Source organism: Ureibacillus galli (assembly GCF_014836845.1).
Taxonomy (GTDB): domain Bacteria; phylum Bacillota; class Bacilli; order Bacillales_A; family Planococcaceae; genus Ureibacillus; species Ureibacillus galli.
The window spans coordinates 118,843-234,185 of the sequence record NZ_JACSQA010000002.1; the positions used below are offsets into that span (position 1 = coordinate 118,843).

The window sequence follows — 115,343 nt, forward strand, 5'->3', positions numbered from 1 at the left end:
TATTCATTTAATTCATCTCTCAAGTGCTAGGAGATGCTACCCTTTTCTGCGGCGGAAGCTTGCGACAGCCGCAAAAATACTTTATTAGAACATTTCCTTTTAAAGAAAGTTTCACTTTTGTTAATCCCGTCTCTCAAGCATAGAGACGGGTTTGTTTTCTGCGAAGAAAGCTTGCGTCTAACGCAAAATCTTTTAAGCAACAGAATTGTTGTTTTAATTTTTATGGGGAGAGTATTGGTTCTTTAAATCTTTTCAAACTTAATATGACTTATTTCCAATAATATACACGCCAAGTTTGATGAAGAAAAAATAACCGTCTTATTTTTTTAACACTTCATTCACTTCATTTCTTATATCAAAAATATTAAAAGGTTTTGTAAAGTATTTAATAACACCTAATTCATTTGCATCATCCATTATTTCGTTATCATTAAATGCTGTCATCATAAATACAGGTACTACTGAGTTGTTCTTTCTTATTTCCCTCAATATTTCGATTCCGTTCATACCTGGAATTTTCATATCTAGTAATACACAATCGATGTTGTTATTTGCCATTATTTTAAGCGCTTCCATTCCATTGGCAGCCTGAAATATTTCATATCCTTCCCTAGAGAAAACTTCATTTAACAGTAGACGAATTCCTTTTTGATCATCAACGATTAATATTTTTTTCACTATAACTTTCTCCTTAACGTGATATTATTTTATTATTATTAATTTCATTTACTATAGTTACATTCCCTATAATACGCCACCTAAACATAAATTTCGATTTACTTTTTAAAAACCCTTTTAAAAAACGACTTAGAGTCTTTTAGATTTTACAATTTCTTAAAAAAATATTTATAATAGAGAAAGAGGTGGAATTATGTCTAAAATACTTTCTACTCAAATGAGTGGATTATTTCAAAGAATTATTCAAAGTGAAGAAGAAGCAATAGAAGAAACGGCACGGTTACTCGCACAAGCTAGTGTTGGCGAAGGTAATGTATATTTCGCTTGTTTTGGTGAATTACTACCAATTGAAATAAAAGCATTGGGAAAAACAGAGCCATTTGCTAATTTATCAAAATGGACTCCTGAAACATCGCTAACGGATGCAGATCGTGTATGTATCTTCACAACTAGTTGTGAAGATCAAGAGGCATTAAGCTTGGCAAAAAAGTTATACGAAGATTTTATACCATTCGCCGTGATTGCTCCCGAGCAACAAAGCGATAATAATGAATTAAGTAACTTAGCTTACACTTATGTATCTATGAAAGTACGCGGTGGATTACTACCCCATCCTGTCAGAATTGGTGAGCGAGTTGTAATTCCCCATCTAATTGCAGCATTATTTATTTATGAGGCAATTAAGTTAAACTATGATGAAATGATTTCTGATGACGAGCTCTAAGTCTCATTACTCATTTTTATAGAACATTTTTCATACTTCATAATATTTAATTATACAAAACTTAATCAATAATGGGACTCCCTAAGTTTTCCCATTTAAATATCACTTAAAATATAATCTCCCCATTAAGTAGACGGTTGAAAATCAAACCTATTTACCTTTGGGGAGATTTTTTATTGAAAGAACTCTCCCATCATGCAGAGTAAATGACAAAATATATAAATGTCTATTTTTTGGTGAAAATCTTTTTTATTTTCTGTAAGTACTTAAGAGAATGGATTCTATTAAAGCTAACACTGTCACATTTACAGGATAAAAAAGACTACCTTGGAGTTCCTATCGAACTTCACAAGGTAGCTTTATTTTCTTTAACGAATTCTTACTTCTGTCTCTTTATTAAAAAAGTGCGCTTTATTCATATCAAATGCAAGTTCAAGTTGATCGCCTGGTTTTACTTCTGTACGCGGATCAATCGTTGCTAGCAAGTTCTGACCTTCAATTGTCGAGTAAACTGTCATATCCGCACCAGTAAGTTCTGCTAATTCGATATCAATTTTAACTGTCGCCCCTTTAGCATATTCGATAAATACCGGCTCATCATGGAAATCTTCCGGTCTAATACCAAGAATTACTTCCTTCCCGACATACCCTTGTTCGCGGAGAACCATCATTTTCCCCTCTGGAATTGTGATGTTTGTGTTACCCATAGAAAATACACCATCTAATATCTTTCCATTAAAGAAATTCATTGAAGGTGATCCGATAAATCCGCCTACGAATATATTCTCTGGATTTTCGTAAATATATTTAGGTGCTCCTACCTGTTGTATCACACCATCTTTCATAACGACAATGCGACTCGCCATCGTCATTGCTTCTGTCTGATCATGGGTTACATAAATTGTTGTAGTTCCCAAACGTCTGTGAAGTTTAACAATTTCAGCTCGCATTTGAACACGAAGTTTTGCATCAAGGTTCGATAACGGTTCGTCCATTAAGAACACTTTTGCATCACGTACGATGGCACGGCCTAATGCAACACGTTGACGCTGACCACCGGAAAGAGCTTTTGGCTTACGTTTCAGATAATTTTCGAGACCTAGAATTTTGGCTGCTTCATTCACACGACGATTAATTTCATCCTTTGGTACTTTCCGAAGTTTTAATCCAAAGGCAATATTATCGTAAACCGTCATATGAGGGTAAAGTGCATAGTTTTGGAAAACCATTGCAATATCGCGATCTTTAGGGGCAATATCATTTACTCTACGTTCATCTATGTAGAAATCCCCTTTAGAAATTTCCTCAAGTCCCGCAACCATTCTTAAAGTTGTCGATTTTCCACAACCAGATGGCCCAACAAACACAATGAATTCCTTATCTTGAATATGAAGGTTAAAATCACTTACTGCGGTTACTTTATTGTCGTATATTTTATAAATATTATTTAATTTTAGCTCTGCCATTTTTTCAGCCTCCTACTATCTAAAAGTTATATTCATCGTTTGCCTACATACGAATGATTTTTATTATGCGACTCTTATTTTTCATTTTATAGGAAAACGCTTTCAATTATAATTTAATATTTTTAGATAATTGTTAAATATTTTTATATTTTTACAGCTTAAATAAAAAAGACCTGCCAGTATGAATACTGAACAAGTCTTTTATAGAAATTCTTAATTTATTTTCCCTACACCCGCTTTTGCTTTTACAATTCCAGGAACCGCCTGTGTTGGATGGATTTTTGTATATAAAAATGGCTTCCAACCAACATTCTCATCAAGTTGTACGTCATTTCCTCGGTTATGTGCTTGAACAAGATCAACTCTGCTTGCTTTACCTTTTCCATTAACGAGTGTACCATCTTCATATATAGAAGTTCCTTTCCAATAACGGATAATATGAGCAGGATCTACATAATAATCGAAGCTAAAATAGTTGTTTTCAGCATAAATTTTTGATTCCATCCCTACTCCAAATGCATAATCGAATAAGTATTCAGAGTCGTTCGTAAACTCATAATAGTTATTGTAGATATGAACTTCACCATAACGTACTCTTGGTAAACGCTGGGTTAAATCCTTAAAATAATTATGGTGTATTGTTACTTTTAATTTATCTCGATCAGTCGTTTTGCTGTCACTTGATCCAATCAACATTACTTTATCATGGTCTTCAAATTTATTATATGAGATGGTCACATAATTTGCTCCGTTAGTTACATCTACTAAACCATCATGCTGTTGGTAAATGCGACCAAAGTATTTTCCAAAAGAGGCGTCTGTATTTTCACCGTCAGTAAAAGTACAATGGTCAATCCAAACATTTTCAGTATTATTTGTGATGGAAATATTATCGTATTCCGAGTTCCACTCACCATAATCTCCATCTGTTGGATCCCATTGCGGGAAGAAGTCACGGGGTGCTTCAAATTCAATATTACGAATTATGATGTTCTTTACCCCGCTCATAACTAAACTTCCCCCGATGATTTTCGCATCATCATCAATCCCTATGATGGACGTATTAGAACCAACATTGATAACAATTTGTTCTTTTTGTTTTTTCTGAGCTTCAGCGCGTGCATCCTCAAGCGGACCTTCTACTTCATTCTCATAACCCCATACTTCAGGATTGTATGCCTCTAAATATTCATCAAAATCATATCCTGTGCCTGCAGCATAATATTCAGGACCCACCGGATTATTACTTTCATCTACATTAAGCTCAATTGTCCCATCTACATAAATGATCTTCGGTTGATCATTCTTGCCGTTTGATTTATTATCCCCACCTAATGCTTCAATTAATTCACTTTTATTTGTAACTGTGAAAATATGATTTTCATCTGCTTTATCCCCACCTGTAGTACCTTTTCCAAAGGAAGCCCAACCATCTTTTGGTGGTAAAACTTCTTTTCCTAAATCATTTGATGAAGCTGAGACGGAAGTAATCCCAAAACTGAATAAAGATGCTGCTAGAATTAAACTAAACATTTTTTTCATAGATTTACCTATTCCTCTCTTTTTACTATTTTATAAAATCTTCGCGTTGCGGGGTAAATACATCTAAAATAATTGAATCTTCTTCCAGCGCTTTAACACCGTGACGTGTACCGGACGGGATGTAAATACTATCTCCTTGTCTAACGATTTGCACATATCCGTCCAAGTTGAACTCAAAACTTCCTTGAGTGACATAACTTACTTGTTCATGAAGATGTGAATGGATGCTTCCAACTGCATCTTTCTCAAAGGTTACTTCCGTCATCATTAAATTGCCTCCGTAACCTAAAACCTTTCGTTTTACCCCTTCCTCAGTCGGTACTGCCTTAATTTTCTCTCCAAAAATAAACATATCTCTCACCTCTCAATAAGTTTACTTAGGTAGTTCAATGACATATAGATTACAAGTTCCTTCTCGGTCGGAAGTAAATAAAATCTTCTCATTATTCCAGCTAAAGGTTGGATGGCAATGAGTTTGTTGAGTGTTCCAGCTCGTATGATGAGAACATAACGTTTTAATCGTTGCTTTCTCTCCTGACATATCTATTAATACTAAATCTTCTATTTCATCTCCGACTAATAGGGTATTATCATTATTGCTATGGTAGTGGTTACAATAGAAAGGCAAATCAATTTGTCGAATTATCTTCCCTTCCTCATTCGCTAAACCTACAAAGGGAATCTGACCGGATGTATTTAAATTCTGAGTGGTAGCTTGCGTTTTATAGACGGTAATTGTACCATCATGACCTTTTCGACGGTTGTCAAAAAAAATTTTCCCATCATTAGTCCAAAACTCATGGCCGATACAATCGTCTTCCCCTTGCCTAAATAATGGCTGAGGTGAACGAGAACGAATATCTAGCAACCAAATCCGTTGGTGAACAAGATTCCATGGACCTTCGTGGCAAAAGGTTGCCAAGCTACTATTTTTGGGGGAAAATTGAAAGTGTCCTAGCCAGTGGGTATCTTGGAAAACATCAAAAACCTCTTTCCCATCCATGCTGATTAACGTTATCCAACCCTTTTTTGTCGCATACATCGTTTCTTTAAATCCTCGATAATTGGCTCCTCTTTTAATAGGTACAAATTCATTTCGTGCCATGCCGATATACCTTTTATCTGCAGAAATATGCGGATGTCCTAATTCTATCCCCGGCTTTTCTTCATAGAGTACAGTCGTTTTAAGTGTAGAGATTTCAATCTTCTTTAATAATCTTCCTGTTACATAAACGACAATGTCTCCTTCAGGCGTTTTTGTATGAAAACTTGGGGTGATTCCTTCTGGCTCATCTGTTAGCTGCAAAATCCCACCGGTCTCTAAATTCATTTTAAAGAGATTATAGATTGCTGGTCTCTCTGAAGAACGATCCGATAAGAAGTAGATGTCTTGATCTCCCTTACAAAAAGAGTTATCAGTAAAGTAAAAATGGAAGTTATTAGAACCGTTAGATGTTAGTTGTTTGACAACATTTCCTGTTTTCTCATCTATATATTCTTTGATTTCTGAAGGAAACTCCTTGCCAATCATATTTTCCCCTCCCTATTAAGGATAACGTTGACTAGGTTACTTCTTTAGAAATACATGCTTTACACTAACACCACTTATAAAGTAACTCCCGTTTTAAAAATGGCAATTTCCCTAAAATCATTTTTCTCATTATTCACGAGTTTTCCACTGGCAACTTGAATGATATAGTCAATAAAATCGTTTAACACGACATCGGATTCTTTCTCTAAAAGTACGCCAGCATTAAAATCAATCCAGTGCGGCTTTGTTTCATACAACGGGGTATTTGTTGAAATTTTCATTGTCGGTACAAACGAGCCAAATGGTGTTCCTCGTCCTGTCGTGAATAGTACCATTTGACATCCGGCTGCAGCTAGAGCAGAAGATGCAACTAAGTCATTCCCGGGTGAACTCAATAGGTTTAACCCTTTTTCTTTCAGAATTTCTCCGTACTTTAAAACATCTGTTACCGTTGATGTGCCTGCTTTCTGTGTACAACCAAGAGATTTGTCCTCTAACGTTGAAATTCCACCATCCTTGTTTCCTGGTGAAGGATTTTCATAGACTGGTTGTTTATTTTCGATAAAATATTCTTTAAATTCATTAATTAGCTGAACAGTCTTTTCAAAAACTTCTGAATTTGCAGCACGCTCCATTAGGATTGTTTCCGCGCCAAACATTTCTGGTACTTCTGTCAGCACCGTTGTACCTCCTTGGGCAACAAGGAAATCTGAGAATCTACCAAGCAATGGATTCGCTGTAATTCCTGATAAACCATCAGATCCACCACATTTCAATCCAACCTTTAATTCAGCTAATGGCATGGGTTCACGCTTATCGTTTTTAGCAGCATGATAAATTTCTTTTAGTAATTTAACACCTGCTTCAATCTCGTCAGTCACTTCTTGCGAAACCAAAAATTTTACACGCTCTTCTTCGAATTCTCCAAGAGCTTGTTTAAATTCATATAAATTATTATTTTCACAACCTAATCCTAAAACGAGCACACCTCCTGCATTTGGATGAAGCACGGCATCTCTTAAAATCTTCCTAGTATTTTCATGATCGTCCCCTAGCTGTGAGCAACCATAATTGTGTTTTAATACGAGAATGTTTTCAAATGGATGAATATTTCCTACTTCTTTTTCAAAAACTTTTATCATACGTTCTGCAATTCCATTCACACAGCCAACAGTTGGAACAATCCATAGCTCATTTCGAATCCCTACATTTCCATTTTTTCTTTTGAATCCATTAAATGTAAGATTTTTATTTTCGTAAGGATTGCTATTCAACTTTTGATGAAACTGATACTCCTGAATTCCATCCAAATTTGTTTTAATATTATGAGTATGAATATGTTCCCCCACTGAAACTTCTTTAATCGTGTGACCAATTGGGTATCCATACTTAATGATATGTTCATTCATAGATAGATTTTTAATTGCTATCTTATGGCCTCTTTTAATCTCATCCTTTAGTATAATTGTTTCCTTTTTAATTGTTAGCGGTTGCCCTTTTGGTAAATCTTTCAGTGCCACAACCACATTGTCGTGATCATGTAACTGGATGAAATCTAACATAAACATTCCCCCTCTTACTTAGCTGCTTTTTGCTCGAATATCGTTTCAACAGCCTGTTTCATTCCCTTTGTTTCTATTTCAAATAGATTTTTCGTTACTTCGTCTGCTAGTCCTGGTACAACGTTTAGGTCCATATCCCAAAGCTTTTTACTACCTAGCACATTTGTAACAATCTCTTTAATGCATTCGAAACTGCCATCCGCTTCACTCCATTGTGCCTTAAATAATTCAAGAGCTTCAGGGTCGTCTGAAAGTTCTATCTTTTCGTCAGCTCCATTACCCTTATAGAAGGAAATCAGCGCAGCTAATGAAAATACTAATTTTTTCGGTAAAGTTTTTTTACGCTTTACAAATTCTAGCAAGGTAGGTAAATCTCTTGTTTTAAATTTAGATGTTGAATTTAATGTAATACTTAATAAGAAATGCTTCATATACGGATTTCTAAATCTCTCAATCACATCATCTGCAAATGAACGACATTCATCCTCTGGAAAATCTAATGTTGGTATGATTTCTCCATAAATTAAATCTTTTACGAATTTTCCGATAATTTCATGTTCAATTGCCTCGTCTACTGTGTTAAGTCCATATAAATAAGAAACAGGAGCCATCGCAGTATGAGCACCGTTTAATATTCGTACCTTTCTTGTTCTGTATGGGGTGATATCATCAACAAAGAACGTATTCAATCCAGCAAGATGAACTGGAAATTCCTCTCTTATCCACTGTGGTCCTTCAATTACAAATAGGTGGAATTGTTCTCCGACAACGATAAACTCATCTAGATAACCAAGCTCTGCTGTAATCTCATCGATTGATTCCGTTGGGAAACCAGGGACAATACGATCAACTAATGTATTACAGAAAATATTTGCTTCAATAATCCACTCTACAAATTCTATCTCTAAGTTCCATAACCTAGCATACTTCAATACGAATTCCTTTAATTGATCTCCATTACGATCAATCAACTCACAAGGTAATATAATTAACCCTTTATCCTTATCGCCTTTAAAAGCTTTATAACGTTCATATAAAAAAGATGTTAGTTTCCCAGGAAAACTCTTTTGTGGTTTATCTGTTAATTGATCCGTAGCGTCGAAAACAATTCCTGCCTCTGTCGTATTAGAAAAAACAAACCGCAACTCAGGATTACAAGCTAATTGTAAATATTCACCATATTGTTTAAAAAGATTTAACCCTCGACTTATACAACGAATCGTTGAATGTTCTTTAACAGGCTTACCTTCTTTTATTCCTTGTAAATAAAGAGTAAATAAACCGTCCTGTTCATTTAACTTTTCTACTGCTCCTTGCCCGCGTGGCTGAACGACTACCACACTGCCATTAAAGTCTGTTTTCTCATTAAGTACATCTATTTGCCAATCGATAAAAGCTCTTAAAAAATTACCTTGCCCAAACTGCAAAACCTTTTCTGGACGTTTTTGATAATTTTTTACGAACTGCTTATTTAATTTTTCCATAAATATTCTCCTCATAAATAACACTATTTTACAATGTACAAGTAAACTTTAAGACAACGTGACATGTTCAAATCAATCGATTTTATAGAAGAAAGATAGGTTTTCTCCAATATGAAACTCTGTGTCTTTTTTCTTCTTGAATCGAATCTGAATAGCATCATTATTACTCTTTACGCAAATTGAAAATATTCTTTAGCATTATTGTAGGAGATTCCTTGAACTATTTTCCCTAGTAGTTCAAGATCATTTGGAACCTCTCCGTTTTCTACCCATTCACCAATTAGAGAACAAATTATTCTTCTAAAATATTCATGTCTTGTATAAGACAAGAAACTTCTAGAGTCAGTCAACATACCAATAAAACGGCTAAAGAGGCCCATATTGGCTAAGGACTGCATTTGTTCAAGCATTCCAGACTTATTATCGTTAAACCACCAAGCAGTGCCAAACTGAATTTTCCCTGGGATTCCTCCACCTTGGAAGCTCCCGATTATTGCGGAGATCACATTATTATCTTTTGGATTTAAGGAATAAATAATCGTTTTTGGCAGCGCATTATCTTTATCCATTGAGTTTAATAATTGCACCAATGGTTTGGCGATTTCTTCATCATTAATAGAATCATAGCCTGTATCAGGACCTAAAATAGTAAACATTCTTTCATTATTATTTCGTAAGGCGTTAATATGGAATTGCATTGCCCAGCCTAATTCGGCATAAAGTTTTCCTAAGTATCTTAATGTAAAACTTTTGTATTTTTTTTCATTTTCAGTGGATACTTTTTTTCCTTGTAACGCTTCTTTAAAAATCTGTTCCACTTCTTCCATTGTTGTATCCGCATACATCATTGTATCGATTGCATGATCAGAGACTCGACCGCCTACTGAATGGAAAAATCGAACTCTTGACTCAAGAGCTTGGAGAAAATCATGATAATGATTAATTTTGATATTTGAAATCCCCTCGAGTGTATTAATCCAATTCAAGTATCCTTCTCGGTTAATTTCAAGACCTTTATCTGGCCGGAAGCTAGGTAAAACCGATACATCAAAATCAGTTTCTTCTTTTAAACGCAAATGATACTCAAGACTATCAATAGGATCATCTGTCGTGCAAACAACCTGTACTTTCGACTTTTTAATAAAATCCCTTGCGCGGAAACCATCACTATTTAATAGCCCATTCACCTTTTCCCAAATGGTAGGAGCAGTTTCTTCATTTAAAATATCATTGATACCAAAAAATCTTTGTAGCTCTAAGTGAGTCCAGTTGAATACTGGATTTCCTATTGTCATTGGAACGGTTCTTGCCCATGCGAGAAACTTATCATAATCACTTGCATTACCTGTGACATACTCTTCGTCAACTCCATTCGCTCTCATTAACCGCCATTTATAATGATCTCCATATAACCAGATTTCCGTAATATTTTTAAATTTTTTATTCTCGTAAATTTCCTTTGGGCTTAAATGACAATGATAGTCAATAATGGGCATATTTTTTGCATATTCGTTATATAAGGTTACGGATGTCTCATTGTTTAGAAGAAAATTATCATCCATGAAATTTCGCATATGAACACCAGCCTTTCAAATTTTAAATAGAATTTGATTCGTAATAAAAAACAATATTTCCATACTTTTCGTGTAACAAAATTTCTTTCAAGCGATAACATCAATTCCTCATCATACGTTGTCATATTTTTCCTTTAAATATGTCATACTATCCTTGATGGAAGGTTCACTTGTACCTTCCATCAGAATGTTCAAAAAAGGTTTTTTCTGTTTAATCCATTTAAAAATCACATCATAATTTAACATGCCTTGCCCTACTGGGACCATTTTGATCCAGTTATCTTCAATAATGAAATCTTTTGCATGAAGTGCGATAATCTTGTCTCCAAACAGCTCGATTGCTTCTTGAATTACCTCTTCTTGATGTTGGTAATTATCCAATGACATAAAATTAGCGGGATCATAGATGACTTGAAGATGATTGGATGGAATTTCATCGAGTAAACGTTTCATTCGTTGCGGTGTATGAATCGGATGATTTATTCCCCCTTCAATTCCAACAAACACACCAAATTTTTCTGCCTCTTCTACAAGTTCTTTAACACTTTCGACTACTTCAAAGAATGGCTGTTCCTTAAAATTGTCCTCTGTATACACGATGTCCGGATTAACATTTCCCGTTTCCGTTCCTACAACGCTACAGCCAAAGTCTCTTGCAAATCGGATATGCTCCTTGAAACGAATAAGTTCTTTTCTTCTAACATGATGATCTGGATGAATCATGTTAATATAGCAACCTAAAATCGCAATCTGAATTCCTTTTTGTTTAAAAGCGCTTCCAATATGATGAGCGAACCCGGGACTCAAACTTCCTATTGAAGTATCCAACTCTTTAAATGATTTCCCTAAAGCTAACTGGACAGCAGATAATCCTTTGCGAGATATCTCATTTACTAACTCTTCTAATGGAAGATTGGCCATATCATGAGCTCTAATTCCAATATTCAGGCTCACTTTTCTCCCCCCTATTCTAAAAAAAGATCTGGTCATTAACTTGAACCAGACCCTTTTCAAATCCCATCACTGCCTTGATAATAGCAATCCAAAAATTTTAATCAAACAATCCTTAGCGTAAATCTTCCATTTTAACGTGATCCATGTCCGTATAGGTGATGTTTTCTCCGCACATTCCCCAAATAAAGGTATAGTTACTTGTCGCTGTTCCAGTATGAATTGACCAGCTCGGTGAAATGACTGCCTGTTCATTTTTCATTACCAAATGTCTCGTTTCATTTGGTTGTCCCATAAAGTGGAAGACACGAGTATCAGGTTTCATGTCGAAGTACAAGTACACTTCCATTCGACGTTCATGTGTATGACATGGCATTGTATTCCAAACACTTCCAGGAGATAGCATAGTTAGCCCCATTTGAAGTTGACAGCTTTCACATACATTTGGATGAATATACTGATAAATTTTTCTTTCATTTAATGTTCCTGGTTCACCAGCTTCCAGTGGTTTAATTTCATTAATGTCAATTTTCACAGTCGGATACGTATGGTGTGCCGGAGTTGAATTGATATAAAACTTCGCTGGATCCTGTGAATTTCTAGAGCGGAACAATACTTCTTTTGTCCCCTTACTTACATATAAGCCGTCACGACGTTGCATATCATACACCACACCATCAAGGATGACCCATCCATCCCCTCCAATATTGATAATCCCTAATTCACGGCGTTCGAGAAAATAAGATACTCCCAATTCTTTATCGAGCTTTATCGTTAACTCTTCTTCTGCTGGAGTCACCCCGCCAAAGATCATTCGGTCAGCATGTGTATAAGTTAAGTGAACCTTTCCTAGTTCAAAAATAGTTTCTACTAAAAAGTGACTTCTCAATTCATCTGTGTTGTATCTTTTGACTTCTTCTGGATGATTTGCATAACGAGTTTCCATTTAAAAAATTCCTCCATTCGAAATGTTTATCTTACAATTTTTCCTGGTGCCTGATTAGCAAAGGTCATAATCTCTTCTGCTGAAAAATTGTTGCAATCACCAAGTATCGTATGTTTCAAGACAGATGCAGCAGTTGCAAATGTAACCGCTTCCTTAAATGGTGTGGTTTCAAGAATTCCATATAACATCCCTGCCACAAAAGCATCTCCCCCACCGACTCGATCAACAATATGATCAATTTGGTAAATTTTCGACTGATATAAAACTCCCTCAACGAAAAGATTCCCTTGTAATGTATTGGTTGATGCTGAAAGTACTTCTCGAAATGTTGAACTAAAGTATCGAATATTCGGATATTTCTTTTGAATAGTTTCGTAATAAAACGTAAGTCGATCCTTGTTTTCGAATGAATCTGATACTTTTTCAATCCCAAGTATGTAAATAGCATCTAATTCACCACAAAAACAAATATCCACATATGGAAGAAACAGTTTTATTGTTTCTGCTGCTTCCTGATGACTCCATAATTTAGAACGATAGTTAAAATCAAAGCTTGTCGTCACACCATTTTCCTTGGCCTTTTGTAAAGCGGTTAAAGTTAACTCTACTAAGCTAGGTGAAAGTGCTGGTGTAATCCCCGTAATGTGGAATAAATCAGCGTCCTTAAATATGTCATCAAACTGGATTTCGCCGCTGTTTATTTGTGTAAAGCTAGAATGTTTTCGATCATAAGTTACTTGTGAACTCCTCGCACCTATACCTGACTCAACATAATAGGTACCTAAACGCTCCCCACCTTTTAGTAAAAATTCTGTATGGACACCGTTTGTTTTTAAATGTCTTTCTGCCGCTAATCCAAGTGGATTATCAGGAACTTTACTTACAAGGTACACGTTATAACCAAAATTTGATAAAGATACACTGACATTCGTTTCTGCACCGCCATAGTTCAAATCTAGTTGATCTGATTGGGAAAGTCGTTTTCCAACATTTGTTGACAATCTAAGTAGAATTTCTCCTAGTGTAATTATTTTTTTCATCATTAAACCTCGCGAGCAATTTTGACTTTATTCACATATTCTTTTGCGTACTCTGTAATCTTAGCAAAATCACCTGTTTTCGCCGGTGATACTAAATTCCCACCTACTCCAACAGCAACACAGCCATTTTCAATCCATTGCCTGATATTTTCTAAGTCTACTCCACCTGTAGGCATGAGATTAATTTGTGGAAGCGGTCCTTTTACTGCCTTCACGAAATCCGGTCCAAATGAACTTCCAGGGAAGAACTTTATAATATCTGAACCATATTCTAGTGCACGTTTCATTTCAGTTATCGTCATGCATCCAGGCATATAGGGGATTTGATATAAATTACATAATTTTGCTGTTTCTTCATCAAAGCTTGGACTGACTATAAACTGTGCACCCGCCAAAATAGCGATTCTTGCCGTAGTCACATCTAAAACGGTACCTGCACCAATCACCACATTGCTATTCTTCTCATATTGGGTTAATAAAGTTTTTATCACTTCAACTGCACCATTGACCGTAAAAGTTACTTCAATCCCTAATATTCCACCTTCGATACATGCATGTGAAATTTTTAAAGCCTGTTCTTGCGAATCTGCCCGAACAACTGCAACAACTCCGCAATCTATCACTTTTGTTAATAGATTGAATTTTTTCATATTGTCACCCCAAACGTGGCTATCGTCAAAAAATTTAGACGATATAGAACTTATACGTTGAGTATATAAATCCATGAAAGGGATTACAATTTGATTTAACAAACTTCTTAAAATCTTAAACCTTTATCTTAAGATTTTGTACATGTATAAAAAGGATAGGAGGAATTGAATGATGAAAGTTTGTAGAAGATATGGATTGAGGACTTACTTTCTTCGGAGAAATCTTATGATTTACGTTTAGGTTTCTGATTGTTTCACAAAGAAATCTACATCTTGTTTCACATAACCATATAAAAAAGGTTCAACCCTCTCTAACTCGATCTATTGTAAATAATCAATAGATTCGTCTAGCAGGAGGCCGGACCTTTAATTACAGTCTGTTACTATTTAAACTGTTTTTTATATTCGGCAGGTGTGTAGCCCGTATATTTTTTAAAGCAAATACTAAAATATTGAGGATTATTGTAGCCAACTTTTTCGCAAACTTCATATGTTTTCTTATCACCTTTACGTAATTCTTCCATTGCTTTTTTCATCCTTAACTCTAACAAAAAATCTCCAAAATTAATTCCTTTTTCGAGTTTAAACAAATTACTTAAATACGGAGTACTAACATGGATAAACTCTGCCACCCTTTTGAGTGTTAAAGTACTGTCATGAAAATGTTCTTTAATATACATGATCGCTTGATCAACATGGCTGAAATGGCTTTTTTCTTCCTTTTTATACATTTCTTCACGCCATTGTTGAATTAGTCGATTTAGAATCTCCATCATTTCTGAAAGGGTTTCCATTTTTATGATGTCTTGATAAACATCCGATGAGTTAAAACTTATAATCTCCTCTTTTTTCCACTTTTCAACTTCAAAAAATAACATGGTACTAAACTTTAGCGCGATAATTTTCAAATCAGTTAACGGGACGAACTTCTTTTCAAGAATCGTTTTATTTAACTGATTAAGCGTTTCACTCACCTTTTCAGGTATCCCTAATTTAATTTGGCTTTCTAGTTTCATTTCTAACTCTTTTAAACAATTAACCGTTTCTTCTTTACTTGAAGTTGTTTCTTCAAAAGAAAATATTTTTCCTGTCCCCATAATATGTCTTAAATCCATTGCTAAACGTGATTCAAGCAATGATTTACCGAGTTCAAATAAATTCGGATATGTTCTACCAAGCGTGATTGTTACGGAATGTTGAAGGGCAGTACAACACTCAAATAATTCATGTACAAGCTGCCCTTTCCTTATATCATTTTCCCCTTCCAGAGATAAAAGAATTGCATACTCATTTGGGTCTACATCAATAACAATAAAATTTCTTTTTCCAAATAAGGAAGAGGTCATTTCTGTCATCCTTCTTTTACATTCATCAAGAAAACCGATAGGAGAATGAATAAGTACCGCAGCATATTCGGGTCCTTCTAACTCAACCCCAAGCTCAGCTAATTCCTCCTCCATATCTATCCATTTCTCTCCTCCCTTCATCAATTCTTGAAAGAATTTTTGCTGAAGGTAAGGCAAGGATTCCATCATTCTTTTTTCTTTTTTTGTTTGTTGTTCCCAGTCTGCTGCTGCTTCTATTGCTTTATGTAATAATTGCTCGGAGTCCACTGGCTTTAATAAATAATCAAATGCTTTAAGTTTTACCGCTTGTTGAGCATATTTGAAATCTTCAAAACCTGTTAAAAAAATGATTCTCGTTTCTGGACTTGTTTCTTTTATTTTCTTTGCCATTTCCAACCCATCCATAAATGGCATATTAATATCTGAAATAACGACTTGAGGCTGTTCTTTTTCAATTAACCCAAGAGCTATTTCACCATCTCCTGCTTCCCCTGCAACGATAAATCCATGCTCATTCCACTTTATTGACTGACAAATCCCACGACGAATGATACGATCATCTTCAACAACAACCACTTTATACATTTTCGTTGATCTCCCCTTTTATTTTGGGAATAAGAATGCTTACCACAGTGCCCTGACCAAATTTACTTGAAATATTTAAACCATACTCTTGCCCAAAATGAATTTTAATTCGTTCATTTACACTTTTAAGTCCAATCCCAATAAAACTCTTTTTCTCTTTAAAAGAAGCGTCCAATTCTCTTGAAATCTCAGCTAACTTTTCTTTTTCAATACCATTTCCATTATCAGACACCTCTAGGACAATCGTACTTTCAGTCTCGTAACCTTTTATATTAATTTTTCCCTGCCCCCGTCTCTGCTTTACCCCATGGTAAATGGCGTTTTCAATAAGCGGCTGTAATGAAAGTTTAATTATGTTATAGGATAGAATCTCTTCTTCTACATTAACTTCATAGGAAAAGTCGTCCCCATACCGCATTTCTTGAATGAATAAATAATGCTCAATATGTTCAATCTCCTCCTTAATGGAGATGATTTCCTTTCCTTTACTAATTCCTATTCGGAAAAAGCTTGAGAGAGCACTTACCATTTGGCTCGCATCCTTATTTAATCCCATATCACATAATCCTTTAATAGAATAAAGCGTATTATAAAGAAAATGAGGATTTATTTGCGCATGCATAACTGCAAATTCTAATTGCCGTTTTTCCTCCTGTTCTAATTGAATTTGATCCATTAATGTTTGAATCCTTAACAGAAGTTCTTTAAACCCATTGTGAAGAATTTTCATTTCCTCGGGACCAGATGTTTCATTATATAAAACGAGGCTCTTCCTATTAATTGTACGCATTTGTTCAGCCATTTTTTCAAATGGTTTTGAGATATACTTTCCAACAAAAGATGTTAAAAAGATTGCACTAAGTATCATGATTAAAATGAAAAAAATAGTAGCATGTTTTATATAATTTACTTTATTCAAAATTTCACTTTCAGGAACGACTGCCGCAAGTTTCCATTTATTTGCCTCAATCGTATCGTAAATCACGATCATATCTTCTCCTTCAACACTCTCATACGAAAATTGCCCTCTCTCTTTTTCGGTAGTTTGAAGTGAAGAGAGTGTTTCCATATCTAGTTGATATTCCGTTTTCACCTCTTTCGATTCAAATTTGCCGTTTGGACTAATTAAGGTCAAATAGCCATTTTCTCCAATTAAAGATTTGTTTAACACTTGTTCAAAATAATCATCCCGTAGATTAAATAAGACGATCCCTTTATCAGATGAAGCCCCTCTATTAATTAATCTAAAAACCGACATCACTTGATCATTTGTATTAAAAATTTCATCTTGGTGTATATTTCTCCAATAAAATCCCTCTTTGTTTCCCTTGTATTGGTCAAAATAATCTTTATATGAAATGGATGGATTCGTATTATAATCACTATGATAAAGGAAAAACTCGCCTTCATTAAGATCAATGAGGACAGATTCAAGGATGATGTTATATCGGGAATATACATGTTGTAAGCTCTTATCAATTTCCACATAAAACTCTGGTTTAATTTCGGCTTCATCGGTTCCAATTAAATTTGTAATCCTTGGATTACTCGAAACAGAAACTAGTTGCTGAAAAACATCTGAAAGCATATAGTCTAAATAATTTTTAGTTTGAAAAATCGTATCATTGACATTTTTATATGCATTTTCTTCAATTTGTGCAGTTGCTAGCATAGAAGATACCCATCCGGAAATGGATATAAAAATAATAATGATAGGTACATAGAGTGTATTAATTGTTGATTTAATAGAATAGAGGAAATATTTTTGAATTAAATTTTTAATTTTCTTCACAATCATTTGTACTCCCCAATAGAAACAAAATAGAAGATGATCTCCCTTAGTTAAACAATAACTGATAAAATATAAGCGGTAAATAAAATTTTATTCTTTATTCTAAATATACAAAATATTCACTATATTCAACAACCATCTATAGTCTTATTTAGGGCTCAAATGACAAAATAGAAGATTCTATGCTATTTCATTACTCATAAAATGACATGATTTCTTGCCTTTCTCTAGTTAATCAATACCTTCAGTTATGAAAAGGAAAGAAAAAAGCACTCGTTGCGGATTTCTCACATCGAATGCTTCGGGCATTTCTCATGTTATAAATCAAGTGTGTAAAGTGCCCCGAATAATACTATAGTATAACTAACATGTCATGAGAAAGTCTTTAATGATTAATGAGTTAGATAAACCGTTCTTACCCTACAAATCATTCATTTTTATTCTTTAATTAGGTCGTAATAAGCCATACTTCCTAAAATAAACGCACCCATACCATGTAAATCATTTTCTGAAGTCGGGCGGTCCACATAATAGTCATACACTCCAGCTGAAGTACCAATACATATTCCACTTAAAGTAAGAGTAGATTCTTGTTCCTCCACCATGTGCTCTAACAATCCTTTATAAGCTTTATCTGCTGTCGTACGATAAGATTCATCAACATAGCCATGGCTAATCGCTTTCGCTATGAAATAAAGGAACAATGCAGAACAAGAGGATTCTAACCAGTTATCTTCCAGATTACCTTTATCGACAATCTGATACCATAAGCCCGTTTTATCATCTTGATAGTTAAGAATAGCTGGAATGAAGCTTTGTAGAGATTGAATTAATTCCCCTTGTCCTCGTTTTCGATCTCCTAAAAGCTCTAACAAATCAATCAATGCTGTACCATACCATCCGAGAGAACGTCCCCAAAATTCTGGAGAACATCCTGTTTCAGCATTCGCCCATGGTTGAACTTTTTTTTCATCCCATGCATGATAGAGCAAACCTGTTTTCTCGTCGGTCATATGTTTTCTCATTAATTTTTCTTGTAATAGAACGGTTTGTATTAATTCTTCTTCATGAAAATGTTGGCTATAAAGAACCATGAATGGTCCACCCATAAATAGACCATCTAACCACATTTGATATGGATATTTCTCTTTGTGCCAGAAGCCATTTTCTGACGTTCTATTTAACGTGTCTAAAGCACTTCTCAATCGTTTAGCTGCAATCATGTACCGTGGATCTTTTGTTTCTTCATATAACGGAAACAACAGAATTCCTGCCATTGTTGAATCAAGCTCATCTCTCGCGAAACATAAATTTCCATATTCATCAATTAAACAATCAAAATAGGCTTTAATATAGTCAAAATATTCCCTTTTACCTGTTTCTTGATAAACTCTGTACATTCCATATAAAAAAACACCTTGATGGTAGTGAAAAGCTTTAGCAGGCGGTAGTTCTTCAGGACGAAATGTTTGCATTAAAGCTTGACATGCCTTTTCCGCCATCACCAATGGAGTTTTGGTTGCGATTGTATCCGTTGTCTTTTCCATTGCTCATTCTCCTTTTCTTGAAAATCATTTCACCTACTGACAGAAATAGGCTAATTATTGCACGCACTTTTATTTCCAAATATAAACGTAGAAAAAAGTAGATTTTAACCAAAACTTTGACAAACAGCGCTTATTCAAAACTTCATTCAGTGGAGACATCCCCTACCGAATGAAGTTTGTGTTAGCTCTTATTTGTTAAATGTCTGGTCATATTTTTCTTTAGACTCTTCAATTGCTGTAGCCCATTCGTCTAAGAAATCTTTTGCCGATTTTTGCCCACTCATCACTTGTTGAATGCCAGGATCTACTAAATTATCAAGAATTGAACGATAATCTGGTAAATAGAATGGCGGTTCATAAAGCTTTGTTTCAGGGTTTTCATATACTTCAAACGCTACCTTGATATGCTGTGCATTTTGTACCCACTCGTCATCCAAAACATCAGTGTTTGTTGGGATTTGCCCAGTAGATTCATTCCACAGACTTTGTGCTTCTGCAGAGTTTACAAACTCGGCAAATTTCCAAGCAGCATCAGGATGTTCTGTACTATTGAAGACAGCTATATTGACAGCGTTTCCACCTTCAGCCACATATTTACCATCCTCTGTCTTAGGCAGTGGTATTGTCTTAAATGTACCTTCTTCTAATGATTTTTTGTGTTCACCATAAGAACCAACATTATGGTGTACCATGGCAACAACACCTGTATCAAAACCTGCAATCATTTCTTTATAACCATTTGTAATATCGCTCTTAGGAGTGAATTCTTCGTAATAAGATAAATATTTTTCAACAAATTCGACATGTTTAGGGTCATTGATATTTACTTTCCCATCTTCCCCAAAATAATCTAAACCGCTGTAAGCAAACATTAAACGCTGTAACTGGAAGGATCCTCCTGCCCCGCCGCGGATTGTGTATCCATAGCGTCCATTGTCCTTGTCCGTCATTTTTTCAATCGCAGTAAAGAACTCATCAAATGTTTCTGGTTCTTTTACTCCTGCTTCCTCAAACCAATCTGTACGAATCCAAATTGTATCTAAGTTTTGAGCATATGGAATTCCATACAATTTGCCATCTTGTGTAATCTTCTTATTAAATTCAATTGCACTTGCATTAATTTTATCCTTCAATTCAGAACCGTCAAAATATTCATCTAGAGGCATTAATGCTTCACGTATCGAGAATTCTGGAAGCCAAGTTGTTTGAACTGACCCGACGTCTGGCGTATCATTTGCTGCAATTGCTGCATCATATTTGGATTTAGCCGATTTATTCGGAATCACTACATACTCAACGTCAATATTTGGATTTGCATCTTCAAACTGTTTTATAATTTCCTCCCATAACGGTGTACGCTCTGGACTTGCATTTTCATCCCAGAAAGTAATGGTTACAGGCTCATCTGAATTACTGTTTGAGTCAGTTGATGCTGATGGTTTTTCATCATCACCGTTGCAACCCGCAAGTAGCAATCCTGAAACAATTGAAAATGCTAAAATAGAACTTTTGTATTTTCCCCTTTTCATAAACATGATGTTTTCCCCCTATTCCTTTTCATCATTTTATTTATTACAAAATTAACCTTTGACCGCTCCACCTATCCCATTGACAAGGTGCTTTTGTGCGTAGGCAAATAATATAACCGCAGGAATTAAAGCAATCACACTTCCAGCTGCCAGTGCCCCATAGTTAACGTTAAACTCGCCCATCATTGAACTTAAGCCGACAGGGAGCGTGAATCTGGATTGTTGATTGGTTAGCATTAAAGCTAATAAAAATTCATTCCAAGTATAAATGAATGTAAATACTCCTGTTGCCACAATCCCTGGCATTAGTAATGGAAAGACGACATGGCGCAAGGCTTGTAATTTTGAACATCCATCAATCATTGCCGCTTCTTCTAGTTCTTTTGGAACATTTGAGATAAATCCTGCCATAAGTATCGTTGTAAAAGGAATCTCAACGGCAGTATACGTAATAATCAAAGAAAGCGGATGACTAATTAATCCTAAATTTTTAAAGATAATAAATAGTGGAATAATCATCATTGCTCTCGGGATAAACTGTGTACATAGCAACATCAACATGAAACCTTTTTTCCCTACAAAATTGTATCTGGAAAGCGCGTAACCAGATAAAGTAGAGCAAATTAGAACAATGATAACCGTACATATCCCGACGATTAAGCTATTTTTAAAGAATGTTGCAAAACCAATATTCGACCATGCATATACAAAATTTTCAACTGTCGGATTAGATGGCAAATATTGAAGTGGACGCTTAAGAATATCTCCTTCCGGTTTCAATGCTGTATTGATTGTCCAATAAATTGGAAACAATGTAAAACTAAGCATTAACCCCAAAGGGATATATAAAGTTAACAGTCTATCTATTTTTTTATTTTTTGAAAACATCCTTCAATCACTCCTTTTCATAACGGGATAGCCTTAAATAAAGGATGGCAAAGATTAATAGAATACCAAAGGAAACAACCGTTAATGCTGAACCATAACCGAAATTGCTTCCGTGTACAGCTAAATCAGCAATATACATCGTTAGTGTGGTAGTTGAATGTGCTGGACCACCGCCTGTTAAGTTGAACAAAAGGTCAACGTTATTAAACTCCCAAACGACCCTTAATAATGTAGTTAATATAATCGTATTTTTTAGTTGCGGTAGAGTGACATAAATAAATGATTTCCACCTACTCGCACCATCCACTCTTGCAGCCTCATATAATTCATTTGGAATACTTTGTAAAGAAGCTAATAGAGTAATCGCAAAAAAAGGAATCCCCCTCCATAATTCAGCGATCACCACAGCTCCAAAAGCAGTTGATGTACTTGCTAAAAATGCCATTGGTTCGTTAATAATTCCCAATTTCATTAGCATGTCATTGATTACACCCATATGTTCATTGAACATCATTGACCACATAACAGAAGCAAGTACTCCTGATATCGCCCAAGGTATAAAGGCTGCTGCACGTGCTAGCCCTCTAAATTTAAATGTTTGGTTTAATAATAAAGCCAAAATCATACCAAACACTAATTGAAGACCAACTTCTGATACAACCCATTTCAAACTATTGATTAAACTCGGAATAAACATCTCATCTGCTGTAAAGATTTTAATAAAATTATCAAGACCTGCAAAACTATTATAATAAGGTGCAGATACATCATAATTTTGAAGACTATAGTAAAATACAGTTCCTATTGGGTAGAACAAAAACCCTAGAATAATAAGGAATGATGGCAAAATAAAAAGATATGGAACCAATTTCTCTTTCTTTATTTTCTTTTTATGAACCACATCTTTATTGTTTACGGAAGTTTCAGGAAATCCTTGTGAATAACTCATTTAGCTTCCTCCTTTCTCACCTCAATTTTAAATGAAAACGGTTTCTTTCATAATTAAAGATTTTAAGATGATTGATAAAAATTTTAAGATATTTCGGAAAATTGTTTTGAGTGTTATTTTTTTAAAAGTTTAGAATCCTTTATATAGATCAGGTTTTATCAATTTGGTTATTGCCTAAAATAAGGTCATACTACAATTATGAAACTTAAAATAAGTCTTCTCCATATTTATCTTATTATTTAGCAGAATGGTTCGCTATTTTTTCTGGATCGTATAAAAGCTCTTTTATTTTCATCGGCTTTCCTTCTTTAACAGAACGCCATACCCCTTCACCAACAGTAATAGAATAAGCGCCTGCTTCTGAACCAGCTAAAATGGGGTAACTTCTGGATGGATCAGGACCTAAGAACAAATCTTCTAATAAGATTGGATCTCCACCCCCATGACCTCCAGGATTTTTGACGAGCTCAATTGTTTCTTTTGCACCGAAAAGCGGAAAATAATCAATTGTTTGCTCAGGATACTGAAAGTGAATTCTAGAAGGCTCATGATATTCAGTCGTTTCAATTCTCCCTTTTGTACCATTAATTGCAAGACGATACCCTTCGTATGGAGCAGAGAAATTAATTGAATAGCTTAGCAAACTACCTCCATCATATTTCACAGCAGCCACATAAGTATCTTCAATACGAATATCCTCATCGAAAATACAAGCATCTGGTCTGTAATTCGTATAAGGAATATCCTCATAGACCCCTGCCAATAGATGATCATCTCTCACACTATTAGAGCCGCTGCGTGGATTCCAACGTCTATAGTAGGCACAGTTTCTTTGTTCATCACAGTTTCCACAAAAGCGGCTGGCTTTTTTGCTAGGATTTAATTCCCCATCCGGACCAAAATAATGCAAGTCTCCATAGGCAAAAACTTCTTCTGGTTTTTGATCCAACCACCAATTGACAAGATCAAAATGATGAGTTGATTTATGAATGGATAAACCTCCAGAAATGTTGCGATCTCGGTTCCACCTTCTAAAGTAACTAGACCCATGGAATGTATCAATATACCAATTTAAATCAACGGATGTAACTCTGCCAACTTTCCCTTCAAGAATCATTTCTTTAATTTTCCGATGAATTGGACTATACCGATAATTAAATGTGACAATGACACTGGCATCACTTTCTGCTTCTGCTTTCATGACTTTGTAGGCATCTTGTGCATTTGTTACCATAGGTTTTTCGGTAATAACATTCACTTGTTTTCTTAACGATTTCAGAATGTACTCAATATGGGTATCATCCCGCCCCGCAACAATTACATAATCTGGGTTTGTCTGTTCAATCATTGTTTCAAATTGTTCGGGAGAAAATGTTGGAACATGATTCATTTGCGGATATTTCTGTTTACATATGGAAAAGCGATAAGGGTCTAAATCTAGTAACCCCACAATCTGACATTCTTTTGAAAACTCCTTAATCATTGGACCGATAAACATTTGTAATGCCCGGTTACTAACACCGCATATGACATATTTTTTTTTCATACCAATCATCCCCTATTTTCTTCATGTTAGCGCTATCATTTTTTCCTAAATCTAACAAACGTAAAGATAGTGTAATTCATTCCCTTACGTCTCTCAATGTAACTTTTCATTTACCTTAAAAAATTACTACATTCATCTTAAAATCTTTTATTATTTTTAAACATGTAATAGCTTAAAATATCAGTGAAATACATTTCTCCTATTTAATTCAGATCAGCTCTTTACTCCAAACAAATTTCTACACCATCTTTAGAATGTGGATAGCTCCAATGAAAGCATTAGATATTATTTGAACCATCCAAGGTATTAAAAATTTATTCTGATTAAAGGGGATGTAACATGACGTACTTATTATGGCCAGAAGAAAGGTTAGAAAATAGCGAAGATGTCCCCATCCTTACTCCTTATCTAGTTGGGAACTCCGTGGGGCGTGGCGCTGTTATCATTTGTCCCGGTGGAAGCTATCAACGCCGTGCATATCACGAGGGAGAACCCGTTGCAAAATGGTTAAATTCTCTAGGAATCTCCGCCTTTGTACTAGACTATCGAGTAGCCCCATATAAACACCCCATTCCATTAGCAGATGTCCAACGTGCCATACGATTTGTACGTTTTCATGCTCAAGATTGGAATATCGATAAACAAAAAATTGCTATTTTGGGGTTTTCTGCTGGAGGACATTTAGCTGCTTCAGCCTCAACACTATCCGACTTCCATGCTTACAAAACAAGTGATGAAGTGGATAAGGAAAGTAGCAAGCCTGACTTCGCAATTCTTTGTTATCCGGTGATTTCTTTTTTAGAACACTATCATGAAGGATCTCTACATAACCTATTAGGGGAAAATCCTTCTCATGAGCTTCGAGCAAAACTATCTCACGAGTTGAACGTTTCCACTCATACACCGCCGACATTTTTATGGCATACAGCAGACGATATGACTGTTCCTGTAGAAAATAGTCTTTTATATGCTAAAGCGTTATCAAAATGGAATATCCCTTATGAAATGCATCTATTCCCAAACGGACGTCATGGATTGGGCCTCGCAGAAAATGACGAAGTCGTTGGACAATGGACAAACTTATGTGAAAACTGGCTTGCAAGGCAAGGTTTTTAAGTGTCTACGATTGTCGAGGAGTCTTCCCTACTCTGTGAATGTAATTGAATGTGGGAAAATTAATAAGGGGCTGACTCAAGTGATTTGATTGATCACTTTTGGGTCAGCCCCTTTGTTTATTTTGAGAAGTTTTGTAGGTTTGTTCTTGACGTAATACAAGCCTACAAGTGAAATGACAATGCTTTATCTTTTACAGAGGACTTACTCCTTGCCCAGTCTCTCTTTTATCGATTGTTAAATGCAGCTCCAACAAACTCACGGAATAATGGCTGTGGACGTTGCGGACGAGAAATAAATTCCGGGTGGAATTGACATGCTAGGAAGAATTTTTTCTCTGGTAATTCAATAATTTCAACTAATTTATTATCAGGACTTGTCCCTGAGAATACAAGACCTTCTGCTTCCATTGCTTCACGGAATTCATTATTAAATTCATAACGATGACGGTGACGCTCATAAACAAGCTCGTCGTTATAAGCAGCCATAGCTCGTGAACCTTCTTTTAATTTACAAGGATATAAACCTAAGCGTAATGTACCACCTAAGTCAATGTCGTCACTTTGATCTGGTAAGAAGTCGATAATTGGATATGGTGTCTCTTTATTAAGCTCAGTGGAATGGGCACCTTCTAATCCAAGTACGTTACGTGCAAACTCAATTGTTGCTAATTGCATACCTAAACATATACCTAAGAATGGTACATCATTTTCACGAGCGTATTGAATTGCAGAGATTTTCCCTTCAATACCACGATCACCAAATCCACCTGGTACTAAAATTCCATCAGCATCTTTTAATAACTCATGAACATTATCAGCGTTCACATGTTCAGCATTAATCCAATCTACTTCGATTTCAGAGTCATAAACATAACCTGCATGTTTTAAAGCCTCTACAACCGAAATATATGCATCTTGCAGTTCTACATACTTCCCTACAAGGGCAATGCGTGTTTTATTTGATAGACTTTTCACTTTACTTACAAGTTCTTTCCAATCAGCCATATTAGCTTCAGGTGCTTCAATACCAAAATGTTCAAGAACGATATCATCAAAATCTTGTGCATGTAGGTTCAGTGGGATATCGTATAAAGTTTCTGCATCACGGGATTCAATAATGTCTCGAGAAGTAACATCACAGAATAGTGCTAATTTGTCTTTCATTTCATCTGATACTGGCTGTTCAGTACGAACAACAATAATATTTGGTTGAATACCTAAAGAACGTAATTCTTTTACAGAGTGTTGTGTAGGTTTAGTTTTCAATTCACCAGCCGCTGCAATATACGGAATTAGCGTACAATGAATATACATCACATTGTTATGACCAAGGTCAGATTTCATTTGGCGAATTGCTTCAAGGAATGGAAGAGATTCGATGTCCCCTACTGTTCCACCTACTTCTGTAATTACGATATCAGCACTTGTTTCTCTTCCTGCACGTTGAATTCGGTCTTTAATTTCATTCGTTACATGCGGAATAACTTGTACGGTTTTACCGTTATAATCACCACGACGTTCTTTCGCAAGAACGGATTGATAAACTCGACCAGAAGTTACGGTTGAATGTTTACCTAAATTAATATCGATAAAGCGCTCATAGTGACCTAAGTCTAAATCAGCTTCAGCGCCATCATCTGTTACAAATACTTCACCATGTTGGTAAGGACTCATTGTACCTGGATCAATATTTAAATATGGATCGAATTTTTGGATTGTTACTTGTAATCCACGGTTCTTTAATAAACGCCCTAATGATGATGCGACTATCCCTTTACCTAGGGAAGAAACAACCCCACCTGTTACAAAAATATACTTTGTCATTGCAAAATCCTCCTCATTACTTCAATGCAGTTTATAAATAAGGCTTGAGAACTTGTATTCAGTGTATACATAATCATTCATTCCTAAATAAAAAATTTAAACTGAAAAATATTTAGTCCAATTTGATTCGTATACTTGTTTACTTAACCATACTATGGAAAGTTCAATAAGCCGATATTTGGAGAGTTTCCCGTACTTTCTAATTGGAAAAAACAAAAAAACGCTCCACCTGCAATGGTTTGCAGGGGGAGCGTGTCATTTATCACGGTCAATCTCCATTTTTAATGGAGCCCAAGTAAAAGATTATATGGAACGATTAAAGAAGTCAAGACCTTTAAACTAAAAGAGAAAAATTAGAAAATTTATTTTTCTTCTTCTTCGTCGTCGATGTCATCTTCAACTTCATCATCAATGATAAACCCATCTTCTTCATCAATGATCTCATCATCGATATCCGCATCAACATCTACTTCGTCAATGCTATCGATTTCTTCTTCAACGAAATCTAAATCTTCTTCCTCGTCTTCGTCCACTTCATCATCAACGAATTCTTCGAAGTCTTCCTCAAAGACTAAATCATCTTCATCAACAATTAAGTCTTCTTCTTCTTCATCAATAACTGCTTTCGATTTACGTTTACGAGCTTTAACAGTTGGTGCTGTTTCCTCTTCAATCGTTTCGACTTTATACCACTCACGAAGACCCCATGCATTTTCATGGTTTAAAAGGAAACGGCCATCGATATTCATATCTGTATAGAATTGTACTAGTCTATTTTGAATTTCTTCATCCGATAAACCATTTAAATTTTGGATTTCTTTTAGTAAATCTGCAAATACGATCGGTGTTTTACTCTCTTCTAAAATTGCATAAGCTAAGTCAATTAACGATTCTTCTGCTAATTGTTCTTTTGTCATTTCACGAATATCCAACCCGTGCACGTCCTTTCTATTCATAATGCAATCAATTGCGCCTCATCTTCACTGCATTCAAATTTACGATTATTTATGGAAAATATTCTTATTTTGTTAAAATCACAAATAAAGAACATTTTCAAAACGGTAACCGTAATACAATGAGAGACGGTATCTTTGTTCATCCTCTTAAAAATAAACTTTATATTTATCTTTATATCATAACGAAGAGTATTTTACTGAACAAAGATTATACATATCTTAAGCATAATATCCATTATATACAAAGTGTTATACACTATGCTAGTTTCATTTACTGTTTTTTATTTTATATATTTCTCGAATACCTAAATAAAACAGTACACCTGATAAAACAAGAAGTGGAATAGACCCTAACTGCTTATTGTACAAAAAGAAAGTTGCAATGAGACAGCCTAATATTATTATGTAATGTAAATATTGTTTAATCAATTGCAACCCTTCCTTTCTGTCCCATTCATTATAGCTAAATTTGAAAATTTTGTGCAGTTATTACTACCATTTTTTATGGGAAATTTCCTTATCTAAACCATTTTAAGAAAATTTATGATAAAAGAAGTCTTTTTGCACTAAAAACTAGCTTAAAATAGGAAAAAAATAATTCTACTTACCTAAAAATAGCGCTTGCATGATAAACCTTTCTCGCAAGCGCCGATACATTATTCCTACATATTTCTTCTATATTGTCCCCCAACTTCATAAAGAGCTTTCGTTATTTGCCCTAGACTAGCTACCCGAACTGTTTCCATCAATTGCTCGAAAATATTTCCGCCGGATAAAGCAGTTTCTTTTAATTTATTTAACGATATTTCACATTCTTCTTTATGTCGTTCTTGGAAACTTTGTAAATTTTTAATTTGTAATTGTTTTTCTTCCTTCGATGCCCGTGCAATTTCCATACTATCAATCTCTTCAGCAGATGGAGGATTAGGGTTTAAATAAGTATTTACACCAACAATTGGTAGTTCTCCGGAATGTTTAAGATGTTCATAATACATTGACTCCTCTTGTATTTTGCCCCGTTGGTATTGGGTCTCCATCGCACCGAGAACGCCACCACGATCATTGATTCGTTCAAATTCTTCTAAAACGGCTTGCTCTACTAAATCCGTTAACTCTTCTATAATAAATGCCCCTTGTAAAGGATTTTCGTTTTTGGATAAGCCATGTTCTTTTGTAATAATCATTTGAATAGCCATTGCTCTGCGTACTGATTCTTCAGTAGGCGTTGTAATCGCCTCATCATAGGCATTTGTATGAAGGGAATTACAATTATCTTGAAGGGCCATTAATGCTTGTAACGTTGTTCGAATATCATTAAAATCGATTTCCTGAGCATGCAAAGACCGTCCAGACGTTTGAACATGATATTTCAATTTTTGAGATCGTTCATTTGCACCATATTTATCGCGCATAACAATTGCCCATATTCGCCGAGCTACTCGACCAATAACCGTATATTCAGGGTCTAATCCATTGGAGAAGAAGAATGATAGATTAGGTGCAAAGTCGTCAATGTTCATTCCTCGACTTAAATAATATTCCACGTACGTAAAGCCATTAGCTAATGTAAAAGCAAGCTGAGAAATTGGGTTTGCCCCAGCTTCAGCGATGTGATAACCCGATATGGAAACGGAATAATAATTACGTACTTTGTGGTCAATAAAGTACTGCTGAATATCTCCCATCATACGTAAAGCAAACTCCGTTGAGAAAATACATGTATTTTGACCTTGGTCTTCTTTTAAAATATCTGCTTGCACCGTTCCACGTACTACTTGCAACGTTTTTTCCCGTACTTCAGTAAATTCTTCTAAAGTTAATGGTCGACCTAATTCTCCTTCTTTTCTTTGAACTTGTTGGTCTATTGCGGTATTCATAAACATTGCTAAAATGATAGGTGCAGGACCGTTAATAGTCATAGAAACTGAAGTGGATGGTGCACATAAATCAAAGCCATCATATAATTTTTTCATATCATCTAATGTACAGATACTAACGCCAGATTCTCCTACTTTTCCGTATATATCTGGTCGATAATCGGGATCTTCCCCGTATAAAGTTACGGAGTCAAATGCAGTAGAAAGACGTTTTGCATCGTCATCTTTAGATAAATAATGGAACCTTTTATTTGTACGTTCTGGAGTACCTTCTCCTGCAAACTGACGTTTTGGATCTTCCCCTTGTCTTTTAAACGGAAATACACCAGCTGTATAAGGAAATGCTCCTGGTACATTTTCAGCATATACCCAACGTAAAATTTCACCATAATCTTTGAATTTAGGTAAAGCTACCTTCGGAATTTTTGTTCCAGATAAGGATGTTGTTTTAAGTAAAGTACGAATTTCTTTATCACGTATTTTTGTGACTAATTCATCACCTGAATAATCTTCTTTTAGTTTCTCCCAATTTAAAAGAATTTGTTTCGACTCAGCAGACAATTCATTTCTAACCCCTTCTGCTAAAGATTGAAGGGAGGAAATAAGGACATCTTCCGGTGAGCTTTCTTTCAATTGAGCAATTGCGCCTTCTAGTTGATAGAGTTTTCTTCCTAATTCTACTTGATGGGCAGCTTGTTTGTGGTAATTACGAACTGTATCTACTATTTCTCTTAAGTAATAACGTCGGTCGTTTGGAATAATCACATCTTGTTTTTGTGTTTTAATAAACTGCTCATATGACGTTTTCCAATTGTATCCACATTTTTCATTTATTTTAGATACAAGGGCAGCAAACAATGAATTTGTCCCTTTATCATTAAATTGACTTGCAATCGTGCCGTATACTGGCATTTTATCTAAGTCCAATGACCATAGTTCATGGGAACGTTGATATTGTTTTTGTACTTGTCGTAATGCATCTTCAGAGCCTTTCCGCTCAAACTTATTAATAACGATTAAGTCAGCATAATCGATCATATCAATTTTTTCTAATTGGGACGGGGCACCGAATTCGCTTGTCATGACGTACATCGATAGGTCTGTATATTTTGTAATCTCAGCATCCCCTTGACCTATACCGCTCGTTTCAACAATGATAAGATCATATCCAGCCGCTTTTACGATATCTAAAACATCTCCAATTGCGTTAGAAAGCTCTGTTCGTGAACCACGAGTTGCCAAACTTCTCATATAAACGCGATTATCAAAAATTGCATTCATTCGAATACGGTCACCGAGTAAAGCACCACCTGTTTTTTGCTTAGTTGGGTCTACTGAAATAATGGCAACCTTTTTTTCTGGAAATTCTCGTAAAAATCGTCGAATCAATTCATCAGTTAAAGATGATTTCCCTGCTCCACCAGTACCAGTAATCCCTAAAACAGGTGTCTTTTTTGATTTTTTCCTTGCTTCATTAATTAATTGAACCGTTTGCCCATCTCCCCCAATTTCAGCAGCTGTAATTAAATTCGCTAAAATTTCTGGTGTATTGGTTGAGAGTTTATCGAGCAATTCGACATAGTTATCTTTCAAAGTAGAGAAATCGGCACCTTCTAATTGTTTATTAATCATACCTTGTAAACCAAGCTGCATCCCATCCTCAGGTGAAAAGATACCTGCGATTCCATATTCATGGAGTTCTTTTATTTCACGAGGTAAAATTACCCCTCCGCCACCGCCATAAATTTTAATATGCGGGGCACCTTTCTCCCTTAATAAATCATACATATATTTAAAGTATTCCATATGTCCACCTTGATAAGAAGATACCGCTATCGCTTGAGCATCTTCTTGAATCGCTGCATTGACAACCTCTTCCACCGAGCGATTATGTCCAAGATGGATTACTTCGGCTCCGCTTGCTTGTAGAATTCTTCGCATAATATTTACCGATACATCGTGACCATCAAATAAACTAGAAGCTGTCACAAATCGAATATGATGTTTCGGACGATAAACTCCCGGTTTTTGTGTCGGATGAACTTGTTCAACATTTACCATACGTTTTTCCCCTTTCAAAACGTGTATATATAAAGGTCTATTCCTTTGTGTAAAATGTTCCCCTTTGTTTTAAAACATCGAATGAAAACAACACCGCTTAGCGGTAACGCGTAACCGTAGCTATTAGCGGTGTTTAATTTGACTTTTCATCATATAAAATTCCCGATAAACACATTTTCGTTTGGGCAATTGTATAGTCATTAATTGTAAAATGTTTCTGTAAAGCCCATTTACGAAATGCCCACGCTTGCCCTTGAACTACAATATGATTGGCTGCTAAATAAATATCATTATCGGTTATCATCATTTTTCCTGATTGCACACAATTTTTTAATATTCTTTCAAACAACGAAACCATTTCTAATTCTTTATTGAGCACGTAAACTTGTGCATTTTTCGGTAATGTTTTTGTTTCCTGATACATAATGGTAAATTCATCTACCATACTATCAATCAATAAAAAATACTGTTTAATTGCTTCTTTAAGTTCTTCAATTGTTCCAGAGCTTGTAGAAATTTGTGATAGCCGTTGCGTCACTTGATTATAAATGTCATCACATACTAAATAGAGCACGTCCTCCTTTGTACGTATATATTCGTACAATGTCCCTATGCTAAATCCGGCAGCTTTAGCAATTTCCCTTGTGGTCGCCCGATGAAAGCCCTTTTCTTTAAATAATTTCAGAGCTGCATTTACAATTTGTCTTCGGCGCATTTCAATTAGACTTTCATCTTTTACAGATGATTTGACTAAAATTTTCTCGCTCTTTTCCGTCATCGATTATTTCGTAAGCATACGAGAGATTACTAATCGTTGAATCTCTTGTGTCCCTTCATATATTTGTGTAATTTTTGCATCACGCATATATCGCTCAACCGGATATTCTTTTGTATAACCATAACCACCAAAAATTTGTACCGCATCTGTAGTGACAGACATTGCAGTATCACCTGCCATTAATTTTGCCATTGCCGATGCTTTACCATAAGGAAGATTGTTAGATTCTAACCACGCTGCTTGATAAGTTAATAGTCTTGAAGCTTCCACCGCTGTTGCCATGTCTGCTAATTTAAAAGATACCCCTTGATTCGCAGCAATTGGCTTACCAAATTGGACACGCTCTTTTGCGTAATCTGTCGCCGCATCTAATGCACCTTGCGCTATGCCGACAGCTTGTGCTGCGATCCCATTACGTCCACCGTCTAGCGTTTTCATAGCGATTACAAAGCCTTCCCCTTCTTGACCAAGTAAGTTTTCTTTTGGCACTCGACATTGATCAAAAACAATTTCAGTTGTCGGTGATGAACGAATTCCCAATTTCTTTTCTTTTTTCCCAACAGAAAATCCAGGGAAACTCGACTCTACAATAAATGCACTTGTTCCTTTATGCTTTGATTCAGGATCAGTTACCGCAAAAACAACATAAGTATCAGCAATTCCACCATTTGTAATAAATATTTTAGAACCGTTTAATACATATTCGTCTCCTTCTCGTTTAGCAGTTGTTTTCATCCCTCCTGCATCACTGCCAGAGCCTGCTTCAGTTAAACAATAAGCGCCAATTTTTTTTCCTTCTGCCATTGGACGGAGGTACTTTTGTTTTTGTTCTTCACTACCAAATTTATATATTGGCCAGCCTGCTAATGACGTATGGGCTGATAACGTTACACCAGTGGATGCGCAAACTCTGGATAATTCCTCAACAGCAATACAATACGCTAAGTAGTCAAAGCCGGCTCCACCATATTGTTCTGGCCATGGAATGCCTGTTAAACCGAGTTCGGCCATCTTATCCCAAATTTCACGATCAAAACGTTCTTCTTCATCCCGCTCTGCAGCAGATGGTGCAACTTCGTTTATAGCAAATTCCCGTATCATTTGTCTCAATTGTTCATGCTCTTCTGATAATTGAAAGTTCATTTTGTCATTTCCCCCATTAACTTTTCATTGTTCTCATTTAGTAAATTTACCCTTTGTGTTTTATAACTGTTTACTGATAACAATTTTTTGTATTTCACTTGTGCCTTCATAAATTTCGGTTACTTTAGCATCTCTAAAATATCTTTCTACTGGATAATCCTTAGTAAATCCATAACCTCCAAATATTTGTACCGCTTCCGTAGCAACTTGAACAGCCGTTCTTGAAGCAAACAATTTCGCCATAGAAGCTTCTTTACCACAAGGTAATCCTAAGGAATGAAGATTGGCAGCTTTGAAAGTCAATAATTTTGCCGCCTCTACTGCTGTTGCCATGTCAGCTAATTTGAAACTTACCCCTTGATTTGAAACAATCGGCTTTCCAAATTGGATCCGTTCTTTTGCGTAATTCGTAGCAGCGTTCAATGCGGCTTCTGCAATACCTAAACTTTGTGCAGAAATTCCAATTCTCCCCGCATTTAAATTCGCAATGGCAATTTTAAAGCCTTCATTTTCAACCCCTAATAGGTTTTCTGCTGGTACTTTCATATTTTCAAAGGTTAATTGAACTGTTTTAGAACCGTGAAGACCCATCTTTTTCTCATTTTTTCCAACATTAAAACCAGGTGTATCCTTTTCGACGATAAAAGCTGAAATCCCTCGGGAACCTTTTTCCGGGTTTGTGGATGCAAACACAATATAAACCTCTGCCTCTCCACCATTCGTAATAAATACTTTGGATCCATTTAATACATAATGATCATCTTGTCTAATGGCTTTTGTTTTTAATGCTCCAGCGTCTGAACCTGCTTCAGGTTCAGTTAAACAAAAAGCACCTAAATATTCTCCCCTTGCTAATTTAGGAACATATTTTTCCTTTTGCTCCTCTGTACCAAAATAAAGAATAGGGTTCGTACCTACAGAAGTATGAACAGAAAGTATAACCCCTACAACAGCACTTATTTTAGAGATTTCATTAATTGCTAGAATGTAAGAAGTAAAGTCCATCCCTGCACCACCATACTTATTTGGTACAGTTATCCCCATTAGACCTAACTCTCCCATTTTTTTTAGAATCTCCCTCGGAAATTCCCCCTGCTCCATTTTTTCTACGAATGGCGCAATTTCAGTTTCCGCAAATTGACGAACCATATCGCGCAACATGATTTGTTCTTCATTAAAGTTAAGATTCATGATGTCCTCCTCAATCTTCATAAACATAGAAGCCGCGGCCTGTCTTTCTTCCTAACCAACCTGCTGCAACATATTTACGAAGAAGTGGACAAGGGCGATATTTACTATCTCCTAAACCTTCGTGTAAAATTTCCATAATATATAGACAAGTATCTAAGCCAATAAAATCTGCTAAAGTGAGAGGACCCATTGGATGATTCATTCCAAGCTTCATCACATCATCGATTGCTTCTTTAGTTGCAACCCCTTCATAAAGGGCATAAACCGCCTCATTAATCATTGGTAGCAATATACGGTTGGAAATAAAACCTGGGAAATCATTTACTTCTACCGGTGTTTTGCCAAGTTGATGAGTCATTTGCTCAACGGTTTTATATACTTCGTCTGCTGTTGCAAGACCACGGATTATTTCTACAAGTTTCATAACCGGAACAGGATTCATAAAATGCATGCCAATTACTTTTTCCGGTCTTTCCGTTACAGCAGCAATTTCTGTAATTGGTAATGAAGACGTATTTGTCGCAAAAATAGCATGTTTAGGAGCTATTGCATCAAGTTCCTTAAAAATCGTTTGTTTAATATCCATATTTTCGGTAGCTGCTTCAATAATTAAATCTGCATCAAAGGCATCCTTTAAATCTAATGACATGGTGATTCGATTTAAAATCGCTTCCTTTTCTTCTTCTGTTTTTCTACCCTTTTCGACATCCCTTGTTAAATTTTTTGCAATCACTCGAAGTCCTCGTTCAAAAAACTCTTGTTTCATATCATTAAGCTTCACTTCAAACCCTGCTTGAGCAATGACTTGGGCTATCCCCGAACCCATTTGTCCTGCACCAACAACCATCACCTTTTGAATCGTCATATATTATCCCCCATTATGTTCGAACGTTTTTTCTATATAAAATCATCATGTTATTGTTTTGGTACTTCTATCATGATGGCATCTCCTTGACCACCACCTGAACAAATTGCTGCAATACCAATACCTCCGCCACGACGTCTTAATTCATATGCTAAAGTTAAAATAATTCTCGCGCCCGATGCTCCAATTGGATGACCTAAAGCTACTGCACCACCATTAACATTGACTTTTGCTGAATCCAAACCAGCAATTTGGTTGCTCACTAATGCTACAGCAGCAAAAGCCTCGTTAATTTCAATTAAATCAATATCATCCACAGATTTTTGCGTTTTCTTTAGTAACTCTTTAATGACAATACCTGGCGTTTGAGGGAAGTCCTTTGGTTCCACTCCAACTTCTGCATGCCCTAATACATAAGCAAGAGGCTTACGACCTTCTCGATTCGCTCGATCCTCGCTCATTAACACAAGAGCACATGCCCCATCATTCACCCCAGGCGCATTTCCTGCTGTAATTGTTCCATCCTTGTCGAACGCCGGTTTCAATTTTGATAACGCTTCCATAGTTGTATCTTTTCGAGGTGCTTCATCTTCTTGAATAGTTGTTATCTCCCCTTTACGACCCTTAATTTCAATCGGGACAATCTCTTCAGCAAATTTTCCTTCTTCTATCGCTTTTATAGCTAATTGATGACTACGAACTGCCCATTCGTCTTGTACTTCACGAGAAATATCAAACGTATTCGCTGTTTCATTTCCGTAAGTGCCCATATGAACATTATTTGGATGAAATGCGCAAGAAAGTCCATCGTATACCATACCATCAACTAATTTCGCATCCCCCATTCGAAGCCCCCATCGTCCTTTTGGTAAATAGTAAGGTGCATTGGACATAGACTCCATACCACCTGCAACGATCACTTCTTCTTCTCCCAATCGAATAAGTTGATCGGCTAGTGTGACACTTCTCATCCCGGAAGCACAAACTTTATTTATTGTCTCTGTTTTCACATTGTAGGGAATTCCAGCTTTTGAGGCAGCTTGCCTTGAAGGAATTTGACCTTGCCCCCCTTGTAAAACAGTACCCATAATCACTTCTTGTACTTCATCTGGTTGAATACTTGCTTTTTGTAATGCTGATTGAATAGCTGTTCCCCCAAGATCACTTGCTGAAAGAGATGCAAGTGAACCTCCAAATTTACCAAACGGTGTTCTTGCTCCTTCTAAAATAACTGATTTACTCAAATCCCCATCCCCTTTGTTTTGAATAAAAGTTTATAATCGTTCAGCTTTTGAGCTAACTTTATCAATTTAGTAGATTAAGAATCTCTAATTGACTGAACGCTCGCTCAATTTATTTTTAATAAAAAAGGGAGTCATTTAGAACTCCCCTTTTCATCTTTAACTTTATTTTACAGAATACGAATTAATTATTCAATTTCAACTTTTCTAAAATTAATATATTTCCTTAAAAATATCGTTAAATTCTTAGAAAAAACACGAATTTTGTTCGTTAATATCAGAAGGAGCCAATTGTAATCGACTACTATTTATCGCTTTTCATCGATGCATTCAGTTACTTAGCCACTGACTCTAATTCCTCCTGGTTATTTACAAAAACCTCTAAATTCTTCTCACCAAATACAGAGCGTTCTAAAAGTTCAGCGATATCATAAGTACCGACTGTTTCTTCCACTTCTTTTGCCTTCGTACCATCAGAAAGCATTGTTAAACAGTAAGGACAGCCAGAAGAAATAATGGAAGCACTTGTAGCTAATGCTTGTTCCGTGCGAGCAACATTAATACGGTTACCGACGTGCTCTTCCATCCACATTAAACCACCACCAGCTCCACAACACATTGCGGTTTCACGGTTACGTTCCATTTCAACTAAGTTTACTCCAGGAATCGCTTTTAAAATTTCCCTTGGTGCGTCATAAACGTCATTGTAACGACCTAAATAACACGAATCATGGAATACAATTGTTTCATCAACTCGATGGTTTAAAGTTAGTTTCCCTTGCTCAACTAAATCATATAACAGTTCTGTATGGTGGTAGACTTCCCCTTCCCATCCGAAATCTTTATATTCATTTTTAAAGATATTGTAAGCATGAGGATCAATGGTAACAATTTTCTTCACTTCATTTTTCTCAAACTCTTCAATATTAGCCGTCGCAAGTTCTTGGAATAAAAATTCATTTCCTAATCGGCGAGGTGTATCACCGGAGTTTTTCTCCTTATTCCCTAAAATTGCAAATTTCACGCCTGCTTCATTCATTAATCGGGCAAAGGATAAAGCAATTTTTTGTGATCGGCTATCAAAGGATCCCATCGAACCGACCCAGAATAAATATTCAAAACCTTCTCCTGATTTTTTTGCTTCCTTAACAGTCGGAATATGAATAGATGAATCAAGATCACGCCAGTTTTCTTTTTCTTTACGATTAAGACCCCAAGGATTTCCTTGTCGTTCGATATTGTTCATCGCACGTTGAGCATCGGAATTAACTTTCCCTTCTGTCATCGTTAAATAACGACGAAGGTCAATGATTTTATCGACGTGCTCATTCATAACCGGACACTGGTCTTCACAGTTACGACATGTTGTACAAGCCCAAATTTCTTCTTCTGTAATCACATCCCCGATTAATGAAGGACTGTAAATATCATCAATAATTGCACCTTCTGCCCCTGCAGCCATTGCAAGTTGATTACCCTTTGAGTTATTAAAGGCAAAGGCAGGAACCCAAGGTTTTTGTTTTGTTGTAACAGCACCTGTAAAAGTTAAATGATCACGTAACTTCACGATCAAATCCATCGGAGATAGCATTTTTCCCGTCCCCGTTGCAGGACACATGTTCGTACAACGACCACATTCTACACATGCATATAAATCAATTAATTGTTTTTGAGTAAAGTCTGTAATTTTACCAACACCAAAGGATGGCATTTCTTCTTCATCTTCCGCCTCTTCCATCGCATCGAAATTAATCGGACGAAGGGTACCAGCACGGTCTAATCTGTGGAAGTAAACGTTTACAGGACCAGAGATAAGATGGAAATGTTTTGATTGAGGAACATACACTAAGAATGTTAATAAAATTAGTAAGTGTACCCACCACATAACATAAAATCCTACTGCTGCAGCTTCAGCCGGTAAGAAACTAAATATCGCAGCAATTCCTGATGCAATCGGTTCACTGCCCGTAAAACCATGATTATGCCAAATAATCCCCATAGCGTTTCCAATTAAAGTGGAAACCATTAATCCACCGATAAAAATTAATACTAGTCCATTTTTCCAACCTCGTTTTAGACGAACGAGCTTTTCGATATAACGACGATAAAACGCTCCAAACACTGCTACTAAAATGACCGCAGCTACAATTTCTTCAAAAAGTGTAAACACTTGATATAGTTGTCCTAAAGGAAGGTGTGATCCTGGTGCTAAACCTTTCCAAATAAAATCAATCGCACCTAATTGAACAAGAAGGAATCCATAGAAAAATAGAACATGGATAAATCCGCTTTTTTTATCTTTTAATAATTTAGATTGTCCAAATACATTGACCCAAATTTTTTCGAGCCGCATCATGACATTTTCATTAAATTCTTCTTTCTTTCCAAGCTTTACAAACTCATATCGTGTTTTTAACAGGTAAACAAACAATCCTACTGCGTATAACACGACCGCAATAAATAACACCCAGTTTGCGATTAATAATGCATTCATTTCTTCTCCCCCTTATCTCTTTTTCCCCTTTGTTTCTGTTTCTATTGATTATTCCTTTCAACTGATAATTATGAATCACGTTGATTGGAAATCTCTTATTATTCTGTTTTTATTGTAAAATATGAATGAGCATTCAGTCAATGCATTGTTCGGAAATTTCTAATTATATTAAATTATTTCTTATTTATTCTTCTTTTTTCTATATACACCTTCTTTTCAAATAAAAAACAATCCTACCGAAGTAAGATTGTTTGTTTTAATTATTTAAATACATCCCCGCTCCGAATATATTCCACATCACTTACTTGTAAGCGGAAATTTACGACACGTGCCGATGCAAAGAAATAATCCGATAATCGATTTAAATACTTTTGTACAACAGTAGGAACATCTTCTTTTTCGTTCATTAACGTCACTACTCTCCGCTCTGCACGACGAGTTATTGTACGGGCAATATGAAGAGTTGCTGCTGCTGGTGTTCCTCCAGGTAATATAAATCTTTTTAACGGAGGCGCTTCATCAGATAAAGCATCTATACGCTTTTCGAGCACCTCTATAGAGGATTCTTGTAGAGTGTATTGTCGTTCCTTCATTACATTTGCTAAATCTCCACCGCAATCAAATAATTCATGCTGGATTGTTTGTAAGTCTACTATTATATCCTGAAAAATCCCTGAGTCTAATTCCGTTACTGCTTTGCCAATAAAAGAATTTAACTCATCAATTGTGCCATAAGCTTCTACACGTAAATCGTCTTTATTGACACGGCCACCCATTAAACTTGTTTTCCCTTTATCCCCTGTTTTCGTGTACAGTTTCATTGTAACTCCCCTTTTCGATAATTTTGAATCGCTTCCAACGTCGCTTCAAAAACTCCTTTTCCAATTACTTTACCAACCTCTGTAATTGGACCACCATATTGCATAAGTTCTCCCTGTTGAGTTGCAGCAATGAGTAAACTATCGGTCGGTGTCCCCGTTGCTACCGTATTAGAAATTTTATCATACACCTTTTCGTGATGCAGTGCTTTCGTTTTCGCTTCAGTTGCAGTCATCATCCCTTGAACAAATGCCTCATCGGATAGTTTTCCATTAATGACTATCCACGTATTAATCGTTCCAATATAATCGTTATGTTCCCTATCAAAAGTTCGAGATACATCCATTGCATTCCCAATTCCAGCAGTTACGATAACGAAAACATCTCCGAAAGTAGCTTCATACTGTTTTATAATTGCATTCCTCGTATCAACTGCTGTCATCATACCCACAGTATTCGTAGGAGCGAAGCCTTTTTCTATTAAATATCCTAAAAACTCTTCTTTAACTTGATCAATATTGTAATCTTGGTTGACGGTACGGTTAATAAAATTGGAATACCAACCTAATCCAGCATTATGGACTGCTGAAGATAATACCCGCAAAGGAAAATCGGATTTAAATTCAACGTATTCATCTTTTATTTTAAAATTCTTCGCTGTAATCAGTTTTTCCTTTGCTAACTCGATTAAATCAGGTAATATCGTCATTTGTGGTTTTGGTTGTTCTGGATGGGCTTGCATTGAAATTCTTGCATTATATACATCCATAATTCGATCATCAATTAATACCTCATGGGGTACACCATTCGCCCTTACTTTCCCGTCCTCCATGAGCAAGATTTCATCACAGTATAATGAAGCTAAGTTAATATCATGAAAAACAGAAACAACGGTTAAGTCATGTTCTGTTACTTCTTTTCGAATCATATCTAATATTTGTTTTTGATGGGCGATATCTAAATGGTTTGTTGGTTCATCTAGCAGTAGCAAATTTGAACTTTGGGCTAAAGCTTGCGCGATAAATACCCTTTGTTGTTCCCCTCCCGATAAATACTCCAATTGAGCTTTTTCAAATTTCCGTACACCGGTTTGATCCATTGCTTTTACGACTGCTTGTTCATCTTCTGTTTTCCAACTTGAAAAAAAACCAGATTGATGAGGGTAACGACCTAGGGAAACAGTATCCCGAACCGTATTTGAAAAAGCAGTTGCATGTAATTGTGGTAACACAGTCATTTTTTTAGCTAACTGTTTTGATGAATAGTTTTTAATTTCTTTCCCATCCACATATACCGTTCCTGTTGATGGTTTCATAATACCACTAATTACTTTTAATAAAGTTGATTTCCCACAACCATTTGGACCAAGAATACCTAACATTTTTCCTTTCTCCACTTCAAAGGAAATGTCCGCCAGTATTGGCGTTGAGCCATAACCACCTGAAACATTTTGAACCTTTAACATGTTTTCACCCCCTACTTTTTCTTTGCTTATAGAATATAAATGAAAAAACGGGTGCCCCTATAAAGGCGGTTATAACACCTATCGGTAGTTCTGAAGGGGAAATAATCGTTCGAGATACTAAATCACAAATTATGAGGAGGCTTGCTCCATTGAAAAAGGATAAAATCAATAAATGGCGGTGGTCTGCCCCCCAAAGCATTCTTGTCATATGGGGTACAACTAAACCAACAAATCCAATTGTGCCCGAAACAGCAACAGCTGCCCCAGTCAACATGGACCCCCCTGCTAATATCGCATACTTACTTTTCTTTACATTTACTCCTAAAGATTGAGCCCGTTCATCTCCATACATCATGGCGTTTAGCTCTCTTCGATTGAGCCATAAAATAATTGTTCCAATCATAACAAAGGGAATGATCATTTGAACATACGGCCATCCGCGCATCGATACACTTCCAAGAAGCCATCCCATTATCTCTCTTAATTGCTCTCCTGTAAGGGCAATCATTAAAGAAATACAAGAACCTAAAAAAGAACTAAAAATAACTCCCGTTAAAATAAGCGTTTCCATTTTCATCGTTCGATCCACAAGACGAGCAAAAGTTAAAACAAGTATCATTGTCAAAAAGGCACATATCATCCCAACAAAAGGTAGCGTATAAGTACCGATAATCGGAAGGGAAAGTCCGAAGAAAATCGTTGCCACCGCTCCAACAGATGCACCCGATGATATGCCTAATGTATAAGGATCCGCCAATGGATTTTTCAATAATCCTTGGAAAGCAGCACCTGCAATAGCTAATGACGCTCCTACTAAACCAGCTAAAATAACCCTAGGCATTCGTATACTCCATAAAATGTTATACGCACTCTCATTTGTTTCTTTATCCCACAATGTTGAAAAAGGAACTTCAGCGGTTCCAATGGATACACCTAACCAAATGCTAATTAGTAATAATCCGATAGAGGAAATGTAGGCAAAGAACAGTTTTCCTTTCACAAAGTTCCCTCATTCCTATTTTCTCTTAAACTATTAACCATAAATAATACCTTCATAATTGCTACTCCCCCCAAAACGCAAAATAAAAAAGTCCCTCTATTTGCGAGAGACTTTGAAAAATCAAAAATATACATTCTACCTTTTCCGCCTCCCCTATCCTCGTAAGGTGCTATTTAAAAGCATAAAGGCAGGTCTCCTGGCTTATGTTCATCGCAGTACCTTCCTTCCCATTACTTTGTAACAGTGGATTATAAGGCAAGCTCCCATTTACAGTTGCGGGACAGCGTCGGAATTTCACCGACTTCCCTTTTACTCTTATTACAAAATCGTAATAAGAACCTTTATGTGTCATTATGAAATTGTTCTTCCATATTATAACTTATATAAAATAATTGTATAGAAAGTTTTTAATCGAAAGGAAACACTTAATAGATTTACTTTAAGGGTACTGGGTACTCTATCCCTTTGGTTCATATAAAGCAGCTTCCGCCAATTTCTTAATGGTGATGTCATCCATCGGCGGATTATGTAGTCCAGCCCGAACATCTCGATAGTAACGTTGAAGAGGATTTGTACGTTGTAAACTTTTAGCCCCTACAACTCGCATTGCTTTATCTACTACTTGGATTGCCCCATTTGTTACGACATGTTTTGCAACATTAATAGCATTTATTAACGAAATTATTTTCTCTTCCTTTAAACTATCGCCCTCTTTTTCATTCGCCTTGTAGTCAACATAACTTTGGGCGGCTCCATATAAAGTAAAGCGTGCCTTCGCTAGTTCTAATTCAATTTCACCTAGTAAAGATTGGACATTAGGTAAATTTGCAATCGTTCCGTTTATACTGTTGGGAGAATGAGTATTGGCAAACTGAAGTGCGCAATCCCTAGCTGCTTGTGCTATTCCTAAATAAGTTGCTGGTATAAGAAGCAACCAGCCGTTCACCTTATGACGAGCACTATTATCCAGTAACTCAACTAAATCAGATTGGTCTACTAGGACATTATGAAGGACTAAATCATGGCTTGCCGTTCCGCGCATCGCCATCACATCCCAAGTTTCTTCAATGGAAACACCCGGGTTATCTTTTGAAATTAAAAAGAAACCGATTTGTTCCTTTTCCTCAACCCATGCAGAAGTTAAGAAATAATCTAGGGCAAAGGATCCTGTTGTATAACTTTTTCGACCATTTAAAATCCAATGCTCCCCTTCCCTTTTAGCTGATGTATTCGGTCTTCCTCCTCGAATAGGGCTACCTGTTGTCATTTCACTTACTGCTCGATTTATCATTGCACCTTTTTCTACTTCTTTCGCAAAAGCCAATAATTTTGAAGACTCCCAATGCTGATTTTCATATAACTCTCCTACCGTTAATAGAGTCCAGCCTACAGCCAAAGCAGTACTACCATCATAACTCCCTAATGTTTCTTGAAGGAGAATCGAATCATAAACATTCAATCCTTCTCCACCTAATTGTTTCGGTAGCGTTAATTTTGTATAACCAATTTGGCGTAATTGATTTATATGGTCAAGTGGGAATTGTGACTGCTCATCAATCTTTTGAGCAGCCTTTTTAAATGATCCCTCTAACGCGGCCAATTTCCCTAACCAAAAACGTTGCGTTTCCGTCTTTATAAACAATTGTTTCAAATAACCCATCTCCTAAATATCCATAATATCCGTACATGACAATAAATTTATTTTACTTTTTAAGTTTTCCCTCCGTCAATTCATAGTGTCTCGATATGAATTAAATCAAAAAACTTACCTATTCCTTAATATTTCTCATAATTTAAATGGACAAAATAAAAAACCAGTCCCTTTTGTAGAGACTGATTTTTATTTTTACATTTTTTCTGGAGCAGCTACGCCAATTAATTTTAATGCATTAGCCAATGTAACACGAACCGTGTTAATTAATGAAAGGCGTGCTTCCGTTAATTCTTTATTATCTGGATTAAGAACTTTTTCTGCATTATAGAAGCTGTGGAATGAAGCTGCTAAATCTTGAATAAAGTTCGCTATTCTATGAGGTGTACGATGTTTCGCAGCCTCCGCCACAATTTGTGGGAATGACCCAACTTTTTTCAATACCTCTTCTTCTTTTTCAGCAGTTAATAAGTTTAAGTGATCCAATGAAGCAGCAAATCCTTGTTCTTGTGCAGAACGAAGAATGGAACAAATACGAGCATGGGCATATTGAGCATAGTAAACTGGATTTTCATTCGATTGGGAAACAGCTAAATCTAAGTCAAAGTCCATATGAGAATCGCATGCAGTTTTTACAAAGTAATAACGTACTGCATCAATACCTACTTCTTCCACTAATTCCCGCATCGTTACTGCATTACCTGTACGTTTACTCATTTTATATTTTTCGCCGTTTTTATAAAGTTGAACCATTTGAATAACTTCTACTTCTAATTTTTCACGGTCATATCCAAGGGCTTGAATAGCAGCTTTCATACGTGGAATATATCCATGATGATCAGCACCCCAAATGTTAATTAGTTTCTCAAAACCACGTTGGATTTTATCTTCATGGTAAGCAATATCCGGAGTTAAATAAGTAAAAGAACCGTCAGATTTAATTAACACACGATCTTTGTCATCTCCAAAAGTTGTAGAACGGAACCAAGTAGCCCCTTCTTCTTCAAATACATGACCGTTTTCTTTTAATTTATTTAATGCCACATCAATTTTGCCATTTTTGTATAAAGAGGTTTCGGAATACCAAACGTCAAAGTTCACACGGAAGTTTGCTAAATCATTTTTCAATTTATCTAACTCAAGTTTCAAACCGTGCTCACGGAAAAATTCAAAACGTTCTTCATCGGATTTATCTAAAATAGTACGGCCGAATTCATTTACTAATTTACCCGCAATATCAATAATATCTTGTCCATGGTAACCATCTTCCGGCATTTGTGCATCCATGCCTAACGCTTGTTTATAGCGGGCTTCTAAAGAATAGGCTAAGTTGTTAATTTGGTTCCCCGCATCATTAATATAATATTCACGAGAAACATTATAACCTGCAAAATCTAAAACATTACATAATGAGTCACCAAAAGCTGCACCACGAGCATGACCTAAATGAAGATCTCCTGTTGGGTTAGCCGATACAAACTCGACCTGGATTTTTTGTCCATTACCAGTAGTAGTACGGCCATAGTTTTCGCCTTGTTCTTTTACTGCTTTAACTACATCTGCAAGAAAATCTTTACGAACTGTAATGTTGATAAACCCTGGTCCAGCAATCTCTACCTTTTCAATGTCCGTGCCTTCTGTCTCAAGATTTTCTAATAATGCCTCAGCAATTGCACGGGGTGGTTTTTTTGCTAATTTTGTTAATTGCATCGCTAAGTTAGTGGCAAAGTCACCATTTGCTTTGTCTTTAGGTGTCTCAAGATGAATGGTATATTGTGCCCCTTCTTCAACTAAGCCTGATTTTTCCACGGCTGCTTTTAATACTTCTTTAATTGACTGTTGCAATTGTTCTACTGCATTCATTTTTGTCCCTCCGAATATTGAATTTCCAACGTATATGTTCCAACGGATTGTCCGCTTATGATGAGATCATACTGAACATTAAATGTGCCACTAATCAAACTCTCTTCATGGTAGTCATGAACCAATCGATGGGTTCTAGTAATAATAGGTAAAGTCCCAAAGTGTGTATCATAATGCCCTCTCTCATCTTGATTTGCATTAAAGGGTAGCCTCATTTTCACACCACCACTGCGCAAAATAAGAGCTTGCTTATCGTCCATTTTAACCGTTGTACGAATCTTTTTTTCTTCTAATTCTTCAACATAGCGCAAATAGGTTTTACCTGACTTTTTTATAAAAGTTCCACTCAACCACATTTCATAATGTTCAGATTCTCCATCTGTCGGTAAAATGGTGGAATTTAGTTTAATTTTCACTTCTGTTTCAACTACACTCATTTCTGAGGTCAGCTCCTCGGGCTTTCATTTACTTATATAGATAACCTTTTTATTATAGGATGAATTGGTGATTTTTATCAAGATGAAACTAGTGAATATGGAAAAAAGCATGGAAAACGTCAATCGTCTCCCATGCTCGTTCAAAATCATAAGCAATTCTTATTCTTCAATTACTTTATCCAACCTAAGATCATTTCACGTAATAGTTTTGACGCTGTGTTTGCTGTCATTTCAGATGAATCATAAACAGGCGCTACCTCTACTAGGTCACAACCTACTACATTGACCTCACTACCAGCAATTGCATGAATAGAAGCTAACAATTCTTTCGATGTAATACCGCCACAATCTACCGTACCAGTTCCTGGTGCGTGGGCAGGATCTAACACATCAATATCAATCGTTACATATACGTTGCGTCCAGCTAAAGTTGGTAATATTTCTTTTAATGGCTCTAATACTTCAAATTTTGAAATGTGCATACCATTTTCTTTTGCCCATTCAAACTCTTCTTTTAAACCTGAACGAATTCCAAAGGAGTAAACATTTTTCGGACCAATTTGCTCAGCAATTTTACGAATAGGTGTCGCATGGGAATAAGGTTCTCCCTCGTAATCCGTGCGAAGATCTGTATGCGCATCAAAATGAATAATTGCCAAATCATTATACTTTTCATAGACAGCTTCCATAACAGGAAGCGATACTAGATGTTCTCCACCCATCCCAATCGGAACTTTTCCATCTGCTAATACTTTTCTTACAAATTCTTTAATCTCTTTTAAAGATTTTTCAGGGTTTCCGAAAGGTAGAGGGATGTCTCCTGCATCAAAGAACTTTACTTCATCTAATTCTCGATCCAAATATAAACTATATTCTTCTAATCCAATTGATACTTCTCGAATACGAGCTGGACCAAAACGTGAACCGGGACGGTAACTGACAGTCCAGTCCATTGGCATTCCATAAAGAACTGCTTTTGACTCCTCGTAGTTTGGATGACTTTTAATAAATACGTTTCCTGAATATGTTTCATCAAATCTCATTTATAATCACCTTCAATATTTATTTTCAATAACAAAATTGAATTTATCATATTTTGTTTAACGAATGTTAATACTAGCTTCCTATCAATTCATTTTAATGATAAACAATTTTTAGTAAACACCATTACTTGAAAATTCCGATTAACGTACTGTTCGAAACTTTATTCGACTTTTTTCGTATAAATTTTACATACAGGAAAAAAGTATAGTTGTTTTTCGATAAGTTGCAACAGTTTTTTTATGTATAAATTCGATTAAAGGTAAATAATCACGTCCATACTAACTTTAGCTAAAAAGATTTGAGGTGAAATACGGATGAAAAGACAAAGCTATAGACGAAAGATGAAACGTCAAAAATGGGTGAAGTATTCTGCTTTTTCAGTTGTAACGCTCATATGTGCCATAGGTATAGCCATGCTTACGTTACGAGTTTATGCTCAAATCGCTGGAGCTCCCCCACTAACCGTTCCTAAAGCATCCGTGTTTTTAGATAGTAATGGTAACAAAATTGGAGATTATTTAACTGCAGAAAGGCGTTACTGGGTTGAGTTAGATGAAATTTCACCCTATTTAATTGATGCGACCGTTGCAGTTGAAGATAAAGACTTTTATGAACATAACGGATTTGATTATTCTCGTATTGCCAGTGCTTTATTAACAGATTTAAAAACCCAAAGCATGGCAGAAGGTGCTAGTACACTTACGATGCAATTAGCCCGTAATTTATATTTATCACACGATAAAACTTGGACAAGAAAACTTCAAGAAGCCTTATATGCTTATCGATTAGAAATTTTCTATGATAAAGATGATATTTTAGAGGGTTATTTAAATACAGTAAACTATGGACACGGTATGTATGGAATTGAAGCTGCCAGTAAATATTACTTTGGCAAATCGGCAAGTGAATTAACTTTAGCTGAATCCTCTTTATTAGCCGGCATTCCAAAAGGACCAAGCATTTACTCACCAATTAATGATTATGAAAAATCAATGGAACGCCAACAAATCATTTTAAAATTAATGGAAGATCAACAATACATTACGGCAGATGAAAGAAAACGAGCAAATACAGAAGAAATTGTCTTGAAAAATGATCAATGGACTGCTTCCAACTCTGTTGCTCCATATTTTTTAGATACGGTTTGGCAAGAAGCAAGTGAAATATTAGAAAAAGAAAACCTTAATATAGTTGAAGGCGGATGGGTTATTAAAACGACATTAAATCAAGCCCACCAAAAAGCAGCAGAAGAAGCGATTGCCGATAACATGCCAGACAGCGATTTACAAGTAGGTTTTGTCAGTATGGATGTTGAGACAGGACACGTGACAGCTTTAGTAGGTGGAAGAAATTATGAAGAAAGTTCTTTTAATCGTGTTACCCAAGCTGTCCGACAACCTGGCTCCTCCATAAAACCTATTTTATATGCAGCTGCATTAGAAAATGGTTTTACACCTTTGACTTTTTTAGATGTTGGGGAAACTATCTTTACTTACGATAATGGCAGAGCAACTTATAAACCACAAAATGTTAATGGGAAATTTGCAGAGGGTGAAATGACCCTGGCCCAAGCACTTGCGATTTCGGATAACATTTATGCTGTTAAAACGTTAGAGAAAATTGGATATGAAAAATACGAGGATATGTTAAAACGTTTTAACTTAAACTATTCCGATGCGAACAATCCATCAATTGCTCTTGGGACAATTGAAACTTCTTTATATGATTTAACAAATGCCTATAATACAATTGCAAATCAAGGTAAACAAACGAAGCCTACAACGATTTTAGAAATTAAAAATTCAAAAGGTGAAACGGTTTATAAATATAAAAAGCCAAAAGCGGAACAAGTCATTTCTAAAGAGGATGCATATTTATTAACCGATATGATGACAGGTATTTTCGATCCAGTTTATAGCGATTATTCTCCAGCAACGGGTGTTTCTTTACGGCCACGTATGACACATACTTACGCTGCAAAATCAGGTACGACCGTGAGCGACCAATGGTTAGTCGGTTATACGCCAAGTTATACAGCTGGTGTATGGAATGGATACGATCAAGGAAAAACCTTATCTGTACAGCAGGATATGGCTGCTTCGAAGCAAGTTTGGATTGATTTTATGGAAACAATAAATAAAGATAAACAAAATGAAAATTTTGAAGCTCCTGAAGGGGTTGAAGGAGTTCTCATTGACATTGAGACTGGTAAATTAGCAACGGATGCTTGTCCTAAACAAAGGATGGTCTATTTAAAGAAAGAAGATGTGCCAACGGAAAAATGTTCATCGTCTGATTTCTTTGATGATGATTCTTGGAATAATTTTTTAGATTTATTCCCATTCGAAGCGTTTAAAGATTTTTTTAACTAAATTATTATATTCAACAAAAAAGCTCTCTCTTACTCGGAATTATTTCCGACATTAAGAGAGAGCTTTTTTGGCAAATCGAAAGCTTGAGATTCATGGGGCATTCGGCTTGGGATTATACAAATGCCGCATAAGTCTCAAGCAAATCGGGTTGCCAAGTGTCCTAGCTTACTATTGCAAGCTTAGTTTCAGTGTACTTTTTTTCATTCTTACTTTCAATAACCGATTAAATCAGAAAACTATTTTTCACAAATTGTTCAAATTCTTTTTTGTCGTTTCCCCAAAAACTATTGACATTCAAAACAGTTCATTTTCATTTCAAAATATTTTTCCAAAAAAACATACTGTGGAAATTTACTCTTGAACGGTTAAATCATTTCGAAGTTGTTCATCACTATTTTCCCACATTTCAAGATTATGGGACTTTAAAAATTCAGCAAGAACTTTTTTCGATACATCATCCATCTGATCCACAATTATTTTACGTTTCATCGATTTATCCATTTTATTTACGTGATCTGCTAATATTTTATAGCCTCGTCTTTTTTCACGGTTTACAACCATTTCACAAGCAGTTACTCCCGCAAAATAAGGTCCGTCTTCTTTAAAATCAATCGTTACCCAAACTAGCCAATAAGGTTTTCCACCTGCCGAGTCCTCACGATTTGTTGTAAATTTAATGCCACGCTCTACATCACTTTTCGCATGCATCGCACCAATATCAATAAATGCCTGTTTTTCTTCTATATCAATAATGACTGGCGATACATTTTCTAAAGATAACGATCCGATACCAAACCCTTTATGACCGTCAGTTGGATCATTTTTAATAATTGTAAAGCCAATTTTTTGCTTTGGTGTTTCTCCATTTGCCATTGTAAATCCCTCCGTATAAGCCTATTATAATGAATATACACTACTTTTATCCACTTGGGAGGATGTAAAATGCCAATCGTAACTGTAAAATTATTAGAAGGTCGTACTGACGAACAAAAAAAAGCTTTAGTTGAAAAAGTAACAGAAGCAATTGTTGAAACCGTAAATGCGAAACCCGAAGCTGTCACAATCGTACTTGAAGAAATGTCTAAAAACCACTACGCTACAGGCGGCGTAAGGGCAATCGATAAATAATTTACCGGCGTAAAACTTTGTAATAACTCAGAGACACGATTATTTCAAATGGAATGAGTTCGTTTTTTCAAACGGACTCATTCTTTTAGTTTTTTTTAAAAGATGCTCCTTCTATTTAACTCAAAAGTTAATCGCTTAAAGCATTTACCTTCTCCCTTACAATGGGATAAAAAATCCAAACGATAAAAGTACAGACAAACATAATTAGGGCACTTACCATATCATCTTTCAGATTTCCCCAATGATTAAATACATAAAATTGTAATCCCGTAATTATCCCACTAACCATAAAACTAAAGAAGATATATCTTATCCAATTATTTTTAACTCCTTTTATATAAATATAATCATGGGTCTTTTTTAATATAATTACTAAAATAATTACGAATATCATTATTTTCATATGTTCTCACCTACTTATATTGTTCTCTAAACGTAAGAGTCCCACATTTGTCTATAAAAATACCCGTAAAAGTTCCGAGCACTGCTACTTTTACGGGGAAATTCCACCTTTTTTAACTAAATAATACTTTTTGCAACTCTTTTTTTATCTCCGAATCAACCGATGGGTTTTGGAAAATTTCTTTTGGATAGTACACTTTATGATCCGTTTTAATACGACCAGCAATTGAGTCAACAATTAACGATTCTTGAGATAGTTCACGAACTTCACCATTAGGCATTAATAAAAATATCGGAAGTCTCGTAGTTTCTTTTCCTGGACGATAGAAATCATAAGGTAAATCCGATGTACAATCATGGTAAAAATAATATTCCGTATTCACCCCTGCCATCTCAAGAAGCTCTTTCAAACGACCAAAACGTTCAGGTTCTTCCTCTGGATTTATATTTACATATCCAAAAAGTTTTCGATTCATAAAACGAGAGCACAAATCACTTAAAATCAAATCTTGTTCCTTTGTCCAATATTGGAAGTAGGTTAATAAAATATACTCATCTAATGCTAAATAATCTTCTAACCTTATATTATTTTCAAAAAACGCTTTAAAATGAATTGGCTCTACTATAAAAGGATAGTTATCTTTATTTAATTGTTTCACTCGCTTTAATATATTATTTAATAATACTTCTGCGCTTCTAGAAACAGGATGGAAATAGACTTGTAGATACATTTGGTAACGAGACATAATATAATCTTCCACTGCATGCATACCACTTGATTTAATCAAAACTTGTCCATTCCGCGGTCTCATTACCCTTAAAATACGTTCCATATCAAAATGACCATAACTTACCCCTGTATAATAAGCATCTCGCTGTAAATAATCCATCCGATCAGCATCAATTTGACTAGAAATTAGACTCACTACAAGTTCATTTGGATACTTTTTCTCAATCACTTGGGCAACCATTTCAGGGAAATTTTCTGATACTCTTTTTAGTACACTATTAACTTCTGTCTCCCCAAGTAAAATTTGTCTTGTGAAATATTCATGATCTGTTTGAAATACATTTTCAAAGGCATGTGAAAACGGCCCATGTCCTAAATCATGCAATAATGCAGCACATAGAATCAGCAATCGTTCCTTTTCATCCCACTCTGGTCGCCCACGGAAAACATCATCAGTAATACGTCGTACAATTTCGTAAACTCCTAGAGAATGATTAAAACGACTATGTTCAGCACCATGAAATACTAAATAGGTCGTTCCTAATTGCCGTATTCTACGTAACCTTTGAAATTCCTTCGTACCAATTAAATCCCAAATAACCTGATCACGTACATGAACGTAACGGTGCACAGGATCCTTGAACACTTTTTCTTCTACTAATTTAGCATTTGCATAATCTTCCATAGACCCCACCTCACTCCCAGTTTGTTATTACTATTATATGTGAGTTTAAAAGGAAATACATCAAACTCCTTTTAAATCACTCGAACAAAAGTAAAAAGGCTATCTTCCATTGTTAGAAGATAGCACCCTATTATTTATCATTTTAGTTTTGCTTTTACTTTTTCCATCAGTTCTTCTTCAGTAAGTGCTGCAACTGGTCTACCATTTACAAACGTAAAGGTTTTTTTACGACCAGGGCCACAATATGAATGACAGCCAATTTCAATCGTTGCATCTGGATCAATATCTTTTAATTTAGGAATTAACGTTTTTAAATTAACGGCCTGACATTCATCGCAAACACGAAATTCGTTTGCCATTTTGTCTACAACCCTTTCTCTTTGTATATTTTATATACTTTTACCATTCGTTTTCGAAAAATTAATCTAACAGATATTTTAGCCTATCAAATCATACCTCTTCAAGTCAAAACTATACATATCAGTCAAAGGTCTTAAAATCGCTAGGCTATCAAAATCTTTTTACCTCATTTAAAACAACTCTACCTTCAAAATCCTAATGTTTCATATGCTATTTCATATTATTTCCTATAAATATAAAAATAATTGAATAAAATTGGAACATCTTGGACACGATAAGTTTTGAACTAACAAAACTATGAACTTTACAGGAGGTTAAAAAAATGGTGAAAGTTAGACAGGATGCTTGGCTAAAAGAAAACGATGAACTATTAGCTGAAGCTGTATTAAGACATGTAAAAGAAGGAAGTACGCAATTAAATGCCTTTGAGGAAGCAGGTGATGCATTAAATCGAACAGCAGCTGCATGCGGTTTCCGTTGGAATGCTGTTGTACGTCGTTTATATGAAAAAGAACTTGCTGAAGCAAAAAAAGAAAGAAAAGAGAGAATGCGAGTATTAGGAATGAATGGTAGACGCCGTTCTCAAGGAGTTTATTTACTACCAAGTTCGCAAAATAGCGAAGAAGTAAAATCCATTCCGTTATCAGCATTAAATCTGGATATTGTAATTGCCTATTTATTGCGTTTACAACATCAAAGCGGTAATGACAATGAAGCTACTAAATGGCGTCATATTGCAAATACAGCAACTGAAAAAATTAAAGAATTAGAAAATCAATTAAAACGACTAGAACAAGAGAATAAAGAAATCCGTGAAGATTATGAGCAATTTGTTCAAATTATGAATCGTGCTCGTAGACTAGTAACGCTAGAAGAAGATGAACCACGTGTTGCTCCTGTATTCAAAATGGAGAAAAACGGAAATTTAGTTGCAAACTATTCAAATAGTAGTAGTGAAAAAGAAAATGTGGACGTGCCAAATTAACGGCGCATCCACGTTTTTCTTTAGAAGTGTTTAATTTTTATTTAACATTTTATCATTGCGTTCAAAGACACGTTTTAAATAAAAGGTGTAAAGTTCCATTTCTTCTTCATTTAAAGAAGATAAGCGAGTTTCATTGCTTAGTTGTTGTAATACATTTTGAATACGGAAAACCGTATCTTGAACTGTTATTCTTTCATTTAATAACTCACTTAAACTAGCCATTACTTCTGGTTGTATCGTTGGATAGGCAAATTTTGTTTCTTCCTTTTTTAAACTGATATCATAAAAATCTTTAATCAATTTTGCCCGTTCACTGCCACTACCTTCGATACATAAATAAATTTGCACCGCAACACCTTGTCTTAATCGACGTTGGGAAATACCTGCAAATTTCTTACCATTTATACTTAAATCATAGGATCCCGGACAGTAAGAACCAACAATTTCATAAGCTTCTATTTTTTCAGCTGCTTCTGGAAATAGCAACTTGATGAAATCTACCATCACATCATATCCAGAGTTAATATGAATCGTTTCATCCTGTTCTGACATAATAATAGAAATGTTCAGTACGCCGCTATCTAATAAAACAGCAAGACCGCCTGAATTACGGACAATCGCTCGATACCCATTGTTATTTAATAATTGAATTCCTTCTTGAACGAATGGTAATCGATGATCTTGAATACCAAGAACAACTGTCTGATCATGAACCCATGTACGTACTGTTGGAGGTGATTGTAATTGTCCTACAAGTTGACAAAGCGTATCATCCATTGCAAAGGATTCAAGAGGTGTTCGATTTTTCATTATAAGGGACTGGTCTATAAATCGCCATGTTTGTTGTTGTAATAACGGATGCATATCATTTACTCCTTAAGAAAAACAATTTACTTAAATTAAGCATACATGAAAACATCGCTGAATCAATGTTTTCTTCTCGTATTTATTCTATCTATAATTGATACAATGTCCTTGTAACGTGTCTATCCGTTATATCGAGACTGTACTCATGGCGAATTCGTGAAATCCAACAAAATACTTTCTTCTAACAAGGAATTATTTTAAATTTATGCTAAGATAATTGTGAATGATTATCAATTAAGGAGTGTTTACTAATGAACGAAGCAGCAATTACATTAGATGGCTGGTACTGTCTACACGATTTCCGTGCGATTGATTGGGCATCATGGAAATTAGTTTCTACAGAAGAACGCACAAAAGCAGTAGATGAATTTATACACTATTTAGAAAAACTAAACGAAGCCCATGTAGCAAAAACTGGTTCCCATGCATTTTATTCTATTATTGGGCAAAAAGCAGATTTTATGCTAATGATTCTTCGCGAAACACCAGAAGAACTGCAAGAGTTGGAAGCAGAGTTTAATAAATTAGCTATCGCTGATTTTACTGTTCCAACTTATTCCTATGTATCTGTAGTGGAACTTTCTAACTATTTAGCTAAAGGTTCTGATGAAGATCCTTATCAAAACCCACATATTCGTGCGCGATTATACCCTGAACTTCCACGTACTAAGTACGTTTGCTTCTACCCTATGGACAAACGTCGTGAAGGTAATGATAACTGGTATATGCTCGATATGGAAGAACGTCGTGAATTAATGCGTTCGCATGGTTTAATCGGCCGCAGCTATGCTGGAAAAGTGAAACAATACATTACAGGTTCAGTCGGTTTAGATGACCATGAATGGGGTGTCACTTTATTCTCCGACGATATGCTTCAATTTAAAAAAATCGTTTATGAAATGCGTTTCGATGAAGTATCAGCTCGTTACGGTGAATTTGGTGAATTTTTAGTTGGTAACTTATTAGACAACGATAAGTTAATTCAATTTTTAACAGTTAACAAATAATTTGGTAAGCCATTTAACGAAATTGGTAATAAAAAACGAGATGTGGTCGAATTCTATCGACATTACATCTCGTTTTTTTCATCTTCTTTCGTTTTCAAAATGAGAATAATCGTATTGATAAAAAATCCGATAAATAAAATTAGTACAAACAAATACCAATGCAATGGTTGTTCGTATAAACTTGCAACTAAAAAAGAAATAATCGCACTGATGACAATTGCAACCCAAATACCAATTTGCATAGGTTAACTCCTTTTTAACATGTTTTCCCCAAGTCATATCAATTATTCCCGTTTTAATTCAAATTCAATCTTGAAACTCTGCCTTTGGACTATTTTATTTATCTTTCATTCAGGCATTCATTTTTACGAACAAATTTGTACTCTAATCATAAATTAAAGTCATAGGCTTTTTTTTATCATTTATTTATTCTGAAATGGTAGTAAAAGCATACATTAATATAGGGTGCTTTGGAAAAACGGCGTAATACCATCTACTAAAGCCCAAGTCTCCGTTTAGCCTTCTATTCTCCTAAGGTAAAAAGGAGACGTAAATTTAATACCGCTTTTAGTCGGACGCATCGTGTCAATAAGGTCCACTGTCTGGTTTTTGGAGACTAACATACTACAGGAATAACAAAGTCCTCTTAGTTGGAAGTATCACAAACAAAGTTATGATCTGGCGGGCAAATTTTCTGTAAAGGAATTTTTCCTAGTTAGCATCCTCTTTCTTAGTTGCTGCCAATATTCGTTTGAACAATGGTACAGAACATGGACTTTGGTCGTTCCCACTCCCTCCTGCCCAGGCGAATATCCAAGTTAAGAATACTTAAATATTTTAAATGAAAGGATGTTTTTGGTTGGTTTATTATTGGAGCCCAAGTGGTCAAAGACAACAAGGTTTCCCTCAAACTCAATTTGGACAGCAACAATTTTATCCTCAAACAGGTCAGCAATTTTTTCCTCAACCCCCTCCACCTGTTTCTGTTCCAAGTGGTGCAACTATGCCACAAACAGGTGTAACAGGAGCTGCTGTTAGAGGCGAGGAATCTTATATTGAAAACATTTTAAGATTAAATCGTGGAAAACCTGCCACTTTCCATTTTACTGTTCCTACCGCAACAGGTGGAGGTAATGGAAATACAGTGACAGTTCGTGGAGTAGTTGAGGCAGCTGGACGCGACCATGCGATTATTCGAGAATTACAAACAAACCATCGTTATTTGTTCCCGATGATTTATTTCGACTATGCAGAATTTGATGAAGAAGTAGCTTATTTCAATCAAACGCCAGGTGCTACAGATCGTTAATTAGGAAAACATCCACCTCAGGGCCATTGTCGGTTCGAAGTGGATGTTTTTCTTATTTACTATTATTTAAATAGTTTAATGTTGCCAATCCTAATGTTTTAGCTGCAATCAACATGGCTCTTTCATCAAAATTAAAACGAGCATGATGATGGGGATAAGCCACTTCCCAATTCGGATCTTTTGCTCCTGTAATAAAAAACGTACCGGGAACCTTCTCTAAATAATAGGAAAAGTCTTCGCCAATCATAAAAGGAGCACATTCAATTACATTTTTCACTTCAGGAACGTTGCAAGCAATATCTGCAATAAATTGGGTTGCTTTTTTATGGTTCACTACTGGAGGATACCCTCTAGTAAAGGAATATTGATAAGTAGCATGGGAACCCTCACAAACCGACTTAAGTAGCAATTCAATCTCTTTTTCTATTAAACTTTGAACCTCTTTATCAAATGTACGCACTGTACCCTTCAGTTCTACTTTGTCGGCAATGACATTAAATGGATTTATCGCTTCAAAATGGCCTACAGAAATAACAGCCGACTTTAATGGGTCTACTCTTCGGGAAACAATGTTTTGAAGTTGAGTAACAAACTGGGACGCGATTACTATGGCATCAACTGAATGATGGGGTTCAGCTCCGTGCCCACCTTTACCTTGAATCGTAATTTCAAATCGATCAGCTGCTGCCATAATCGCACCATTACGGACTAATATATCCCCTAACGGCGTCGGTGCCCACAAATGGGTACCAAAAATCATATCAACTCCTTCTAAACAACCATCCTCTATCATTGGTTTTGCCCCACCAGGAGCTACCTCTTCAGCAAACTGATGAATCAATACGACGTTACCTTGAATTTGTTCCCTCATTTCAGTTAACACTTTCGCTAGCACTAAAAGTGTAGCAGTATGGCCATCATGACCACATGCATGCATCACTCCGTCAATCTTTGATTTATAAGGAACATTATTTTCTTCTTGAATGGCAAGGGCATCAAAATCGGCACGTAAAGCTACGGTCTTTCCAGGCTTTGAGCCGCGTATTGTGGCTACTACTCCCCGTCCCCCAACTCCTTCTCGCAACTCTAAACCTAATTTTCTATAATAATTTGCTATAAAGGCAGGTGTATGTACTTCATGAAATGATAGTTCTGGATTTTCGTGTAAATGACGTCGAATCGATATCATTTCTTCATAATATTGATGAAGTGAAGTAAATAATTGCTTCATGATTTAATCCCCTTTCGCACCTTACTTTAATAATCATATGTTTTTTAAAGGTATGTTCATCCCCTTCACTTTAACATCATTTTAAATGAATTGTTAGTTTATTCTAAAAATTTAAAAGTAAAAAGAAGGAGTAGTCCTAATAACTCGGACTACCCCTTTCTACCCATTATACGTTTTTATGTTTTGATACAGAAACGATGAGAAGAACCCAACCTGCTAAAAATAATACGCCACCTATTGGTGTAATTGCTCCTAAAATACGAATTCCCGAAAGGGCAAGGACATATAAGCTTCCAGCAAAGAAAATAATTCCTGCATTCATAAAGATCACTGCTATTTTAAGTTGTTTAACTGAGCCCAGTAATTTGGAACTCATTAATATTCCAATTACTAAAATGGCTGCTGCGTGAAACATTTGATATTGAACAGCAGTATCCCAAATACCTGTACTATATTCATCTAATATTCCTTTTAATGCATGGGCACCAAAGGCACCCAACGCTACCGCTAAAAAACCATGAATAGCGCCTGATATAATAGAACCTTTCATTTTTAAACCTCTTCTCTTTATCATACTCTTTTTATGTAACTGATTTAAAACTAAAAATCAAAAATCGAATCTCCATTTGCATCCTTCTCTTGTAACTTATGTTCATGAATTGAAGAACGATGAATAACGTTTGAAGGTGACGGAATGTTATTAGAATAAGTAGTTGTTATCTTTTGTAATTCTACTGATTGGTTATTGTTAGGTCTTGTCAAAGCAACATTACATAATGCACGAATTGCACTTAATTGTTCTCGTACTTGTTGTTCATCTTGGGTACCTTTTGCCTCTGCCACAAGTTGCTCGATTTCATCTAACAATTGATGATAAGAAATCATATTTTACCGTTCCTCCATTTTTAATTTAGGGGTAAATTGCATACAATCGAAACCAGAAGATTGTTTCACAACGAGTGAGGGTAACTGTTTGGATTTAAATTGATACGCATTACATCCCCTAGGATTCTGTTGATCCCACGTTACACGGAAGTATTGACATTTGAAGCAATCCACTTTCATTTACAGCAACTCACTTTCTATTTCAATTTATATCATGATTCTATTCGAGAGAAAAGTTATCCGTTTCCCCACCTGCTTTACTATACTTGCAACAAAATATTGATCGTCAATGGAATCCAGTATTAAAATTTATAAATCAATTCCCTACTTTCTCTATTCAATTAAACACCAATCAATCGGTTGTTTTCCCCATTCCGTTAGCTTTTCATTTATTTTCGAAAATGGTTTACTACCGAAAAACCCTCTATATGCACTTAACGGGCTTGGATGTGGGGATTCGATAACGAAATGGTGATCTCCCATCTTTTCAATAATCCGTTTCTTCTTTTGTGCCGGTTTTCCCCATAACACGAAAATAATCGGATCTGGTCGCTCCGCAAGTTTTTCAATGACCTTATCCGTAAATTGCTCCCATCCTTGTCCTTTATGGGAATTTGCTTCACCTTGTCGAACCGTTAACACCGTATTTAATAAAAAAACACCTTGCTGAGCCCATTTCATTAAATAGCCATCCTCTGGAATTGGATAGCCTAAATCACTTTGTAATTCTTGAAATATATTTCGTAAGCTTGGAGGATGTGGAACACCTTTTTTTACAGAAAAACTCATCCCATGGGCTTGCCCAGGACCGTGATATGGATCCTGCCCTAAAATGACTACTTTCACATCTTTATAAGCAATTGTTTGAAAAACGCTCATGACTTCTTCTTTTGGTGGATACACTGTGGATATGCGATATTGTTCATCTAAAAATTTTTTCAAGCTTATGTAATACGGTTTATTCATTTCGTCTGCAAGTACTTCTTGCCAATCATTTTCTAACAACATATTCATTATTATACACCTCTCCTTTTAAACTACTTGAACTATTCTGCAGTTGCAATGATTGATTAACATGTTCACTAAATTTATAAGAACTTGGAGGAAAGGGATTTATCTACTATCAAAACAAACTGACATTATACTTTTTATAATATCTGACTATTTTTATAAAGTCAGAGTTCCTTTATACTTTAGAACCATATATATCATGACATGATTAAAGGAGTATGAGATAAATGGTATTGAAAAAAACATTAACCATTGCTGGTTCCGACGCTTCAGGTGGAGCTGGATTAGAAGCGGACTTAAAAGCCTTTGAAGAACATAATACTTACGGAATGGCTGCTGTAACGGTGATTGCCACAATGGATCCGGATAATAATTGGAGCCACGGCGTTCACACGTTACCAATTGATGTATTACAAGCCCAATTAAAAACTGCCTTTTCTACTGGAATTGATGCATTAAAAACGGGCATGTTATCTACAGAAGAAGTTATTCAAACGACTGGTGAAGCAATCTCTGCTTCTGGCGTTGAAAAAGTAGTCATTGATCCTGTTATGGTTTGTAAAGGTGAAGATGAAGTATTAAATCCTGGTACAGTGGATGCAATGATTCAATATTTATTACCAAATGCACTTGTGACAACACCGAATCTTTTCGAAGCAGGTCAACTTGCTGGTACAGGAACTCCAAAAACAATTGAAGAAATGAAAGTAGCAGCTAAAAAAATTAATGCTCTTGGTGCTAAAAATATAGTTATTAAAGGCGGACGTGCTTTAAATAGTGATAAAGCAGTTGACTTATTCTACGATGGACAAGCATTTTATTTATTAGAAACACCAAAAGTGGATACTACTTACAATCATGGTGCTGGCTGTACATTTGCTGCTAGTGTTACTGCGAACTTAGCAAACGGGTTATCTGTTAAAGAGGCAGTTATCGAGGCAAAAGAATTCGTAGCAGCTGGTATTCTTCACGGATGGAAGTTAAATGAATTTGTCGGTCCAGTTTATCACGGAGCAAAACCTCGTCTTGGTGCACCTGAAGTGACAGTAACGGAAATTTAATTTACTATATAATTTGGCAGTGTGAACATTGTTCACACTGCCCTTTTTACTTTAAAAACCTTTTTCTTTTCATAAAGTAACATTTTTTACTATACTTATTAATAAATAGATGTGAAAGGAGAATTAAGATGAAGGAAGTACAAATCGACGAGCTCCAAGAATTGCTTAATTCTTTTGCGAACAAAGACGTCTATATTCATCTAGAAACAACAAATGGAGCTTATGCTACACATTTTGATGAAAAAGTGTTCAATGCAGGGGCTTTCATTCGCAATGCTAAAATCCGATATGAACTAGCAAAAATCATTGAAGATACCCCACACCGAGTAGGACTAAAAATGGAGCATGGATGGGTCTATGCTCAAGGTATTACTCATTATGAAGTGGATGAAAAAGGTCGTTTGTTAATGGCTGGATTAGACTTTACAGGAAAACTTGCTGTTGCACTAGAAATTAGTGAAACACCATTTTCTTATTAAGGAGTGGATTTAATATGACTTTACAACCACAACGTCAAATATTAGTTGTCTTTCCCCATCCAGATGATGAAGCCTTTTCTTCTGCAGGAACAATAAGACTTTACCGTAATATGGGTGTCCCAGTTACATATGCATGTTTAACTCTTGGAGAAATGGGTCGAAATCTTGGAAACCCTCCATTCGCCACACGGGAATCATTGCCAGAAATTCGCCGTGAAGAATTAAAGGCAGCTTGTAAACATATGGGAATCGAAGATCTTCGAATGATGGGATTACGTGATAAAACAGTGGAATTTGAAGATGATGAAAAAATGGTCAATCTTGTAAAAGATTTAATTGATGAATTAAACCCTTCATTAATTATCACTTTCCTACCGGGCTATGCGGTTCATCCAGATCATGAAGCCACAGGTCGGGCAGTAGTGGAAGCTGTTAGACGTATGCCGAAAGAAGATCGCCCTACCCTTTACACAGTAGGATTTGCTAATAATACAGTGGCAGAAAAAGGCGAACCAAATATTGAAATTGATATAACTAGTGTTAAAACAGATAAAGTAAAAACTTTACAAGCCCATGCTTCTCAAACGGCATGGATGATTGAAGATTATCAAAAGCGAATAGATGAAGGCGATAATTGGTTAGATAAAGAACGTTTTTATCTATTTAATTTTGAAGATTAATTTGATAATATAAAGGGGCAGGTAATTATTTCCTGCCCCTTTTCTATTCAAACTTTTTTATTTTTATTCAATACTATAATTCTATTCTCTTTATTAATTGATATTTTATAATCCTTTTATTTCCTGTATATTCAAATTTCATACATTTATAAATTTCGCAATATTTTTACTTTAATCAAACGTATTTACAACTGTATATAAAGACTTTATAGTGTATAAATATTCAATCATACTATTAAAGAGGTAAACAAATGACGAAAAAATTCCCTTCATATACATGGTTTCTTTTTATCTTTTTGTCCTTAGTGGGTATTTTCTTATTTATTACACCGGTTAATACAGCCGATGGATTAAAGGTGCCTATTGCTTTGTTAGCTAATACACTTTCTGCAAATGTCGTAAGCTTTATTCACTGGTTTGCATGGATTATTTTTATTATTGCTGCTATTGGTTCTGTCATTATGCAGTTCATTCCAGAAAAAGAACAACGTACGTTATTCGACTCATTATTCCGTGTCAATTGGTTCTGGACAATTATGCGCATACTGGCAGTTATCTTTGCAACAATGTTTTTATTCCAAGTTGGACCTGAAATTTTCACTAGCGAAAATACATCTGGTCTATTACTAGCTCCAGATGGCGGTCTAGTAACGATGATGTTCTCACTATTCCTATTCGCTGGTTTGTTACTTCCATTATTAACGGACTTTGGTTTACTAGAGTTTTTCGGTTCCATGATGGTAAAAATCATGCGTCCATTATTTAAAATCCCTGGTCGCTCAGCTATTGACTGTTTAGCATCATGGGTTGGAGACGGTACAATCGGAGTACTTTTAACAAGTAAACAATATGAAGAAGGTAATTATACTGCACGGGAAGCAGCTACAATCGCAACAACGTTTTCGGTTGTATCCATTACATTCTGCTTTGTCGTATTAGAAACAGTTGATTTAAACAATTATTTCATCCAATTTTACGGATCAGTGATTTTAGTGGGACTTATTTTAGCATTTATTATGCCACGTATTTTTCCATTAAGCCGCAAACCAGATATGAATATTGATGGCTCTATTCCCGATGATAATCGGGAAGATATTCCAGAAGGATTTAACGCTTTTTCACTAGGTTTACACAATGCTTTATCAAAGGCAGATAGTAATAAAAATCTAGGTAAAGTAATTGGGGCAGGTTTTAAAAACGTACTTGAAATGTGGTTTGCGATTACGCCTGTTATTATGGCATTCGGTACAATCGCTTTAGTTCTTGCTGAATATACAAGTTTCTTTAAAATTTTAGGTATGCCTTTTGAGCCAATTTTAGCAGCATTACAAATTCCATTTGCCGATCAAGCAGCTCAAACAATGATTGTTGGTTTTGCAGATATGTTATTACCATCCGTTTTAGGTGCTGGCATCGAATCAGATTTAACTCGATTCTTTATCGCTACTGTTTCTGTTACTCAATTAATTTACATGTCGGAAGTCGGAGGATTAATTTTAGGTACGAAACTTCCATTGAAAATTTGGGATTTATTCCTTATCTTCTTAATCCGAACGATTATTTCCATCCCTATTATTGCCTTAATTGCACATATTCTATTTTAAATTTTCAAAGACTGGCATTCGCCAGTCTTTTTATATTTTTCTAGGAAATTAGAACACAATTGAAAAATGTTTTTTATTTTGTCAAAAGGAAAACGCTTTCGTTTATTAAATTTTTTGAATTTAAAAATAATTTTAAAAAATCCTCTTTTTTTATGTTAGAATAAGTAAATGTTTTAGATAAACGGAGGTAACAAAACGATGGAAGTTGCGAAATCAAAGGGCATTGCAGTGGAAAATATTTTAATCGCCCATCATCATTTAAAAGATGTTGTACTACATACCCCACTTCAAAAAAATGATTATTTATCTGAAAAATATAGCGCCAATATTTATATTAAACGAGAAGACTTGCAGCATGTACGCTCATTTAAACTTCGTGGTGCTTACTATAAAATTAAAAAAATAGAAGATACAGCCCGCAAGAGTGGCGTTGTTTGCGCCAGCGCCGGAAACCATGCACAAGGTGTTGCTTTTGCTTGTGCACAATTAAGTATAAAAGGAACAATTTTCATGCCTTTGACGACGCCAAAGCAAAAAATTGATCAAGTTCGAATGTTTGGCCGCAATAATATTGAAATTATATTAGAAGGAGATACATTCGATGATTCAGCATCAGCTGCTAAAGAATATTGTGAAGAACATGAGATGATTTTCATTCATCCCTTTGATGATGTCGATATTATTGCAGGCCAAGGTACAGTTGCTGTTGAAGTGTTGAATGACATTGAGGAGCCTCTCGATTTCATTTTCGGAGGAATTGGCGGTGGCGGTTTAATGGCTGGAATTGGTGCCTATGTAAAAAACATCTCTCCTAACAGTCAAGTAATTGGCGTTGAACCTGCTGGAGCTGCAAGTATGAAAGCTGCCTTTGAAAATTGTGGACCGGTCTCCCTTAATAAAATTGATAAATTTTGCGATGGAACGGCTGTTCAATGTGTCGGATCCAAAACATATGAAATTTGTCATGAATATTTAGATGATATTGTTCTCGTACCGGAAGGAAAAGTTAGTACGACGATTTTAGACTTATACAATAAACATGCCATTGTAGCGGAACCATCCGGTGCCCTTCCAGTAGCTGCCCTTGATTTTTATGCGGATAAAATTAAAGGCAAATCGGCTGTAGTAGTAATTACTGGTGGCAATAATGACATTAGTCGTATGCAGGAAATTCGAGAGAAATCCTTATTATACGAAGGCTTATTATATTACTTTATCGTCAACTTCCCACAACGGGCTGGAGCACTCCGACAATTTTTAACCGTTGTTCTTGGACCTAATGATGATATTACACATTTTGAATATACAAAGAAAAACAATAAAGAAAGCGGTCCTGCATTAGTTGGGATCGAAGTAAGCAGTCCAGATGAGTATCAAGGACTTATTGATCGGATGCGATTAAACGGCTTTGAATTTACCGAAGTCAATAAAGATAGCCAACTTTTTGGATTGCTCGTTTAATTGTTAAGAAAACACTCAGCAAAAAGCTGAGTGTTTTTTAAGTTAAAAAAAAGAAATGACGGCTAACTGTCATTTCTTCTATTATTTCTTCCTGTTTTATCCTAACAATGCTCTATCTGAGTTCATTTTTTCACCACGGATATTTTCAAATTCAGCCATTAAATCAGGAATTGTTAAATGTTGCTTTTTCTTTTCATCGATGGATAGTATAATTTGCCCTTTATCCATCATAATGAGACGGTTTCCTAAATCGATAGCTTGTTGCATATTGTGGGTAACCATTAATGTCGTTAAGTTCCCTTCTTCTACTAGTTGCTTCGTTAATCGGGTAATTAACTCTGCTCTTGAAGGGTCAAGGGCAGCCGTATGTTCATCCAAAAGTAAAATTGCAGGTTTCGTAAAGGTAGCCATTAACAATGATAACGCTTGTCGTTCTCCACCTGACAGTAATCCGACTTTCGCATTAAAGCGATTCTCAAGGCCTAACCCTAACTTTTCTAAAGACGAGCGGAAGAAATCCCGACGTTTACTATTAACCCCCTTACGTAACCCTCGTTTTGCATTTCGAGAATAGGCAATAGCCAAGTTTTCTTCAATTGTCATCGAAGGTGCTGTACCAGCCATTGGATCTTGGAACACTCGACCGATCAAATGGGACCGTTTATATTCTGGTAATTTCGTTACTTCTTTTCCATCAATGATTACTGCACCAAAATCAGGATTTAATGCTCCAGAAATCATATTCATCATCGTTGACTTCCCTGCACCGTTACTTCCGATTATTGTTACAAAGTCACCTGGCGCTAAATGGAGGTTAATATTATCTAAAGCAATTTTTTCATCTGGTGTACCTTCATTAAAAATTTTATTGATGCCTTCTAATTTAAGCAAGGTGATTCCCCCCTTGCGTCAGTTCTCCCTGTTGTTCAAGACGTTGTATCCGCCTTTTATCTTTTCTTATTTTTTCACGACGTTTTTCAACTACTTGTGGAATAACTAAAGCTAAAATAACAATGACAGCAGTAATGAGCTTCATATCAGACGTATCTAACCAGTCAATCCGCAATGCTACTGCGTAAATAATTCGATAAATAATAGCTCCTGCCACTACAGCTAATGTCGTACGGAAAATCGTCTTTGTACCAAAGATTGCTTCTCCGACGATGACAGATGCTAAACCAATGACAATCATTCCAATCCCCATATTGGCATCGGCAAATTTTGAATATTGAGCAATTAAAGCTCCTGACAAGGCTACTAAAGCATTAGAAATACCTAGCCCAAGTACGATTAATCCATCTGTGTTCGCCGAAAAACTACGAATCATTCTTTTATTATCACCCGTTGCACGAATGGCAAGGCCCACTTCCGTTTTTAAAAACCAATCTACAATGCCTTTAATGATCAGTGTAAGAATGAGAACGATTAAAATCGTACCCCAAGTGGATGGGGCAGTTTGAAAACCTAACGTATTTTTTATGAAGTTCGTCAATGCTTGATCAATACCGATATTTCCCCAAAAGCTTTGAAATTGTGAAAATATTGTATCAGAATTCATCAATGGAATATTTGGTTTTACAATCGCCTTTTCATCAGATAATCCCATAATACGGAGATTAATTGAATACAAAGCAATCATCATTAATATCCCTGAAAGAAGTGGATTTATTTTCCCTTTCGTGTGTAAAAGACCCGTCATACATCCTGCAATAAATCCAGCAACAAGTGCCGTTAATGTAGCCAGTATTGGGTTATAGCCTAGAACAATCATCATCGCTGCGGTAGCTGCCCCTGTTACAAAGCTTCCATCCACGGTTAAATCCGGAAAATCTAACACTCGGAATGTTAAATACACTCCGAGTGCCATAATTGCATAGATGATTCCTTGCTCAACTGAACCAAACATTGCTGTAAACATATTGAATCATCCCCTAACTAACTTCTAGTTTATTCGTAAATTTCTGCGTTCCAAGAATCTTTAATTTCAAGATTTAAACTTTCAGCAGTTGCTTTATTAATCAATAATTTTAAGTTTCCTGGGTATGCAGAAGGAATTTCAGATGGTGTCGCTTCTCCATTTAAAATTTTCACTGCCATTTCACCAGCTTCATAGCCGATATCATAATATTCAAATCCGTAAGCACCTAAACCACCACGGGCAACTGAATCTAATTCTCCTACCATAACCGGAAGTTGATTGGAATTCGCTACGTCAACTACTGACTCTAAGGCGGAGACAACGGTATTATCCGTAATGATGTATAGGGAATCTACTTTCCCCACTAATGATTCCGTTGCTTGTTTTACTTCTGCCGAAGTGGAAACTGCTGCTTCTACTAATTCTAAACCAGCCTCTTCTAGTAACGTTTTCATCTGTTCGATTTGGGCAACGGAGTTTTGTTCCCCTGTGTTATAAACGGTACCTACTTTTTTGGCACCTAGTTCATCTTTAAGAAAGGCTACTGTATTTGCAATTGTATCCGGATGCAAGTCAACTGTACCTGTAACGTTACCACCAGGGCTTTCCATTGAGTCAATTAATTCTGCACCAACTGCATCTGTCACTGATGTAAATATAATCGGAATATCGGATGTTGCTCCTTTCACAGCTTGAGCCGATGGAGTGGAGTTAGCAAAAATTAAATCAACTCCGTCATTGACTAAATTTTGTGCAATTGTTGTATTCATACTTTGATCGTTTTGAGCGTTTTCCTCTACAAATTCAACCTCTAATCCAGCCTCTTTTAAAGCTGCTTTAAATCCTTCTGTAGCCTCATCTAATGAAGGGTGTTCTACGATTTGCGTAATTCCAACTTTAAAAGTTTTCGCTCCTTCTGATGTTCCAGCATTTGTATCATCTTTTGTATCCGTTGCTGTTTCCCCTGCGCCACATGCGGCCAATAGTAGTACTAATCCAAATGATAACAATGAAAGTTTTTTTGGACCTTTTTTCATGTCTTTTCCCCCTATTTCGAATTCCACTCAACATCAATAAATTTTCTAATCTATTTAATTATTCTAAAAATTTTGAGTTTAACGATTATATTACATTGCTAAGCTATGTGAGTCAACAAGCATTAAATAGGCTTTGTCGGGCGATTTTCATAATTACTTCTACAAGGAAAGTAATTTGGCGCTTTAAACCGTTAAAGTACATAGTTTTTAGGAAGAATTCATTATTTTAATAAAATATAAAAAATGTGACTGGTTTTCGACATTTTCTAATTTCGTAAAAAACATTGCTCCTTGTCCCTTCAAATGTTCATAGTTCATTTGACGTATGTAATAAAATATAATATTATATTTTATTGTGTTATTTTCACCGTGGTTCGAAAACTCCCACGAAAAAAAACTAAGGAGAAATGAATATGAAAGTTAAATTTATAGCCACTACAGGGATTATTGCGGCCCTTTATATGGCTGTTACCCTATTAGTTGCACCCTTTGGATTTACGGAAATCCAATTCCGTCTTTCTGAAATGTTTAATCACCTAGTTGCCTTTAATCCTCGCTATATGTTAGGGATCATTATTGGTGTATTTATTGCCAACTTGTTTTCACCCCTTGGCATATACGATTTAGTTTTTGGCGTCGGTCAATCCATTATTACGCTAGCCATCTTTATTTTCATTTGTAAGTTCGTTAAAAACATTTGGCTACGTTTAATTATCAATACATTTTTATTTACATGTACAATGTTCATCATCGCTTTCGAATTAAACATTGCTCTTCAACTTCCATTTTTATGGACTTGGTTTACATGTGCTGTTGGTGAATTCGCTGTACTTGCAGTAGGTGCTCCTATTATGTACCTATTAAATAAACGATTAAATTTCAAAGATTTAATATAACGCCTAAACCGAGAAGAATGTTTCTCGGTTTTTCCATACAAATTTATTCCCTTTCGATTTTTCTGAAAATATTGACAAGGGATAGAATTAAGTCTACAATTCTACTTAATTAATTGTTCGGATACGGTAGTAGGCCGCGGGAGCGTGGCCACCGTTTTGAGCAAAGCAGAGCTTAGATGAGAATAGCTGAGAAAAAATTGATGAATAAGAATAGTAGCGATTTTGGACGCTTTAGAGAGCTAGTGGTTAGTGAGAACTAGTGCGTACATATCGTGAATGGGCCTTATGAGAGCAACTAGCGTTAGTTAGTTGACGTCTTTCCTACGTTACAAGGAAGTGTTGGAAGTACTTTTTTACTTCTAAACACGCCAAGGTGGAAGTATTTTTTACTTCAACAGAGGTGGCAACGCGGTATATATCGTCCTCTACAAAAGGAATTCCTTTTGTAGAGGACTTTTTTATTTCTCTAACCTGCTAATTTTAACTATTTAGGAGGATGAAAAATAATGGGTATCCAATTATTCACAAATCAAGTCAAAAAAAAGAACAATTTATCCTTTGAAGAAATGCTTCATGCAGCGGAATTCATTTTCAATGAAGAAACTCCGAAAGAGGATATTGCTAATCTTTTAATCGCTTTAAGTAACAAAGGTGAAACAACTGAGGAAATCGCCGCACTGGCGACTGTTATGAAATCGAATGCCCTCCCTTTACCATTGCCAGAAGGAAATTATTTAGATAACTGTGGTACAGGTGGAGACGGTTTAAAAAGCTTTAATATTAGTACTACATCTGCCTTTGTATTAGCTGCAAATGGCGTCTCTGTCGTAAAACATGGTAACCGTAAAATATCTAGTGCGTCTGGGAGCTCTGATGTACTGCAAGCTTTAGGAATTCATACAGAGTTTTCTATAGAAGATTCCATAGATTTATTGCAACGTGAAGGAATTACTTTTCTCTATGCGCCAAACGTTCATCCAAAGTTGAAACGAATTGGTGAAGTTCGACGAGCAATTGGAAAACCAACGATTTTTAACATGGTTGGTCCTTTAACAAATCCTGCTCATTTAACAACTCAACTCGTCGGCATTAACCGTCCTGAATTTGTTTGCCAATATGCGGATGTCCTTCGTATTTTAGGACGTCACCGAGCAATTGTCGTTTCGGGTACACAAGGGATGGATGAAGCGTCATTAGATTCCAATAACACGTTTGCCCTACTAGAAAATAATGAAATTAAACCATTTTCAATCGAAATAGAATCCCTTGGTTTAACTCCATCTTCCATTACAGCATTGCGCGGTGGTACACCAGAAGAAAATGCCGTTATTTTAAAAGACTTATTGAAAGGTAAACAAAGCGTTTATTTTGATGTAGTCGTATTCAATTCAGCTCTCGGTTTATTTGCCCACGGTACCGTTGATTCAGTAAAAGATGGGGTGGAACTTGCACGGGATAGTATTTTATCAGGAAAAGCATTCAGTAAACTTGAGGCTGTTGTGGAATATAGTCAAGGAATTTTAAAGGAGCGTGCAGTACAATGACGATTTTACAAACGATTTTAGATCATAAGTCAACCCTCCTTCCTGTCCTTTTAGAAAATAAACCAAAATTTGAAGTAAAAAAAAAAATACGGTCTTCTTTATATGATTGTTTAAGAAATGCAGAAACTCTTCAAGTTATTTCTGAGATGAAGCGGGCTTCTCCATCAAAGGGGTTTATCGCTGAAGGAGCGAACCCAATCGAGCAAGCGAAAAAGTATGAACGTGCAGGTGCAGCTTGCATTTCTGTTTTAACAGAAGAAAAGTTTTTCAAAGGTTCCTTTCAAGATTTAGTTAATATTGCCAATCATGTAGACATTCCTATTTTAAATAAAGATTTCATTATTCATGAAGTACAAATTGAATATGCAAAAGCGGCCGGCGCTTCCGTCATTTTATTAATTGTCGCTGCCCTTTCAGATGAAAAGTTAAAAGCATTTTACACTTACGCAAGTAAGTTAGGTTTGGACGTTTTAGTTGAAGTGCACAACGAAGAGGAACTTGATCGGGCATTAGCTATCCATCCAAAAATTATTGGTGTAAACAATCGGGATTTAAAAACCTTTACGGTCGACCTATCCCAAAGTGAAAAATTAGCCAATAAACTAAATAATTATGAAGACATTGTCTTTATTAGTGAAAGTGGTATTTGGAATGCAGAAGATGCTGCACGGGTTGCTAACGTTGGAGCTCACGGTGTTTTAGTTGGTGAATCATTAATGCGCAGTGGAGAGGTGGAAGAAGCATTAACCTCCTTACAAGTACCTCTCCCTTTTTCGCAAAGGATGTGAAGTAATGGTAAAAGTAAAAATTTGTGGACTGAAGGAAGAAGAACATGTGCGTGCTGCTGTTGAGGCTGGTGCTACATGGATTGGTTTCATGTTTGCGCAGAGCAAACGGCAAATTTCCTTTGAACGGGCTAGCAAGTTAGCTCAAATTATTCCCGAACACGTAAAAAAAGTCGGTGTTTTTGTCAATCCGACAGAGCAGCAAGTACGAGAAGCTGTTGAACTAGTTGGACTTGATTACGTTCAATACCATGGCAGCGAAGAGACTCAATTTATTAAAAAGTTAGGCTATCCTTCCATTAAAGCCTTTTCCATTCAAAGTGTTGATGATGTAAAGAGGGCTAGTCAGTATGAAGTAGATTATTATTTATTTGACGCACCAGGTACGAACTTTGCAGGAGGTAGCGGTCACGTTTTTGATTGGACTTTACTAGACCAACTTTCCATCCCTAAGAGCAAGGTTATTTTAGCTGGTGGGCTCAATAGTGAAAATGTTTGTCTTGCTATCGCTCAAATAAACCCTTTTGGTGTGGATGTTTCAAGTGGTGTTGAAAGTAATGGTACAAAGGATAGTCAATTGATTAAACAATTTATCGAAACAGCATCACAGAAATTAACAGGTGTAGAGAAATAAATAGAATGGATGAATTAAGGAGCGGATACAAATGACAACAGAATTAAAAGGACGGTTCGGTCGTTTTGGTGGACAGTTCGTACCTGAAACATTAATGACAGCTTTACAAGAATTAAATGCTGCTTATGACAAAGTAAAAAGCGATGAGTCTTTCCAAGACGAACTTCGCTATTATTTGAAAAATTATGTAGGTCGTCAAACCCCACTATATTTTGCTGAACGTTTAACAGAATATTGTGGTGGAGCAAAAATTTATTTAAAACGTGAAGATTTAAATCATACAGGAGCCCATAAAATAAATAACGCCCTTGGGCAAGCACTTCTGGCCAAACGGATGGGGAAAAATAAAATTGTTGCTGAAACTGGAGCTGGTCAACATGGTGTAGCTACTGCCACTGCCTGTGCCCTTCTCAACCTTGAATGTATTGTTTACATGGGAGCGGAAGATGTTAAACGACAAGCTTTAAATGTCTTCCGAATGGAGCTTCTTGGTACAAAAGTAGTCGCAGTTGATAAAGGTTCTGCCACATTAAAAGATGCGGTGAACGAAGCATTGCGCCACTGGGTGACTAACATTGAAGATACCCATTACATTTTAGGATCTGCTATGGGTCCTCACCCATTCCCTACAATTGTACGTGATTTCCAACGGGTAATCGGTGATGAGACGAGGAAACAAATTTTACAATTGGAAAACCGTCTTCCGAACGCTGTTGTGGCTTGTGTAGGGGGAGGTAGTAACTCTATCGGTATGTTTTATCCATTTGTTGAAGACGAAGGTGTCGCTTTATATGGTGTAGAAGCTGCAGGGAAAGGGATTGAAACAGGAATGCATGCTGCTGCTATTCAAGGTGGTCAAACGGGGGTTTTACACGGGGCTTTTATGTATTTATTACAAGATGACAATGGCTTTGTTCAAGAAGCCCATTCCATCTCTGCTGGTCTTGATTATCCTGGAGTAGGACCCGAACATTGTCACCTACATGAAATTGGCCGAGCATCATACGGTACCGTTTCTGATGAGGAAGCATTAGAAGGAGTTAAATTACTTTGTCGCACAGAAGGTATCCTCCCCGCCTTGGAAAGTGCCCATGCTATTTACTTTGCCGCTAATCTGGCAAAAACAATGGCACCAGAGGATATTCTTGTCATATGCCTATCTGGTCGCGGTGATAAAGACGTTCATACGATTTCTGCTGCTCTTGGAGGTGACTTTGCATGAGTTTATTAAAAGATGCAATTTTATCTGTCACAGCTCAAGGTCATAAAGCATTTGTACCTTATATAATGGCTGGTGACGGTGGTTTAGATAAATTACAATCAACGATTTTAAAATTACAACAGCTAGGTGTTACAGCGATTGAGGTAGGGATTCCCTTTACAGACCCAGTTGCAGATGGACCTACGATTGAACGGGCTGGTGAACGGGCGTTAGCAAATGGCACGACTTTACGTAATGTTCTTGAAACGTTAAGTTCCTTTGCGGACGAATTAACCGTACCACTTGTAGCTATGACCTATTTAAATCCTATACTAGCCTATGGAACGGAGAAGTTTGCTCAAGATGCAAAAGCTTGCGGTATTCGAGGAGTCATTATTCCAGATATGCCCCTTGAAGAAAGTGAAATTGTTCACCCTGCCTTAAAGGATGCATCGATTGATCTTATCCAACTTGTCTCTTTAACAAGCACACCTGAACGAATTGAACGTTTAACAAAGCGAAGCGAAGGGTTCATTTATGCTGTTACTGTAAATGGGATTACCGGCGCCCGTTCCTCCTTTGCACTGGAATTAGATGAGCACTTTAAAAAAATTCAAACGTATACTGACACACCGGTTTTAGCAGGCTTCGGTATTTCAACACCAGATCATGTAAAAAATTTTGGCGCATTTTGTAGCGGAGTAATCGTTGGTAGTAAAATTGTCGACTCTTTAGCTCTAAATGATTGGACAACAATCGAAGACTTAGTGAAAGCTTCAAAAACGGCTGCTATGAAATGACTATAAAAAGTCGTTGAATTTTTTGTTCAACGACTTTTTTCTTCCAAAAAAATAGCGCCGACCTTTTGTAGAGATCGGCACTTTTTATATAAAACTTATCGGGATGCTTTTGGTGGTTGGCATACATCACATTTACGTTGGTTATTATTTTTAAATTTCGTAAACGTTTTTTCAAAATTGCTACCACATGCACATTTAAATAATAATTTTTGAGAAAACCCGTGGAATTCTGTTGTTAGTAACTTACTATCCGAATTGTTTTCAACAAATTGTTTAATTTTATCAATCGTCCATCGTTTATTCATTTATTTACTCCTTATATCACTAGGCTACTCGTTGTATCTCAATCATTATTCAAAAAAGAATTTTTTTAATCAAATTTTATTCTTGATTAAACCATAATGGTTCTTTGTCATCAACGTCCCCATTATAATTAATTAAAATCTCTTCTCCCGCCTTTATATCTTTAAATGCGTAAAAATCAAAAGTATGATTTTTAAAATTAATTTCATAAATGGCATTCGGTTCATAAGAATGATTAAACAACATTCCATAACCTAAAAGGATTGCAGTATGATTAATCCCATACTCAAAAGCGTAATCAGCGAGGAGGGTTTGCTCAATATGTTGATGTTGGTCATTTGGATAGGAAATGACTGGTGCCTCGTGTAATAGCTCCCCTTTTTTAATATCACATGTTGCAAATACCCCTCTATTAAATTCTCCATCACTTAGCGGAGATGTTTTTACTTCAATCATATTGTTCGCCTACTCACTTTTAATTTTTCTTTCTAACTGTAACATTAATTTGAACATTGAGCACATAAAAGTAATGAAATTTATTTATAATCCTTATTTTTATTGAATTTCCTAATTTCTAATCCTATAGAGTGAATTTTATTTTCCCTTTATTTTTCACGTTTTCACTTAAGCATTTCTTATTAATTAATCTTGTTTTCCCATGATTTCTCTATACAAAAAAGCGCAAATCCTTCGATTTGCACTTTTTTCTACTTATGAAATTGCTTTTAATTTTCTGTTTAATTTTTCTAGCATATCAATTGTCATTTTCTCTAAGTCATACTGTGCTTTAAAGCCCCATTCTTCCATTGCTGCGGAAGAATCAATGGAATTTGGCCAGCTGTCTGCAATCGCTTGACGAGTAGGATCTACGTCATAGTCCATTTCAAATGTTGGAATATGCTTTTTAATCTCTCCTGCAATTTGCGAAGGCTCGAAACTCATAGCAGAAATGTTGAAGGCATTACGGTGTTTTAATTTTGAACCGTCTGCTTCCATTAAATCTACAATTGCTTGTAATGCATCTGGCATATACATCATGTCCATATAAGTGCCCTCTGCAATATATGAGGTGTAACGTCCATTCTCAACTGCTTTATAATAAATATCTACTGCATAGTCCGTTGTACCACCACCAGGAGGAGTTGCATATGAAATTAACCCTGGGAATCGAACGCCACGCGTATCTACTCCATAACGAGTAAAGTAATAATCACATAATAGCTCTCCTGCCACTTTGTTTACACCATACATCGTTGTTGGACGCTGAAGCGTATCTTGTGGAGTATTATCCTTAGGTGTCGATGGACCAAACGCTCCAATGGAACTTGGTGTGAAAAATTGTAAATTTAATTCCCGTGCTACTTCTAGCGCGTTCATTAATCCGCCCATATTTAAATTCCATGCAAATTGGGGATTTTTTTCTGCTGTCGCAGAAAGTAATGCAGCCATATGAATCATCGTATCCGCACCAAATTGCTTTGAAAGCTCATACATTCGGTTGCCGTCAGTTACGTCTAATATTTCAAAAGGACCATTAACATCCTTCTCTTTACGGATATCTGTAGCTAAAACATTGTCTTTTCCGTATATATCTCGTAACTTTACAATTAGTTCTGATCCGATTTGACCCAATGCACCCGTGACAATAATTTTTTTCATATATGCACCCTCCTCTGATGATAAACAAATGTACACTCCAAAAATACAATAAAACGTTGTTATATCAATGTTTTTAGCGATTTTTATTATAACCCGTTCACTTATAAAAGACAATACTTAATTGTTTGTCTTTTTCAAATATTTGTTCTCCATAGCATATGCAACTTCTTTAAGAGATGTAAAAAAGCTAACCAATTCCAATGAATCCTACCTGACGAATCATTTCGTTAAGGTTCATTGAATCGGTTAGCTTTTGTCCTGTTTAATCAACAGAAGGATAGGTGACCGCAAAAATCGAGTAAAAGGGAAATTTGCGACCATCCTCAAAAGACAACGTCCCTTTCGTTATATTAAAGGATGAGATAATACCTGTTGCTCTAAAAGTATGATTATCTTCCCAAAGGCTTAATTCCACTTCTGCTTTATTATGATAGGCGATTTGCAGTTGCTCACTGAGTTCTTGCAATGCCCACTCGTCTAATTCGGGCTTTTTAACGTATCCATCTTTCTCATGCCATTCCCGCAGTAATTTCACATGTTCCGGTAGCATCATTGCGTTCCATTTAATATTTCCACGGTCTCGAATCATCATTTTCACCTCTTGTCATAAAATGTTCGTGACCCTAACGTTTAATATGACTTTATTTTTTATGACCACCTACTAGCTGAGCTCGTTTCACTGCTGTTCCTGCTTCTGTATAAGAAACGGCACGTAGAATTGCTGTAGAGCCATGTTTTGATCGTAAATAGTCCATTGTTGTACCTAGTTTTCGTTTTCTCCATTTCCTATCATCAAATAAACTTAGCTGCATGGAGTTTTCGGATTCCAACTTTGAAATACTCAAGGAAATTTGCCTTACTGGCCGTTCAGCATAATGTTCATCGAGCAATTGCTCACATACTTTATAAATTTTCATCGTATCATTCGTTGGCTCGTCAATCGTCCGCGCTCGATGAAAGCCACCTCCGAAAGCGTCTTTACTATAACTAACACCAAGGGAAATCGTTCTTCCGACTTGATACGCTTCCCTTGCTCTCCTTGCCACGTCCTCACACATTTCGAGAATGACGGCAAGAATTTCATGGCGGCTGCGATAATCCCTCATTAATACTTGCCCTTTTCCAAAACTAATTTGTCCTTGTGCCAGCGGTGCACCTAGAGGAGATAAATCAATTCCCCACGCATGATAGTAAAGCTGATTACCCATAATACCAAAACGGTCTTCTAATGTTTTTAAATCCGTTTTGGCTAAATCGCCTACTGTAAAAATGCCCATATTATTTAGCGTACGTTCTGTTCTCCGACCAATTCCCCACATTTCTGAAAGGGGGGATAAGGGCCAAAGCTTTGTAGGAACGTCTTCGTATGTCCATTTGGCGAAATCTTTCTTTTTCCCTTCTAAATCTAATGCAAGTTTTGCCATTAACATATTCGGACCCATTCCAACAGCGCTTGGTATTTGAAATTGTCCGTAAATACTTTTTTGAATAAATTTAGCTGTTTCTTCTGGTGGTCCCCACAGTTTCTCAGTGCCACTCAGATCAACAAAGCTTTCATCAATGCTATAGACATGAATCGCTTCCTTTGGAACAAATTGATTAATTAAATTCGTAATTTCCATCGACATTTGCACGAAAAACTCCATTTTCGGCTCAAATAATCGGATATCAGGATGTTTAGGAATTTCAAAAAGACGAGATCCCGTTTTAATACCGAACCGTTTCTTCATCGGTGGTGATGCAGCAAGCACGATACTTCCCTTTTGTTGGAAGTTTCCTATGACCGCAATCGGTACTTTAAGGGGATCAAGATTTTCAAGCATTGCCATACAGCTGGCATAAAAGCACCGCATATCGATACAAATAATCGGTCGATTCGGCGCATGTTCGTACTTTTTCAATAAATTTGTTCCATCCGCTTCTCTATCCTTCAACCCATGCATCACTACACCTCCAATTGATATATTATTAATATATACGAACATTTGTTCCAATATTCATTTTAAAATGAAACAAATGAGACGGCAAGAAGCATTATTTGGTAAAAAAGTAAGGACAATAAAAAAACTCCCCCAAAATTCCTATGGGAAGAGCTTTGCTAAACATTCAATTATTCAATTATTTCCGTAAAGAAACAGGTTTTCATATGCTGAATAAAAGTGTCACCTAAATCTGTAAAAGTAGCAACTCCTTGTTTATGAATAGCTGTTTTAAATCCTTCCGCATCGGCTCCAGCTACTGTTAAAAAATCGCATATATCTGTACATACGCCAACGACATGCACTTTTTCAACATGTAACGCTTTTAACTTTTCAGCTAAGTTCGTTTTAAAAAATGCGTTGTAATTTGTTTTTGGTTGATAAATGACGTTAGGATGAGATTCATGTTCTTGAAACCATGTGAATAAATCCCCATAGAGTTCCTGTCCTTTCGTTCCAACGACATTATGGGCTGGCCATAACGTAAAATGTTCATCGTTTTCCTGATGGGCATCCATTGCTATGACAACAACTTGATCATTATGTAAAAATTCCGTTGCCTTCTTAATAATATAAGGTACTATTTCTTGGGCTGGCTTTCCAGCGGTCAAACTGCCATCGTCCGCAACAAAGTCGCGACTCATATCCACTATAATAAATGCTTCTTTTGACATTTCTCTTCCCCCTAAACCACCTATTGTTGTAAATCATTATAATTTAAAATGAAAGGAAAAGGAAAAAATTTCTACAGCCATCCACTTCCTAATAAAAAGAACCTAACAAAATGTTAGGCTCCCCATTAATAAAACGAATTATTGAACTTGTTCTAAAAATTGAATGACTGGTTTAATGAGTTCCGTTGCTGTTTTTTCTACTTCTCGATGATTTTCAACAATCGAAACCGTTAAGTAACTTGAATCATTCGCATCAAAGGCAAAAATTAAGCTATTTTCCACACCCCGTTCTCCTTGAGAACCTTTTAACTCTGCTGTACCGGTTTTAGCCGCAAGATTACCTACACCTTTTAGGCTATTTGCCGTCCCTTCAGACGAGGTAACGACTTTAGTAAGCATCGGTTTAATCGTATCTACGGTTTCTTTTGCAAAAACTTCCTTCGTTTTACTTTCAGCATCTACTAATAGCTTCGGATAAGTTAATACACCATCATTAGCAAAAACAGAATAGTTTGCTGCCATTTGAATAGGAGACATTAATAATTGACCTTGTCCATAGGCAGTATCCGCAAGTAAGATTTCAGAACCAAAAGACTTTTCATTGGAAATTTGAGCAGGTTCCATTGTTAATGGAAGGTCATAACTTTCACCAAAGGTAAGTTTATTTAATCCTTCACGGAACGTGTCTTCTCCCATTTCTAATACTTCTTGGGCGAAATAGATATTATCTGATTTCACAAGGGCTGTTTCTAAATTTACTACATCCGTTTCTGTTACACGGGAAATTTTGTAATTTCCCCATGAGTCATCTTTTTGCCATTGCAAACCAGATATTTTATGAGTTTTGTCAACAGTCGTAATACCAGCCTCTAATCCAATAGAAGCTGTAATTGGTTTAAAGGTTGAACCTGGTGCATAACGCGTTGAAAAACGACTAATAAACGGTTTATTCTCATCATTGTTATACACATCATATTGTTCTTGCGTAATACCTACGACAAATAAATTTGGATCAAAGGAAGGTTTACTAACAAGGGCTAATAAGTTACCGGATTTCGGCTCCATTACAACAGTAGAACCTGCCGCATTTTCTAACGAATCAAAAGCGACTTGTTGGATTTGTGCATCAACAGTTACTTGAATGTCTTGTCCATCCTTTTTTTCCACTTGTTGAATCGTTGCACGTTTTTCACCATTTGCAGTTTCTATATAAATTTCTCCACCGTTTTCTCCACGGAGTTCCTCGTTAAATGTTAGCTCGAGACCACTTCTCCCGATAATATCACCCGTTTGTAATGTCGGGTCCTTTTCAATATCTTCCGCAGTTACTTCACCAACATAACCTGTTAATTGGGCTGCAGCATCCGCTAATGGATACGCACGGGTTTGAACTTCTTGATACGAAACGCCATCAATAACTGTCGCTTCCGTTCCATAGGCTAATGTTTTAAGTGGAACAAAGTAATCTGGCTGCACCCAACTTTGGGATAACTGTTCTTCGATAAATTCAGCCGATATGCCTAATTGTTTTGCAATATTAGCAATTTTAGAAGTCCTTGCTTGTCCTTCACCTAAATTTTGCGGTACAACTCCAGCCTGATATGTTGTTGTATTAAATGCTAAAGGTTTCCCATTGCGATCAATAATACTTCCTCTCTGGGCTTCGTCCACTGTGTAACGAATTTTATCGTCTGAAAGCATGCCGGGGAAAATTAATTCTGCAGTCCAGTCAATTTTATAAGTATCCCCATCCTCAACTAGCTTTGTTTTATAAGGAATAGATGAAATAGTACCTAAGATAGTATCAAAAGTAGCAGTATAACTTAAAGTATGATCTTCTGATATTTCATAATCAATTTTCATGTTGGAAACACCGATGCCGCCATAAATCGCATCATATTTCTCAACAACCGTTTCTTCTGTATAGCCTGATGCCTTAAGAGAATCTGATGTCACAAGGTCTGGTATTTTATCAAAGGATTGTTTCTCAATGGCTGAAATCCAAGCCTTTGCTGCATCATTTAATCGTTCTTCCTTTTTCGCAGATTGCCATTGGGAATAACCGAAGACGGAACCACCCGCTAGTAAAACGACAAGTACAATACTGAAAGTGACAATCCATTTTTTATTTTTCATATAATCCCCCCTACAATTACGCTTCTATACTATATTTTTACATGTCTTAAAAAACATTTGAACGATTCTATTACAACCTTACCATATTACCGAAATTTATAAAATTCAATATAAAATGGAAATCCAAAAATTGGTCAATAGAAATGGATAAAACCCCCCAAAGCTCGAAAGCCCCGAGAGGTCTGCTATAGCTTATGTAAAATCTTAAAATTGTTGCACAAAAGAAGGTTAAGAATTTGTAAATGTTAAATTTATTCCTCTACTACGCCACTGTACAGACTAGGACGGCGATCATCATAAACAGGAATGCGACTACGAACTTCATCTACTTTTGAAAAGTCTACATCAATAATGGCAAGTTCTTCATCCTCAGCCCCAGTCCACAATACCTCACCCCACGGTTCAATGATCATCGATTGACCATTATAATTCTCAACTTTATGGGAAATGCGATTTACCGCAACGACAAAACATTGGTTTTCAATTGCTCTCGCCTGTAATAATGTTTTCCAATGATCAATACGAGGCGTTGGCCATTGGGCAGAAACAAATAATACTTTTGCACCTGCTAATGCATGGGCACGCAGCCATTCTGGGAAACGTATATCATAACAAATGACACCCCCAGCTTCTAGTTCACCCAAAGGAAAAAGATTCATTTCATTGCCTGATTCTAAGTATTTTTCTTCGTTCATCAATCTAAATAAATGGGCTTTATTATACTCGCTTACAAGCTCGCCATTATTGTTATAAACATACATCGTATTATAAAACTTACCGTCACGTTCTGTTGCGACAGAACCGCCAACAATATGTATGCCTAGTTCCGATGATAAGCTTTGTAAAAACGTCTTTGTACGAGTACCATCGTGATCAGCTATTTCACTTAATTTTTCTAAAGCATAACCTGTATTCCACATCTCAGGTAAAATAACCGTTTCCGCACCTTTACTTGCTGCTTCTCGAATAAATTTTTCAGCACGTTCAAAATTTTCATCTACTTTTCCAAATCTAACATTTAGCTGAATACATCCGATTTTCATTTGCGATAACCCCCTAGACATTTTTACTTAAAAGTACTATTATTCCTACTTATCTGATTACTAAGTAAACCATAACAAAAAACAAAGAAAGATTCCAATTATATCAACGTTCAAGGCATTTTATATTTCAATTTAACTATGCAAAATACAGCATAAAAAAGCACGGTATTGGGGGAAGTTGGGGGAAATTTTGGGGAAAGTTAATTATAAATAAGCTGGCGTGTGTACAGGAATGTGTGAGTGGGATTGATGCTAATAAGCTTCAATCTTTTTTATTGATTAAAAAAGGACATGCAGCCGCACATCCTTGAAAAATCCCAAACTTTTGAGATTATTTTTTTGAGTTAATTAATCTACCAATTTCAAATATAACCGCCTCTTCAAAATAACTGACTTTTGAAATTTTCTTCTTTGTTTTTTTGTTGTAATAGTAAATCCCATCTGTTTCAATCGATTCAAACAAACTACTCATATCTATAACTTGGGCAGGCATAGAACCTTTACGGTTTAGAATACCTAGGGAGCTTGAATGAAATCCATTCGTAATTACTCCAATTTTAAATGGCTCTAAATATTCTGCTCTATGATTAAGTGGATCATAGGACCAATTTTCCCTATTTAGATTCTGTAAGGCACCTCTAAATCTACCTGTAGACCAAGGTAAAGAAAAAACAATATCTCTATTAAAATCTATAGTCACTTTATTAGTTGTATCTACACCATCATAGATTTTCAATTGAATGTTGTGTTTTTTTAATAAGTCATATTTAGGAAAAAATAGACTTGATGAATGTGGTATATCATATTCTCGAGTCGTGATTACATGCTGTAGTAAATCCGATTGTATCGAGAGTGCAAATATATGAATTACTCTATAGATAGGATGTTCTATAGATTCTATAGATATATTTTGATTATCTTCAATAATTTTTTTCGCCATTTCAATACTATTTTTTAATTTTTTTCTATTTCTTTTTTTTGATTTTATTTTTATTTTAAACAATATAATTCACCTTTCCTTTCATCTCTTAATTCGACAAAAGATGACCATTTCCTTTAAAACATAAATGGATAACGCTTACTCATGTTGCACCATCTTAATTAATCTCAAAACAAAATAGACCTACGTGGCAATTGCTCATTTATTATAATCCCCACTGCGCTTTAAGTTTGGTTAAAAATTTCATTTTACTACCATCATCCCCACTAACATCAGGATGAAACTTCTTGGAAGCCATTCGGTAAATCTCATGTAACATTTTCTTTTCTTCTTCATTGTAGCTACTATGTGAATTTGTAGAGTAACTACCGTTTTTACTGCTACCACCATAAAATCTTTCATAGCTACCCTTAAATTCTTCTTCAGTCTGTCTTTTATAATCTTCTTTTTGCTTCTTAGTCGATATTAATTTTTTAAGGTATGCAGCATTGCGTAGGTTTCCAAATACATCGTAACAATATCTATATTCATCATAACCATATTCATCATTAAAAGCTTTTTCCGCTTCTCTATGAACTTTCAGAATCTTTTCATGCTCTTGTGTAACTTTGTACTCTTCAGTTTGCTGAAACTCTGATTTTATTTTTTCGATTATCGGATCTAATTTTTTATAAACCATACCCCATAATGCTTCTTCTGAAATATTCATACTCTCAAGTTTTTCGTTCAGCTCTTTTTGTGTGATAAAATCCCCTGGCCACGATTCTAAAAGATCATAATATCCCATTGTACAAATAGACCATTGCTTCTTTTTAACCTTGCCATTCTCTCTATATGAATGATGAATACTAATCTTATATGCATCTAAAATAGGACGTTCAAAGCGTTCATTACTGAATGTGTACCCATATAACGTTTTCATTTCTTGCCCTGGTAAACTAAAAGTCGTTTCCATTACGCATATTTCTTTAGGTGTACCGTATGGATTAGGCTTTTTATTTATTATTTTCTGAATGACACAAAACATCAATTTCACCTCACGTATTTACTGTCTACATAAATATGATACCTACATAATGTAGTTACTCTACAAATCAACCCAGTAACTACAATATAAATAAATCGTCTCCCCAAAATTGAGGAGACCTCAGAAATATGTTAATATCAATTTGCTCTTGTATATTTACATGTTCCATTCGTATTACCTGAATACGTTCACCTAGTAATAAAATTTGATTACCTAGACGTGTAAACGTACTAAGGAATTGCTTTCTATCCACTTCTAATAAAGCAATATCTTTACCATTTGCGCGAGGTTGCTCGATTGTGGACACTTGTACCTCATCACCTTCTAAAAGGCCTAAGAATTCATTGTCATTAACAATCTCTAGTGTGAATATTTTAATGTTCATCATCTTTTCCTCCATTTACTAGAATACCTAGTTCAATTAATGTTTTTCGTATCGTTTGACCGTCCTCTAAACCCTGTCTATATGAATATTCTTCAATAAATCCTTCCATCGAATTTTGGGCTGACTCAAGTTCCTTAAGCAATTTCTTTTGTTCTTTGTTAAGTGTTGAATTTAGAACCTCGTAAACTTTGATATATTTGTTATAAGATTCCTGAAAGTGAGGATTTTTTAATTTTTTTTGATGAGCTACTACTCCTATTTGCTCGGCAATTATTGAACTAAACGCTAAATCTAAGGCTCGACTAATCATTCTTCATTACCTCCCTTAACTTCTGCAGCATGCTTTCCTAATGCTCTTTGAACAGTGAGTAACAGATCCTGTAATAATGCTTCTGCGTGAAATACATTATCACTTAGTATTCTGCTAAAAACTCTGAATCGGTTGTAATCATGAATAATTCCCCGTTGCACATCCTCTTTTTCAACATCGCAACGATTGAAAAATTTTTCTTCAACAAGTTGTTGAAGGTAATGTGCGTTTTCTAAGATATCTCTGATATCAGCTAGTGCATCTACTGTATCAGTTAAGTCGAAATTTCTTTCTCTAATTTTTTCCATTTTAACTATCTCCTTTTTTTGCTAATATTTGTTGAATTGTCAACATGCTGCGAATCTAGTCCAGTTCTTTCAAACCGACTACATTTTATAGTCACAATATATCACCAACTATTGTTTATAGTCAACTATATTTTATTGTCATTTTAAAAAAATTCTAATATACTAGATTAATAGAAGGGGGATAAATCATGCGTGCAAAGTCAATTTTGAAAGATATATTAGATGAAAAGGGTATTTCCATTCGTAAATGTGCTGAAATTTCTGGATTAAAGTTTGAAACAGTCCGTAAAATGTATAACGACGAAGCTAAACAATATCAACGCGATTCATTAGGTGCATTATGTAAAGCATTGAATGTGGGCATTTCAGATATACTTGTATTAGTTGAGGATGAAAAAGAATAGTCTACTGAATTACAATTTGTTATAATAGTTTTGCGGAAATATTATTATTTGCTGTGGCAAGGGCTTGGTCATTTCGAAGATCTACGTTTTACTTAGATTACTCAGTAGAAATGACGGGGCTTTTTTTATTGCATTTAACATGCTGGATCTATCAATTCAGAATTACTTGCTTGCCCATGCTCTCTAAATAAAGACCTACGTTTTATTATTTCTTTATCGAAAGTATCATCATGGTCCCAGTAGTCTTGAAACAATTCTTCCTGATCCATTTCATCAACTGCTGCATCCCATTCTTCTGCACTCATTTCATTCTCAACAAGTTGCGAATCTGCAACACCCTCTAATACGAACGCAAGACACTCTCTAAGCGTTTTTAACACCTTAGGATAGTTTCCCCTTGGTTTAACCTTCCACGCTTCAAATTGAGCCTTCTCATCTTCATAGAGAAGTGAAATAGCTTCATTCAATAATTCGATGCGTTTATTGCACATTTTCACATTTTTTTGAAATTGTTCGTACAAGGTGGCTAAGAAAATCGCATGTTCCTCTACACTGACGGATCCTGAAACTATCTTTCCAACTTCATAGTCAAACAATGATATAGTAGGTGAAACATTTTCGTATGCTTCTGCGCGTTCTCTTTCGTATTGCTGTTTGATTACTTCTATATCTAAATGTGCATAAAGATAACTATTGAATTCATAGTCTGATAGCATGTTTTCACCCTCTTACACGTTGTTGGCGCGCTTTTAATCGTTCAGACATACTTTGCCTAATCTTTGCATCTTCAGCTTCTTGTGTGGCTTCTAGTGTAGTTAAACACTTGTAAAGTCGCTTGTATGCAAAATTTTCTAAAGCTTTTAGTTTTTTGATGGCGTTTGGATCTGATTCACCATAAAAAATAGAGGCAGTACGTTCTATCGGGAAATTTTCTAACTTGTGAATTAAAATCAGTTCATCTTTAAAATTCCACTTACCAAAACATTTCTCTAAAATCTCATGCCCTTTTTCTATGTGTTTCATAGCAGCTTCTATTTTGTACCGTTTCGCTTCACCCTCGGGCATTAAATAGGCTTCTTGTAGTGACTTATGCGCGGCTGGTATTTGCTTTTTGAATAAATATTTCAATTCCTGTTCGGTCATATTGTCACCCTTTTTTCGATTGCATAAAATCAGCAATTTTTATGCAGTTTTCTTGATTATTCATTAATTTGCATTTGTCCAAAAACGTTGATAAATCAACGATGTATAAAATTTGTATTTCGCCACTTTTGACGAAAACTCTAAAACCCTTATTTTTCAACACTTCAACAAAACTTTAAGTTTACATAATTTTTTATTATTGGAAGTTGTTATTGCATTTTTATACACTGCATTTATTCTAGAATTCTAACTCTCTTTTTATTTTTATGGAGGGGCAAATTTGACCCTCCTTTTGAAATGCAACGCGTGACTGTTCCGTTCGGGAAAAGTAACGTTTTTTATATTTGAGTTCCGTTCGGGAAATGATTGTATTGCGTTCTAAGACCTTTACAATCACCGTTATATCGTTATTAAGTACAACAAAATGAATGTTTTAGTCTGTTGTACTTTTATTGTTGTACTACATTGGAGTACTCCGTAAAATATTGGAGTATATTGGGGTTCAAAAAGCCCTCGTTACCTTACGGTTTATTACTGAAAAACCTTAGGATTTCTTAGTAACCACTCCTTATTACTCCCACGTTTCCCCACAGTCTTGCATGCACACTTTTATGTTTTTTGTGTGCAACCTTTTGCAACGTGGTTCCGTTCGGTGCAACCTTGAAATTTCTAAGCATCTAAACGTTATGAAAATCCGAGCAATTCCGAGTATATAATCATTAGTAACGTTACTAAATTGAATGGTAATGTTACCTTTTGTGTGCACAAAGGGGGATGAAATTTCGCCCCCCTTTTTAATTTTTTCCACTTACCCTTTGTAGTGATCTAATACCGCTGCTTTTAACGGATCTACCTCTTCTGTTTTTTCGATTTCATAGGCTTGCGCTTCATTCTCAAGAACGTTTAAATCGCTTTGAATTGCTTTTTGTAAGCTGTTCAAGTTTTGTTTTTTATATTGTTGTTCTAATCCTGTAGCTCCTACTGCAACTAGTTTTTTCATAGCTTTTATATAAGCTAACGCTTTAGGAGAATTTACATTGACCAACTTTTCAGTTTCAAAAAGTAATGCTTCATGTTTGTCTTGATACACTTTAGCTAGATATGAGGCTTCTTCTTGACTTTTTAGTTCTAGTAATAATTCTTTAATCGCTTCTTCTGGTTTAAGTTCTTTATATTCCGCTTGGTCGAAACGTGATACTAAGTCATTTCTTAGACTTGTGATTAGTTCATCAATTTGATTGTCAAATCCCTGTCTAATTTCCGTTAACCGATTAGTAAGTTCGCTTTTTTGCTCCATTTTGTAAGCTGGTGAATAACGTTCATCATGATCTAGACTGTTAATCTGGCTTTTTAAAGATTCCACCTGGTTTTTTCGTTCTTTTCGTAATTGACGAATTTGTTCAATTGTCATTCTCTCAATCTCCTTTTCTATGGATTTAAATAATTATGTTTATTTGGTTCTCTCAATACTGAATGTTCCGTTAGTACCTTCTTCAAAAGTAGTTACTGATTCTTAACCTTTAGTAACCACATTTGAACTTAAGTCTGCTCAAATTTGAGCACATCACTTAACACTTCTGTTCTAGTTACTGAATGGCTTGTAAAATCATTGTGTTAGGTGAATAAAGTTTTATTCATTCCCTTATAGAATTGCCTTAATTTCTTGCTGATACAAAGCAATTTCACTACGTAATTCTGAAAGTGTTTGTGCAGTTGATTCGCATATCTTTTATCTCAGAATTAAATCAATTCCTTGTTCAACTTTTCCACAGTATTTCCACGGTTTCCACTGTTAACGAATCTCTGTTGAATGCTTCGTTTTATTGAATACAGACGACTTTGTCGGATCAACAACATGTTTTCATTGAACTATAATTTGCATTCCATCACTTGTTAACTTGTAATCTTCTGTCACTTTAAAATCTAACATGTGAATTCTCCTTTTCTATCACTTTCTATTTAGCGTTTTTAAAATTAAGATGACAAATACTATTACTCATTCGTAAAATCGCGAGAATCGCTTCTAACGACTCCTTATAAGTTTAAACAGCTTGTTCTTTGGTTCTTTTTGCTATTAACTGCTCATAACTATTGATTCCTTTGTTTTTCCAAGCCCTCATTACTCCTGGTATCTCGTTATAAGGTTTTGCAGGTATTTCATCTTGTTGACTAATTTCGCTGATAGCTTCACAGATTAAGTTTTCATCACGATACATTTGTAATATTGTTTTTAAACCGCTATACTCTTCGCTGTTTACATCACCAAATGCAAATTTGTACGATTCCTTAACTCTCTCTAACTGTTTTGAAAAAGGAAGAGAAGGAACTGACGACAACGACGACTGTTTTTCTATTTGTTTTTTAATAGATCCATCATTAGAAGAAACAGACGGACCAACAACTCTTTTTTCTTCTTCTTCACCCGTACCATTATTTACGCTATTAGATATACTAGAGGCAGGAAGAGAGTCATTGTCTGTCGTCTCTGTCGTTTTCTTTGTTATAAAATCATTGTTGAAATCTTTTGTAGTAATCTCTGTTGTATTCTCTTGTGTAGTCTTTGTAGTAATCTTTGTTAAAGAATCTGAATTTTTTAAGTTTCCATTCTGAATATTTTCGGAATCGTTACTTAAATTTTTTATTTTCCTTTCAGAAAATTTTCCGTTTCCAATATCAAAACTTTCATTTTCTATACTGAAATTTTTAAGAATGGAATCTGAATTTTTTAAGTTTCCATTCTGAATATTTTCATTTTCCATTCTTAAATTTTTAAGAAACGATAGAAGGCAAGCGTTTAAACGTTCAATGTTTAACTTATAATGAATAGTTGGGCTGCCGTTCGCCTTTATTCTCTTAGTTACTACAACTTCTAATTCATTCAACTTTTTTACATGTTTCTTTATACGATGTTCGCTTACGTGAATTTCTTCATGCCATTCTTCGTAGGTTTTATAAAAAAACCCATCACTACGCTTTGAATGGTCTGACCAATAAATTAATTGGGATAAAAATACGCCACCATCTAAAGAATCCATGAATTTATTAAATATCCTGTTGACTGTGAAATAATAGTTTTCGTCTCCAGTGAACTCTCCAATGAGTTGTTTTATAACTTCTCGATTATTTATTTCAATTCACCTCGCTTTATAGAAGCTGCCATCCTATACACCTCCTAGTCTCTTAGCTCAAGGTACTTAGATAAACACGTTAACTAACTTTTTCATTTGAATTTTCTTTATACCAGCGTTGTAAAACTTTATTAGCAGCTTCTATCTCACGATTAGCTCCCTTTATCGTGCTATTGAACCAATTTAGCAATTCGCTTTCTTTACGAATCATGAAATAGCCTCCTGTTTCACTATCTTTATCAGCGCCAATAGCATAACCTTTCTTTCGTAATGAGTTAATAACGGCATACAGTTCACGCTTTTTAATTTGAGTTAAGGTTTGTAATGACTTGCCTTTGATTTTTTCCCCAACCTCTAAGCGTTCCAATATGACTAAAACCATGCTTTCTTCTTCAGTTAATTTAATGTTTTTACTAGTCATGAAACTCTCCTTTCTATTTCCAGTACACACGCCCGCCAAGCGTTATATTTACCATTCGTTAATAATTTCAGTAATAGCTTCAATCGATTGTTGGTACCAAAACCAACGCTTTTTGCTCTTACGTACTTCAAATTGTCTAACTCGTGGATCGTGGAGAAACTCTTCTTCTATAAACCTCTCACTCATTGACAATCGTTTTGCTAGACCTTTGACATCAACTAAAACTAACGTTTCATTAATTACCTCATCCAGTCGTTTTTCGATGTGCTGCTTAATTGCTTTTTCATCAATTTCAATGTTTAAATTTGCCGGAATCATATTTAAACCACCTCGCTTTTTGATTGTTCACCTATAATTAATAAATCGTTTGGTGTACACCCAAAAAAGTTGCAAAGTTTACTAATGGTTTTTAGATCAATTCGAGTTGTTTTCTCGTGGTAGATATTCGCTATTGCATTTCTCGATATCCCAGTTTTTTCAGAAAGAACTGTAATGTTTAGATGTCGCTCTGCCATTAACAATCTCAATCTATTTTTCATTTCAATCCTCCTTTCCTAAAAACAAAAAGACAACTAAAGTTAACAAAAATTATAATTGTAAATCAAATTTATAATCAAAACGCTAAGTAAAGTTGTCATTTTGTTCTTAAAATGGAGTTTAACACATATATTACTGGTAAACAAGTATAATTATCGAAAAGATAAGTTAACTTGTCACTTTGCTCAATTATTGATATATTTTATTGTGAAAGGTGGTTAAAAATATGATTAGAAATAACCTTGCTGCTTTAATGGGCGAAAGAGGATTAAAAATAACAAGAGTGGCTAAAGATACTGGCATTTCGAGGAATACCATTACTTCTATTGCTCAAAATGACAGTGAAATGATGAGGTTAGATACTATTAATACATTATGTAAGTATTTAGGCGTGACACCATGCGAGTTTTACGAATACGAACCTTTAGACATTAATTTTGCTGTTTATGTAAATCACATTAATTTCGAAATAGTTGACGAAATAAAGGACGCTTTTATTTCAGAAGATCATCTTTATATTAATGATGTGAATGTTGACGTAATTATGGACGTGGTTAAAAACTCGCAAACAGAAAGTTTCGATTTGCATTGTTCACTTATCGAAGATAGAAAGTTTTCTTTGTCTGATCCTGGGGACTTTAACTACGGAATTGATTTAAAAATTGAATTTGATAATGCAGCAGAAAGAAAGTCCTTTGTTTATGAGGTTTACAATAAAATCAACACATCATTCCATCAAGACATATATAACAACCTGATAAATGAATTAACTAAAGTGATGAAGGAGTGGATAATAGATTCTAAAAAGTATTCTTTAAATGCAAACGCTACACAAAACTTTATAAAAGGTATGAACCACTTTTTTGTAATAAGAAATCTACAATCTGATGTGTTTAAGAAATTTTAAAAATTTCACTTACCTATTCCTGTGCACACGCTCGCCAAGCAATGAAAGGAATGGTAAATGTGACAAAATACTATAAACATGGAAAAGAACCTGAATTATATCATTATTTCAATGCAAGCAATGAAAAATTGTGGATGTTTCGCCATAGATATTACGATGCGTTAGGAAAACGTAGAGAAAAAAGTAAAAGTGGATTTAAAACAGATAAAGCAGCACTTAAGGCTCTACTCCAAGTGAAAGCCTCATTATTGAATGGACAAACTAAGCATATAGAGAATGAAAATTTAACTGTTGGTGATTGGTTAGATTTATGGTATGAGATGAACCATAAAAAATGGAAAGAGAATACACGAATTCAACGTCAAAATGCTATAAACCTCCACTTAAAGCCCCTAATAGGGCGTTGTAAGTTGCAAAACCTTGATCGCGCAATGTACCAGCGCGACTTTATCAATGTGTTAGAGGGAAAATATAGCGCTCGAAGTATTCATATATGGCATAGTATTTTTACGATTGCCATTAACGCAGCAGTTGAAGAAGAAATATTATTGCGTAATAAATTTAGAAAAGTTGTTTTGCCGATTGTTGAGGGTCACGAAGAATTACAAGATAATTTTTTGAATGAAAGTCAACTCAATCTATTATTACATGATATCAAAGAAAATGAGGATATTACTGCTTACACCCTATTTTTAACACTTGCCTACACCGGGATGCGTAAAGGTGAGGCACTAGGCCTACAATGGAAAAATGTTGATTTTGATAATCACACAATAACAATTGAGAGAACTAGGGATGATAAAACCATCAATTCACCTAAAACAAAAAATAGTCTTAGAAAAATTTTAATTGATGATGTTGTTATTAATCAACTCGGAACATATATGGCCTGGTGTAAAAAAAGGATGTTTAGATATGGTCAAAAAATAAAAGATGATTCCTTCGTATTTATTTCAAAATATGGTGCTGTTCCTATTTTTCCTCGAAAAACAAATGACATTTTGAACAGATCATTAGAACGTACGAAACTTCATAAAATTACTCCTCATGGTTTACGCCATACTCATGCAACCATTTTATTAAACCGAGGCTTAGAAGTGAAACTTATTGCTGAACGTTTGGGAAATTCAACGGATATGATCTACAAAGTATATGGTCATATCTTAAAGGATTTAGAGAAAGAAGCAGTTAAAATTTTCAGTCAAAGTTTAGCTGTTGCTAAAGAAAAATAGATGCTACTGGGGGAGGATTTGGGGGAAGTTAATAATATATAGAACTTGAAGTATTGGTGTTATTGACTTCTTTTCCTATTAGTACTATTATTCCTACATATCTAATAGTAATTATATTCTGAATTCGGTATAAAGTATAGCGTTTATACCTTGTAGTTCAGTTTAAGGAAAACTATAAAATGGGAAAAAGAGGAATGAACGATGAAACTATCAAACAAACTGCAAAAACTCCCTACTCAATTTTTCGCATCCCTTGTACAAAAGGTCAATGCAGCGATTGCTGAAGGACGAGACGTTATCAATTTAGGACAAGGAAATCCAGACCGCCCAACACCACCACATATTGTGAGTGCATTGCAATTGGCAGCAGAAGACCCGCAAACCCATAAGTACTCCCCTTTCCAAGGTATTCAACAATTAAAGGAAGCGGCTGCTAATTTTTATAAACGGGAATACGATGTCGATATCGATCCGAACCGGGAAGTTGCCATACTTGGTGGGTCTAAAATTGGCTTAGTTGAGTTGCCGATTGCTGTTCTAAACCCGGGAGATTACATGCTTCTTCCTGATCCGGGCTACCCCGATTATTTATCAGGAGTTGTCCTTGGGGATGTCCATTATGATACACTTCCCCTAACGGAGGATAACGACTTTTTACCAGATTATGAATCATTATCTGATGAAATAAAACAAAGAGCAAAATTAATGTATTTAAATTATCCAAATAACCCAACTGGTGCCACTGCCAATCTTGAGTTTTTCCAGAAAACGGTTGACTTTGCGAAGGACAATGATATTGCTGTTGTTCATGATTTTGCTTACGGTGCCCTTGGATTTGATGGTGAACGTCCTCCTAGTTTCCTTCAAGTGGAAGGAGCAAAGGAAGTTGGAGTAGAACTTTACACGCTATCTAAAACGTACAATATGGCCGGTTGGCGGGTTGGATTTGCTGTAGGTAACGCGGATATTATTGCCGCTTTAAACTTAATTCAAGATCATCTATTCTGCAGCATCTTCCCTGCTATTCAACATGCAGCAATTGCCGCTTTAAACGAAGATCAACAATGTGTAGAACAACAACTTGCTATTTACGAAAGAAGACGTAACGTATTCATTGAAGAAGCCCATCGCATCGGTTGGGACGTATTGGCGCCAAAAGGTTCATTCTTTGCATGGTTAAAAGTTCCCGAAGGCTATACAAGTGAACAATTTGCCGATCTTTTACTTGAAAAAGCGAACGTAGCAGTTGCGGCTGGTAACGGCTTCGGTGAGTATGGAGAAGGTTACATTCGAGTCGGCTTATTAGTAGATGAAAGTCGGTTAAAAGAAGCGATAAGTCGTATCGAAGCATTAGGTTTATTTAAAGGCGAACCGATTTCAGTAACGAAATCAAATTGAACTGAAAATTAATAAAATGAAAAGGTTAAGGCGTTTATTCAAACACCTTAACCTTTCTTTATTATTATCGATTAACCATCCACTCTGGTTTACTAAAACCTTGGAAGTCTTTATCGATTACTTCTTCATATTCACTTGATTCAATAATTTCAACAAGATCTTTTGCTAACTGACTATCTTTATTTTCTGCTTTAATAGCAACAACATTGCGATATTTTTCATTCATATCTTCTAAAAATACAGCATTCATTAAATCTAATCCTGCAGCTAATGCAAAGTTACCAGGTACGCCGGCTACGTCCGCATTTTCAATTTGACGCGGAAGAGAACCCGCCTCTACTGGTTGGAACACTAAGTTTTTATCATTTTTTACGATATCTTTTTCTGAAGCCGTTAATTCGTCAATATTGGAATCAATTTCAATAAGTCCTTGAGCCTGTAACGTTAAAAGGGTACGAGCTGCGTTAGATGGATCGTTTGCAATCGCTACTGTTGCCCCATCTTCAATTTCCTCCACAGATTTATACTTTTCTGAGAAGAAGCCCATTGGTGCTGTTGGCACTGAAATTAATGCTTCTAAATCCATATCATTTTGCTGTTCAAACGTTTCTAAGTAAATGGAGTGTTGGAAAAGATTCGCATCAATATCCCCATTGTTTAAAGCATTATTTGGTTGAACATAATCACTAAATTCAACTAGTTCCACTTTATAACCTTTTTCTTCTAATTGGGGAATTATTGCTTTTGTTAACATGTCACTATAAGGACCTGCCGTTGCCCCTAATTTAATTTCTTTACTTTCTCCACCTTCTTTTGATGAAGTTCCTTCATCGTTTCCACCACATGCAGCAAGTATTACCGCTAATGCAAGGGTAAAAAATGTTAATAAATACTTTTTCACATCTATCTCTCCTTATCGTTTATCGATTGATTTTGCAATCTGTTCACCAATTAATTGAATTAGCTGTACGAAAATAATTAAAATGACAACAGTTGAAATCATAATTGTATCGTCATAACGGTAATAGCCGAACCGAATCGCTAAATCACCGATACCACCTCCACCAATTGTTCCTGCCATCGCAGAGTAAGCAACTAAACTAATAACGGTTAAAGTAATCCCGCGAATAATCGTTGATTTCGCCTCTGGAATAAGGACATCTGTTATAATCATCCACGGTGTAGCTCCCACTGCGATTGTTGCTTCAATTACCCCTTTATCGATATCTCTTAATGACGATTCAACTAAACGGGCAAAATAAGGAATCGCTGCTACCGAAAGGGATACACTTGCCGCAACAGGGCCAATTGTACTTCCTACTAGTAATTTCGTTAATGGAAATAACGCAACGAGTAAAATAATAAAAGGTATCGACCTAATAATATTCACTGCAAATCCGAAAATACTTTTGACAAATCGATTTTCCCAAAATAACCCTTTATCTGTAACAAACAACAATACACCAAGGGGTAATCCAATGATGAGGGAAATTGAAAGGGAGATTCCTATCATAATTAGCGTTTCAGTAAAGGCTTTCCAAATATCTGGCAACATACTAATAAAATACGGAAAATCAAACATGTTCAATCACCTCCACTAGCGCGCCTCGTTGTTCCATATAATGCTTGGCCTCATTAACAGCGGCTGTTTCACCTTGTAATTCCATGATAAAAATCCCAAGTGGACGTTCTTGAATATATTCAATCGTGCCATGTAAAAAGTTCCCTTTCACATCAAAACGTTGCATCGTATCTGAAATAACACCTTCTCCTGCGACATCACCTTTAAACAAAATTTTTATCACTTGTCCATTTACTTCTTTTAAGATTTCATTTGGAATCTCAAAAGATACGACACTATTAATAAATTCCTTCGTTAAAGGCTCCTTTGGTTCTGCGAAGATATCATACACTTCCCCTTCTTCAATAACCCGACCATCCTGCATAATCGCCATTCGATTACAAATTTCCTTAACAACATCCATTTCGTGGGTAATTAATACAATCGTAATGCCCAATCGTTGATTAATTTCTTTTAACAACTTTAATATGGAAAGGGTCGTTTTCGGATCCAGTGCAGAAGTTGCTTCATCGCAAAGTAAAATGGAGGGATTGTTGGCAAGGGCACGAGCAATTCCAACTCGTTGCTTCTGACCACCACTAAGTTGCCCAGGATATACATCTCGTTTGTCCGTTAACCCTACCATTTCTAGTAATTCCGTAACTTTTGTCGGGATTTTATTTTTAGGAGTCTTTGCTGCACGTAAAGCAAATGCAATGTTCTCTCCAACGGTCTTTTGACTAATTAAATAAAAATGTTGGAAAATCATCCCAATTTTTAATCGGGCAATCCGCAATTTACTACCGGACAGTTTTGTTAAATCGATACCATCTACAAGTATCTTTCCACTAGTCGGTCTTTCTAAAAGATTGACACAGCGAAGCAATGAACTTTTCCCTGCACCTGAATAACCAACGATACCAAAAATATCGCCTTTATTAATCGTTAGAGAGACGTTATCTACACCGACTATTTGTTTCTTTTTAGATTCATATATTTTCGTAATATTTTGAAACTCTAGCATGCACTTCTCCTCACTGGTTAGCATTTAGTTAATACCAACTAAATTTCTATATTTTATCAAAATACATTGAAATCTCTGTATTGTCAATAAATACAGAGAAATTGTTAGATTCATAAAATAATAAACTATTTTTATAATTTTAACTAAAATAAAAAAATTTCTACCCATATAGTAAAAAAAGAAGCAAAGTCGTTATTTTATAAGGAATTTGAAGCTCTTTTCGATAAGGCTACGAAGTACCGCAGGAGCAAAGCAGAATAGGGGCTGGGCCGTCTATTAACTTTTCCTTTTTGGACGCCCCAATTTAAAACCCCTATATAATTTAAGTAAAAACTAATTAGTTGCTTATATAAATAATCCCTCTGTCCGTTTATCGAATTCTTCTAAATTGATTGCTTGATCTATTATCTCTCGTACTTTTCTCTCTTCCTGAGTATACAAATTGGCATTAACTGTCGCATCAGAAATAGCTGATTTATATTTTGCAACAATCTTTTGTATATTGTTCTCTTCAACCTCTGTTGGATGACAATGCTGAGCAATGTCAAAGATTTCATCCCCTACTCGACTTTCATCCGGGAAATAAACATGTGGTTCAGTGCTGTCAAAAATACAAAAATTTAGCTCTGGTAAAATCACCATATCAACTGAATTTGAATCAAGGCCACACCATACCATTTGCACATCATATCCTCTTGAAGCAGCTTCGTCGGCAAGTTTTTTCATCATCGATGACTTTCCAGTGCCTGGGTAACCTTTTATAAACAGCCTTCTTTCAAGATTTTGCGTTATGCTTTGAACCGTATCTCGTGCCCCTTCAGGTGTTAATGTTCCAAGGAGACGGTGAGTTGTTTTTGCCATTTTAGCTTGTTTTGCGTCCCCAAAAAGAACGTTTTTTAGTTCATCAAATTGTTTATCTAGCCCTTGCCAGTTCATATATCTTCTCGTTTCTACTTCCCAATCATCATGAATTTTAATCGCATTAGCTAAAGCAGAAAAGCATTTTTGATAATAATTTGTTTTTGTTTCATATAATTGCTCAAGTTGCTCACCATGTAAAATAAGCTTCTGCTCATCTAGACAATCATATAATGAAATGACTTTATCTCTTTTTCCTAATACTATAGGTTCAACAGATGGGTTGGTAGCTTGGAGGTAAAGAATGTTGTATGGTTTTTTTACAAATATTGCCTCGAGGGTATTTTCAAAAAGCGGATCAAGGAAGTATTCAACGTCTACTCCTTTGTTACTGTAATGATTTGCAAGTTTCCCAAGCAAATCAGATATTTTAAAACTATGTGCTCCTTTTAGAAGATACACTGTGTTTGCTTCTGTGCTCATTAATTCTTTATATAAATGTTTCATGCCTTGCCCAGTCATTGCTTGCCCGAAAAAGTATGTTATTGTCCCAGTCAAAACTTCATCCTTCCATCGATTTGTTAACCTTATTTTTATGTCGCCAGCCTAAAAAAGGTACCTAGTTTTAGTTCACTAGGTACCTCAATCTTTAAATTACGCCTAATTCACGGCCTACTTTTTCATAGATCGCAAGTGCGTTGTCAAGCATTTCTTTTGTGTGAGCAGCTGTTGGCATATTACGTACCCTACCAGTTCCTTTCGGTACAGTTGGGAATACGATTGCTTTTGCATAAACCCCTTCTTCTACAAGACGCTTTGAAAATTGTTGCGTTAATTTTTCATCTCCAATAATACATGGAGTGATCGGTGTTTCTGACGCACCGATGTTAAATCCTAGCTTTTTCAAGCCTGCTTTTAGGTAGTCGCCATTTTCCCAAAGTTTGTCGTGCAATTCGGTTGAATCCATAATCATTTGCAATGCACGCGTAATTGCTGCTACATCGCCAGGTGTTACAGCTGTTGAAAATAGGAATGGACGGGAACGAACTTTTAACCAATCAATTAAGTTTTTCTTCCCTGCCACATAACCACCTACTACCCCAATCGCTTTCGAAAGAGTACCGATTTGGAAGTCGATTTCTTTTTCCAGTCCAAAATGTTTTACAGTTCCTTTTCCTTTACCTGTTACACCTGAACCATGAGCATCATCTACATAAGTAATTAAGTCGAACTCTTTTGCAATTTCAACGATTTCTGGAAGTTTAGCAATGTCGCCATCCATCGAAAATACACCATCTGTAATGACCATAATTTTATTATACAAACCGGATTCTTTCGCTTCTTTTGCCTTTGCACGAAGGTCATCCATGTCCGAATGATTATAAGCAATAATTTTTGCCTTTGAAAGCCTACAACCATCAATAATGGATGCATGGTTTAATTGATCAGAAAGAATCGCATCGTTTTTATCCATTACCGCTGAAATAGCGGCCATATTACAGTTAAATCCGGATTGGTACGATATGGCACTTTCTGTTCCTTTAAATTCAGCAAGCTTTTCTTCTAAAAGTACATGAAGGTCCATCGTACCATTGATTGTACGAACAGCTCCTGCTCCTACACCATATTTATCAATAGCTTTCTTTGCTACTTGTTTTAATTCTTCATTTGTTGCTAAGCCTAAATAGTTGTTTGAAGATAAGTTAATTAATTGTTTCCCATTTACTTGAATCATTGGGCCATTAGCGCCTTCAACGGCATCAATTTCGTTATATAGCCCTTGGTCTCGTAAAGCTTCTAAATTTTCATTCAGAAATGCATCTAAAATTTTAGACATGAATTTCATCCCCTTTTACTTCAGTTAGTTAGATTTTAGCATATTCAAAGGATTTTTCTACATGAGGGATTGATTTTAGTCACCCTCCCTTTAGTGTAACTGTATCTGTTCAAAGATTCCATTCAATATCAAAAAAACTCGCAAAAGCTACGATTCTTTTGCGAGTTTATCTGTTTTCCGACTAGGGAAAACGTTGTCAGTAAGTGATTCATTTAATTTAGTATGGAGCATGTTTCTGAAAAAAGGGAGCGCCGACTGCACAATATACCCTGTAAAAAAAGCAATAATAATTGTACCTAATCCGATAGGGCCACCTAACAACCAGCCGATACAAGCAATTAATGCTTCCATCAATAATCGAGCATTTCCGATAGATAAAGAAAACTTTTCAGAAATAATGATCATCAATGTATCCCTTGGTCCAGCCCCAAGATTAGGAGAAATATAGAGTGCACAACCTATCCCTAAAACGATGACACCTAACAAGAAATATATATAATCAACTATTAATCCAGTTGAATTTGGTAAAATCCAATTAAAAAAGTCAATAAAAGTTCCACATAGTAACATATTGATAATAGTTGCTAGTTTAGGCCACTCTTTTAAATAAAGGGAAGTTAATCCAACAATTACAATTCCCGTTAAAATAGACCACGATCCAACAGTTAACCCGAAATGATGAAATAATGCTACATGTAATACATCCCATGAGCTTACCCCAACTGCTTTTCCTTTAATAATCATTGAGACACCAAGGGACATCACCATGAGCCCAATGAAGAAGAACAGCCATTTCCACTTTAATTCTCTTCCCAATTTTAAGCCTTCTTTCTATTAATAAACAACTATGATACTGTCAATTTCGCAACGCGTGCATTTGTTACGCTGATTAAATGTTGAGGATGTAATTTAATCTGCATACCAATTTTCCCCGCGCTGACTACGATATACTCAAGATGATTGACAGACTCATCTATAAACGTTGGAAATAACTTTTTCATGCCAATAGGTGAACATCCACCGCGAACATAACCAGTTGTTGTTAACAAATCCTTCACAAGAAGCATTTCCAATTTCTTTACACCAGCAACTTTCGCGCATCCTTTTAAATTAAGTTCTTCCGATACAGGAATGACAAATACAAAAAACTTCCCACTTCCCGCTGTCGTAACTAATGTTTTAAACACATGGGAAACTGGAAGTCCAACTTTTTTTGCTACGCTCACGCCATCGACATGAAGATCTTCCACATCATATTCAATTAAGTTATAGGAGATTTTTTGTTGATCCAACAAACGAACTGCATTAGTTTTTACTAGTTTTCCTTTCGCCATTTACATCACCGCTCCTATACATAGTTAAAAACCTACACCTACTATATCAAATTTGTCAATACTCGTTTATAACTTTTGTAAAGAAAATAAAAAATGCCCATAAAACCTACGGACATAAAAAAATCATTAGTTTACTTTTAGAAAGGGTATGGTCCTTCTTGTTGGTGAGTGGTAAATATACAGTTTCCCCCTTGCAAATCAACTAACGGGGACATACAGTTGAAGAAATTAAAGGTTTATTGGAATTCGATTCAGATTCACATCACGGCTTCGCTTACCGTCGGATTCAAAGCTACATTTCGTTAATTTTTATTTAGGGTTAGATTAGAATATCTACCCTCTTTTATTGCAATCACCCCTTCATAAAAAAAGCTTCCATACCTTTAACTTTGGTTATGGAAGCTATTTTAGTGGAACTATATAATATGATGATTGTCTTCAATAATTGTTTCAGCAATGTTCACAGCGTGATCACCGACACGCTCTAAATTACTCACAATATCGGCGTAAATAATGCCTGCTGAAGCGGAACATTCGCCTCGATTTAAACGATGGATATGACGTTTACGTAAAACTCGTTCTAATTCATCAATACGATCTTCTTTACTTATTACTTCTCTTGCAAAATCTTTACTTTGCTTATCTAAAGCTAATACCGATAAACTTACCGAATCTAATACTAACTCAAACATTTCTCTTAATTCCTGATTCGCTTCATCACTAAATTTCACTCGATTCATTTCTCTTGCTTGAATAAGTTCCACAATGTTTTCAAAATGGTCCCCTACTCGCTCGATATCTCGAATGTTCTCAAGTAATGAATGGTGTACTTTAGAATCATGCTCGGAAAGGGGTTCCTTTGATAGCTCTACAAGATAATCAGTAGTAATGCGATCTAAATTATTAATTGCTTCTTCCAGTTGCACCGTCATTCCGACATGCTTCGTATCACTTGTAAACAAGAAATCCATTGATTCTTGAAGACCTTTTACAGCAAATTCACCCATTCGTACAACCTCTTCCTTTGCTTGTCCTAAAGCAATGGATGGAGATTGTTCAATTAATGATTTATCTAAATGTTTAGGTGCATACTCAACTGTCTTGTCCTCACCAGGAACAAGTTTTGTCACAATATAAGCAAGAGCACCTACAAACGGAAGTTGAATAATTGTATTGATTACGTTAAAAGTACCATGGGCAAAGGCAATTTGCATTTTATCTTCAAGGTTGAGAACTCCTGAAATCCATTCAACATAATTTATAAATAGCGGTAAAATTAATAGGAATATCACTGTACCAATTAAATTAAAAAGGACATGGGAAGCTGCAGCACGACGAGCAACGACTGAGGCGCCTAAAGCAGCTAATACCGCGGTAATCGTTGTCCCTATGTTATCCCCAAACAACACTGGAAGTGCGCCTTGCAACGGTATTAAACCTTCCGCATATAAACCTTGTAAAATACCAACTGTTGCAGATGATGATTGGACAACTACTGTGAACAAAGTCCCAGCGAGAACACCTAAAATTGGATGATCACTAAAACTTACTGTTAAATCAATAAAGGCATCCCAATTACGCAATGGTTTCATACCATCGCCCATCATTTCTAAACCAATGAAAAGTCCTGCAAACCCAAATAAAATTTGTCCGATATTTTGAATCATGTTCTTTTTAAAGAAGAATAATAGTACAGCACCAAGTGCCATGATTGGGTAAGAATACGCCCCTACATCAAAACCAATTATAAAGGCTGTTACAGTCGTACCAATGTTAGCCCCCATTATAACCCCAATGGCTTGGCGTAGCGTCATAAATCCAGCACTAACTAGCCCAACGGTAATAACCGTTGTTCCTGAACTTGATTGAATTAATACTGTTACAACTATTCCGACTAAAACACCCATTAATGGATTTGTCGTAAATCTATCTAATATTTCACGAAGACGATCCCCCGCTGCCTTTTGGAGACCGTCCCCCATATACTTTATTGCAAATAAGAATAAACCTAACCCACCTAAAAATTGGAAAATCATCGTCTGCCAATCCATCTTTTTGTTCCACCCTTTCAATCTTGTCGACACTATTATTCATTATTCTCACATGAGATGTAAACGTTATTACAAAACTGCAATATAAAATTTACATTAGCTTTACAATTCATTCGTTTTTTTGACACCTACACAATATTTAACTTTTATAATTAATAGTTTATTGAAATTTTCGAACAATTAATTTAACAATAGGTTGATGAACTTCCACATTTTCTTCCGTCCGCTTTATCAACTGAAAGTATATTAAACCTATGCTATATTTATACTTATGGAATGTAGAAAGGATGTTTGTCATGGCAAAAAGCTTAGTGCTAGCTGAAAAACCATCTGTAGCGCGCGACATAGCTCGAGTTTTAAAATGTAATAAAAAAGGAAACGGTTATTTAGAAGGGGAAAAATATATTGTAACTTGGGCATTAGGTCATTTAGTCACTCTTGCTGACCCTGAAAGTTATGACGTGAAATATAAAACGTGGAATTTAGAAGATTTACCAATGTTACCAGAACGGTTAAAACTAACAGTTATTAAGCAATCTGGTAAACAATTTAACGCCGTCAAATCCCAATTGTTACGTGGTGACGTAACGGAAATTATTATTGCCACCGATGCAGGTCGTGAAGGTGAACTTGTTGCCCGATGGATTATTGACAAAGCAAAAGTTCGAAAACCTATTAAACGTTTATGGATTTCATCAGTAACAGATAAAGCAATTCAAGAAGGTTTTAGAAACTTAAAACCTGGGAAAGCCTACGAAAACTTATATGCTTCTGCCGTCGCTCGTTCCGAAGCAGATTGGTATATCGGGTTAAATGCAACAAGAGCTTTAACTACTCGTTTTAACGCCCAATTAAATTGTGGTCGAGTTCAAACACCGACCGTTGCGATTATTGCGAAAAGAGAAGAGGAAATTAAAAACTTCAAACCACAAACTTATTATGGAATTGAAGCACAGACAACAGAAAACTTAAAATTAACATGGCAAGATGCCCAAGGAAATACCCGAAGTTTTAATAAAGAAAAAATGGATGCTATTGTTAAGAAACTAGGTAAACAAAATGCTATCGTTACGAGCATTGATCGAAAAGCAAAAAAGACATTTGCACCTGGCCTTTATGACTTAACAGAACTTCAACGGGATGCCAATAAAATATTTGGTTATTCCGCAAAAGAAACATTAAATATTATGCAAAAATTGTATGAGCAGCATAAAGTTTTAACATATCCTCGTACAGACTCTCGTTATCTTTCCAGCGATATTGTAGCAACATTGCCCGAGAGACTGAAAGCTTGTGGTATTGGTGAATATCGTCAACTGACAAATAAAGTATTATCCAAACCAATTAAAGCGAACAAATCCTTTGTTGATGATAGTAAAGTAAGCGATTTATCTAGAGTAGAATATAACAATGTAATTAAAGTATCTTAAGAATATAGATACTTATTTTTTTTACTTAAAATAATAAATATCTATATTAAAGTTTTATGATAGTTAAAGTATTTAAAGTTAAGGAGAATATAATGGCTAAAGTAGTCAAATTTAAGAACAGTATTGATGAAATTATTTTTCTAGTAACTTCAAATGAAGGAAAGCCCTACTTTTACGTAAATAAATATATTAAGTTTCTACAGACTATTAAAAAATCTACTAATACTATAAAATCTTATGCTTATAGACTGAAGTTATATTGGGATTATGTTGAATCTTATCAAATGGACTTTAAAAAAATTACTATGGATGATTTTGTAAAGTATGTGGGCTGGTTACAAGGAAACGGAAATATTCATAGTAAAAATAGATCTACTAATACTATAAATTATAATGTCACAGCAGTATTTGGTTTCTATAATTATCTAGCAAGATTTCATAGTGAAGTTTTGGAAACTGAACTAGATTTTTATACAGAGTCTATAAAAAAATATTCATATAGATCCTTTTTAGAACATACGAAGTCCAGTGTTAAATCTAAGTTAAAAGTGTTGAAATTACGGGAAGTAAAAAAAACATACAAAAAATTGAGCGCTGAACAGTTAAAAAAGATTTTTAACTACAAAATGAATCTTCGAAATCGTCTACTATTACAAATACTATATGAGACAGGTATGAGAATTTCAGAAGCTTTAAATATAAAACTGGAGGATATCGATATATCTGATAAGAAAATATTGATAACAAAATCAAAAACACCATATGGAGAAAATAGATGGGTGTATCTTTCTGCAGATACAATAAATTTACTACAAGATTATATCTATGAAATACATGAGAAAAATAACTTTGATAGTGACTATTTATTTTTAAAGTTAACTGGGAATCAAAGAGGGCAGCCTTGTGATTATAGTACTGTGGAAGCTTTTTTTAAATCTGTATCTAAAATGGTAGGTTTTAAAGTTACTCCACATATGTTCAGGCACACATTAGCAACTGAACTACATGAAAGTAATGTAGAAATATCCATAATTAAAGCAATATTAGGACATAAAGATGTCCAAACAACAATAAATATGTATATCCATCCCTCTGAGAAATCAATTAGAACAGAATTTGATAAAGTTGTTCAAAATAGAGAGAAAGGAAAAGAAAATGTTAAATCAAAATCTAAATGAGGAAAATATTATAGAGTTATTTTTCCAACAGTACCCTGTTTATAAACAAGATATTTGGCTAGCAAATGACATGGAAATAGCTAAAGAATCTAAAAGACCTGTTAGGAAAGATAGAAATAAAATCGATTTTACTGTTTATAAAAACACCTACATAAAAAACGAAATAAAGTATTATTTCGGAAAAAATTTGAATGATAGCCTTAGTTCTGTAATAACTATTTTCGAATCAAAAGCGCATCACTTAAAAAGGATGTTAAAATTTATTGATAATAATTATCCTAATATCAAAACCATTTTAGAGATACCTAAAGAAGAGTTGATGCTAAAGTACACGAACCTACTAATTGATGCTGGCATTAAGGTTCGAAGGGTAAAAAATGAATCTAAAGAATCAGTAGTTACCCCTGCACTTTCTTTAATGAACACTTTTTATGACTATATTTATAAAATATTTGATCAAACCCCTGAATTTGAAAAAGATATTTGGGATGGGAGTAAGCTGCCGATAGAATTAAACTTTACAAACACTTCCACAAAAAAATTAAATTTCAACAAAGTAAATAAAAGTTATAGATACTTAGCAAAAAAATATTTATATACAAGAGTCGTTGAACTGAAAAATTTAACCTTATCAATAGGAATCAGATATTTACATGAACTCTCAATTTTCTTTAACTTTTTGAATGAAAATTACCCTGATTTAGAATTACGTAATATTGAGCGTAAACATATTGTTACCTATTTAATATTCATTAAAAACAAACTCATCCTTGATAAAAAAACAAAAAAGAAAATACCAGCTACTGAGGTATATGTAAGCACTAATTTGTCTGTAGTAAGAAAATTATTAACCGATCTTAAAGTTTTGAATTGGGAGCAAGCCCCCCTACTCCATATTGAATCTTTATTTTTGCCTAATGATAACCCTCGCCGAACTAAAAGCAAAGCTTTTGATAACCCAAAATATATTCCTGATTATATATGGGAGCAAGTGGTTGAAAATATTCACCTTATGAGTAGCCGATATATACCTATTGTTCTTGTTATGGAAGGTTCAGGGTTTAGAGGTTCAGACGTATTAGGATTAAAAATAAACTGCTTAGAAAAAGATAACAAAGGTGATTATTGGTTAGTAGGCGATCAAAGAAAAGTAAATTATAAAAATCATAAAGTGCCAATTTCTAATGAATTAGCAAAAGTCATTATGTCTCAACAAGAAATGTGCAAACAAAATTCAACTCCTGATAATAATCCTGATGATTATCTATTTGTATCATATAGAGGGCCTCGTAAAGGGAAACCACAAACTACTGCAACCTTATCACGTGTTTTAAACGATTTTGCAAAGAAAGCAAATATAAGAGATGTAAATGGAGATATTTATAAATTTAAAAATCACGCATTTAGGCATCGTTATGGTGTAACACTTATTAATAATGGAATGAATATTGTGCATGTCCAAAGATTAATGGCCCATGCATCGCCTGAAATGACGCTTGCTTACGCTAAGATTCATGATCAAAATTTAAAAGAATCCTATTTTAAAGCACGGGAAAAGGATGGAATAAAATTTAATGAAAATGGTCATATGATTAAAATAAATATTGATAATCAAGCATTAGAAAATGATTTAGAACTTGAATGGATTCGTCATAATTATGATTCAATTCGTATGGATCACGGCATGTGTGTTAAAAGCACCAAAATGAAGTGTGACTACGCAGAAAAAGTAATAGAACCGCCTTGTATAGCAAATAATTGTAGAAGTTTCCATGTTGATAGTTCCTTTATTAATTACTATCAAAGTCAAATCGAGTCTTTAGAACATGATATAAAAGTCTATGAAAAGAATGGACATTCTCGTTCTCTAGAGTTTGCTAACAAAAAAATTGAGAACTATCGTAAAATTTTAAATGAAATATCTAATAATGGACGAGTAAATGGGCTTTCAAAAGAGAGACGTGAATATATTGGGGAGGAAAGAGAAAGTCGTGTCTAATAAAAATCCTAGCACAACTAGAATAGTAGAATTAGCTAAACAAAAATCTTTTAATACTGAAAAAAAGGTACTAGATACTATTAAATCGATGATAAAAAACAAAAAAGTTATTAACTATAATACAGTTGCGAAGGAAAGTACTGTATCAAAGTCATTTTTGTATAAGAATACGAGCATACGTAAAAAAATAGATATGATTAGAAATGAACAAGCTGATTTAAAGAATGTTACAAATCATAAAGGTAATACTTCTGATAAATCTAAAGATGTTATAATAGAATCTTTAAAGTTTAAAATCGAACGTTTGGAAAAAGAAAAACAAGAGTTAAAAGATGCATTAGCGGCTAAATACAATGATTTTTATAATAACCTATAATTATAATGTTTAATGTGGTCATTTTTCAATATATGTTATATTAAAAAGAAGTTTTTGAAAGGATGCGAATATCATGGTAAAAAGTTTAGTATTAGCAGAAAAACCTTCTGTAGCACGTGACATTGCAAATGTACTGAAGTGTCATCAAAAAGGAAATGGCTTTCTTGAAGGCGATAAATATATTGTTACTTGGGCTTTAGGTCACTTGGTAACATTAGCTGATCCAGAAACTTATGATAATAAATATAAAACATGGAATTTAGAAGATTTACCTATGTTACCTGAACGTTTAAATTTAACCGTCATTAAACAATCGGGTAAACAATTTAATGCAGTTAAATCGCAATTAAATCGTAGTGACGTTAATGAAATCATTATTGCAACTGATGCAGGACGCGAAGGCGAACTTGTAGCCCGTTGGATTATTGCAAAAGCAAAAGTAAATAAACCTATTAAACGTCTATGGATTTCTTCAGTAACTGATAAAGCAATAAAAGAAGGGTTCCAAAATTTAAAGCCCGGTAAAGCATATGAAAATCTATACCATGCAGCTGTAGCTAGATCAGAAGCTGACTGGTACATCGGATTAAATGCAACTCGTGCTTTAACAACACGCTTTAATGCACAATTAAATTGTGGTCGTGTACAAACACCTACAGTAGCTATGATAGCAGCAAGAGAAGATGAAATTAAAAATTTCAAATCACAAACATTTTACGGTATCGAAGCTCAAACAAATGACTTTAAGTTAACATGGCAAGATTCAAACAATAATAGCCGTAGTTTTAATAAAGAAAAAGTCGAGGCACTTGTAAAAAAACTTGGTACGCACGATGCAAAAGTTGTAACCATTGATCGTAAAGTGAAAAAATCATTTGCACCAGGACTGTATGACTTAACAGAATTACAACGTGATGCAAATAAGTTCTTCGGCTACTCAGCGAAAGAAACATTAAATATTATGCAAAAACTATACGAACAACACAAAGTATTAACGTATCCTCGTACTGATTCTCGATATATTTCAAGTGATATTGTTTCTACAATCCCAGAACGTTTAAAGGCATGTAATATTAGTCCATATCGAACATTAGTAAATAAAGTTTTATCAAAACCTATTAAAACAAATAAATCGTACGTTGATGACTCGAAATTAAGTGATCATCATGCAATTATACCTACTGAAGGCCATGTTAATTTTTCTACCTTCACCGATAAAGAACGAAAAATTTATGACTTAGTAATTAAACGTTTCTTATCAGTGTTATTTTCCCCGTATGAATTTGAACAATTAACTGTGCAAGCTGAAATAGTTGGAGAAAAGTTCATTGCTAAAGGGAAAAGATTAATCAATCTTGGGTGGAAGGAAGTTTATGAAAATCAATTTGATGATGAATCAACTGATGATATTAAAGAACAATTATTACCTTCTGTTCAAAATGGCGATGTGCTAAAGACAAAATTAATTGTTCAAACATCAGGACAAACCTCCCCCCCTTCCCGTTTTACAGAAGCTACATTACTTTCGGCAATGGAAAACCCAACAAAATATATACAAACAAACGATAAAAAACTTACAGAAACTTTGAAATCAACAGGTGGTTTAGGTACTGTAGCTACTCGAGCTGATATTATTGAGAAACTATTCAACTCATTTTTAATCGAAAAACGTGGGGGAAAAGAAATTTATGTTACATCTAAAGGTCGTCAGTTACTTGATTTAGTACCAAAAGAATTACGTTCTCCTACCACAACTGCAAAGTGGGAACAGAAACTTGAACTTATCGCTAAAGGTAAACTGAAAAAAGATATATTTTTGGAAGAAATAAAAAAACACACAAAAGAGATAGTAACTGAAATTAAAAATAGCGATAAAAAATATAAGCACGATAATATTTCAACAAAAACTTGTCCAGATTGTGGCAAGCCAATGCTTGAAGTGAATGGTAAAAAAGGAAAGATGCTTGTATGCCAAGATCGTGAATGTGGTCACCGTAAAAACGTCTCACGTGTAACAAATGCTCGCTGTCCACAATGTAAGAAAAAGCTTGAGCTACGTGGCGAAGGAGATGGTCAAATTTTTGTGTGTAAATGTGGGTATCGTGAAAAATTATCAGCATTTGAAGCTCGTCGTAAAAAAGAAGGCGGAGGTAAAGTGGATAAACGCAGCGTACAAAAATACCTAAAACAACAAGAAAAAGAATCAGAGCCTTTAAATAATCCATTTGCTGATTTATTAAAAGGTATGAAATTGGATTAAGTAGAAGGAAAAATCCAATACAATTAAAATGTACCCTATAAAATAGGCACTTTGAAATAGACCTTCTAATAGGGTACATTTTACATTTAAAAGTATAACTTTCTACTTAGTTATCTTTTTCAATTAATTTCTTAGTAAAATCTTCTCTAAACTCATTTTTCAATTCAGGAACATCTGTGTAAAATTTAACTCCAACAAGTCTTACTTGTTCATTTTCAGTTAATATTTCAATATTTGGATTCTCTGATAACGATAGCAAAAAGTTTTGTTTCCACTTATCTTCTTCTAGTAAATTTTTACCTTTGGGCTCCAAAAACACTTGATAGGTGCAATTATCATCCTTTAAATATAACAAGAAATCTGGCATAAATCCTCTTATCCCACCAATTTCTACAATTTTAACTTTCCGTTCATTTCTAATTAAATAAACATCATTATAACGTTCTTTTAGCCCCTCTATATAATTGTTGATAAAATCTAGCATATCGTTTTCCAATCCATTCACGATTGCCTTATCATAAATAAACCAATCATGATCATGCATATTTCTAGGTCTTCTAATCTCATTTAGTTGAATACTATTGCTAACTTTGCTTATTTCCACTACATAATCATCAATTAGTTCAGTAAAAGAAACCCCTTCAAATATTGGTGTGCCACGTTCTTTCATAAAATTAAGTCTGATGTTCTTTTCAGCATATGCTAAAAATTTCTCAATAATTTTCAATTTTTCTATCGGTGTAAGATCTTTTACAGAAATACCTACAGGTAATGAGACAATAATGTTTAATCCCCCTAGGAAATTTGGGTTCTCTATAAAATCTTTCATACTTGAGATACTAGGCACAAATGTACTCAAATTACTAAAACGATAAAATTTATTTCGTTGGATAGCCTTTTGTAATAATGCCTTATCTATATAAAGCTGTTCTTCATGTCTTCTGGTTCCAGAATACATTTCTTCTTTCGAACCGAAACGTTTTTCCACTGATGATTCAAAGTCAATTTCAAATGAAGTAGACACATTATAATTTTTGAATGATTGGTAATCAGTGGCAGTTGTTGGAATGACTTGATTTATATATATTTTACCATTTTTGAAAAATTCCGATTTACGGATTTTTTGTTTTACTTTTGCTTCTAATCGTTCATACTTATCTTCTTTTACCTGAATATTAGCCGATTCGAGCGACTTCTCAAGATTTTTTATGTAAGCATTTTCATTAATTGTGTGATAATGCAAAGTTTCAATTACCTTTAAATCACTAGCAACATCGTCAAAACGTCTCTTATATGATTGTTCTCCCTTATAAATGAAAGGATAGTATCTTGCACCACGACCAATTAGTTGAGCTTCACTATCAGTAGTTGTTTTTGTACTTGTGGCTCCCTCACTTATTCGAACAATATCAAAGAGATTTAAAACATCCCACCCTTCATTAAGTTTTGCAACAGCAAAAATAGTACGAATCGGGTTATCAGGATCTTCTAATGTATTAAGTAAAAGAGCATTACCTTCAGATAAAAAATTTGTGTCATTAGCATTCAAAGTAGTTTCTTTTGTAAAATCCCACTGCAAATCCCGGACAACCTGATTTAAGCTCATATTTGAATAATACTGAAACATTTTATACCAAATACTCATTTTATTATGGTATACAGCAAGACCGTTTTGAATGATTTTCTCTAATTGAGAAACTGTTAAATTCTCAACTATAGATAAAAAGGACTGATTTGCATTTAGTGAAATGGCAATTTTATTGGATTTAAATAAAATAATTGGTTTTAAATCAATTTCGTTGTCTTTGGCAATGTATTTTCGGTATTGGCTCAGGAGTAAAGCATTTAACATCTTTTTTTCATCATCTTCATTTGCTCTTAAAAGCACAACATTTTTTGAAAAACCGTTTGTCATAAATCGTTTCAAATCATATTGGTATACAATTTTATCGCTATATTTATGGAATAGTGCATCCTTTGTTAAATCTATTGTTGCAGTAAATTCTAATAGGCGATTGTCTCGATTTAATCGCAATAATTTACTTATTGTATATTCCCATGTCCGTTCCTGTTCTTCTTTCGTATTCAAATTTCTTTTATCGCTTCGAGTTAAAACGTTAATATGATGTGCTTCATCAGCTAATAAAACTACTCTTGTATTCTTTAAGGATTCATAGGTCAATCCATTTTCTCTTGGATTAGTTAAATCCATATGTAATTTCTGAATAGTAGTTAGTTTCAAGTAAATTGTGTTGTCAGCAGGTATAGCAGGAAACACATCTACTACTTGTATAGTGATCTGTTCACCATCTATTACGATTCCATCATTTTTAAATAAATATTTTGTTGAACCCGTATTTGTTAAGTTATCATATGTTTTCTTTATAATAGCATCACTATTAACAAAGAAAATAAAATTTTGATGCCCTTTTTCATAAAATAGATATAGGATTGTTCCAGCTAAAACTAATGTTTTTCCAGAGCCTGTTGCCATATGAAATAACAAATGATTAAAGGCAATATCAGCTGTATCAGAACGTTGTGTATAAATAAATTGACGCAATGCTTGTACTTGATAAGGTCTTAAATTATGACTTAAGTTATCTATAATATAATCTGGAACTTCGGGTGGATTCTCAAAAATATCATAAAATCGATCTTGAATTCTTGAATGTAATATTTCGTTACTCATGTTTTTTTCCAACCTTCTTTTTACTATAGAAAGAACGGTTAAATTGTTTTACTGGTTCAGGTATGCAATATTGTTCATCATCGATTTCAAAATAACTCAAATATAACTGATTAGCATCTAAGACTTGAATTAAAAGGTCTTTTTTTTCTTCCAAAGATAATGCTGTGAAATCATTATTTTTGTTCGTTACTTTATCAATTTTAATTTTAAAGTCTAGAAAAGCTGAAACTTTTATTCGTTTAATTAAATTTTCAATATCTTCATCCGAATTAGTATTTTGAATTTGTTCTACATATTTTTGATTTAGCGGATACAGCTCGGTATATACAAAGCTTCCTCCACCATTCCATCCTACTTCTTTAGATACTCCACCTTGATTTCCTTCAATTACTTCTCTTAATCGGGGAATTGAGAAGGTATTGATATAATCCATTTGCTCTATACCAATGAATTGTCGGTTCATTTTTAAGGCAGTGGCTTGGGTAGTTGCAGAACCCATAAAAAAGTCTAATACAATGTCCCCTTCTTCTGTCACCATTTCAATAATCCTTTTGATTAATGCTTCAGGTTTTTGTCCACTAGTAAATTCAGTTCGTTCTTTAGACATCGGGTTAATAACATAAATATCGGTCCATAAGGAATTAATAGGTTGCCCTTTATACTCATCTAGATATATTTTCCGATTAATATTTTTACTTTTATCATCAGGAAAAGCCAGTTTTCCTTCTTTATCCCATTGTTCTAATACTTCTCTGGATACTGAATATCCTTTTGCTGGTGTTTTATAACCCTTATAATCGTAGATTAGATTTTCTCGATAGTTTGGACTTTGAATAGGTGATTTCATATATCTTCTGCCATTTTCATCTAAGTGCGTGAAACGTTCTTTTATATACTTTTGTGTATTTTCATCATTTAAAGAGAAGACAGGAGTATAGTAGAAGTTCTCAGCATCCTTGACATACCACAGAATATAATCAACTACATTATTTAAACGGTTACTTGGGTTTGCACTTCCCCCTCTTCGTTTCCATGTAATTTTATTTCGAAAACATTCTCGACCAAATATCTCATCCATTAATACCTTTAAATAAGAGTCTTCATTATCGTCGATTTGAACAAAGATACTTCCATCTTCTGTTAATAATTCTTTCGCAACCTCTAAACGGTTTTTTATAAAGGTAAGCCATGTAGAATGATTAAATCGGTCATTGTACCTAAAACTATCCGAGCCTGTATTATAAGGTATATCAATATAGATTAACTTAATCTTCCCTGCATATCGTTCCTTTAAGGTATGTAAAGCGATTAAATTGTTACCTTTAATTATAAGATTATCGGTATCATTAAATTCAGTAACACTATGTTCTCCATTTTGATCGTACTTCTTTATATTAGTTAAAACCTTTGGTGATAATAAAATATCAATTTCTTCTTTAGCTAATACTTTGTGATAATAAACTTCATTTTTTCCTACATCTTCCTTTGTCATACCACCCTCTAATATGCAGTCCTTATGCGGAAAATTTAAAACAACGTCTGTGTTATATTTAAAATATTTATCATCACTAGTTAATCCGATT

The 115,343-nt window shown here is 35.2% G+C and carries 103 protein-coding genes, 1 pseudogene, 2 riboswitches and 1 other annotated feature (1 of these 107 running past the window's edge); of the genes and pseudogenes, 27 read left to right on the forward strand and 77 right to left on the reverse strand.

The annotated features are described in order from the left end of the window. Positions 1–318: 318 nt before the first annotated feature. Positions 319–678, reverse strand: a complete 360-nt coding sequence (locus tag H9636_RS02285) for a response regulator (RefSeq protein WP_318240983.1) — start codon at positions 676–678, stop codon at positions 319–321. 193 nt (positions 679–871) lie between these two features. Here H9636_RS02285 and H9636_RS02290 point away from each other — a divergent pair, with 193 nt between their 5' ends. Beyond that, the gene (locus tag H9636_RS02290) at positions 872–1,402 is read left to right on the forward strand and encodes a DUF2529 family protein (protein ID WP_191706034.1); all 531 of its coding nucleotides are present in this window, start codon (positions 872–874) and stop codon (positions 1,400–1,402) included. A gap of 368 nt (positions 1,403–1,770) precedes the next feature. Here the strand turns inward: H9636_RS02290 and H9636_RS02295 are convergent, their stop codons facing one another. The 18 genes from H9636_RS02295 to H9636_RS02380 all read right to left on the reverse strand — a co-directional run bounded on the left by H9636_RS02295 (position 1,771) and on the right by H9636_RS02380 (position 24,330). After that, the gene (locus H9636_RS02295; protein WP_191706035.1) at positions 1,771–2,868 is read right to left on the reverse strand and encodes an ABC transporter ATP-binding protein; all 1,098 of its coding nucleotides are present in this window, start codon (positions 2,866–2,868) and stop codon (positions 1,771–1,773) included. 213 nt (positions 2,869–3,081) lie between these two features. Beyond that, positions 3,082–4,410: a pectate lyase family protein gene (locus H9636_RS02300; protein ID WP_191706036.1), complete on the reverse strand. Its 1,329-nt coding sequence runs from the start codon at positions 4,408–4,410 to the stop codon at positions 3,082–3,084. Positions 4,411–4,435: 25 nt separating this feature from the next. Next, positions 4,436–4,762 (reverse strand): cupin domain-containing protein, encoded by a 327-nt coding sequence (locus H9636_RS02305; RefSeq protein ID WP_191706037.1) that lies wholly within the window; start codon positions 4,760–4,762, stop codon positions 4,436–4,438. A 21-nt stretch (positions 4,763–4,783) separates the two neighbouring features. Further along, positions 4,784–5,941, reverse strand: a complete 1,158-nt coding sequence (locus H9636_RS02310; RefSeq protein ID WP_191706038.1) for an oligogalacturonate lyase family protein — start codon at positions 5,939–5,941, stop codon at positions 4,784–4,786. A 74-nt stretch (positions 5,942–6,015) separates the two neighbouring features. Beyond that, a complete protein-coding gene (locus H9636_RS02315; RefSeq protein ID WP_191706039.1) occupies positions 6,016–7,503 on the reverse strand; it encodes a UxaA family hydrolase in 1,488 nt (495 codons plus the stop codon). A 14-nt stretch (positions 7,504–7,517) separates the two neighbouring features. Beyond that, entirely contained in the window at positions 7,518–8,987 is a 1,470-nt protein-coding gene (locus H9636_RS02320; RefSeq protein WP_191706040.1) for a tagaturonate reductase, read from the reverse strand. A gap of 170 nt (positions 8,988–9,157) precedes the next feature. After that, positions 9,158–10,561: a glucuronate isomerase gene (gene uxaC, locus H9636_RS02325; protein ID WP_191706041.1), complete on the reverse strand. Its 1,404-nt coding sequence runs from the start codon at positions 10,559–10,561 to the stop codon at positions 9,158–9,160. A 111-nt stretch (positions 10,562–10,672) separates the two neighbouring features. Beyond that, complete coding sequence (locus H9636_RS02330) at positions 10,673–11,515, reverse strand: sugar phosphate isomerase/epimerase family protein (protein ID WP_191706042.1); 843 nt, start codon at positions 11,513–11,515, stop codon at positions 10,673–10,675. A gap of 112 nt (positions 11,516–11,627) precedes the next feature. Continuing rightward, positions 11,628–12,458, reverse strand: a complete 831-nt coding sequence (gene kduI / locus H9636_RS02335; protein ID WP_191706043.1) for a 5-dehydro-4-deoxy-D-glucuronate isomerase — start codon at positions 12,456–12,458, stop codon at positions 11,628–11,630. 26 nt (positions 12,459–12,484) lie between these two features. Beyond that, on the reverse strand, positions 12,485–13,498 hold the full coding sequence (locus H9636_RS02340; RefSeq protein WP_191706044.1) for a sugar kinase: 1,014 nt from the start codon (positions 13,496–13,498) through the stop codon (positions 12,485–12,487). Between the two features lie 2 nt (positions 13,499–13,500). Beyond that, on the reverse strand, positions 13,501–14,148 hold the full coding sequence (locus H9636_RS02345) for a bifunctional 4-hydroxy-2-oxoglutarate aldolase/2-dehydro-3-deoxy-phosphogluconate aldolase (RefSeq protein WP_191706045.1): 648 nt from the start codon (positions 14,146–14,148) through the stop codon (positions 13,501–13,503). A 383-nt stretch (positions 14,149–14,531) separates the two neighbouring features. After that, positions 14,532–16,079, reverse strand: coding sequence for a response regulator (locus tag H9636_RS02350; protein ID WP_191706046.1), 1,548 nt, complete (start codon positions 16,077–16,079; stop codon positions 14,532–14,534). Next, on the reverse strand, positions 16,072–17,877 hold the full coding sequence (locus tag H9636_RS02355; RefSeq protein WP_225230026.1) for a sensor histidine kinase: 1,806 nt from the start codon (positions 17,875–17,877) through the stop codon (positions 16,072–16,074). Before H9636_RS02355 ends, H9636_RS02350 begins: the two co-directional genes overlap by 8 nt. Before the next feature lie 431 nt (positions 17,878–18,308). Then, positions 18,309–19,418, reverse strand: coding sequence for a glycoside hydrolase family 88/105 protein (locus tag H9636_RS02360; protein WP_191706047.1), 1,110 nt, complete (start codon positions 19,416–19,418; stop codon positions 18,309–18,311). A gap of 188 nt (positions 19,419–19,606) precedes the next feature. Beyond that, entirely contained in the window at positions 19,607–20,953 is a 1,347-nt protein-coding gene (locus H9636_RS02365; RefSeq protein ID WP_225230027.1) for an ABC transporter substrate-binding protein, read from the reverse strand. Positions 20,954–20,998: 45 nt separating this feature from the next. Next, on the reverse strand, positions 20,999–21,835 hold the full coding sequence (locus H9636_RS02370; RefSeq protein WP_191706048.1) for a carbohydrate ABC transporter permease: 837 nt from the start codon (positions 21,833–21,835) through the stop codon (positions 20,999–21,001). A gap of 7 nt (positions 21,836–21,842) precedes the next feature. Beyond that, positions 21,843–22,784, reverse strand: a complete 942-nt coding sequence (locus tag H9636_RS02375) for a carbohydrate ABC transporter permease (protein ID WP_191706049.1) — start codon at positions 22,782–22,784, stop codon at positions 21,843–21,845. A gap of 235 nt (positions 22,785–23,019) precedes the next feature. After that, positions 23,020–24,330: a Gfo/Idh/MocA family protein gene (locus tag H9636_RS02380; protein ID WP_191706050.1), complete on the reverse strand. Its 1,311-nt coding sequence runs from the start codon at positions 24,328–24,330 to the stop codon at positions 23,020–23,022. A gap of 339 nt (positions 24,331–24,669) precedes the next feature. On the opposite strand from H9636_RS02380, the gene H9636_RS02385 reads away from it, so the two are divergent. Next, complete coding sequence (locus H9636_RS02385; RefSeq protein ID WP_191706051.1) at positions 24,670–25,446, forward strand: alpha/beta hydrolase; 777 nt, start codon at positions 24,670–24,672, stop codon at positions 25,444–25,446. Positions 25,447–25,670: 224 nt separating this feature from the next. Here the strand turns inward: H9636_RS02385 and H9636_RS02390 are convergent, their stop codons facing one another. The 16 genes from H9636_RS02390 to speB form a co-directional block, all read right to left on the reverse strand. Next, positions 25,671–27,269 (reverse strand): CTP synthase, encoded by a 1,599-nt coding sequence (locus H9636_RS02390; protein WP_191706052.1) that lies wholly within the window; start codon positions 27,267–27,269, stop codon positions 25,671–25,673. A 362-nt stretch (positions 27,270–27,631) separates the two neighbouring features. After that, complete coding sequence (gene rpoE, locus H9636_RS02395) at positions 27,632–28,201, reverse strand: DNA-directed RNA polymerase subunit delta (RefSeq protein WP_191706053.1); 570 nt, start codon at positions 28,199–28,201, stop codon at positions 27,632–27,634. 686 nt (positions 28,202–28,887) lie between these two features. Next, the gene (gene icmF / locus H9636_RS02400) at positions 28,888–32,163 is read right to left on the reverse strand and encodes a fused isobutyryl-CoA mutase/GTPase IcmF (RefSeq protein WP_191706054.1); all 3,276 of its coding nucleotides are present in this window, start codon (positions 32,161–32,163) and stop codon (positions 28,888–28,890) included. A gap of 133 nt (positions 32,164–32,296) precedes the next feature. After that, the gene (locus tag H9636_RS02405; RefSeq protein WP_191706055.1) at positions 32,297–32,941 is read right to left on the reverse strand and encodes a TetR/AcrR family transcriptional regulator; all 645 of its coding nucleotides are present in this window, start codon (positions 32,939–32,941) and stop codon (positions 32,297–32,299) included. 3 nt (positions 32,942–32,944) lie between these two features. Continuing rightward, complete coding sequence (locus H9636_RS02410) at positions 32,945–34,084, reverse strand: acyl-CoA dehydrogenase (protein ID WP_191706056.1); 1,140 nt, start codon at positions 34,082–34,084, stop codon at positions 32,945–32,947. A gap of 60 nt (positions 34,085–34,144) precedes the next feature. Continuing rightward, a complete protein-coding gene (locus tag H9636_RS02415) occupies positions 34,145–35,275 on the reverse strand; it encodes an acyl-CoA dehydrogenase (protein WP_191706057.1) in 1,131 nt (376 codons plus the stop codon). A gap of 10 nt (positions 35,276–35,285) precedes the next feature. Next, on the reverse strand, positions 35,286–36,140 hold the full coding sequence (locus tag H9636_RS02420; protein ID WP_191706058.1) for a 3-hydroxybutyryl-CoA dehydrogenase: 855 nt from the start codon (positions 36,138–36,140) through the stop codon (positions 35,286–35,288). A gap of 50 nt (positions 36,141–36,190) precedes the next feature. Further along, positions 36,191–37,384 carry an acetyl-CoA C-acetyltransferase gene (locus H9636_RS02425; protein ID WP_191706059.1) on the reverse strand — a complete coding sequence of 398 codons (1,194 nt, stop codon included), beginning with the start codon at positions 37,382–37,384 and terminating at the stop codon, positions 36,191–36,193. Positions 37,385–37,715: 331 nt separating this feature from the next. Continuing rightward, positions 37,716–39,875, reverse strand: coding sequence for a (Fe-S)-binding protein (locus tag H9636_RS02430; protein ID WP_191706060.1), 2,160 nt, complete (start codon positions 39,873–39,875; stop codon positions 37,716–37,718). Positions 39,876–40,135: 260 nt separating this feature from the next. After that, complete coding sequence (locus tag H9636_RS02435; protein ID WP_191706061.1) at positions 40,136–40,696, reverse strand: cob(I)yrinic acid a,c-diamide adenosyltransferase; 561 nt, start codon at positions 40,694–40,696, stop codon at positions 40,136–40,138. Further along, complete coding sequence (locus H9636_RS02440) at positions 40,693–42,159, reverse strand: adenosylcobinamide amidohydrolase (RefSeq protein WP_191706062.1); 1,467 nt, start codon at positions 42,157–42,159, stop codon at positions 40,693–40,695. Before H9636_RS02440 ends, H9636_RS02435 begins: the two co-directional genes overlap by 4 nt. Positions 42,160–42,163: 4 nt before the next feature. Further along, positions 42,164–43,159 (reverse strand): FecCD family ABC transporter permease, encoded by a 996-nt coding sequence (locus H9636_RS02445; protein ID WP_191706063.1) that lies wholly within the window; start codon positions 43,157–43,159, stop codon positions 42,164–42,166. Between the two features lie 169 nt (positions 43,160–43,328). Further along, positions 43,329–43,517, reverse strand: a riboswitch (cobalamin riboswitch). 99 nt (positions 43,518–43,616) lie between these two features. After that, positions 43,617–44,810 (reverse strand): acyl-CoA dehydrogenase family protein, encoded by a 1,194-nt coding sequence (locus tag H9636_RS02450; RefSeq protein ID WP_191706064.1) that lies wholly within the window; start codon positions 44,808–44,810, stop codon positions 43,617–43,619. 195 nt (positions 44,811–45,005) lie between these two features. Continuing rightward, the gene (argS, locus tag H9636_RS02455) at positions 45,006–46,673 is read right to left on the reverse strand and encodes an arginine--tRNA ligase (protein WP_191706065.1); all 1,668 of its coding nucleotides are present in this window, start codon (positions 46,671–46,673) and stop codon (positions 45,006–45,008) included. Continuing rightward, positions 46,670–47,110 carry a DUF1934 domain-containing protein gene (locus H9636_RS02460; protein WP_191706066.1) on the reverse strand — a complete coding sequence of 147 codons (441 nt, stop codon included), beginning with the start codon at positions 47,108–47,110 and terminating at the stop codon, positions 46,670–46,672. The genes argS and H9636_RS02460 overlap by 4 nt, the downstream gene beginning before the upstream one ends. A gap of 170 nt (positions 47,111–47,280) precedes the next feature. Further along, on the reverse strand, positions 47,281–48,153 hold the full coding sequence (speB, locus tag H9636_RS02465) for an agmatinase (RefSeq protein WP_191706067.1): 873 nt from the start codon (positions 48,151–48,153) through the stop codon (positions 47,281–47,283). A 315-nt stretch (positions 48,154–48,468) separates the two neighbouring features. On the opposite strand from speB, the gene H9636_RS02470 reads away from it, so the two are divergent. Next, positions 48,469–50,526: a transglycosylase domain-containing protein gene (locus tag H9636_RS02470; RefSeq protein WP_191706068.1), complete on the forward strand. Its 2,058-nt coding sequence runs from the start codon at positions 48,469–48,471 to the stop codon at positions 50,524–50,526. Between the two features lie 351 nt (positions 50,527–50,877). Here H9636_RS02470 and H9636_RS02475 read toward each other — a convergent pair whose 3' ends face one another. Then, positions 50,878–51,399, reverse strand: a complete 522-nt coding sequence (locus H9636_RS02475) for a YwhD family protein (protein WP_191706069.1) — start codon at positions 51,397–51,399, stop codon at positions 50,878–50,880. A gap of 69 nt (positions 51,400–51,468) precedes the next feature. On the opposite strand from H9636_RS02475, the gene H9636_RS02480 reads away from it, so the two are divergent. Then, positions 51,469–51,654 (forward strand): 2-hydroxymuconate tautomerase, encoded by a 186-nt coding sequence (locus tag H9636_RS02480; RefSeq protein WP_122972423.1) that lies wholly within the window; start codon positions 51,469–51,471, stop codon positions 51,652–51,654. Between the two features lie 515 nt (positions 51,655–52,169). On the opposite strand, the gene H9636_RS02485 is transcribed toward H9636_RS02480, so the two are convergent. Both H9636_RS02485 and H9636_RS02490 read right to left on the reverse strand, forming a co-directional pair. Next, on the reverse strand, positions 52,170–53,471 hold the full coding sequence (locus tag H9636_RS02485) for an HD domain-containing protein (RefSeq protein ID WP_191706070.1): 1,302 nt from the start codon (positions 53,469–53,471) through the stop codon (positions 52,170–52,172). A gap of 137 nt (positions 53,472–53,608) precedes the next feature. After that, the gene (locus H9636_RS02490) at positions 53,609–53,830 is read right to left on the reverse strand and encodes a DUF1450 domain-containing protein (protein WP_122972425.1); all 222 of its coding nucleotides are present in this window, start codon (positions 53,828–53,830) and stop codon (positions 53,609–53,611) included. A gap of 323 nt (positions 53,831–54,153) precedes the next feature. Between H9636_RS02490 and H9636_RS02495 the strand changes: the two genes are divergently transcribed. Further along, on the forward strand, positions 54,154–54,816 hold the full coding sequence (locus H9636_RS02495; RefSeq protein WP_191706071.1) for an RsfA family transcriptional regulator: 663 nt from the start codon (positions 54,154–54,156) through the stop codon (positions 54,814–54,816). Positions 54,817–54,846: 30 nt separating this feature from the next. On the opposite strand, the gene H9636_RS02500 is transcribed toward H9636_RS02495, so the two are convergent. Next, positions 54,847–55,680, reverse strand: a complete 834-nt coding sequence (locus H9636_RS02500) for a lipoate--protein ligase family protein (RefSeq protein ID WP_191706072.1) — start codon at positions 55,678–55,680, stop codon at positions 54,847–54,849. A 254-nt stretch (positions 55,681–55,934) separates the two neighbouring features. On the opposite strand from H9636_RS02500, the gene hemQ reads away from it, so the two are divergent. Further along, positions 55,935–56,690, forward strand: a complete 756-nt coding sequence (hemQ, locus tag H9636_RS02505; RefSeq protein ID WP_191706073.1) for a hydrogen peroxide-dependent heme synthase — start codon at positions 55,935–55,937, stop codon at positions 56,688–56,690. Between the two features lie 62 nt (positions 56,691–56,752). On the opposite strand, the gene H9636_RS02510 is transcribed toward hemQ, so the two are convergent. After that, positions 56,753–56,932 (reverse strand): hypothetical protein, encoded by a 180-nt coding sequence (locus H9636_RS02510; protein WP_191706074.1) that lies wholly within the window; start codon positions 56,930–56,932, stop codon positions 56,753–56,755. 617 nt (positions 56,933–57,549) lie between these two features. On the opposite strand from H9636_RS02510, the gene H9636_RS02515 reads away from it, so the two are divergent. Further along, positions 57,550–57,999: a spore coat protein GerQ gene (locus H9636_RS02515; protein WP_225230028.1), complete on the forward strand. Its 450-nt coding sequence runs from the start codon at positions 57,550–57,552 to the stop codon at positions 57,997–57,999. Positions 58,000–58,051: 52 nt separating this feature from the next. Here H9636_RS02515 and H9636_RS02520 read toward each other — a convergent pair whose 3' ends face one another. The 4 genes from H9636_RS02520 to H9636_RS02535 form a co-directional block, all read right to left on the reverse strand. After that, positions 58,052–59,230 (reverse strand): M20 family metallopeptidase, encoded by a 1,179-nt coding sequence (locus tag H9636_RS02520; RefSeq protein ID WP_191706076.1) that lies wholly within the window; start codon positions 59,228–59,230, stop codon positions 58,052–58,054. A 166-nt stretch (positions 59,231–59,396) separates the two neighbouring features. Continuing rightward, positions 59,397–59,780: a DUF423 domain-containing protein gene (locus tag H9636_RS02525; RefSeq protein ID WP_191706077.1), complete on the reverse strand. Its 384-nt coding sequence runs from the start codon at positions 59,778–59,780 to the stop codon at positions 59,397–59,399. Between the two features lie 50 nt (positions 59,781–59,830). Continuing rightward, a complete protein-coding gene (locus H9636_RS02530) occupies positions 59,831–60,115 on the reverse strand; it encodes a YwdI family protein (RefSeq protein ID WP_191706078.1) in 285 nt (94 codons plus the stop codon). A 333-nt stretch (positions 60,116–60,448) separates the two neighbouring features. Beyond that, positions 60,449–61,129, reverse strand: a complete 681-nt coding sequence (locus H9636_RS02535) for a uracil-DNA glycosylase (protein ID WP_191706079.1) — start codon at positions 61,127–61,129, stop codon at positions 60,449–60,451. A 224-nt stretch (positions 61,130–61,353) separates the two neighbouring features. Between H9636_RS02535 and thiD the strand changes: the two genes are divergently transcribed. The 5 genes from thiD to ilvA all read left to right on the forward strand — a co-directional run bounded on the left by thiD (position 61,354) and on the right by ilvA (position 66,411). Continuing rightward, entirely contained in the window at positions 61,354–62,187 is an 834-nt protein-coding gene (gene thiD / locus H9636_RS02540) for a bifunctional hydroxymethylpyrimidine kinase/phosphomethylpyrimidine kinase (protein ID WP_191706080.1), read from the forward strand. A 128-nt stretch (positions 62,188–62,315) separates the two neighbouring features. Beyond that, complete coding sequence (locus H9636_RS02545) at positions 62,316–62,666, forward strand: YojF family protein (RefSeq protein WP_191706081.1); 351 nt, start codon at positions 62,316–62,318, stop codon at positions 62,664–62,666. Positions 62,667–62,680: 14 nt separating this feature from the next. Further along, complete coding sequence (gene bshB2 / locus H9636_RS02550; RefSeq protein ID WP_191706082.1) at positions 62,681–63,346, forward strand: bacillithiol biosynthesis deacetylase BshB2; 666 nt, start codon at positions 62,681–62,683, stop codon at positions 63,344–63,346. A gap of 251 nt (positions 63,347–63,597) precedes the next feature. Next, the gene (locus H9636_RS02555; protein WP_191706083.1) at positions 63,598–64,950 is read left to right on the forward strand and encodes a YjiH family protein; all 1,353 of its coding nucleotides are present in this window, start codon (positions 63,598–63,600) and stop codon (positions 64,948–64,950) included. Positions 64,951–65,148: 198 nt separating this feature from the next. Next, complete coding sequence (ilvA, locus tag H9636_RS02560; protein WP_191706084.1) at positions 65,149–66,411, forward strand: threonine ammonia-lyase IlvA; 1,263 nt, start codon at positions 65,149–65,151, stop codon at positions 66,409–66,411. Positions 66,412–66,507: 96 nt separating this feature from the next. Here ilvA and H9636_RS02565 read toward each other — a convergent pair whose 3' ends face one another. Genes H9636_RS02565 through H9636_RS02575 form a run of 3 tightly spaced genes read right to left on the reverse strand, consistent with a single transcriptional unit; the run spans position 66,508 to position 69,366 of the window. Further along, entirely contained in the window at positions 66,508–67,302 is a 795-nt protein-coding gene (locus H9636_RS02565) for an ABC transporter ATP-binding protein (protein WP_191706085.1), read from the reverse strand. After that, on the reverse strand, positions 67,295–68,329 hold the full coding sequence (locus H9636_RS02570) for an ABC transporter permease (RefSeq protein WP_191706086.1): 1,035 nt from the start codon (positions 68,327–68,329) through the stop codon (positions 67,295–67,297). The genes H9636_RS02565 and H9636_RS02570 overlap by 8 nt, the downstream gene beginning before the upstream one ends. A gap of 29 nt (positions 68,330–68,358) precedes the next feature. Further along, positions 68,359–69,366, reverse strand: a complete 1,008-nt coding sequence (locus H9636_RS02575; protein ID WP_191706087.1) for an ABC transporter substrate-binding protein — start codon at positions 69,364–69,366, stop codon at positions 68,359–68,361. Positions 69,367–69,729: 363 nt separating this feature from the next. Then, a riboswitch (PreQ1 riboswitch) is annotated at positions 69,730–69,773 on the forward strand. A gap of 6 nt (positions 69,774–69,779) precedes the next feature. On the opposite strand from H9636_RS02575, the gene H9636_RS02580 reads away from it, so the two are divergent. The 6 genes from H9636_RS02580 to trpA all read left to right on the forward strand — a co-directional run bounded on the left by H9636_RS02580 (position 69,780) and on the right by trpA (position 75,226). After that, complete coding sequence (locus H9636_RS02580) at positions 69,780–70,262, forward strand: QueT transporter family protein (RefSeq protein WP_191706088.1); 483 nt, start codon at positions 69,780–69,782, stop codon at positions 70,260–70,262. A gap of 191 nt (positions 70,263–70,453) precedes the next feature. Then, positions 70,454–70,691, forward strand: a binding site (T-box leader). 77 nt (positions 70,692–70,768) lie between these two features. Further along, positions 70,769–71,806 (forward strand): anthranilate phosphoribosyltransferase, encoded by a 1,038-nt coding sequence (trpD, locus tag H9636_RS02585; RefSeq protein WP_191706089.1) that lies wholly within the window; start codon positions 70,769–70,771, stop codon positions 71,804–71,806. Beyond that, positions 71,803–72,594, forward strand: coding sequence for an indole-3-glycerol phosphate synthase TrpC (gene trpC, locus H9636_RS02590; protein WP_191706090.1), 792 nt, complete (start codon positions 71,803–71,805; stop codon positions 72,592–72,594). Before trpD ends, trpC begins: the two co-directional genes overlap by 4 nt. Positions 72,595–72,598: 4 nt before the next feature. Beyond that, positions 72,599–73,225, forward strand: a complete 627-nt coding sequence (locus tag H9636_RS02595) for a phosphoribosylanthranilate isomerase (protein ID WP_191706091.1) — start codon at positions 72,599–72,601, stop codon at positions 73,223–73,225. Positions 73,226–73,256: 31 nt separating this feature from the next. Continuing rightward, positions 73,257–74,447, forward strand: coding sequence for a tryptophan synthase subunit beta (trpB, locus tag H9636_RS02600; RefSeq protein ID WP_191706092.1), 1,191 nt, complete (start codon positions 73,257–73,259; stop codon positions 74,445–74,447). Next, entirely contained in the window at positions 74,444–75,226 is a 783-nt protein-coding gene (trpA, locus tag H9636_RS02605) for a tryptophan synthase subunit alpha (RefSeq protein WP_191706093.1), read from the forward strand. Before trpB ends, trpA begins: the two co-directional genes overlap by 4 nt. A gap of 95 nt (positions 75,227–75,321) precedes the next feature. On the opposite strand, the gene H9636_RS02610 is transcribed toward trpA, so the two are convergent. The 13 genes from H9636_RS02610 to H9636_RS02670 form a co-directional block, all read right to left on the reverse strand. Continuing rightward, positions 75,322–75,531 (reverse strand): hypothetical protein, encoded by a 210-nt coding sequence (locus H9636_RS02610; protein ID WP_191706094.1) that lies wholly within the window; start codon positions 75,529–75,531, stop codon positions 75,322–75,324. 76 nt (positions 75,532–75,607) lie between these two features. Then, positions 75,608–75,985 carry an SET domain-containing protein gene (locus tag H9636_RS02615; protein ID WP_191706095.1) on the reverse strand — a complete coding sequence of 126 codons (378 nt, stop codon included), beginning with the start codon at positions 75,983–75,985 and terminating at the stop codon, positions 75,608–75,610. A gap of 255 nt (positions 75,986–76,240) precedes the next feature. Then, on the reverse strand, positions 76,241–77,188 hold the full coding sequence (locus H9636_RS02620; RefSeq protein ID WP_191706096.1) for an L-threonine 3-dehydrogenase: 948 nt from the start codon (positions 77,186–77,188) through the stop codon (positions 76,241–76,243). 262 nt (positions 77,189–77,450) lie between these two features. Then, on the reverse strand, positions 77,451–77,777 hold the full coding sequence (locus H9636_RS02625) for a YolD-like family protein (protein WP_191706097.1): 327 nt from the start codon (positions 77,775–77,777) through the stop codon (positions 77,451–77,453). Positions 77,778–77,829: 52 nt separating this feature from the next. Next, positions 77,830–79,131, reverse strand: coding sequence for a Y-family DNA polymerase (locus H9636_RS02630; RefSeq protein WP_191706098.1), 1,302 nt, complete (start codon positions 79,129–79,131; stop codon positions 77,830–77,832). A gap of 167 nt (positions 79,132–79,298) precedes the next feature. Continuing rightward, positions 79,299–79,841: a cysteine hydrolase family protein gene (locus tag H9636_RS02635; RefSeq protein WP_191706099.1), complete on the reverse strand. Its 543-nt coding sequence runs from the start codon at positions 79,839–79,841 to the stop codon at positions 79,299–79,301. 138 nt (positions 79,842–79,979) lie between these two features. Further along, a complete protein-coding gene (gene pbp4 / locus H9636_RS02640; protein ID WP_191706100.1) occupies positions 79,980–81,977 on the reverse strand; it encodes a penicillin-binding protein PBP4(5) in 1,998 nt (665 codons plus the stop codon). A gap of 251 nt (positions 81,978–82,228) precedes the next feature. Then, positions 82,229–83,020, reverse strand: a complete 792-nt coding sequence (locus H9636_RS02645; RefSeq protein ID WP_191706101.1) for a carbon-nitrogen family hydrolase — start codon at positions 83,018–83,020, stop codon at positions 82,229–82,231. A gap of 331 nt (positions 83,021–83,351) precedes the next feature. Further along, the gene (locus H9636_RS02650) at positions 83,352–84,023 is read right to left on the reverse strand and encodes a DUF6710 family protein (protein WP_191706102.1); all 672 of its coding nucleotides are present in this window, start codon (positions 84,021–84,023) and stop codon (positions 83,352–83,354) included. A gap of 142 nt (positions 84,024–84,165) precedes the next feature. Continuing rightward, a complete protein-coding gene (locus H9636_RS02655; RefSeq protein WP_191706103.1) occupies positions 84,166–84,987 on the reverse strand; it encodes a hypothetical protein in 822 nt (273 codons plus the stop codon). A 79-nt stretch (positions 84,988–85,066) separates the two neighbouring features. Next, positions 85,067–85,372, reverse strand: a complete 306-nt coding sequence (locus tag H9636_RS02660) for a hypothetical protein (protein ID WP_191706104.1) — start codon at positions 85,370–85,372, stop codon at positions 85,067–85,069. Further along, positions 85,362–85,682 (reverse strand): DUF6809 family protein, encoded by a 321-nt coding sequence (locus H9636_RS02665; RefSeq protein WP_191706105.1) that lies wholly within the window; start codon positions 85,680–85,682, stop codon positions 85,362–85,364. The genes H9636_RS02660 and H9636_RS02665 overlap by 11 nt, the downstream gene beginning before the upstream one ends. Next, positions 85,679–85,990, reverse strand: a complete 312-nt coding sequence (locus H9636_RS02670; protein WP_191706106.1) for a hypothetical protein — start codon at positions 85,988–85,990, stop codon at positions 85,679–85,681. The genes H9636_RS02665 and H9636_RS02670 overlap by 4 nt, the downstream gene beginning before the upstream one ends. Before the next feature lie 188 nt (positions 85,991–86,178). Between H9636_RS02670 and H9636_RS02675 the strand changes: the two genes are divergently transcribed. After that, positions 86,179–86,394 (forward strand): helix-turn-helix domain-containing protein, encoded by a 216-nt coding sequence (locus H9636_RS02675; RefSeq protein ID WP_191706107.1) that lies wholly within the window; start codon positions 86,179–86,181, stop codon positions 86,392–86,394. A gap of 134 nt (positions 86,395–86,528) precedes the next feature. Here the strand turns inward: H9636_RS02675 and H9636_RS02680 are convergent, their stop codons facing one another. The 7 genes from H9636_RS02680 to H9636_RS02710 all read right to left on the reverse strand — a co-directional run bounded on the left by H9636_RS02680 (position 86,529) and on the right by H9636_RS02710 (position 91,625). After that, positions 86,529–87,110 carry a hypothetical protein gene (locus H9636_RS02680; protein ID WP_191706108.1) on the reverse strand — a complete coding sequence of 194 codons (582 nt, stop codon included), beginning with the start codon at positions 87,108–87,110 and terminating at the stop codon, positions 86,529–86,531. 4 nt (positions 87,111–87,114) lie between these two features. After that, the gene (locus H9636_RS02685; protein WP_191706109.1) at positions 87,115–87,537 is read right to left on the reverse strand and encodes a hypothetical protein; all 423 of its coding nucleotides are present in this window, start codon (positions 87,535–87,537) and stop codon (positions 87,115–87,117) included. An 808-nt stretch (positions 87,538–88,345) separates the two neighbouring features. Further along, positions 88,346–88,948, reverse strand: coding sequence for a hypothetical protein (locus tag H9636_RS02690; RefSeq protein ID WP_191706110.1), 603 nt, complete (start codon positions 88,946–88,948; stop codon positions 88,346–88,348). A 631-nt stretch (positions 88,949–89,579) separates the two neighbouring features. Next, positions 89,580–90,572 carry a DnaD domain protein gene (locus tag H9636_RS02695; RefSeq protein WP_191706111.1) on the reverse strand — a complete coding sequence of 331 codons (993 nt, stop codon included), beginning with the start codon at positions 90,570–90,572 and terminating at the stop codon, positions 89,580–89,582. A gap of 172 nt (positions 90,573–90,744) precedes the next feature. Beyond that, positions 90,745–91,086: a hypothetical protein gene (locus H9636_RS02700; protein ID WP_191706112.1), complete on the reverse strand. Its 342-nt coding sequence runs from the start codon at positions 91,084–91,086 to the stop codon at positions 90,745–90,747. A 48-nt stretch (positions 91,087–91,134) separates the two neighbouring features. After that, positions 91,135–91,404, reverse strand: a complete 270-nt coding sequence (locus H9636_RS02705; RefSeq protein ID WP_191706113.1) for a hypothetical protein — start codon at positions 91,402–91,404, stop codon at positions 91,135–91,137. A 2-nt stretch (positions 91,405–91,406) separates the two neighbouring features. Next, positions 91,407–91,625, reverse strand: coding sequence for a helix-turn-helix domain-containing protein (locus H9636_RS02710; RefSeq protein ID WP_191706114.1), 219 nt, complete (start codon positions 91,623–91,625; stop codon positions 91,407–91,409). A gap of 224 nt (positions 91,626–91,849) precedes the next feature. Here H9636_RS02710 and H9636_RS02715 point away from each other — a divergent pair, with 224 nt between their 5' ends. From H9636_RS02715 to H9636_RS02725, 3 genes are all read left to right on the forward strand, one after another. Next, the gene (locus H9636_RS02715; protein WP_191706115.1) at positions 91,850–92,530 is read left to right on the forward strand and encodes a helix-turn-helix domain-containing protein; all 681 of its coding nucleotides are present in this window, start codon (positions 91,850–91,852) and stop codon (positions 92,528–92,530) included. Between the two features lie 59 nt (positions 92,531–92,589). Then, complete coding sequence (locus H9636_RS02720; RefSeq protein ID WP_451923564.1) at positions 92,590–93,762, forward strand: site-specific integrase; 1,173 nt, start codon at positions 92,590–92,592, stop codon at positions 93,760–93,762. A gap of 201 nt (positions 93,763–93,963) precedes the next feature. Beyond that, a complete protein-coding gene (locus tag H9636_RS02725; protein ID WP_191706117.1) occupies positions 93,964–95,160 on the forward strand; it encodes a pyridoxal phosphate-dependent aminotransferase in 1,197 nt (398 codons plus the stop codon). A 64-nt stretch (positions 95,161–95,224) separates the two neighbouring features. On the opposite strand, the gene H9636_RS02730 is transcribed toward H9636_RS02725, so the two are convergent. From H9636_RS02730 to H9636_RS02765, 8 genes are all read right to left on the reverse strand, one after another. Further along, positions 95,225–96,061 carry a MetQ/NlpA family ABC transporter substrate-binding protein gene (locus tag H9636_RS02730; RefSeq protein WP_191706118.1) on the reverse strand — a complete coding sequence of 279 codons (837 nt, stop codon included), beginning with the start codon at positions 96,059–96,061 and terminating at the stop codon, positions 95,225–95,227. A gap of 12 nt (positions 96,062–96,073) precedes the next feature. After that, positions 96,074–96,742 (reverse strand): methionine ABC transporter permease, encoded by a 669-nt coding sequence (locus tag H9636_RS02735; RefSeq protein WP_191706119.1) that lies wholly within the window; start codon positions 96,740–96,742, stop codon positions 96,074–96,076. Next, entirely contained in the window at positions 96,735–97,745 is a 1,011-nt protein-coding gene (locus H9636_RS02740) for a methionine ABC transporter ATP-binding protein (protein ID WP_191706120.1), read from the reverse strand. Before H9636_RS02740 ends, H9636_RS02735 begins: the two co-directional genes overlap by 8 nt. 345 nt (positions 97,746–98,090) lie before the next feature. Then, entirely contained in the window at positions 98,091–99,161 is a 1,071-nt protein-coding gene (locus H9636_RS02745; RefSeq protein ID WP_225230030.1) for a nucleotide kinase, read from the reverse strand. A gap of 91 nt (positions 99,162–99,252) precedes the next feature. Next, on the reverse strand, positions 99,253–100,440 hold the full coding sequence (locus tag H9636_RS02750) for a glycine C-acetyltransferase (RefSeq protein WP_191706121.1): 1,188 nt from the start codon (positions 100,438–100,440) through the stop codon (positions 99,253–99,255). 147 nt (positions 100,441–100,587) lie between these two features. After that, positions 100,588–101,256 (reverse strand): YczE/YyaS/YitT family protein, encoded by a 669-nt coding sequence (locus tag H9636_RS02755; protein ID WP_191706122.1) that lies wholly within the window; start codon positions 101,254–101,256, stop codon positions 100,588–100,590. A 29-nt stretch (positions 101,257–101,285) separates the two neighbouring features. Beyond that, entirely contained in the window at positions 101,286–101,774 is a 489-nt protein-coding gene (gene ybaK, locus H9636_RS02760) for a Cys-tRNA(Pro) deacylase (protein WP_191706123.1), read from the reverse strand. Positions 101,775–102,190: 416 nt separating this feature from the next. Next, positions 102,191–103,825 (reverse strand): Na/Pi cotransporter family protein, encoded by a 1,635-nt coding sequence (locus H9636_RS02765; RefSeq protein ID WP_225230031.1) that lies wholly within the window; start codon positions 103,823–103,825, stop codon positions 102,191–102,193. 296 nt (positions 103,826–104,121) lie between these two features. On the opposite strand from H9636_RS02765, the pseudogene H9636_RS02770 reads away from it, so the two are divergent. From H9636_RS02770 to H9636_RS02790, 5 genes and pseudogenes are all read left to right on the forward strand, one after another. Further along, a pseudogene (locus H9636_RS02770) lies at positions 104,122–105,213 on the forward strand (DNA topoisomerase); the annotation flags it as partial. A 134-nt stretch (positions 105,214–105,347) separates the two neighbouring features. Further along, entirely contained in the window at positions 105,348–106,433 is a 1,086-nt protein-coding gene (locus tag H9636_RS02775) for a tyrosine-type recombinase/integrase (RefSeq protein ID WP_191706124.1), read from the forward strand. Further along, complete coding sequence (locus tag H9636_RS02780) at positions 106,411–108,432, forward strand: tyrosine-type recombinase/integrase (protein ID WP_191706125.1); 2,022 nt, start codon at positions 106,411–106,413, stop codon at positions 108,430–108,432. Before H9636_RS02775 ends, H9636_RS02780 begins: the two co-directional genes overlap by 23 nt. Further along, positions 108,425–108,808 carry a DUF6262 family protein gene (locus tag H9636_RS02785; RefSeq protein ID WP_191706126.1) on the forward strand — a complete coding sequence of 128 codons (384 nt, stop codon included), beginning with the start codon at positions 108,425–108,427 and terminating at the stop codon, positions 108,806–108,808. Before H9636_RS02780 ends, H9636_RS02785 begins: the two co-directional genes overlap by 8 nt. Before the next feature lie 73 nt (positions 108,809–108,881). Next, the gene (locus H9636_RS02790; protein ID WP_191706127.1) at positions 108,882–111,068 is read left to right on the forward strand and encodes a DNA topoisomerase III; all 2,187 of its coding nucleotides are present in this window, start codon (positions 108,882–108,884) and stop codon (positions 111,066–111,068) included. 106 nt (positions 111,069–111,174) lie between these two features. Here H9636_RS02790 and H9636_RS02795 read toward each other — a convergent pair whose 3' ends face one another. Next, the gene (locus H9636_RS02795; protein WP_191706128.1) at positions 111,175–113,760 is read right to left on the reverse strand and encodes a DEAD/DEAH box helicase family protein; all 2,586 of its coding nucleotides are present in this window, start codon (positions 113,758–113,760) and stop codon (positions 111,175–111,177) included. Then, positions 113,753–115,343, reverse strand: partial view of a site-specific DNA-methyltransferase gene (locus tag H9636_RS02800; RefSeq protein WP_191706129.1) — the 3' portion only. Its footprint extends 269 nt past the window's final position; only the last 1,591 of its 1,860 coding nucleotides appear in the window; its start codon lies off the right edge, out of view — the gene reads right to left on this strand; the stop codon is at positions 113,753–113,755. Before H9636_RS02800 ends, H9636_RS02795 begins: the two co-directional genes overlap by 8 nt.

What these genes read in the sequence shown, in the direction of transcription:
- H9636_RS02290 (WP_191706034.1), top strand. Translation starts at nt 872, where the DNA reads ATGTCTAAAATACTTTCTACTCAAATGAGTGGATTATTTCAAAGAATT.
- H9636_RS02295 (WP_191706035.1), bottom strand. Translation starts at nt 2,868, where the DNA reads ATGGCAGAGCTAAAATTAAATAATATTTATAAAATATACGACAATAAA.
- H9636_RS02300 (WP_191706036.1), bottom strand. Translation starts at nt 4,410, where the DNA reads ATGAAAAAAATGTTTAGTTTAATTCTAGCAGCATCTTTATTCAGTTTT.
- H9636_RS02305 (WP_191706037.1), bottom strand. Translation starts at nt 4,762, where the DNA reads ATGTTTATTTTTGGAGAGAAAATTAAGGCAGTACCGACTGAGGAAGGG.
- H9636_RS02310 (WP_191706038.1), bottom strand. Translation starts at nt 5,941, where the DNA reads ATGATTGGCAAGGAGTTTCCTTCAGAAATCAAAGAATATATAGATGAG.
- H9636_RS02315 (WP_191706039.1), bottom strand. Translation starts at nt 7,503, where the DNA reads ATGTTAGATTTCATCCAGTTACATGATCACGACAATGTGGTTGTGGCA.
- H9636_RS02320 (WP_191706040.1), bottom strand. Translation starts at nt 8,987, where the DNA reads ATGGAAAAATTAAATAAGCAGTTCGTAAAAAATTATCAAAAACGTCCA.
- uxaC (WP_191706041.1), bottom strand. Translation starts at nt 10,561, where the DNA reads ATGCGAAATTTCATGGATGATAATTTTCTTCTAAACAATGAGACATCC.
- kduI (WP_191706043.1), bottom strand. Translation starts at nt 12,458, where the DNA reads ATGGAAACTCGTTATGCAAATCATCCAGAAGAAGTCAAAAGATACAAC.
- H9636_RS02340 (WP_191706044.1), bottom strand. Translation starts at nt 13,498, where the DNA reads ATGAAAAAAATAATTACACTAGGAGAAATTCTACTTAGATTGTCAACA.
- H9636_RS02345 (WP_191706045.1), bottom strand. Translation starts at nt 14,148, where the DNA reads ATGAAAAAATTCAATCTATTAACAAAAGTGATAGATTGCGGAGTTGTT.
- H9636_RS02350 (WP_191706046.1), bottom strand. Translation starts at nt 16,079, where the DNA reads ATGTATAAAGTGGTTGTTGTTGAAGATGATCGTATCATTCGTCGTGGG.
- H9636_RS02355 (WP_225230026.1), bottom strand. Translation starts at nt 17,877, where the DNA reads ATGATTGTGAAGAAAATTAAAAATTTAATTCAAAAATATTTCCTCTAT.
- H9636_RS02360 (WP_191706047.1), bottom strand. Translation starts at nt 19,418, where the DNA reads ATGGAAAAGACAACGGATACAATCGCAACCAAAACTCCATTGGTGATG.
- H9636_RS02365 (WP_225230027.1), bottom strand. Translation starts at nt 20,953, where the DNA reads ATGTTTATGAAAAGGGGAAAATACAAAAGTTCTATTTTAGCATTTTCA.
- H9636_RS02370 (WP_191706048.1), bottom strand. Translation starts at nt 21,835, where the DNA reads ATGTTTTCAAAAAATAAAAAAATAGATAGACTGTTAACTTTATATATC.
- H9636_RS02375 (WP_191706049.1), bottom strand. Translation starts at nt 22,784, where the DNA reads ATGAGTTATTCACAAGGATTTCCTGAAACTTCCGTAAACAATAAAGAT.
- H9636_RS02380 (WP_191706050.1), bottom strand. Translation starts at nt 24,330, where the DNA reads ATGAAAAAAAAATATGTCATATGCGGTGTTAGTAACCGGGCATTACAA.
- H9636_RS02385 (WP_191706051.1), top strand. Translation starts at nt 24,670, where the DNA reads ATGACGTACTTATTATGGCCAGAAGAAAGGTTAGAAAATAGCGAAGAT.
- H9636_RS02390 (WP_191706052.1), bottom strand. Translation starts at nt 27,269, where the DNA reads ATGACAAAGTATATTTTTGTAACAGGTGGGGTTGTTTCTTCCCTAGGT.
- icmF (WP_191706054.1), bottom strand. Translation starts at nt 32,163, where the DNA reads ATGGTAAATGTTGAACAAGTTCATCCGACACAAAAACCGGGAGTTTAT.
- H9636_RS02405 (WP_191706055.1), bottom strand. Translation starts at nt 32,941, where the DNA reads ATGACGGAAAAGAGCGAGAAAATTTTAGTCAAATCATCTGTAAAAGAT.
- H9636_RS02410 (WP_191706056.1), bottom strand. Translation starts at nt 34,084, where the DNA reads ATGAACTTTCAATTATCAGAAGAGCATGAACAATTGAGACAAATGATA.
- H9636_RS02415 (WP_191706057.1), bottom strand. Translation starts at nt 35,275, where the DNA reads ATGAATCTTAACTTTAATGAAGAACAAATCATGTTGCGCGATATGGTT.
- H9636_RS02420 (WP_191706058.1), bottom strand. Translation starts at nt 36,140, where the DNA reads ATGACGATTCAAAAGGTGATGGTTGTTGGTGCAGGACAAATGGGTTCG.
- H9636_RS02430 (WP_191706060.1), bottom strand. Translation starts at nt 39,875, where the DNA reads ATGAATGCATTATTAATCGCAAACTGGGTGTTATTTATTGCGGTCGTG.
- H9636_RS02435 (WP_191706061.1), bottom strand. Translation starts at nt 40,696, where the DNA reads ATGAAACTGTACACGAAAACAGGGGATAAAGGGAAAACAAGTTTAATG.
- H9636_RS02440 (WP_191706062.1), bottom strand. Translation starts at nt 42,159, where the DNA reads ATGTTAAAGGTTCAAAATGTTTCAGGTGGTTATGGCTCAACGCCAATA.
- argS (WP_191706065.1), bottom strand. Translation starts at nt 46,673, where the DNA reads ATGAATGCAGTAGAACAATTGCAACAGTCAATTAAAGAAGTATTAAAA.
- H9636_RS02460 (WP_191706066.1), bottom strand. Translation starts at nt 47,110, where the DNA reads ATGAGTGTAGTTGAAACAGAAGTGAAAATTAAACTAAATTCCACCATT.
- speB (WP_191706067.1), bottom strand. Translation starts at nt 48,153, where the DNA reads ATGAGATTTGATGAAACATATTCAGGAAACGTATTTATTAAAAGTCAT.
- H9636_RS02470 (WP_191706068.1), top strand. Translation starts at nt 48,469, where the DNA reads ATGAAAAGACAAAGCTATAGACGAAAGATGAAACGTCAAAAATGGGTG.
- H9636_RS02475 (WP_191706069.1), bottom strand. Translation starts at nt 51,399, where the DNA reads ATGGCAAATGGAGAAACACCAAAGCAAAAAATTGGCTTTACAATTATT.
- H9636_RS02480 (WP_122972423.1), top strand. Translation starts at nt 51,469, where the DNA reads ATGCCAATCGTAACTGTAAAATTATTAGAAGGTCGTACTGACGAACAA.
- H9636_RS02485 (WP_191706070.1), bottom strand. Translation starts at nt 53,471, where the DNA reads ATGGAAGATTATGCAAATGCTAAATTAGTAGAAGAAAAAGTGTTCAAG.
- H9636_RS02490 (WP_122972425.1), bottom strand. Translation starts at nt 53,830, where the DNA reads ATGGCAAACGAATTTCGTGTTTGCGATGAATGTCAGGCCGTTAATTTA.
- H9636_RS02495 (WP_191706071.1), top strand. Translation starts at nt 54,154, where the DNA reads ATGGTGAAAGTTAGACAGGATGCTTGGCTAAAAGAAAACGATGAACTA.
- H9636_RS02500 (WP_191706072.1), bottom strand. Translation starts at nt 55,680, where the DNA reads ATGCATCCGTTATTACAACAACAAACATGGCGATTTATAGACCAGTCC.
- hemQ (WP_191706073.1), top strand. Translation starts at nt 55,935, where the DNA reads ATGAACGAAGCAGCAATTACATTAGATGGCTGGTACTGTCTACACGAT.
- H9636_RS02510 (WP_191706074.1), bottom strand. Translation starts at nt 56,932, where the DNA reads ATGCAAATTGGTATTTGGGTTGCAATTGTCATCAGTGCGATTATTTCT.
- H9636_RS02520 (WP_191706076.1), bottom strand. Translation starts at nt 59,230, where the DNA reads ATGAAGCAATTATTTACTTCACTTCATCAATATTATGAAGAAATGATA.
- H9636_RS02525 (WP_191706077.1), bottom strand. Translation starts at nt 59,780, where the DNA reads ATGAAAGGTTCTATTATATCAGGCGCTATTCATGGTTTTTTAGCGGTA.
- H9636_RS02530 (WP_191706078.1), bottom strand. Translation starts at nt 60,115, where the DNA reads ATGATTTCTTATCATCAATTGTTAGATGAAATCGAGCAACTTGTGGCA.
- H9636_RS02535 (WP_191706079.1), bottom strand. Translation starts at nt 61,129, where the DNA reads ATGAATATGTTGTTAGAAAATGATTGGCAAGAAGTACTTGCAGACGAA.
- thiD (WP_191706080.1), top strand. Translation starts at nt 61,354, where the DNA reads ATGGTATTGAAAAAAACATTAACCATTGCTGGTTCCGACGCTTCAGGT.
- H9636_RS02545 (WP_191706081.1), top strand. Translation starts at nt 62,316, where the DNA reads ATGAAGGAAGTACAAATCGACGAGCTCCAAGAATTGCTTAATTCTTTT.
- bshB2 (WP_191706082.1), top strand. Translation starts at nt 62,681, where the DNA reads ATGACTTTACAACCACAACGTCAAATATTAGTTGTCTTTCCCCATCCA.
- H9636_RS02555 (WP_191706083.1), top strand. Translation starts at nt 63,598, where the DNA reads ATGACGAAAAAATTCCCTTCATATACATGGTTTCTTTTTATCTTTTTG.
- ilvA (WP_191706084.1), top strand. Translation starts at nt 65,149, where the DNA reads ATGGAAGTTGCGAAATCAAAGGGCATTGCAGTGGAAAATATTTTAATC.
- H9636_RS02570 (WP_191706086.1), bottom strand. Translation starts at nt 68,329, where the DNA reads ATGTTTACAGCAATGTTTGGTTCAGTTGAGCAAGGAATCATCTATGCA.
- H9636_RS02575 (WP_191706087.1), bottom strand. Translation starts at nt 69,366, where the DNA reads ATGAAAAAAGGTCCAAAAAAACTTTCATTGTTATCATTTGGATTAGTA.
- H9636_RS02580 (WP_191706088.1), top strand. Translation starts at nt 69,780, where the DNA reads ATGAAAGTTAAATTTATAGCCACTACAGGGATTATTGCGGCCCTTTAT.
- trpD (WP_191706089.1), top strand. Translation starts at nt 70,769, where the DNA reads ATGGGTATCCAATTATTCACAAATCAAGTCAAAAAAAAGAACAATTTA.
- trpC (WP_191706090.1), top strand. Translation starts at nt 71,803, where the DNA reads ATGACGATTTTACAAACGATTTTAGATCATAAGTCAACCCTCCTTCCT.
- H9636_RS02595 (WP_191706091.1), top strand. Translation starts at nt 72,599, where the DNA reads ATGGTAAAAGTAAAAATTTGTGGACTGAAGGAAGAAGAACATGTGCGT.
- trpB (WP_191706092.1), top strand. Translation starts at nt 73,257, where the DNA reads ATGACAACAGAATTAAAAGGACGGTTCGGTCGTTTTGGTGGACAGTTC.
- trpA (WP_191706093.1), top strand. Translation starts at nt 74,444, where the DNA reads ATGAGTTTATTAAAAGATGCAATTTTATCTGTCACAGCTCAAGGTCAT.
- H9636_RS02610 (WP_191706094.1), bottom strand. Translation starts at nt 75,531, where the DNA reads ATGAATAAACGATGGACGATTGATAAAATTAAACAATTTGTTGAAAAC.
- H9636_RS02615 (WP_191706095.1), bottom strand. Translation starts at nt 75,985, where the DNA reads ATGATTGAAGTAAAAACATCTCCGCTAAGTGATGGAGAATTTAATAGA.
- H9636_RS02620 (WP_191706096.1), bottom strand. Translation starts at nt 77,188, where the DNA reads ATGAAAAAAATTATTGTCACGGGTGCATTGGGTCAAATCGGATCAGAA.
- H9636_RS02625 (WP_191706097.1), bottom strand. Translation starts at nt 77,777, where the DNA reads ATGATTCGAGACCGTGGAAATATTAAATGGAACGCAATGATGCTACCG.
- H9636_RS02630 (WP_191706098.1), bottom strand. Translation starts at nt 79,131, where the DNA reads ATGCATGGGTTGAAGGATAGAGAAGCGGATGGAACAAATTTATTGAAA.
- H9636_RS02635 (WP_191706099.1), bottom strand. Translation starts at nt 79,841, where the DNA reads ATGTCAAAAGAAGCATTTATTATAGTGGATATGAGTCGCGACTTTGTT.
- pbp4 (WP_191706100.1), bottom strand. Translation starts at nt 81,977, where the DNA reads ATGAAAAATAAAAAATGGATTGTCACTTTCAGTATTGTACTTGTCGTT.
- H9636_RS02645 (WP_191706101.1), bottom strand. Translation starts at nt 83,020, where the DNA reads ATGAAAATCGGATGTATTCAGCTAAATGTTAGATTTGGAAAAGTAGAT.
- H9636_RS02655 (WP_191706103.1), bottom strand. Translation starts at nt 84,987, where the DNA reads ATGTTTTGTGTCATTCAGAAAATAATAAATAAAAAGCCTAATCCATAC.
- H9636_RS02660 (WP_191706104.1), bottom strand. Translation starts at nt 85,372, where the DNA reads ATGAACATTAAAATATTCACACTAGAGATTGTTAATGACAATGAATTC.
- H9636_RS02665 (WP_191706105.1), bottom strand. Translation starts at nt 85,682, where the DNA reads ATGATTAGTCGAGCCTTAGATTTAGCGTTTAGTTCAATAATTGCCGAG.
- H9636_RS02670 (WP_191706106.1), bottom strand. Translation starts at nt 85,990, where the DNA reads ATGGAAAAAATTAGAGAAAGAAATTTCGACTTAACTGATACAGTAGAT.
- H9636_RS02675 (WP_191706107.1), top strand. Translation starts at nt 86,179, where the DNA reads ATGCGTGCAAAGTCAATTTTGAAAGATATATTAGATGAAAAGGGTATT.
- H9636_RS02680 (WP_191706108.1), bottom strand. Translation starts at nt 87,110, where the DNA reads ATGCTATCAGACTATGAATTCAATAGTTATCTTTATGCACATTTAGAT.
- H9636_RS02685 (WP_191706109.1), bottom strand. Translation starts at nt 87,537, where the DNA reads ATGACCGAACAGGAATTGAAATATTTATTCAAAAAGCAAATACCAGCC.
- H9636_RS02690 (WP_191706110.1), bottom strand. Translation starts at nt 88,948, where the DNA reads ATGACAATTGAACAAATTCGTCAATTACGAAAAGAACGAAAAAACCAG.
- H9636_RS02695 (WP_191706111.1), bottom strand. Translation starts at nt 90,572, where the DNA reads ATGGATTCTTTAGATGGTGGCGTATTTTTATCCCAATTAATTTATTGG.
- H9636_RS02700 (WP_191706112.1), bottom strand. Translation starts at nt 91,086, where the DNA reads ATGACTAGTAAAAACATTAAATTAACTGAAGAAGAAAGCATGGTTTTA.
- H9636_RS02705 (WP_191706113.1), bottom strand. Translation starts at nt 91,404, where the DNA reads ATGATTCCGGCAAATTTAAACATTGAAATTGATGAAAAAGCAATTAAG.
- H9636_RS02710 (WP_191706114.1), bottom strand. Translation starts at nt 91,625, where the DNA reads ATGAAAAATAGATTGAGATTGTTAATGGCAGAGCGACATCTAAACATT.
- H9636_RS02715 (WP_191706115.1), top strand. Translation starts at nt 91,850, where the DNA reads ATGATTAGAAATAACCTTGCTGCTTTAATGGGCGAAAGAGGATTAAAA.
- H9636_RS02725 (WP_191706117.1), top strand. Translation starts at nt 93,964, where the DNA reads ATGAAACTATCAAACAAACTGCAAAAACTCCCTACTCAATTTTTCGCA.
- H9636_RS02735 (WP_191706119.1), bottom strand. Translation starts at nt 96,742, where the DNA reads ATGTTTGATTTTCCGTATTTTATTAGTATGTTGCCAGATATTTGGAAA.
- H9636_RS02740 (WP_191706120.1), bottom strand. Translation starts at nt 97,745, where the DNA reads ATGCTAGAGTTTCAAAATATTACGAAAATATATGAATCTAAAAAGAAA.
- H9636_RS02750 (WP_191706121.1), bottom strand. Translation starts at nt 100,440, where the DNA reads ATGTCTAAAATTTTAGATGCATTTCTGAATGAAAATTTAGAAGCTTTA.
- ybaK (WP_191706123.1), bottom strand. Translation starts at nt 101,774, where the DNA reads ATGGCGAAAGGAAAACTAGTAAAAACTAATGCAGTTCGTTTGTTGGAT.
- H9636_RS02765 (WP_225230031.1), bottom strand. Translation starts at nt 103,825, where the DNA reads ATGGATTGGCAGACGATGATTTTCCAATTTTTAGGTGGGTTAGGTTTA.
- H9636_RS02775 (WP_191706124.1), top strand. Translation starts at nt 105,348, where the DNA reads ATGGCTAAAGTAGTCAAATTTAAGAACAGTATTGATGAAATTATTTTT.
- H9636_RS02780 (WP_191706125.1), top strand. Translation starts at nt 106,411, where the DNA reads ATGTTAAATCAAAATCTAAATGAGGAAAATATTATAGAGTTATTTTTC.
- H9636_RS02790 (WP_191706127.1), top strand. Translation starts at nt 108,882, where the DNA reads ATGGTAAAAAGTTTAGTATTAGCAGAAAAACCTTCTGTAGCACGTGAC.
- H9636_RS02795 (WP_191706128.1), bottom strand. Translation starts at nt 113,760, where the DNA reads ATGAGTAACGAAATATTACATTCAAGAATTCAAGATCGATTTTATGAT.